This is a genomic window from Amycolatopsis sp. NPDC034160, from assembly GCF_055575355.1.
The window spans coordinates 1-114841 of record NZ_JBVISU010000015.1; the positions used below are offsets into that span (position 1 = coordinate 1).

Genomic DNA, 114841 nt, shown 5'->3' on the forward strand with positions numbered 1-114841 from the left:
TTCTTGGTCGTTCCACGCATCTACCAGGAGCTTCGCCATACCCAGCTCACCAACACACCCCTACCAACCCAAAACAGGTTGGAAAAGGCTCAATGAAGGGGCCTTTCATCGCAAATTCTGCGATGAAAGGCCCTTCATTGCGTGTACGTGCGGTGGGTCCTGAGTGGTGATTCGGGTCAGAGCGGACCACCACGCGCGCCACGACTGACCAGCCGAGCGGGGAAGATTCCGGACGTTCAACGTCCGGAATCTTCCCCGCTCACCCACGCCGTCCCCCAGGATCCGCAGTCTCAAGTCGGGGAAGTCCGTGAAGGTCCCCTTCCCTACCTTGAGAGTCAGGGCCCCGGCAAAGTCGAGATAGGGCAGGCCTGATCCTGGATGTCCACCGGCCTTCGCTGTCTACAAAGGACACTGTCTGGTGGCCGAGTGTCCGATTGATGCCTATATGTACGGTTCTGTGCGGGGTCGTGAGTGGCAATGAGGGTTATCGAGAAGAAAGACAAACGTGTTGTGGTTGTGGGCGGGCCTGTTCGCCGGGGGCAGGGCGAAGGCGTAACACGCGTGCTCAGAGACGGGACTCGCGTGTCTGGACCCCGCACTCGGGTGGTACGCCGCCACGTTTGCCTTAACCCGGGTTATTGAGGGGTAAGGCAATGGTGTCGTGTTCGGGAGGGCTTGTGAGACGTTGGGCATCAGGCTTCGGCACTGGGTGGCGGTGTCCTGAAGGTGTCGCGAAAGCCACTTTCGGGACACCACATGTCCTGGAAGTGGCTTTCGCGACACCTCCCTGAGGGCTGGGGGACAACTACGACACCTTTGCCTTACCTCTCAATAGAACGCTCATCGCCACTCACGATCCCTCGCAAAACCGCGCAAACCCCCCGAATCGGGCGCCATGGTCGCAAAAACGTCCTTTATGGACAATCAAGTGCCGGATCGAGCCTCTCGAGCGAGCTCCTGCCGACTCCCTCACGACACGTTCGCCCTGTCTTTCTGGGCAAGGAGGCCTCATGGGCATTCCGGACTTCCGCGACCGCCGTTCGGAGCAACTGTCCGTACTCCGCCGGTTACCGTCCCGACTCCCTCGTACTTCGTTGCTCTCCTACCGCGCTGCCGTTTCGGCCGAGAGATAGGGTCCGTTGAACCGCAGTCAGGTGTAGGAGGTCAAGGGTGCCCGGAAACGGTCTGTGGCGTACGAAATCCATCGAACAGTCCATCGCGGACACCGACGAGCCGGGGTCCAAGCTCAGGCGGAACCTGGGCGCATGGGACCTGACCGTCTTCGGTGTCGCCGTCGTCATCGGCGCCGGAATCTTCACGCTCACCGCGCGTACGGCCGGTGACTTCGCCGGCCCGTCCGTCTCGCTCGCGTTCGTTTTCGCGGCGATCGCCTGCGCGCTGGCCGCCCTCTGCTACGCGGAATTCGCGTCGACCGTCCCGGTGGCCGGGAGCGCGTACACGTTCTCCTACGCCACGTTCGGCGAGTTCATGGCGTGGATCATCGGCTGGGACCTCATCCTGGAACTCGCCGTCGGCGCGGCCGCGGTGTCGAAGGGCTGGTCCGCCTATCTCGAAACCGTGCTCTCCTACATCTTCGGCAAGGGCACGAAGACGACGTTCGAGATCGGCCCCGTGCCGGTCGACTGGGGCGCTCTGCTCGTGGTGCTCGTGCTGGCGACGCTGCTCGCAGTCGGCACGAAGCTGTCGTCGCGGTTCTCGATGGTGATCACCGGCATCAAGGTCGCGGTGGTGCTGTTCGTGATCGTGCTCGGCATCTTCTACATCAAGGGCTCGAACTACACCCCGTTCATCCCGGATGCCCAGCCTGCCGGGGAGTCGGCGTCCACCGGCGTCGACCAGTCGCTGTTCTCGCTGGTCGCCGGTGGCGGCAGTAGCGCGTTCGGCGTCTTCGGTCTGCTGGCCGCCGCGTCGCTGGTGTTCTTCGCGTTCATCGGTTTCGACATCGTCGCGACCACCGCCGAGGAGACCCGCAATCCGCAGAAGGCCGTGCCCCGGGGCATTTTCGGCTCGCTCGCCATCGTCACGGTGCTCTACGTCGCCGTGTCGCTCGTGGTCGTCGGCATGGTGAACTACAAGGAACTCGCCACTTCGGCCGGTGACGGCGGCAAGAAGACGCTCGCGTCCGCGTTCGCGGCCAACGGTGTCGACTGGGCGGCCAACATCATCTCCGTCGGCGCCCTCGCCGGTCTGACGACCGTCGTCATGGTGCTGATGCTCGGCCAGATCCGGATCATCTTCGCGATGTCGCGTGACGGCCTGATGCCGCGTGGCCTGGCGAAAACCGGGGAGCACGGCACGCCGAAGCGGGCGACCATCGTCGTCGGCGGGCTGGTCGCGGTCGCGGCGACGTTCTTCCCGGCGGACAAACTCGAGGAAATGGTCAACGTCGGGACACTGTTCGCTTTCGTCCTGGTCTCCGCGGGGGTGCTGGTACTGCGCAAGACCCGGCCCGACCTGCCCCGCGCCTTCCGGGTGCCTTGGGTGCCGCTGGTCCCGATCCTGGCGATCGTCGCCTGTGTCTGGCTGATGCTGAACCTGACCGTGCTGACCTGGCTGCGCTTCCTGGCGTGGATGGCGCTCGGCGTCGTCATCTACTTCGCCTACAGCCGTCGTCATTCGCTGCTCGGCAAGCAGAACAAGGGCGAGGTGCCGACGTCCGTATCGGACTGATCATTCTCGTTTCGGCGGCCCACCATTCCTTTGTGGATGGTGGGCCGCGCTGTTCGGGGCCCCGGTTTCGGTGTGAAATCGGTGTGCGATAGCGTCCGGTCTCTCGCTTCCCCCTGACGGGTGAACGGGACTCGTGTAGACGCACTGCGAGTCGACCTTCACCCCTCGAAAGAGGCACCACGCTTTGCTCGTTTGTCCCCCGATCGGTACAGGAGAGCTCTGAATGCAGATCATCACCAGACGGCGTGTCCGTTCCGCCGCCACCGTCTTCGCGCTGGCGACCGCCGCCCTGCTCGGTGTCACGGGCACCGCGCTGGCGTGCCACACCGACGACGGTCGCGCCATCCCGACCCCGAAGAACGTCAGCACCTGTGAGAAGGCGCAGCTCCCGGGCACCGAGATCTCGACGAAGGACCTGACCTTCACCGGTGGCACGGAGAAGGACAAGTACCTCAACATCACCGCGGTCGGTGAAGGCGTCACCGTCACCGCGATCGTGGTCAAGGGCGGCGACGGCTACAACATCTACGAGCCCGGCAAGCGCGGCCTCGCCAAGACCCCGCCGTGGGAGAAGCTGCGTTCGCCGATGAACGGCGGCGGCAAGCAGGCCGACATCAGCCACTGGTTCGCCTGCGGTGAGAAGAAGACCAAGCCGACCGAGCCGACGAAGCCGAGCGAGCCGACGAAGACCACGACGGTCAAGCCTCCGACGACCGCGCCGACCACCACGACGGACAAGCCGTCCGAGACCTCCGCTCCGTCGAGCACCGCGGTTCCCGCCCCGAACGTCGGCGGTAACGGTGGCAACGGCGGCGGTCTCGCGGACACCGGTTTCGACAACGCCTGGCTGCTGTGGGCCGGTGGCCTGCTGGTCCTGGCCGGGGCCGGCGTCCTGATCCTGCTGCGCGTGCGCCGCAAGGCCAACTGAAGCTAGCTAATGCTTGAAGGCCCTCTTCCTGGTGAAGGGGGCCTTCAGCGCATTTGCGGGAAGTCGCCGAAGAGAGATCCCTGCTCGCCCCAAGGGTTCGTCGGGCGGGGACGGCCGAGCCCGGCGGCCATCGCGACGGCGTTGTCCCATTCGGCGTCGACGACGTAGTCCGTGTGCTTGAGCACGCCGGGTGCCCAGCGATGCCGCCCGGTCGGCCCGCGCATCGGATCGGGCAGCCAGTGGTCGCCCCCGAGCACGAGGACGCCCTGGTCGTCGGTCTCGGCGGCCAGCGGTCCGGTTCCGCCGCCGGGCAGATAGCCGTCGCCCAGCAATTTGCCGCCGACCACGCGGTGCCGCCACGTCGTGACGCCGCCGCCGAAGATGTCCGTGCCGCGGCACAGCGCCCGCCAGCGGCCGTCGAGATCCTTGTACAGATCGGCGAGTCGTGCCTGCGGCAGCATCGCCGGGAAGGCCCGCTGATAACCCCATTGCAGCGGTGAGCCGGCGGTCAGCAGCCCGACGCGGTCACGGTCTTCCGGCGGGAGATCGGCGATCACCCGCGCCGCGGCGAGCACGGTGAGCAGGCTGCCGAGGTTGTACCCGGACAGCACCACCCGGGTGCCCGGATCGGCGAGGTGTTCCTTGACCCGGTCCGCGAGTTCCGGGACGACCTTGAGCGCGTAACTCGGCGGAACGATCGGATGCGCGGCACGCGGCCAGAAGCACACGAGATCCGCCAGCGCGCCGAGGTGACGGCTGCGTTTGGGCGTCGTCGCGGCGGCGAACACGACCCGCAGCAGCCCCGCCGCCAGCGCGCCGAGCGCGAACACGCCGATCGTCGAGAGCGGCGTGAACCAGCCGGGCAGGTGCCCGAAACCGAAGCGCACCACCAGGAGCGCGCCGCCGCCTGCCGCCATCGCCAGTGCGACGGTGAGCGCGAGATGGTGCAGATGCTTGCGTTCCCACGAAGCACGGGCCCAGACGCGCGCGGCCTCCTCTTCCTGGGCCTCGCTGATTTCCATCAGCGCGACGATCTTCGGGATGCCGCGCCGCAGCCGCCGCAGCGGGACCGCGACGGCGAACCCGAGCACACCGAGTACGACGGCGAGCGCGAGCCCGGCGCCCCACAGCACGGTCACCAGGACGTAGGTGTCGGGCAGTCGCAGATCGTTCGCGCCGACCAGTTGCCGCAGCGCGACCGCGAGTCCCGCGCCGAAGCCGCCGCCGAGCAGACCGGCGAGCGCGACGACCGGGGCCGCGGCCCAGCCGCCGAGCCACGGCCGCAACCGGTGCGGCAGGTGCTTCCAGGTCGACCGGCCGAGCAACGCCGACGGGATCAGCATCAGCGCGAACAGCAAGGTCACCGCGACCATCGCCGCGCCGAGCGCTTCGACCGTCCCGTCGGCGCCGCCGAGACCGCCGCCCGACAGCCCGGCGGGCAGCGGTGTCCGGCGGACGACGGCGATCCCGACCAGCGCGACGGCGATCGCGATCAGTCCGCCGCGAACGATCGGTCCGGCCGAGAAACCGACCGTCGAGGCCACGAGCGCGGCGAGGACGAGTGCCAGCGCGCAGCTCCAGACGATCAGATCGAAGGTCGCCGTCGGCAACCGGAACGGCCCACCGAGCAGCGGAAGCGCGACACAGGTCAGCGCGGCGACGGTGTGCAGCGTGCGCAGGCCCGGCGTCCGCGGCAGATCCTGCGGCTGCAGCGGGCTCGAACTGGGTACGCGGTGCAGCCTGTTCCGTGATCGCCAGTCCGAGGACGGGATCCGGTCGAGTACGAAGATCAGCGCCAGCAGCGGCAGCACGCCGATCGCGGTCCGCAACGGCGCGAGATCCCGCAGGAACGACGGCGCGCCCGGGAGGCAGGCGGAGCCGGGGGCGAGACATTGCGCGGCGAACAGGTCCAGCGAGACCACCGCGAGCTGGCTGATCAGCAGCATCGTCAGCAGCAGCGAAGCCACCCGCAACACGCCGCGGCAGGCGGCGGCGAGCAGCGCGGCGGACCGCTTGCCCTCCGGGACCGGCGGCAGCATCCAGTGCGCGACGTTCGCCAGCGAGAAGGGGAACAGCAGGGCCCAGGTGGCCTTGGCCGCGCCCCCGGAGGTCATCCCGCTCCACAGGTAGCCTTCGAGAATGCGCGGGATCGAACGGCCGAGCGCGGGCAGCACCGGACCGGGAGCGGGACGGCGCAGCCGGTCCGACGGCCGGATCAGCCTGCCGATCCCGTCGCCCGCGACGTCGACCACCGACGTCGAATCCAGCAGGCTTTCACCGCTCGTGCCCACTAGCCCGGGTACGCGTATTTCGACGACGCGGGTGTCGGGACCCGGCATGACCACGGTGAAGCCTCCAAACCATTCCAGTGGGGACTGAGCCGACAACGGTACTGTTCCGATGTCATCCAACCTTGGAGGAAGCGCGCATATGACCCCCGAAAGCGTTGCCAAGCGGCACGACACCCGCAACGGCATCGAGTTCGCCGTCGCCGATCTCGAGGCCGCCGAGTTCGGCCGCAAGGAGATCCGCCTCGCCGAGCACGAGATGCCTGGCCTGATGGCGTTGCGCCGCGAGTACGCCGAGGTGTATCCCCTGCGGGGAGCCCGGGTTTCGGGCTCGCTGCACATGACGGTACAGACCGCGGTGCTGATCGAGACCCTCGTCGCACTGGGTGCGGAGGTGCGCTGGGCCTCCTGCAACATCTTCTCCACGCAGGACCACGCCGCCGCGGCGGTCGTCGTCGGCCCGCACGGCACCGTCGAGGAGCCGAAGGGTGTGCCGGTGTTCGCCTGGAAGGGCGAGTCGCTGGAGGAGTACTGGTGGTGCACCGAAAAGATGCTGACCTGGGACGGTGAAGGTCCCAACATGATCCTCGACGACGGCGGCGACGCCACCATGCTGGTGCACAAGGGAACCGAGTTCGAGAAGGCGGGCGTCGTCCCCTCACCGGACGAGAACACCTCGGACGAGTTCCGCGTGTTCCTCCAGCTGCTGAGCGCCTCCGTCGCGGCCGACACCGGCAAATGGACCAAGATCGGCGAAGGCATCCGCGGGGTCACCGAGGAGACCACCACCGGCGTGCTGCGGCTCTACCAGCTCGCCGCCGCCGGTGAGCTGCTGTTCCCGGCGATCAACGTGAACGACGCCGTGACCAAGTCGAAGTTCGACAACCGCTACGGCATCCGCCACTCGCTGATCGACGGCATCAACCGCGGCACCGACGTCCTCATCGGCGGCAAGGTCGCGGTCGTCTGCGGCTACGGCGACGTCGGCAAGGGCGCCGCGGAATCGCTGCGCGGCCAGGGCGCCCGCGTGATCGTCACCGAGATCGACCCGATCTGCGCGCTGCAGGCGGTGATGGACGGCTACCAGGTCAAAAAGCTGGAGAACGTCCTCGGCGAGGCCGACATCATCATCACGACCACCGGCAACAAGGACGTCGTGCTCGTCGAGCACATGGCTCGGATGAAGCACCAGGCGATCCTGGGCAACATCGGCCACTTCGACAACGAGCTCGACATGGCGGGCCTGCAGCGCTACCCGGGCATCCGGCGGATCAACATCAAGCCGCAGGTCGACGAGTGGGTCTTCCCTGATGGCAAGAGCATCATCGTGCTGTCCGAGGGCCGTCTGCTGAACCTGGGCAACGCGACCGGGCACCCGTCGTTCGTGATGTCGAACAGCTTCTCCAACCAGGTGATCGCGCAGATCGAGCTGTTCACCAAGTACGAGGAGTACGACAAGGAGGTCTTCCGCCTCCCGAAGAAGCTCGACGAGAAGGTCGCGAAGATCCACCTCGACGCGCTCGGCGGTGAGCTCACGAAGCTGACCAAGGAACAGGCCGAGTACATCGACGTGGACGTCGAAGGCCCCTTCAAGACGGATCACTACCGGTACTGATCAAGACTCGTGAGTGGTAATGACGGTTCTAACCGTCATTACCACTCACGAGCCCACCGCTTACCGCCACTCGACCTCGATGCCTGCCAGCCCTGGCCCGGCGTCGCTGAAGTACCCACTGGTCACGCCGCCCATGTCGAGCGGCAGCTCCTCGGACTCGACCGGCACGGCGTCGTCGCGGGTCCGGAATTGCCGGGTGCAGCGCGCGGGCAACGCGCCGAGCGCGAACTTCAGCTGCACCAGGTAACTGGAGCACTGGTCCCGCAGCATCCGGAAGTAGCCGGGCGACGCGGTGCCCGAGTCGTCGCGGACTTCGAAGCAGAACACGTGGATCTCGCCCTCGGCGAGCTTCCGGTCGAAGAGCAACTCGGTGGCCATCGTCTCGGCGTCGGCGTTGCGCCGGATCCGGCCGACCCGGCAGCCCTCGGCGGTGATCAGCTCGACGTCGCCGATATTGCAGCCGGGGTCGCCGTTGTAGACGGTGACGTACCGGTCCGGGCCGTGCCGCCGCGCCCGGCACACCAGCCGGGTCTGCAGGCCGACCTGCCGGTGCGCGGCGTCGAAGGTGATCGTGTCGTGCACCGAAAGCATCTCGAGGTCGGCGTTGTAGCGGTTGGACGACGGGTACGCGCCGAGCTCGGACAGCAGCTGGTCGACGATCGAGCCCATGTCACCGGAACGGATGTCGTGGAACGACGCGGCCATCTGATGCCCGCGCGCCCGCGCCGTCCGCGGCCCGATCAGCACGACGAGCGCGTCGGGAGGCAGCTGCAGCACCGATTCCAGGGCACGGACCGCCGGCAGCGCCTTGGGTACCTCCGGCTGGCGTAACCCGCGCTGCCAGTAGCTCAACGTCGACTGTCCGATTTGGACACCACGAAGCCCGAGATGGGCACGGAGCCTGGCCAGCGAGAGGCCGCGGTAGGCGATCGCCTGCCGCAACGCGTGGTGGAATTCGCCGCTGCGAAGGGCTTCGACCAGCTCTTTGGGCAGGGCTTCGAGCGGTTGACGGCGCGCTCCGTCGATGATCGTCGGGGTGTCCCCTTCTCGTGCCACCGCTCGTCCCTTCACCAGACCAGTGTGTGCGCTGAGCGTGAACACCGCGGAACGTTCACGTTAGCAGCGCACTGTGAACACTACGCCCCCCGTTCGGGGTGGTTGACCCCGGAAGAGTGACCGTTCCGGGGTGTGGAAACGCCCCGGAACGGTCCGTTCCGCCGAGTGCCCATCTTGCTCTGTGTGAACCTTCTGTTCACCGTTGTGACCACATTGGTTCGCCATGGTGACCAGGAGGCCCGTCGTGCCTGTGTTCTCGAGGAGGGTTTGCGCCGCGGGCGCCGCGAGTCTCGCGGCGTGGCTCGCGGTCCAGACCCCGGCGAGCGCGCTGCCCCGGCCGTCGGCCGAGCAGCACTCCGCCTTTCAGCACCCCTCCGCCGACCAGAACCCCATCGTTATGCAGGTACAGGAAAAATCGCAGTGGTGCTGGGTGGCTTCGGGCACCACCATCGCGGCACGCCACGGTGTCACCGTCAGCCAGAACGGATTCTGCCGGATGGCCCACGACGAGCGGCGCCGGGATTGCGCGGACCGCCCCGGGACGCTGAGCGATGTCCGGCGCGCCTTCGGCAAGCTCGGCTTCTCGGCCCCGGGTGACTACCTCAAGGGCCGCATCGGATACGCGGGCGTTCAGGCGCAGACCGGTGCCGGGCAGCCGGTGCAGACCCGGGTCGGCTGGGCCGCGGGCGGCGGCCACATGCACGTGCTCTACGGCTCCGACGCCGGCCGGAAGTGGGTCTCGTGGGGGGATCCACTGCCCACCGGTAACCGCTACAACTGGTCGACCTACGACTTCTACGCCGGCAACCGGTCCTTCACCTGGACCCACACCCTCACCGGGATCCGGCGATGAGGGCGCGGCGGATCCTCGGGCTCGCCGGGCTGGTCGTGATCTCGTTGCTGATGTCGGCGCCGGGAGCGCGCGCGGATCACCTGTCGAGTGAAGACCTCGCGGCCGCGAAGGCAGCCGCCGACGATCCCACGCTGCGTGCGGAAATCAGTCGTTTCTTCACTCAGACGGGTGGCTCGGGACAATCGCCGTCGGTCACCGTGGTCGGCGAATCCTTCCCGGTTTACGAGCTTTCGAGGGATTTCGTCGCCGGAGACGGCGGGATCGCCGGGCAGCTCGCCTACGTCGCCGTCCCGGTGACGGCGTCCGACGGGCAGACCGCGACGGTCTGGTCGGTCCGTGGCGACGACGGCGTCTGGCGCGTCGGAAACATCGCGTCTGGTGACCGGGAAAGCGAACTGGCCCGGCGGCTGCCCGCCGGTGCGGCGCTGCTGCACGAACCTCAGGTCGACGCCTGGTACGCGCTGCGCGACGGCCGGGTGACACTGCTCGACTCGGGCGCCAGCGGCTATGCGACCGGCGCGTCGGCCACACTCGCGGAGTATCAGAAGACGGTCTCCGGCCGGTACGGGGCGATGCTCGCGGGCTCGCCCTACGCCCAAGAAGGCAAGGCCGGTGGTTACAACGCCCAGGTGATGCCGCGCGGTGACGGCGGCCCCGCACCCGACGCGCAGGACACCGGCTTCGTTCCGCTGCTGATCTTCGGCGGCTTGCTTCTCATCGGTATCGCGGGCTTCTTCCTCCACTCGAAGCGGCGCGTCCCCTAGCGGACCGGTGGGCCGGGCGTGTGCTGACCCCGCCTGGCCCGCCGGTCGACCACGGCACCTTAAAGTAGGCGCTGTGGGACGACTCGTGGTGATCGAAGGTCTGGACGGCGCCGGTAAGCGCACGCTCGCCGACGCGCTGACCGGCGCGCTGAACGCCGACGGCGCGAGTGTCACGTCGATCGCGTTCCCACGCTACGGCGAAAGTGTGCACGCCGACCTCGTGCGCGAGGCACTGCACCGCGGGCACGGCGACCTCGCCGACTCCGTGTACGGCATGGCGATGCTCTACGCGCTCGACCGCCGCGGCGCGGCGGACGAGATCCGCGCCCGGCTCGACGAGCACGACGTCGTGCTGCTCGACCGGTACGTCGCGTCGAACGCGGCGTACGGCGCGGCCCGGCTCCACCAGGGCGCGGACGGCGAGTTCGTCCGGTGGCTCCGCGACCTGGAGATCGACCGGTTCGGTCTGCCGGTACCTGCCGCGCATCTGCTGCTGCGGGTCACCGCCGGCGTCGCCGCCGAACGCGCGCGGCGCCGCGCGGAGGACGACGCGGCCCGCGCGCGGGATTCCTTCGAGACCGACGACGCGCTCCAGAAGCGGTGCTCGGTGGTCTATGACGAGCTGGCCGCGACTGGCTGGCTCGCGCCTTGGCATGTCCTCGACGGTGTCGCCGGTGTCGACGCCGCCGCGCTGTCCACCACCCTCCTTCGCGTTTAGTCCTCTAAATGCTTGAGTAGCCAGTCGTGGAACTCGCCGATGTGGTGCTCTGAGGGCATCAGGACGCCGCCGGCGCGGTAGGCGCGGGACGCCATCGCGGGCTGGCAGCGTTCGCACGCGGCGAAGTCCTGCTCGTTGACACGGTGGAACAACTCCACCGACCGCGACACGTCCCGGCCGGAGGCGACGACGTCGGCCGAGTACAGCCAATCGCATTCGACGACCGTCCGGTCCGGCGCGAGCGGGTACATCCGGTGGAAGATCACGTGATCCGGCACCAGGTTCACGAACACCTGAGGCCGGATGGTGATCGCGTAGTACCGCCTGTCCTGCTCGTTCGCGACGCCGTCGAGTCGCTCGAAACCCGGCTCGCCGTCGATGGTGAACCCGTCGACGTCCTCACCGAACTCGGCACCGTGCCCGACGTAGTACTGCGCCGCGTAGCCGTCGGCGAACTCCGGCAGCACCTCGGTCAGCTCGGGGTGGATCGTCGCGCAGTGGTAGCACTCCATGAAGTTCTCGACGATCAGCTTCCAGTTCGCCTTGACGTCGTAAGTGATCCGGCGCCCGACCGAAAGCCCGTCGAGGCCGTACCGGTCGATCGACTCGAGGTCGCCCAGCCGCTCGCGCGCCGCGCCTTGGACGTCGGCCTCGAACGACGGCGGCTCCGCGGCCAGGCACACCCACGCGTAGCCCAGCCATTCCCGCAGGCGCACGCCGTGCAGCCCGTATCCGGTGCGGTCGATATCCGGCAGGTTCGCCAGATTCGGCGCCGCGATCAGCTTCCCGTCGAGTCCGTACGTCCACGCGTGGTACGGGCACTGGAAGGCGCGCCTCACCGTGCCCGACTCCTCGGTGCACAGCCGGGCGCCCCGGTGGCGGCAGACGTTTAGGAACGCCTTCAGCTCGCCGTCGCGGCCCCGGCTGACGATGACGCTCTCCCGTCCGATTCGGACGGTCCGGAAGTCACCCGCCGACGGCAGATCCGCCGAACGCACGGCGCAGAACCACTGGCGCTCGAAGAGCTTTTCCTGTTCGACCGCGAAGATCTCCGGGTCGGTGTAGTAACCGCCGCCCAGCGTCGGGATGAGACTCGTCATCTCGCGGCTCCAGCGAACCGGGCGGGGTCGAACAGGGTGATCGGATGTTCGGTGGAGCCGTCCACCACCAGATCGGCGAGGATCTCACCGACCACCGGCACGAATTTGAAACCGTGCCCGGAGAAGCCGCAGGCGACCACCACGCGATCACGGGTGGGATGGCGGGCGATGACGAAATGTTCGTCAGGGGTGTTCGTGTACATACAGGTCGCCGCGCGCAGAAAGGTGCCGGGCAGTGACGGCATCTTCCGGCCGACGAACGCGGAGATGTCGTCGACCTCTTCGGCGTGCACCGTCCGGTCGATGGTCTCCGGAGTGCAGGTCTTGCCGCCGCGGAAGAACGCGACCTTCACGGTCCCGGCGTCGTCGTGCGACGGGAAACCGTAGAACTGACGGCCGTTCTCGCCTTCCCAGACGTAGATCGGATGCCGTTCCGCGCGGAACGCCTCCGCTGGGCCCGACGGCGCGAACCAGTACTGGATCTGCCGTTCGATGGTGAACTCGACGCCGAGTTCGGCGAGCAGCCCCGGTGCCCAGGCGCCGGGACAGATCACCAACCGCTCGGCGGTATGAAAACTTTGCGAGGTTTCGACCCGGACACCGGTAGATGTCTGGTGCCAGGAAAGGACTTTCTCCTCGTAGCGTAGTTCCGCCCCGGCCCGCGCGGCGAGGTGCAGATGTGCCGCCACGCTGCCTTCCGGCACCACGAATCCGGCGTTCTTCTCGTACAGCGCGATCTCACCCTCGGCGGGGTTCATCGTCGGGAACCGGCGCCGGATCTCGGCCGCGTCCAGGATTTCGTGCGGCAGCTCCCATTTCCGGGCGCTGGCAAGGCTTCCTGACACCGTCCGTGATTCGGGGGCGCCGAGCATGAGCCCGCCACAGCGGGTGAAGATCTTCCGGCCGGAGTCGCGTTCGATCCCGTCCCACAGTTCGTGTGCCCGCAAAAGCAGCGGGACGTACGCCGGATCCTCGAAATACGCCTGCCGTGTGATTCGCGAGCCGCCGTGGCTGGATCCGAGGTTGTGCACCGGCGCGAACCGGTCGATGCCCAGCACCCGCTGTCCGCGCCGGGCGAGCCGGTAGGCGGCGGCGCTGCCCATCCCGCCGAGACCGATGACGATGACGTCGTAATGGTTCACGCGGCACTCCTGATCCGGCTCATCCCGGCGTCGAACAACGGCTCGTTCGCCACGACGGCGGGGATCCGCTCGCCGAAGTACTCGATCTCCAACGGCCTGCCCGGCTGGGTGAATTCCACCGGAAGCCAGGCGTACGCGATGTTCTTCGCGACGGTGTAGCCGTACGCGGCACTGGTGACGTACCCGGCGGGACGGCCGTCGGCGTACACCGGTTCCTTGCCGAGGACGACCGAGTACGGATCGTCGACCGTGAGACAGGTCAGCTTCCTGGTGACGGTGTCTTCCGAGCGGCAGGCCAGCGCGTCCCGCCCGATGAAGTAACCCTTGTCCATCCGTACGGCGAACCCCAGTCCGGCCTCGAACGGGTCGTGCTCGGCGGTGACGTCGGTGCCCCACAGGCGGTATCCCTTCTCCAGTCGCATGCTGGAGAAGGCGTCGCGCCCGGCGGCGATGACGCCGTGCGCCTGCCCGGCGTCCCAGAGCGTGTCCCACAGTTCGCGGCCGAGGTCGGCGCTCGTGTACAGCTCCCAGCCGAGTTCGCCCACATAGGACAGTCGCATCGCGGTCACCGGCACTTGGCCGACGTAGGCCTGTTTCGTCTTGAAGTAGCCCATCGCGGCGTGTGAGAAGTCCGTTGTGGACAGTGGTTGCAGGACGGCTCTGGCGAACGGTCCCCACAGGCCGATGCAACAGGTGCCCGGGGTGGTCTCGTGGATCTGCGCGGCGCCGTCCCGAGGCAGATGCCGTCGCAGCCAGTCGATGTCGATGGCGCTGTTGACCCCGACCTGGAACCGTTCGGCGCCCAGCCTGGCCACGGTGAGGTCGCTGCGCACGCCGCCGTCCTCGCCGAGCAGCAGGGTGTAGGTGACCGAACCGGGTTTCTTGTCGAGCTGGTTCGTGGTCATGGTCTGGAGGAACGGCAGCGCGCCGGGCCCGGTGACCTCCACGCGTTTCAACGACGTCATGTCGAACATCGCGACCCGCTGCCGCGCGACCAAGGCCTCGGCGCCGCCGATCGGGGACCAGTACCGCGCCGCCCAGTCGTTGCGGGCCGGGATGAGGTCGACTTCCGGCAGGTTCGCGTTCGCCTCGTACCAGTGCGGTCGCTCCCAGCCGCTCGCTTCGAGGAAGAAGGCCCCGAGTTCGGCCTGCCGCTCGTAGAACGGGCTCGTCCGCAGCGGCCGCGGTTCCTCCAGGGGTTGCAAGGGATGGACGACGTCGTAGACCTCGACGAAGCTCTGGCAACTGCGTGTCATGACGTAGTCCGGCGCCAGTTGCGCCTTCTCGAACCTGGCGAGGTCACAACCGTGCAGATCCGCCTCAGGCTGCCCGTCGACCAGCCACTGCGCCATCGCGCGGGCGACCCCGGCCGAATGCGTGATCCAGACGGCTTCCGCGACCCAGAACCCGTCGAGCTCCGGATGTTCGCCCAGCAGCGGCATCCCGTCCGGGGTGAAGGAGAACAGCCCGTTGATGCCTTCTTCGACCTTGGTCTCGCCCAAGGACGGCAGCAGCGCGACGGCGGCCGCCCAGGACTCTTCGAAGTCCGACGGCGTGAACGCGAGTTCCGACGGCATGCCCTCGGTGCCGCGCGGATCACCGATCTCTTTGGCGGGCAACGGCATCGGCCGGTGCCCGTAGGCGCCGATGCCGAGGCGGTTGGCGTGCTCGCGGAAGTAGAGGTCGGCGTCCTGATGCCGCAGGATCGGCCGGGCGGCCTTTCCGGCCAGGCCGGGAAGGGGAGTGGTCCGCGCGTACTGGTGCGCCATCGGGACCAGCGGGATCGTGAGGTCCACCAGTTCGCCGAGCACCGGGCCCCACATCCCGGCGCAGGAGAGCACGAGGTCCGCGCGGAAACTCCCGGTCTCGGTGGTGACGCCGGTGACCCGCCCGCCCGCGCTCTCGACGCCGACGACCTTCTGGTGCGCGAGGAACTTCGCGCCGCGCCCGATCGCGCGACGCGCCTGCGCCTCGGCCGCCCGCAGGGGTCGCGCCAGACCATCGGAGGGAATGTGGAACCCGCCGAGCACCTTGGCCGGATCGAGCAACGGATGCAGCGCGGCGCACTCGTCCGGCTCGATCAGCCTGCTTTCGACCCCCGACGCGGTCGCCCAGCCGTGCCGCCGCTTGAGATCGGCGAGCCGCTCCGGCGTCGTGGCCACCTCCAGCCCGCCGACCGGCCGGAAGCACGACTTCCCGTCGAGGTCGAGCGCGCCGTATTTGGCGACGGTGTAGCGGGCGAACCCGGTCATCGCGGCGCAGCCGGTGGTTTGGAAGACCAGCCCGGGCGCGTGCGAACTGGACCCGCCGGTGGTGAACAGGTCGCCCTGTTCCAGCACGGTGAGGTCGGTCCAGCCGCGTTCGGTCAGCTCGTCGGCGATCGCGCAGCCGACGATACCGGCGCCGATCACGACCACGCGGGGTCTGGGGGTCATGGTGAGGGAACCTCCTGCCTGCCCAGCCGTCCACAGTGGACACGGGGCATCGGGGTGACCGGCGCTGTTGCGGATGAGGCACGGTGTTCCGTCTTCAGCAACAAAGTGCGGCACGTGCGGGCGCGCTGTCAAGAGCCCGAAGAGGTCGGCTGCTTCAACCGGTGCGCGCTATGAAAGGTCCTTTCCTTGCAAATTTCGCAAGGAAAGGACCTTTCATAGCGGGCGTGTGGGCCGTGACCGGACCGGTCACCTCACTCGGTGAAGTACCCCAGCTGCGCCGAGAGATCCGCGGAGGCCTCGGTCAGCGGCCGCACGATCTGCCGCACCCGCTGCTTCGAAAGCCGGTACGACGGGCCGGACGCGCTCATCGCCGCGACGACCTCGCCGCCGGGCCCGCGCACCGGGACGGCGACCGCGTGCATCCCCAGCTCCAGCTCCTCGAAGCAGGCCGCGTACCCGTCCTCGGCGACGCGCTCCAGTTCGGCGGTCAGCTCGTCCGGATCGATCGTGGTCCGCGGCGTGAACTGTTCGAGTTTCCGCCGGAGCAAGCGTTTGCGCTCGACGTCGCCCATGTACGCCAGCAGGACCTTCCCGCTGGACGTGGCGTGCAGTGGGGTGCGCTGGCCGGTCCAGTTCTGCGTCGTGATCGCGGCCGAGCCGCGGGCCTGGCTGATGTTGATCGCGACCCCGTCGTCGGCGATCGCGATGTTGACCGTTTCGCCGAGCGTCTCGGCCAGGCCCTGGCAGGTCTGCCTGCCGAGTTTCGCCAGGTCCATCCGGCCGGTGGCGGCGCCGGCGAGCCGGACGACACCGAAACCGATCGCGTACTTGCCGCGTTCGCCGAGCTGCTCGACGAGGCCGCGGTTTTCCAGGACGCTCAGCAGACGCGAGGCCGTCGACTTGTGCACGCCGAGTTCGCCCGCGATCTCGGTGATCCCGGTTTCCCCGTTGCGTGCCAGCAGTTCCAGCACGCTGATCGCGCGGTCGACGGACTGCACCTGACTGGGTGTTGCGTTCCCCGTGTCCTGGTTCCGCATGACGCAACAGTAGCCGTTTGGCCCGCATCCGCTCGGCTGAGTGGGCGAATCTCTTGACGTACCGGCCCCTCGAGGGTGATTGTTGCGCAGAGCACGACTTGTCTCGTAATACGCAACATCAACAACCGTCGGTCCTTTCTCGGAGGCCCCGATGATCCGTGCCTGCTCCGTTTCCGAACTCCCTGAAGGCGAGGCTCTCCGGCTGGAGGGTCCTGTCCCCGTTTCGATCTTCCACGCCGAGGGCGGCTATTACGCTCTCGACGACACCTGCACTCACCAGGACGCGTCGCTGGCCGACGGCTGGATCGAGGACTGCTTCGTCGAATGCCCGCTGCACGCCGCGCGGTTCGATCTGCGGACCGGCGTCCCGGCCTGTCTTCCCGCGAAACACGCCGTGCGCACGTACCCGGTCGTCGTCGACGACGGCGTGATCTACGTGGACACCGAGGCGCGCCAGGAAGTGGCTTGAGAACCGTCGCCGTCGTCGGCACGGCGCTGGCCGGACTCCGGTCGGCGCAGGAGTTGCGCGCGCAGGGCTTCGACGGACGGCTGGTGATGATCGGCGCGGAACCGCCGTACGACCGGCCGCCGTTGTCGAAGGATTTCTTGCTGGGCAAGGTTTCCGCCGAGGATCTCGCGCTCGCCGAGCAAGCCGGTCTCGACGCGCTGGAGGCCGAATGGCAGCTCGGCGTCCGCGCCGAACGGCTCACCGGCGACGGCGTGACACTCGGTGACGGCACGACGATCGCCGCGGACGGTTACGTCATCGCGACCGGCGCCGTGGCCAGGACCCTTGGTGCGGCAAGGAATTTGAAAGGCGTTCGCACCTTGCGGACGCTCGACGACGCCGTCGCGCTGAAACGGGTCCTCGCGACCGGGCCTTCTTCGGTCGTCGTCATCGGTGCCGGATTCATCGGCGCGGAGGTCGCGTCCGCCTGCCGTCTGCTCGGCCACGACGTCACCGTGATCGAGGCGATGCCCGTTCCGCTGGCTTCGGTCGTCGGCCCGGAAATGGGCGCGGTGTGCGGTGGGCTGCACGCGGAAAACGATGTCCGCTTGCTCGCGGGCGTTCCCGTCGCCGGGTTCACCGGAACCGATCGCGTCACCGGTGTGCGGCTCGCGGACGGCCGGGAAATCGCCGCCGATCTCGTCGTCGCCGGAGTGGGCGCGCGACCGGCCACCGAATGGCTGACCGGTTCCGGGCTCGCCGTCGACGACGGGGTGCTGGTCGATTCCGGCTGTGTCACAGCGAATCCCCGAGTGATCGCGGTGGGTGACGTCGCGCGGTACCGCTGCCGTCTGCGCGGCAGACGGCTCCGCGCCGAGCACTGGACGGCCGCGAACGAACAAGCCGGCGTCGCGGTCGCGAATCTGCTCGCCGGTGCGACCGTCACGCATTTCGCACGACCCGGTTACTTTTGGTCCGATCAGTACGGACGCCGCCTCCAGTTCGCCGGAGTGGCCACAGAAGACGTCCGGATCGTCGAAGGCGATGTCGCGGCGAAGCGATTCGTGGCGGTCTACTACCGCGATGACGTCTTGACCGGTGTGTTCGCCATCGACTCTCCTCGCCCCTTCACCAGGCTCCGGCGCTCCCTCTAGGGGCCGAACGCCCTACTCGGATGGAGCAATTTGCCCGATTCGATGATCTTTCTGGTGGTCACATCGCCGGGTCGCGCGCTCGCGCGGGGAAACTAGTGCGAACATAGGTTTATGAAGGCACGTGTTCTGGTCGTCGACGACGACCCTGCTCTCGCGGAGATGCTCACCATCGTGCTGCGTGGGGAGGGGTTCGACACAGCCGTCGTGGCCGACGGCTCACGGGCGCTGCCCGCGCTTCGTGAGCTGAAACCGGATCTGGTCCTCCTCGACCTCATGCTGCCCGGCATGAACGGCATCGACGTCTGCAAGGCGATCCGGGCCGAGTCCGGTGTGCCGATCGTGATGCTCACCGCCAAGAGCGACACCGTGGACATCGTCCTCGGGCTCGAATCGGGTGCCGACGACTACGTGGTCAAGCCCTTCAAACCGAAGGAGCTGGTGGCCCGCGTCCGCGCCAGGATGCGCCGCACCGAGGCCGAGCCCGCCGAGTCGCTGACGATCGGCGATCTCGCGATCGACGTCCCCGGCCACGAGGTGACCAGGGAGGGCAAGGCCATCCCGCTGACCCCGCTCGAGTTCGATCTCCTGGTCGCGCTCGCCCGCAAGCCGCGGCAGGTGTTCACCCGCGAGGTGCTGCTCGAGCAGGTGTGGGGTTACCGCCACGCCGCCGACACCCGGTTGGTGAACGTGCACGTCCAGCGTCTGCGCTCGAAGGTGGAGAAGGATCCGGAACACCCCGAGGTGGTGTTGACCGTTCGCGGCGTCGGGTACAAGGCCGGCCCGCCGTGATCACCCCATGAGAGAACGTTCTCCTTCGTCCGCCCAGGCTGAACCACCGGGTTCCCCGCCGGAATCCCAGCCGAAAAGCGTGCTCCGAGCCACGATGCGCCAGATCCGGCGCATCGTGGTTTTCGTGCGCCGTAAAGCCGTCGCCTTCAACGAGCTGTGGCGGCATTCGCTGCAGTTCCGGGTCACGGTGTCCACCCTGGCGCTGTCGTCGGCCGTGGTGTTCGTGCTGGGCATGGTGCTGCAGAACCAGATCACCGAACGGCTGCTCGAAACCAAGCAGAACGCGGCGATCGCGCAGACCAGGGCGGTCGTCGAGACCGCGGCCAGCGAACTGGTCGGCGTCGGCGCCGAAACGCCCGAAGCGATGGTCGCGCGGCTGAAGAACGCGCTGAAGAAGATCTCCAGCACCACGACGTCGCAGGACGGCGCGGGCTCGGCCGCCGGCACCTTCGAACCGGTGCTGGCCGCGGGCGGCCGTGACCAGTCGAGCCAGCCGGTGGCCGCCGGTCCCTACGAGCGGGTGCCGGTGCGGCTGCGTCAGTTCGTGGAGACCGAGCAGGTCAGCTACCTGATGCACACGGTCACCGAACAGGACGGCGGCAAGACGACGTATCTGATCGTCGGTGCCCCGGTGACCACCATGGTCAACCCGCTCCAGCTCTACTTGCTCTACCCGCTCACCAGCGAGCAGAACACCGTCTCGACCGTGCAGAACACGCTGCTCGTCGGCTGTCTCGTGCTGCTGCTCCTGCTGGCCGGGATCACGAACCTGGTTACCCGGCAGGTGGTGCGGCCGGTCCGGCAGGCCGCCGCGGCGGCGGAGGGATTCGCCGGTGGCGACCTGGACCAACGGCTCGCCGTGCTCGGCGAGGACGATCTCGCCAAACTCGCCGTGTCCTACAACGAGATGGCCGCGAGCATCCAGCGGCAGATCCGGCAGCTGGAGGACTTCGGTGGACTGCAGCGCCGGTTCACCTCCGACGTCTCGCACGAACTGCGCACCCCGCTGACCACCGTCCGGATGGCCGCCGACGTGCTGCACGCGTCCCGCGAGCAGTTCCCGGCCGGTCTCGCCCGCTCCACCGAACTGCTGGTCGACGAGCTCGACCGGTTCGAAGCCCTGCTCGGCGACCTGCTGGAGATCAGCAGGCTCGACGCGGGTGTGGAGGAGCTCTCGGCCGAGCTGATCGACGTCCGGCCGATCGCGACCAGGGCTGTCGAACAGGTCCGGGTGATCGCCGGCAACGCGGGCAGTTCGGTCGAGCTGGTACTGCCGGACGAAGAGGCGGCCGCCGAGGTCGACGCGCGCCGCGTCGAGCGGATCCTGCGCAACCTGCTGGCCAACGCGGTGGACCACAGCGAAGGAAAGCCGGTGGTTTTGACACTGGCGGTGAACGAGACCGCGATCGCCATCACCGTGCGCGACCACGGTGTCGGGCTCCGCCCCGGCGAGGCGGAACTGGTGTTCAACCGGTTCTGGCGCGCCGACCCGTCCCGCAACCGCCGGACCGGCGGCACCGGGCTCGGCCTCGCGATCAGTCAGGAGGACGCGCGGCTGCACGGCGGCGTGCTCGACGCGTGGGGTGAAACCGGCCACGGCGCCTGTTTCCGGCTCGTACTGCCGCGACAGCAGGACACGCCGATGGGGGAGAGCCCGCTGGTGCTGCCGCCGCCCGATCACAAGGCGACCGACTCGCACGGCTCGTCGTCCGGACTGCTCGAAGTCCGCCCGGCGCCCGAAGCGATCTTCGCCGAGTCCGAGGAGGTCGGCCGATGAAACGGCTGCTGACCCTGCTCGCGGTGTTCCTGCTGGTCGCCGGGTGCGCGAACATCCCGCTGGAATCCCAGCCCGTCGTCGTCTCCGGGGACAAACCCGCGCAAGCACCGGTGGACGTCCCCGAACCGGCGGCCGGGATCGACTCGCTGACCGTCACCCGCCAGTTCATCCGCAACTCCGCGACACCGGGTACGGCGAACGCCGACGCGCGGGTCTATCTCGACGACGAGGCCCGGCGCACCTGGAAGCCGTCGCCGGGGCTGACGATCATCGACGACACCTTCGGCACCGTCTACGACACGTCGTCACCGCAGGAGAACCCGGACGAGCAGCTGGTGAACGTCCGCGGGTTCAAACTCGGCACCCTGAGCCCCGACAGCGCGTTCATCCCGCAGAAGGCGGAGTACTCGCAGCAGTTCAAGCTGCGGAAGCAGCCGAACGGCCAGTGGCGGATCGTGGATCCGCCGCAGGACCTCGCCATCACCGACGAGGATTTCTCGGTCAACTACTTCCGGGTACCGATCCGGTTCTACTCACCCGATTCCGGCACCTTCGTCCCCGACCTCCGGTACGTCGCGGCGAAACCGCAGTCCGGGCTCCCGGGCCGGGTGATGGACCTGGTGCTGCAGGGACCGTCGGAAGGACTGAAGGGCGCGGTCAAAGACCTGCTCGCCGACCAGGTCACCACCGACACGAACGTGCGCAGCACGGACGACGGGACCCTGGACGTCGCGCTGACCGGTATCGGCGGGGCCAGCCTCGCGGACCGGTCCCTGATCGCCGCGCAGATCGTCCTCTCGCTGCAGACGGTGACGCTGAGCCGGATCCGCTTGCTGGCCGACGGCACCGCGCTGGTGCCGGACCACGAGTACTGGCGCTCCAGCGACCTGCCCGCGTACAACACGGAGATCGAGCCCAATCTGGAGCTGAAGGGGCTGATGACCGTCAACGGGCGGGTCCGGTCCCTCGGCGACGGGGCCCCGGTCGGGGGACCGGCGGGCAATGGCGGGTACAAGGTCGTCAGCGCCGCGCAGTCCGTCGACGGCAAACGGCTCGCGGTGGTGGAAGAGCGCGAAGGCAGACAGTGGCTGCGGGTCGGCGACCTCGGCCACGACCTCGGCTCGGTCGACCTGTTCGGCGGCAGCCTGAGCCGCCCGACCTGGCGACCGGTCCCGCGTGGCAGCGGCGGGCTCTCGGGTGAGGTCTGGACGGTCGTCGACCACAACACCGTCGCCAGGGTCACCCTGGCCGCGGACGGCCGCTGGGTGAAGGCGGGCGTCGACGCGACCATGCTCACCGGACTCGGCCAAATCACCGAACTGCGGCTCTCGCGCGACGGGTCGCGGCTGGCCGCGGTGGTCAACGGGCAGCTGGTGATCGCCTCGATCGTGCGGACGGCGGATTCGGTGGCGTTGCGCTCGCCTCGCTCGCTGCAGGAACGCCAGCTCAAGGACGTCGTCGACGTCGACTGGGCGACACAGGACCACCTGATCGTCGCCACGTCGTCGACCACCCTCCCGGTGGTCAAGGTGCCGCTGGACGGACAGCGGATGGACACCTTCAACAGCTCGAACCTCACCCCGCCGGTGCACGGCGTCACCGCGGCGCCGAACCGGCAGAATCTGGTCGCGGACGCGGGTGGGCTGTGGGTCGCCTCCGAACTGGGCGAGGTTTGGCGGCCGCAGGCGCACACCGTCACCGACGCGGATCCGTTCTACCCAGGCTGAGCGCCAGACGTTCGAGTTCGGTAGCGGCTGTGCCCTTCCCCCAGTACATGATGGCCCCCTTCCTTGCGCCTAGCGCAAGGAAGGGGGCCATCATGTACTTCACTCAGAGAACGCCGCAGGCCACGAGTAGGTACCCAGAGAGATTCGCTAGAACGATCCATAACACTCGCGACCCCCATGCGCCCTGCCGCCACCTAAGTTTCTGGCACGCGCCCGATACGAGGAAGGGGCGGTCACGCGCCAAAAAGGGGAGCAAGGGACCTTTAGTATCGCCAGACTTCCTAGCGCTGCTAGCTGAAGCCTTCTCCTCGATTGCCGTCATGACCGGTCACCTTCGGCTCCGAACCGTCCAAAGCGGACCTGTCACGACACAAGCCGTCCCGAAACCGTCGGTGCCCCCGAAGACACTCGCCCCATGTCCGAAATCCTGGATCTCCTCATTCCCGCCCGTTGCGCCTCCTGCGGTGTGCCCGGCGCCGCGTGTTGCCCGGCCTGCCAAGCCGTTTGGGGTTCGCTCAGCGAGACAATCCGCGCCCCGACGGCCGGTCTCGTCCCCGTCTACGCCTTGGCCCGCTACGCCGACGAAGCCCGCCGTCTGATCCTCGCCTACAAGGAACGCGGCCGACGCGATCTCGCGCCGTCCCTGGGCCGAGCTGTCGCCGAAGCCTTGCCGCAACTCCCCACGGAGCAGAACGCCGGATGGTGGCTCGTCCCGGTCCCGTCGAGGCGGCACGCCTCCCGTGTCCGAGGTGGACCGCATATCCAACGGGTGGCCGACGAGTGCGCGAAATACCTTTCGCACAAGGGGAAACGAGCGACCGTGGCACCCGTGCTCGGCCTCAAGGCCGGCGTCCGCGACGCCGCGAGGCTCACCAAGGCCGAGCGGGCGGCGAACCTGGACGGACGTGTCCGCCTCGCCTCCGAAGCCGTCCCGCCGAAGGGGACGCCGGTCATTCTTCTTGACGACGTGATCACAACCGGAGCGACTGTCGCCGCTTGTACGAAACTTTTGGACGCAAGCGGAATTCACGTTCACGCCGTGGTCGCACTGGCCGCCGCCGGGTGATCACACGGTCACCTACAAGAGTGATGAATAGTCGGGAACGAGAATGGGTACAAGGGCGTTGACGGGATATGAGGAAGCTACCGAGGAACACTCCGGCAGCCCGCCACTCCACGGGGGTGGCGGCGGATTCCCCGGGTAGCGTCACCCTCGGCTTTTTCCTGTCCGAAGGCTTGCGCCGTCCGCGTGAAAACAAAGCACGGGGACGACGCCCGACAGGCCGGATTGTCCCGCTGTCCACCACTCCGTCGTCGCGTGCGGTGACGAGGTCTCACGTCCTGACATCCCCCGGCTCGGGGGCTGTTGCTCGCGGCGTGATGCGGCTAACGTGCAGCGCTATCAGCAATCCCGGCAGGCAGGGAGGTGACCAGCCCATGTCCCTGGCGCCGGAGCCGCGCTGAGTCCGCGCTCGGACATCCGCCACGAGACGTCGTGACCGCATGCCGAGTTCTCTCACCGCCCGCGAACCGGGCTTCGTCCCCGCTTTACCGGCGCCCTAGTGAACACATCTACAGCTCGCAGTCATTTCAGCGAGGGAGGTCGTGTATGGACATCGTCGTTAAGGGCCGCAACGTGGAGGTGCCCGACCACTATCGGGCACTCGTCAGCGAAAAGCTGGCCCGGCTAGAGCGCTACGACAAGAAGGTCATCCGTTACGACGTGGAGCTCTTCCACGAGCCCAATCGCCGGCAGTCCAAGAACTGCCAGCGGGTCGAAATCACCGGGAAGGGACGGGGCCCCGCCGTACGCGCTGAAGCGTGTGCAGGCGACTTCTACGCAGCGCTGGATTCCGCACTCAACAAGCTCGAAAACAGATTGCGGAAGACACACGACCGACGGCGCGTGCACTACGGCCGCAGCCGCCCGGAATCCGTCGCCGAGGCGACTTCGATCGCGGTCGCCGGTGGGAGCACCGACACCCGACATCTGGCAGGCACCGCTGTCCTCGAAGCGCCGGAGGCCGAATCCAGGGCCAACGGTTTCGCTGTCGAGAGCGGTGACGACTTCGAGATGCCCCAGCAGCGCTGGGATGACGGGGTGACCGAACATCAGCCCGGTCGCGTCGTCCGCGAGAAGAAACACGACGCGGTACCGATGACGGTGGACCAGGCCCTCTACGAGATGGAACTGGTCGGCCACGACTTCTACCTCTTCAACGACTCCGACGCCGGATGCCCGAGCGTCGTCTATCGGAGGCGAGGCTTCGACTACGGCGTCATCCGGCTGAGTTAGCCGGCCCCTCCGACCACCACAACGTCCACGACGGCGGCCCGCACGTGTTCGCGTGCGGGCCGCCGCCGTGTCCGGATCGGGCGCGATACGACCCCGCCCCGTCAAGTACCGACAGACGGTGCGTGCGCGAACACCGAGGTGTTCCCTACGATGGGGGTCGGACGGTGGTGCGGTACCAGGTACCACCGCGTACGAGATTGCCCGGGACCGGCTCGGGTGCGATCACGAATCAGCTAGTGAGGTCGACCGGATGGTGCTGAACCGCCTGCTCCGCGCGGGCGAGGGCAAAATGGTGAAGCGGCTGCGCAACATCGCCGATCACATCAACACCCTCGAAGACGACGTCAAGGAACTTTCGGACACGGCGCTGCGGGCGAAGACCGACGAGTTCCGTAAGCGGCACGCGGACGGCGAGTCACTCGACGACCTCCTGCCGGAGGCGTTCGCGGTGGCGAGGGAGGCCGCCTGGCGCGTGCTCGGCCAGCGGCCCTACGACGTCCAGCTGATGGGCGGCGCCGCGCTGCACCTCGGCCAGGTCTCCGAGATGAAGACCGGTGAGGGCAAGACCCTGACCCAGGTTCTTCCCGCGTACCTGAACGGGCTGTCCGGCAAAGGCGTGCACGTCATCACGGTGAACGACTACCTCGCCAAACGTGACGCCGAGTGGATGGGCCGCATCCACCGCTTCCTCGGCCTCGAGGTCGGGATCATCCTGGCCGACCAGACCCCCGATGTCCGCCGCCGTCAGTACGCCGCCGACATCACGCACGGCACGAACAACGAGTTCGGCTTCGACTACCTCCGCGACAACATGGCGTGGAGCCTCGAAGACTGCGTCCAGCGCGGCCACAACTTCGCCATCGTCGACGAGGTGGACTCGATCCTCATCGACGAGGCGCGGACCCCGCTGATCATCTCCGGTCCGGCGGACCAGTCCTCGCGCTGGTACGTAGAGTTCGCGCGGATGACGCCGCTGATGAAGCCGGACATCCACTACGAGGTGGACATCCGCAAGCGCACCGTCGGTGTCACCGAGAAGGGTGTCGCCTTCGTCGAGGACCAGCTCGGCATCGAGAACCTCTACGAAGCCGCGAACACGCCGCTGGTCGGCTACCTGAACAACGCGCTGAAGGTCAAAGAGCTCTACAAGCGCGACAAGGACTACATCGTCCGCGACGGCGAGGTCCTCATCGTCGACGAGTTCACCGGCCGCATCCTGCACGGCCGCCGCTACAACGAGGGCATGCATCAGGCGATCGAGGCCAAGGAAGGCGTCGAGATCAAGGCCGAGAACCAGACGCTCGCCACGATCACGCTGCAGAACTACTTCCGGCTCTACGACAAGCTGTCGGGCATGACCGGTACCGCCGAGACCGAGGCGGCCGAGTTCCACCAGACCTACAAGCTGGGTGTGGTGCCGATCCCGACCAACAAGCCGATGGTCCGCGCCGACCAGGCCGACCTGATCTACAAGACCGAGCAGGCCAAGTTCGAGGCCGTCGCCGAGGACATCGCCGAGCGGCACGAGAAGGGCCAGCCGGTGCTGGTCGGCACCACGAGTGTCGAGAAGTCCGAGCACCTGTCGAAGCTGCTCCTCAAGCTGGGTGTCCCGCACGAGGTCCTCAACGCCAAGCACCACGACCGGGAGGCGCTGATCGTCGCCCGCGCGGGGCGCAAGGGCGCGGTCACGGTCGCCACCAACATGGCGGGCCGCGGTACCGACATCGTGCTCGGCGGCAACCCGGACATCATCGCCGACGAGGTGCTGCGTGAGCGCGGCCTCGACCCGGTGGAGCACTCGGAGGAATACGAGGCCGCCTGGCCGAAGGTGCTCGAAGAGATCCAGGCGGAGGCCAAGGCCGAGGCCGAGGAGGTTCGCGAGGCGGGCGGCCTGTACGTGCTCGGCACCGAGCGGCACGAGTCCCGCCGGATCGACAACCAGCTCCGCGGTCGTTCCGGCCGTCAGGGCGACCCTGGCGAGTCCCGCTTCTACCTGTCGCTCGGCGACGAGCTCATGCGCCGCTTCAACGCGTCGATGGTCGAGCGCGTCATGACCACCATGCGGCTGCCGGACGACGTGCCGATCGAGCACAAGATGGTCTCCAAGGCGATCAAGAGCGCGCAGACGCAGGTCGAGCAGCAGAACATGGAGATCCGCAAGAACGTCCTCAAGTACGACGAGGTCATGAACGAGCAGCGCAAGGTGATCTACGAAGAGCGCCGGCGTGTCCTCGAGGGCGAGGATCTGCGCGAGCAGATCGAGCACATGCTCGTCGACGTCATCAACGCGTACGTCACCGAGGAGACCTCTTCGGGTTACGCCGAGGACTGGGACCACGAGAAGCTGTGGACGGCGCTCAAGACGCTGTACCCGGTCGGGGTCACCTGGGAAGAGCTCACCGAGGATGACGACCTCGACGCCGAAAAGCTTCGTGAGGCGCTGCTCGAGGACGCCCATCGCGCGTACGACCAGCGCGAGGCCGAGATCGACGCCAAGGTCGGCGAAGGCGCGATGCGCAGCCTGGAGCGTCAGGTGATGCTGACCGTGCTCGACCGCAAATGGCGCGAGCACCTCTACGAGATGGACTATCTCAAGGAGGGCATCGGCATGCGGGCCCTGGCCCAGCGCGACCCGGTCATCGAGTACCAGCGCGAGGGCTACGACATGTTCCGCGCGATGCTGGAGTCGCTGAAGGAGGAGGCCGTCGGCTTCCTGTTCAACCTCCAGGTCGAGCAGGCCGAGCCCGCCACGCCGTCGCCGGAGTCCGCCGCCGCGCTGCCCGCCGGTGTCGCGTCCGGGAACGGACAGGCCAACGGCGACGGGCGCCACGCCCGTCCGACGCCTCCGCAAGGTCCGGCGACCGACACCGAATCCGTGCCGTCGGCCTTGCGTGGCAAGGGCCTCGGCGGCGGTTCGCGGTCCGGGCTGACGATGTCGGGCCCGTCAGAGGACGGTGGCGTCGAGTCGCATTCGGACAGTGCCGCCGGCGACGCCGGTGACCAGAGCGGGACCCGCCGGGAGCGTCGCGCCGCGCAGCGCGCCTCTCAGAAGAAGGGCAAGAAGGGCCCGCGCCGCTAAACGCGGCCGAAAAGGGGGCCTTCTCCGCGCAGGACGGCGGAGAAGGCCCCCTTTGTCATGCCGTCAGGCGAAGCGTGGAAACGCGGCGCGGCGGCTTCAGCAAATGGAAGCGGGTGCACACCCAGCCGGTCGGCGTCCGCTCGAAGCGCGCGGCCAAGGCGAGGCAGCGGCTGTTCTGCTCGACGGTCGCGCAGGCCTCGATGACCCCGTCCGCCGGATGACACAGGTGGATCGACTTCGGCCGGTAGCCTCCGGGCGGACGGCGACGGGTGCGGTCGAGCAGCGCGCGGTGGAGCGCCGGGTCGAGGATCGGCTGCACCTGAACCGCCGGACGGCGCCCGTCGCAGGCTTCGAGGATGGTGGTCAGCAGCCTGCCCACCTGCCGCCCGTCCAGCGCGTCGGGTTCCTCCTGCCGAGGCACCGGTGTTCGCGTGGGCTCTCCGCCGGGCAGCGGCAGGTCCAGCACGAGCTGGTTGTCCGGCGGCGGTACCCGGTGTGTCAGCCGATCCGGGCGGGTCGTGGTCCGGTAAGGCGGTTCACACGGTTTCAGCCGTCTCAGTACGTACGAAGCCATCAGGTCGTCCCCCTTCGCGGCCCCCTCGGCCGCGCCCAGCAATTAAGGGGCTCGCGGAGGTCGGCAAGAAGACAGGAACCGCCCGACAGGATGAAACGGGCGGTAAACGCTTGTGGCCGGCCGGGGTACCGTGGGCTGGTGCTGAACGGGCTGGTCGTCGACTACGTCGGGGTGCTCACGGACGCCGACGCGGACCAGCTGTACGCCTTCCTGCGGGCCGCCAGGGAACGCGGCATCAAAACGGCCTTGCTCTCGAACGCTCCCGGCGCGTCGGACGAGGCCAAACAGGCACTGGACCCGTTCTTCGACGCGCTCGTCTTCTCCGGCGAGGTCGGCGTCGCCAAACCCGAGCGCGAGGTCTACCTGCTCACCGCCGGACTGCTCGACCTGCCGGCCGACCGGTGCGTCTTCGTCGACGACGCCGCGCACAACGTCCGCGCCGCGGTGGCGGCCGGGATGGCGGGGGTGCACCACACGTCGGTCGAGGAGACGCTGACGGAACTCAGCGCCCTCTTCCCGGCAGACCGCTAGCCCGCCGCACCGCCGGCCCGCCGGACCAGCTCGAACGACAGCACGGCGGCGGCCGCGGAGACGTTGAGCGACTCCACCTCGCCCGGCATCGGGATCGACACCCACTCCGTCACCAGCTCGCCGACGTCGGCGCTGACGCCGTTCGTCTCTCCGCCCAGCACGAACGCCGCGCGCTGCGGCAGCTCGACGTCGAACACCGAAGCGCGTGCCGAAGCACCCAGCGCGTAGATGCCGTACCCGGCTTCGGTCAGCATTTCGGCGGCTTCGCGCGCGCTGCCGCAGCGCAGCACCGGCGCGCGGAACGCGACCCCGGCGGAGGCCTTGACCACCATCGGGTCGAGGGCGGCGACGCCGCGTCGCGGCACCACGACCCCTTCCAGCCCGGCGGCGGTCGCCGTGCGCAGGATCATGCCGACGTTCGCCGGGGTGGTGATCCCGTCGAGCAGCAGCACCCGCGACGGCGGCCTGCCGTCGGACAGAGCGGCGTGCAGCGACCGCATTCGCGGCGCGACGACGTCGGCCAGTACGCCTTGGTCCTGTTTGCCGTTGCCCGCCAGTACCTTGACGCGGTGCGCGCTCGCCCGCTGCACGGGTACTCCGGCGGCCTTCGCGGCGCGCTGGATTTCGGCGGCGTTGGGCCCGCGCACGGTGTCGGCGAGGATCACCTTGTCCACCTCGAGCGCCGCGTCGTCCAGTGCTTCGAGCACCGGTTTCCGCCCGTACACCGTCAGGAACCGGTCCTTCGGCGAAATCACCGACTCATCACCCACACCGGCGAGTGTCCCACTATGTAAGGATCGGCTCATGCCCGACCGCCTCTCCGCGCTGGACGCCTCGTTCCTCTACGTGGAAGACCACTCGACCCCGATGCACGTCGGCGGCGTGGCGATCTTCGAACGGCCGCGCGACGGCGTCACCTACGAGCAGCTGCTGGACCTGATCGGGCAGCGCCTCTCGTTCCTGCCGCGCTACCGGCAGCGGGTGCTGGAAGTGCCCGGTCACCTCGCCCGGCCGGTCTGGGTCGACGACGTCGACTTCGACCTCAACTACCACGTCCGCCGGTCCGCGCTGCCGCAGCCGGGTTCCGACGGCCAGCTGTTCGACCTCGTGGCCCGGCTCATGTCGAGGCGGCTCGATCCGGGGAGGCCGCTCTGGGAGGCGTACTTCGTCGAGGGGCTCGCGGGGGACCGCGTCGCGCTGGTGACCAAGACGCATCAGTCCGTTGTGGACGGGCTGGGCACCATCGAGCTCGGACAGCTGATCCTCGACGCCACCCCGCAGGAGCCGGATCCCTTCGAAGACAACTGGCATCCGCGCCGCGAGCCGAGCCGTACGCAGCTGATCCTCGACGCGGTCGCCGAGACCGTGCAGCGCCCGACCGAACTGGTCGAGAACGTCCGGTCCATCGCCCACGACGCCACCGCGATGGCGGGCAAGGTCACCGAGACGGTCGGCGACGTCGCGTCGGCGCTGAAGACGATGGTCCATCCGGCGCCGTCCGGGCCGCTCAACGTCCGTACCTCCGGTGGCCGCGTGTTCGCCGTGGTCCGCACGCGGCTGGAGGACTTCCGCAAGGTCCGCGCGGCGCACGGCGGCACGGTCAACGACGTCGTGCTGGCCGCGGTCACCGGCGCGCTGAGGGAATGGCTGCTTTCCCGCGGTTCGAACCTCACCGCGACGACCACGTTGCGCGCGCTGGTCCCGATGGCCGTGCGTGACGCCGAGACGGCCGAGTATTCGACGCCCGCGCTGGTCGGGAACCAGGTCGACGCCTACCTGATCGACCTCCCGGTCGGCGAACCGAACGCCGTCCTGCGGCTGCAGCACATCGGCCACGCGATGGCGGATCACCTCGACTCCGGCCGGTCGGTCGCCGCGCGCGGGCTGCTCACGGTCGGCGGCTTCGCGCCGGCCACGCTGCATTCGCTGGGCGCGCGGGCCGCCGGATCGATGTCGGGGCGCATCTTCAACGTGCTGATCACGAACTCACCGGGCCCGCAGGTGCCGCTCTACGCGGGACAGGCGAAGATGGTGGAGATGTTCCCGGTCATGCCGCTGGTGCGCAATCAAGCGCTGGCGATCGGGGTCACCTCGTATCACGGGGGTGTCTACTTCGGACTGAACGGCGATCGCAAGGCCGTGTCCGATGTGGACCTGCTCGCCGGGATGATCGAGGAATCGTTGGAAGAGCTGAAGGGTGCGCACTGGTGAGGGTCTATCTACCCGGGACGATCGCGATGCTCCGTGATCTCGAAACCGCCGGTGAATTCCGGGCGCGCAGCGGCACCGGGTTCGCGCTGACCCCGGCGCTGCGGGAGTCCTACGCCAGCGGGTCCGACGAGGAACTCGAGTACGCCGCGCTGCTCGACGCGGCGAGGGCGTCGCTCCGGCTGATCGCGGCCGAGGAGAAGCCCGAGCCGCGACGGGTGGTGATCTCGGCCGACATCGACGACGTCACGCTGCGCCCGGATCTCGACGCCGCCGTCGTCCGGCTGTCCGGTCCGGTGAAGATCGCCGACGTCGCCGCGATCCACGTCGACGCGGCCGAGGCCGCCGAGTCCGTACAGGCCGCCGCCGCTGTGATCGACGAGGCGGACCTCGGCGACCCGGACGCGGAATTCACCCTCGGCGACGCCGAAGACCACGAACTCGCCTGGTACGCGCCCCAGGAACTCCCTTTCCTGCTCGAACTGCTCTGACCCCCTCCGCCCTCACGCGTTTCGTCCTCTGAATGCGGTCCTTGCACACGCAACTACCGCATTGAGAGGACCAAACGCGCCAGGGGAGGGAGCTAGAACCAGGAGGGGCCGGGTACCGGGCGTTCGGGGCGCCATCCGGTCGCCTCGGTGAGCCGGGTGGAAACGACGCGCTGTGAGCGCGCCAGTACCGACATCATGCCCAGCCGGTTCGCCAGCCACTTCGGCAGCGCGTGTGCCCGCCGGACCCCGGCCGCGGCGGCCATCGCCGCCCCGAGTTCCTGTTTCCGCACCGGATCCGCGGCCAGGTTGTAGACGCCGCTCGGCGCCCGCAGTGCCGCGATCGCCCCCGCCGCCGCGTCGTCCGGGTGGATCGGCGAGGTCCAGTCGGTGCGGCTGCCGATGATCAGCGGCGAACCGCGCCGCGCGGCGGCCAGCATCGTCTTGGTCATCGCGTCGTCGGCGACCAGTGACCCGATCCGCAGCCGGATCGCGGTGCGGCCCTCGTCCGCCAGCTCCGCGACGTTCGCGTGTGCCACCGTCGAGGACGCGATGTTGGCGCGAAGCGCCAGAGGCGCGTCCTCGTCGAGTTCGCGGTCGCCGCCGTCGGCGTAGACGAACGAAATCCCTTCCTGAACGACGACTCCCACCTCGTCGACCCGTCGAACGGCGGCCGCGAGCGTCCGGCTGCCCTCGATCCGCACGCGGTCGTTCTCCGCCCAGCCGGACGGCCTCATCGCCCGGCGAGCGTCCGGGATCCGGGTCGCGACGTTCACCACCGCGTTGTGCCCGCGCAGCGCCGCGGCCAGGGAATCGACATCGAACAACGAGCCCGTCACCGGTTTCGCGCCGGTCCCCCGCACGGCCGCGACCCGGTCCTCGCCGCGGGCCAGCCCGCTCACTTCGTGGCCCTCGGCCAGCAGACGCCGCACCAGGGGCCGCCCCAGGACACCCGTCGCCCCGATCACCATCACACGCATGTTCGTCCCTCCTGTTCACCTTCACGAGAGGGACGAGACGCGCGCGAGGAACGTGACAGATCAGCCTGCCGGAATTTCGCCGATCTGGTCCGGGGGCGGCGACTGGATATAAAGAGGGCCCTGCGTGCCCCACTCGGTGTAGCGCGTGACGATCCTGGCCATCGCGCTGTCCGGGGCACCCGAAGCGGCGAGGACGGGGGCGAGGTCGAGCATAACCTGCAGCGGCTGGTGCGCGTCGTCGAGCCAGAGCTCCATGGGGAGCTTCCCGAGCTTGCCGCCCAGTTCCCCGACGGCCTCGGCCGACAACCCGGCGGGCAGATCGCCGCCCAGCGCGGCCACGTCGATGTCCAGCCGGTAGCGCTCGGCGGACACGCCGTCGAGTTCGGTGTGCCCGGACTCGGTGAGGGTGCCCGCGCGCCGGATCTGGTCGAGCGCGCGGCCGGGATCGTTCTGCTTCGCCAGCTGGTCGATACTGCCGCCGGCGACCTGCGAGAACGGGTCCGCGCCGTCAGCGGACACCTTGACCCACGGCTTGCCGCCGGGAACTTCGTCACGGGCACTCTCGGGCACCTTGGCGAAGACGATCTTGTCGACCATCCGGAGTTCGAGCGGTTCGCCGAGGAAGTCCGTGGTCATGACCAGCGCGGTACCCGCTCGCGCGACCCGCGCCTGTCCCTGGCTCTTCGAGCGCATCGCACCCGCTGTGACATCCGTGGCGAACTTCGCGGCCTTGCCGTCGATGGCGGACGCGGTCCCGTCCGCCAGAGCGCGGGCGTCGGCGAACGCGACGGTTCCGCCGTCACAAGCGCCGAGCAGCGCACCGAGCACGAGCACGACGGTGGACAGGGCCGTTCTCCGCATGAGGACCTGCTTTCAAGTGCGGGTACCCAAGCGAAACACAGTCGCGGGCCGCACCCCGATCGGGGGAACGGCTCAGCGGCTGTCGCCGATCGCCTCGGGCGGCGGCGCGATGATCACCACGTCCGAGGCCCAGCTGTCGTAGTTGACCGTCGACTTGCCGAGGGTGACCCGCACCGGACGCTGCTCGGCGTCGAGCCACATTTCGGCAGGCGCACCGCCGAGGTCGAGGACGTAGTGCGTGGCGGCTGTGCCGTTCACGTCGGCCTGCTCGGCTTTGACGACTTTGCCGGATTTCGAGATCCGGTCGATCGTCCGCGTCGGATCCATCGTCTCGACGACCTTGGTCATCAGCTCGCCGTTGGCCGCGGAGATCGCGTCCTTGCCACCGGCGGTGATCTTGACCCATTCCTTGCCGGTCTTGAGTTCCTGGAGCTGCGCGTCGGACAGGCGGTAGTAGAGGACGCCGTCGGCGAAGATCAGATCCCGTTTCTCACCGCCGATCTCGGCGACCATGGAGAACTTGCTGTTCGGTCCTTCGTAGAGCCCGGAACTGGTCACCACGACCTTGCGGCCGTCCTCGGCGGTGGTCTCCAGCGCCACCTTCGACGAGCGGGCCTTCTGTGTGCCGGCGGCGGCGACCGAGGCCAGCTGAGCCGCGTCAGTGGCCGGCTTCGTCACCGGTTTCTCTTCCCCGGAACAGCCGCCCAACAGCAGGATGGCGGTACAGACGGCGGCGAATCCGGTGGCACGCATAGGACTCCCTCGGGTGAATGGTCTGTACCACCACCGTAGCCAGAGAACGGCAGCGCGTGAAGGCCCCCTTCACGCGGCTGAGCCGAGGAAACTCGACCTTCACACCTTCCCCCAGAACGTGATGGCCCCCTTCCTTGCGCTAGGCGCAAGGAAGGGGGCCATCACGTACTTCACGCCAGCGCGGCCGCTAACCACGGCTGCGGCACGCGCCTACCGGCCGGCCTTCTTCATGATCTCGGCCAGGTCGCCGACCTGCTCGGCGGGCGGGGCGGTGATGGTGATCGGAGCGCCCCAGTCGGTGTACTTGACGGTGGACTTCGCCGTGCCGTCTCCCGGAACGCCCATGGCCTTCATGAAGGCGGTCTGGTCCATGGTGACCTGCAGCGGGAGGTTTTCGGCGTTGAGCCACAGCTCGGTGGGGATGGTGACGTTCTTCCCCTTCAGCTTGGCGTCGAGCTGCTTCTGCGCGTCGGCGGGGAGCGGCACGCCCGCTTCACTCACGATGAGTGCGATCGCCTTCTCGACCTCGATGTCGATGACGTAGTGGTTGGTCAGCTCCCCGTTCAGCTGGACCTGGTCGGACTTCGTGATCTTCCCGGCCTTCGAGATCTGCTCGAGGGTGCGGGACGGGTCGCTGTCCTTGACGGCCTTCGACATCATCTTGCCGAGCAGCTGCGAGATCGGATCCTGGCCGTCGGCCGAGATCTTCACGTACTCCTTGTCGGTTTTCATCTCCGCCTTGTCGGCGGCGTCGAGCTTGAAGTACATGGCCTTGTCGATGAAGACCATTTCCATCTTCTTGCCGTCGCTGTCCACGACCATCGAGAACTTGCTGTCCGCGCCGTCGTACAGGCCCTGGCCGGTCACGGTCATGGTCTGCCCGCCGGCGGCGGTCTCCATGCTGACCTTCGACGACTTGGCCTTCGCGGTGCTCTCCTTGGTGAGAGCGGCGAGCTGGATCGGGTCGCCGAGCGGTGACGAGAGCGAGTTGCCCGCCTCGGTCTGGGCGGCGGGAACGGCCGCTCCGGTCGGCTTCTCGCCACCGCAGGCGGACAGCGCCAGGACGGCGGCCGCGGTGACGGCGGTGAGTGTGGTTGCGCGCTTCAAGTGAACCCCTCAGAAAAAGTTGATCTAATCCGAATGGGGTATCGCGCCAGCGTGGATTTAGTTACCGCTCGTCGTCATGCCCGGCTCGGGAGCCCAAAAGGCGACGCAAGGAGCCCAGTCGCTCCGGGCTGGCGTGACCGTCGGTGACCACGTCGTCGAGTGCGCAGTCCGGATCCGACGGCGGTCCGAGGTGGCCGCAGCCGGAGGGGCACTCCTCGGCCGCCTCGGCGAACTCCTCGAACGCGAGCACGATGTCGTCCGCGGTCACGTGGGCGAGGCCGAACGAGCGAATGCCGGGGGTGTCGATCACCCAGCCGCCGCCGGGCAGCGGGAGCGCGACCGCCGCGACCGACGTATGCCTGCCCTTGCCGACCGCGCTGACCACCCCGGTCGCCAGCCCGGCGTCCGGCACCAGCCGGTTGACCAAAGTGGACTTCCCGACCCCGGAATGCCCGACCAGCGCGGTGACCCGGTCCTTGAGCCGTCCGGTCAGTTCGTCCGGGTGCTCGTCGTGCCGGGTGACCACGGCCGGGATGTCGAGGCCCGCGTAACCGGCGAGGAGTTCGTCCGGGCTCGCGAGGTCGGCTTTCGTCAGGCACAGGACCGGCTCGAGTCCGCCCGCGTAGCAGGCGACGAGACAGCGGTCGATGAAGCCGGTGCGCGGCGGCGGATCGGCCAGCGCGGTCACGATCAGCAGCTGTTCGGCGTTGGCGACGACCACCCGTTCGTAGGGATCGGTGTCGTCCGCGGTCCGGCGGAGCACGCTGGAGCGTTCATCCACCCGGATGATCCGGGCGAGGGTGTCCGGCTTGCCGCTCACGTCGCCGACGATGCCGACGGTGTCGCCGACGACGACCGAGACCCTGCCCATCTCGCGGGCCCGCATCGCGGTGACCACCCGGTCCGGATCCGAGTCGATCGCGCAGGTCCAGCGCCCGCGGTCCTTCCCGATGACCATCGCGGTGGAGGCGTCGGCGTGCTCGGGGCGGCGTTTGCTGCGCGGTCTGGTGCCCTTGCCGGGACGGATCCGCACATCGGATTCGTCCAGCCTGCTCCAGTCCTTGCCCGACAAACCGCCTCCTGCTCTTCGCACATCGCGGAAGAATGATCCCATGCCGCTCGCCATCGCTGGGCGAGCGTGTAACGATGGCCCTTCGACGAGGAGGTTTTCGCATGTGCGGGCGCTATGCCGCCACGAAGGACCCCGCCGCGCTGATCGACGAGTTCGCCGCGGTGGACCTGACCGAAGGCCGGGTCCGGACCGATCACAACGTGGCGCCGACCAAGGAGGTCGCCACCGTGGTGCAGCGGCATCCCCGGGACGCCGACGGCGCGGTGCTCGAGGACGAACCGGCCGTCCGGTCACTGCGGATGATGCGCTGGGGCCTGGTCCCGTTCTGGGCGAAGGATCCGGGCGTCGGCTCGAAGATGATCAACACGCGCGCCGAGACGGCCAAGGAGAAGCCGTCCTTCAAGAAGGCGGTCTCTTCGCGGCGTTGTCTGGTACCCGCCGACGGCTGGTACGAGTGGCGCCGCGACGGCAAGGAGAAGCAGCCCTTCTTCATGACAGGCCCTGATGACGCTTCGCTCGCCTTCGCCGGCATCTGGGAAACCTGGCGGCCGAAGGACGACAAGGACGCGGACCCGCTGATCACCTTCTCGGTGATCACCACGGACTCGGTCGGCAGGCTCACCGACATCCACCATCGCATGCCGCTGTTGATGCCGCGCGAGAAGTGGGACACCTGGCTCGACCCCGACCTGGCCGACGTCACCGACCTGCTCGTCCCGCCGCCGGCGGAGCTGGTCGACACGATCGAGCTGCGGCCGGTGTCCAGTCTGGTCAACAACGTCCGCAACAACGGGCCGGAGCTGCTCGACCGCGTCGAACCCGCCGCCGACAGCGCGCTTTTCGACCTGCCGAACTCATGACGAAATTGGAGATCGACACCGCCTACGGTCCCGCGCGGGCCGAGCTGCACTGTGCCGAGGAAGGGGTCGCGGTGCTGATGCTCGGCCACGGCGCGGGTGGCGGGATCGGGGCGAAAGACCTGGTCGCGGTCACGCGGGCGGCGCAGGCCGCCGGTGTGCACGTCGTGCTCGTGGAGCAGCCGTACCGGGTCGCCGGTCGCCGCGCGCCCGCTCCGGCGACGCAGCTGGACACCGCTTGGCTCACCGTGGCCGACGAGATCTCCGTCCGGTTCGACGATCTCCCGATCGTGTTCGGCGGCCGGTCCTCCGGGGCGCGTGTCGCCTGCCGGACGGCCGCGGCGGGGCAGGCGGTGGCGGTGCTCTGTTTGGCCTTCCCCGAGCATCCGCCGGGGAAGCCGGAGAAGACGCGGCAGGCCGAGTTGGACGCCGTCGAGGTCCCGACCCTGGTGATCCAGGGCGAACGCGACCCCTTCGGCTTGCCCAAAGGCGGCCCGCATCACGAGATCGTGGTGCTCGAGGGCGACCACAACCTCAGCGCCGACCTCGAAGGCGTGTCACGCGCGGCCGCCGAGTGGCTCGAGCGAGTGCTGCGGCCGCTCGCCTGAGTGTCCGGCCTCTGAGAGCCGTCGCCTGGCGTAGTGCACGGTGACCGCCGCCAGCAGCGGCCCCCAGAGCAGGAGCGGGGCGTAGCAGGCGGCCATGACGACGCCGTAGACCGGCGAGGTCTCCCAGCTCCCCGGCGACATCGAGGAACCTGCCTCCGCCCAGCCGAACAGTCCCTGGACACCCAGTGCGGTCAGGGAGATCGCCCCCGCGGCGGCCGGGATGATCGCCGCGAGCGGCGGGATCGGACGGCCGCGCAATCCCGGGATCCAGCGCGGCCACACTTCGCCCCACGGCCGGACGAGACCGAGGGTGAGGAAGGCGAGTGCTTCGGCGAGGAGGCTCAGTCCGAAGACGTAGGCCGTGCCCCAGCCGGGGATGCCGAACTCCACCAGTCCTTGTGCGGTGAACCCGACCGGGATGCCCAGTCCCATCGCGATCCGCCACAGTCCGGAAGGCAGGGTCGCCAGCAGCGTCGCGTGTGCGGCGAGGTTCGCCCACTTCGGTACGCCGGGCAGGGTGTTGGTCATTTCGTGGCTCCCCAGGAGTCGTCGTTCGCTTACCGATGACGATTCCCGAGTCCGGCCGGGTGATCTTCCCGCTGTGGGCCGACCTCCCTCCCTCGTAAGGGTGAGTCTCCCGCCGCATTTAGTCCTCTGAATGCGGTAGTTGCACACGCATGGACCGCATCCAGAGGACTAAATGCGACGGCGGGGGTGTCAGCTCGCGATCGGGGCCACCACCGCGCCGGTGAGCCGCACCAGGTCGGCAGGCGCGAGTTCGACCTCCAGGCCCCGCCGCCCGGCCGAGCAGTGCACGGTCTCGAACTTCTCCGCCGTGGCGTCGATCACCACCGGGAGCCGGCTCCGGTGCCCGAGCGGCGAGATCCCCCCGAGCACGTACCCCGTCGCGCGTTGCGCGGCGGCCGGGTCGGCCATCTTCGCCTTTTTCCCGCCCGCGGCGGCGGCCAGCGCCTTCAGATCCAGCTGACCGGTGACCGGGACCACGCCCACCGTCAGTTTCCCGTCGACCTCGGCGACCAGTGTCTTGAACACGCGCGCGGGGTCCAGCCCCAGCGCTTCGACCGCTTCGAGACCGTACGACTCGGCCCGCGGGTCGTGGTCGTACGCGTGCAGCACGTGCGGCACTTTCTGCTTCGCCAGCAGCGCCGTCGCCGGGGTTCCCTTGCCTGCCATGGGCGGAGTCTACGAGTGTGCCGGGAATGCCCGGCCGGGCCGCACTGTTGGAAGGCACGTGTCCACCACACTGGAAGCTCCCCGAATCCTGATCCCGCGCACGCCGGGCGGCCAGGTGATCCGCTCGCGCGTAAACTCGACGACGTCTCATGCGCACAAGCGCATCGACGCCGATCGGGAAGGGAACGGTTTGCCGAGCACGGAGAATCCTGCGCCGGAAACGGGCACGGACGCCGAAGAGGTGGCCGTGCGGGCCGAGCGCTTCGAGCGGGACGCGATGCCCCTGCTCGACCAGTTGTACTCGGCCGCCATGCGGATGACCCGGAATCCCGCCGACGCCGAGGACCTCGTTCAGGAGACGTACCTGAAGGCGTACGCGGCTTTCGCCTCCTTCAAGGCGGGTACGAACCTCAAGGCGTGGATGTACCGCATCCTCACGAACACCTACATCAACGGCTACCGCAAGCGTCAGCGTCAGCCGGTGCAGCAGCCCACCGAGGAGATCACCGACTGGCAGATCGCCAAGGCGGAGAGTCACACCTCCAGCGGCCTGCGCTCCGCCGAGGTCGAGGCGATGGACAATCTGCCCGACATCGACGTCAAGGAAGCGCTGCAGAAGCTGCCCGAGGAGTTCCGCCTCGCGGTCTACCTCGCCGATGTCGAAGGTTTCGCGTACAAGGAGATCGCCGAGATCATGGACACGCCGATCGGCACCGTGATGTCCCGGCTGCACCGCGGCCGTGCCCAGCTTCGTGACCTGCTCGCCGACGTCGCCCGCGAGCGGGGCTTCATCCGCGCCGGCCAGCGGCAGGAGGTGGCGGGGCGATGACCGAGGACTACTGCAGCGGCGCGGACGACAAGGTCAAGTGCGAAGAGGCCCTCGCCGATATCTACCTGCTGCTGGACAAGGAGTGCAGCGCCGAACGCGACGCCGCCCTGCGCAAGCACATCGAGGACTGCCCGCCGTGCCTCGAGGAATACGGCATCGACGAGCACATCAAGCAGCTGCTCGCCCGGAAGTGCGGTGGTGACCACGCGCCGGACGACCTGAAGTCCCGGCTGCGGGCCTCGATCCGCCAGACCGTGCAGACCAAGGGCTCGCTCACCATCGAGCGCACCGAGATCAAGATCGAGCAGACTTCCGAATAACCACTTCGGACACGCGAAGGCCCCCGTACCGGATCGGTGCGGGGGCCTTCGCCGTCTGATCGAATGATCAGGAGTTGGGCTTCTTGCCGTGGTTCGCGCCGTTCTTCTTACGGTCGCGACGCTTGCGGGCGCGCTTCGACATGTTTCACTCCTTGTCCAAGTGGCCCTCGCGGGGTGATACGACACCACGGGGCCAGGGTCAACCTCTCCAGTGTGTCATGCGGCCCTCACCCTGCTTGGATGGGGACGTGTCCACCCTTTCCGATCTGCTCGCCGAGAACACCGGTCTGTCCGGCGAAGCCGCGGACCACCTCCAGACCGTGGTCGCCGAATGGCAGTTGCTCGCCGACCTTTCCTTCGCCGATTTCCTGCTCTGGGTAGCCGTCTCCGAGGAGCTGCAGCCCGACGGCGGGGACTACGTCTGCGTCGCGCACGCACGCCCCACGACGGCGCCCACGGCCCATCCGGAGGACGTCGTCGGCTCCCGGTTCACCGTGGACGAGCATCCGCAACTGGCCAAGGCGAGCCGCGAGGTGCGGATCTGCCGTGAAGAGGATCCGCATTGGTACCGCGACTTGCCGATGCGCCGCGAGGCCATCCCGGTGGTGTTCGGCGGCACGGTGATCGCCGTCCTCAGCCGGGAGACCAACCTGGCGGCCTCGCGGGTGCCGAGCCCGCTCGAGATCGCCTACCTCGGCAGCGCGGGCGACCTGTGCCAGATGATCGTCGACGGTACCTTCCCCAGCCCGGGGAACCAGACGGACACGCACACCAGTCCGCGCGTCGGCGACGGCCTGATCCGCCTCGACCCGACCGGCACCGTGGTCTTCGCCAGCCCGAACGGATTGTCGGCCTATCACCGGATGGGGCACGAGTCCGATCTCGTCGGGCAGCGTCTGGCACCGCTGACCAGGTCCCTCATCCGTGACCCGTTCGACGCGACCGAGGTGTCGCACCGGATCATCGAGGCACTCGACGGCAAGCCCAGCAGCCGTACGGAGGCGGATTCGCGCCGCGGCGCCGTCGTGCTGTTCCGTGCGCTGCCGCTGCGCCCGGCCGGACAGGCCGCCGGCGCGCTGGTGCTGGTGCGTGACGTCACCGAGGTGAAGCGTCGCGATCGCGCCCTCCTTTCGAAGGACGCGACCATTCGCGAGATCCACCATCGAGTGAAGAACAACCTGCAGACCGTGGCCGCGCTCCTGCGGCTCCAGTCGCGCCGGACCTCCAGCGAGGAAGCACGGCTCGCGCTCGGTGAATCCGTGCGGCGGGTTTCGTCGATCGCGATGGTGCACGAGGCGCTGTCCATCTCCGTGGACGAGCGGGTCGACCTCGACAAGCTGCTCGACAACGTCCTGCCGATGGTCGGCGAGGTCGCGACGGCCGAATCGCAGGTCGGCCTTTCGCGGAAGGGCTCGTTCGGCGTCGTCATCGCCGAGATCGCGACGCCGCTGGTGATGGTGCTGGCCGAACTGGTGCAGAACGCCATCGAGCACGCGTTCCCCGGCGGACGGCCGGGCAAGGTCGAACTCGAGGTGGAACGGTCGGCCCGCTGGCTCGACGTCGTCGTCCGTGACAACGGGCGCGGGCTGCCTTCGGGGTTCTCTCTGGAACGCAGCGACGGCCTCGGGCTGCAGATCGTGCGGACACTGGTGGAGTCGGAACTGCGCGGTTCGCTGTCGCTTCGCGGAATGCGCGGAGAGCAAGAGGAAACCGGCGGCCGCCGGGCGGGGACCGAAGCGGCCTTGCGGATCCCGCTTTCCCGCCGTCTCTAGTGGACTGTCCCCTTTGATCATCCTTTGTGGACCGTCTGATCCGGACACGTTTAAGGGCCGGCGCCCGAAGAGAAGTGGCGCCGGCCCTGCAACGGTTCCGCGGGAGGACTGGAGAAAGTCCTGTGAAGCCATACCCCCGTGGGGGTGTGTCGGCCTCGCTTGTTAAGCTCAAGTCGGGTACGTGTCACCTCGCACCGCACGGCCATACAGCCATTGCGCCGCGGGATTTACCCGAAGCTTGGATGTAGCTTTTGGTTGCTGTGATGAAGAGTGCTGAGTCTCGAAAGACTCAGGCGGAGGTACGCGTGCCGATGTGCGTACGACGGCGCTTCAGGGCCCGTCGCTCGTCCTCGCTCATCCCGCCCCAGACGCCTGCGTCCTGCCCGCTGGCCAAAGCCCAGGCCAAGCAGTCGGATGCGACGGTGCAGCGGTGGCACACGGCCTTCGCCTGCGTTACCTGCGACAGAGCCGGACCACTGGTTCCCACGGGGAAGAACAGCTCGGGGTCCTCGTCTCGGCAGGCCGCGTCATGGCGCCAGTCCATGTTTCTGAGCTCCTTCATAACGGCGCGGTACTCCGCGCCATAGTCGTCATGGCGGTCGTTTTTTTGGGTGCTTGTGAATGCTTTCACGAAGCACCCGTTTCGACAAGGGTTTTCTGAAGATCGGTGAGTCAGCTCACCCGGCCGAGCGACGCTCCTGACCTGCGGTTTCGTTCCGAAACGGCCGCCCGTTGGGAAGGCCGATGCGGTGAGCGGAGGTTCTGCGTCGATGAGCGGCAGATAGCACTTTGCCGCAGGCGATCAGCGGTCCGGTCCTCACACGGTTACTGTCAGTGCTCCCGGGACGCTGAAGAACTCCACCCTCGTCCGCTGGCCGACGAGGTCGCCGTCCACCTGGAAGTTTACCGGTTCAGCAGCGTCGATGCGGATCATCGGCAGGTCATCGTGACGAAGGAGACGTCGTCCGCGTTGGTCGCTCTTCGTGAGCAATGCCTGCCGTACATGCTTGAACACGGTGGGCAACCGCAGACCGCTCAACGCGAAAAGGCCCAATCCGCTGTCGAACGAACTGCCCGGGTTCAGGTGCACGGGGCGGTCGCCCAGGTAACTCCACGGATCGGTGTTCGACACGAAAGCGGTCAGCACTTCGGTGGGCTCTTCACCCGGGATCCGCACGGTGAGGGGTGGGCGACCGAGCGGGGGCCGCAGATGGGACACCACGGCGGCCCTCAGATAGAGCCCCGCGGTGGTCTGCTTGCCCCGCCGCTTGGCCACCCGGCCGACGACGTCCGCGTCCCAGCCCATGCCGGCGTTGAAGGTGAACCAATGACCGTCGGCGAGTCCGAGGCCGACTTTGCGGCTTCGGTCGTTCTCGATGGCGTTGAGGAGCTGATGGGTCGCTTCCACCGGATCGTGCGCGATACCCAGCGCGCGGGCGAAGACGTTCGCCGAGCCGCCCGGTACGACACCGAGCATGGGGACGTCGCCGATTCCGGCCGGATCGCCGTCGGCGTCCGCGAGGAGGCCGTTGACGACCTCGTTGACCGTGCCGTCGCCGCCGTGGGCGACGACCAGGTCGATCCCGTCACGGGCGGCCGAGCGCGCCACGGCCATCGCGTGGCCGCGGTAGTCGGTCTCCACGACGTCGAGCTTCACCTGACTGGCCAGCGCGTGGGCCAGCACGTCACGGCCACCGGCGGTGGTCGAGGTGGCCTGGGGATTCACGACGAGGATGGCACGCACTACCGCAGGGTAAGTGACGTCGGCCCGTAGGGGGGAGCGTCAGGTGACGCGAAGCTCAATGCCCGTGCGTCCTCGAAGCAGCACCGTATGACCCTGTGGCGGGCGTTCCTCCTCATCGCCGGCGACTTCGCTCGTCGTGACAAGTGCACCCGGGCCGACCGCCCGCTCATCGACGACGCTCCCAATTCTTCCCACCCGGCGGTCCGGGGAAACCGGCCGACCGGGTGGCATACGATCGAAAGTGCTCACGTACGGTGACCCGCCCTGAGGGAGCGCCGTGTCAGGAAGCCTGGAAGGCTGTTTCGCCGTGTCCATCGCCGACAAGCTCTCGCCCGCCCCCCGTGAAGTCCGCCTCGCCGGGGCCATTACCGCGCTGCCGGGGCTCGCCCTCATCGTGTTCGCGGTCCTGCTCCTGGTCAACGGCCAGGCCGGACCGGAGAACCTGGTGGCCGAGGTCGCCTATTACCTCGTCCTCGCCGCCGGAACGCTCGCGTGCGCCGCGGGACTGGCGATGGGGAAGACGTGGGCGAGGTCGCCGGGGGTGGTCGTCGGGCTCATCCTGATCGGCGTCGGCTGGTACGGCGCCGGACCGTCCGGGCAGCCCGTCTGGGGTGTACCGCTGGGCTTGGTCGGCGTCCTCGTCATCGTGCTGCTGTTCCGCCGCCCCTCGCGCGCGTGGGCGCTCGGGCTGCGGGACGGCGAGACCGAGGAAGAGGCCGCCGAACGCGACGGCGCCGCGGGCCGTGCCGCCCGCCGGGAGCGCGAGGAACGCGACCCGTCGGCGTGAAGTACATGATGGCCCCCTTCCTTGCGCTAGGCGCAGTGAAGGGGGCCATCATGTACTGGCACGGACCTGCGCCGCGAGCGCCTTCAGCGGCTCGTCGGTGAGCCGGTCCACGGTCCACTCGTCCATCGGCACCGCGCCGAGCGACTTGTAGAACCCCTGTGCCGGGTTCCAGTTCAGCACCGACCATTCGAGGCGGGCGTAACCGCGCTCGACGCAGACCGCCGCGAGGGTGGCCAGCAGCGCCTTGCCGAGGCCGGAGCCGCGCTGCTCGGGGCGGACGTAGAGGTCCTCCAGGTAGATGCCGTGCACCCCGCGCCAGGTGGAGAAGTTGAGGAACCAGAGCGCGTAGCCCACGATTTCGCCGTCGACCTCGGCGACGTGCCCGAACAGTGCCGGTGCCTCGCCGAACAGCGCGGTGCGCAGTTGTTCGGGAGTGAGGTGGCACTCGTCGGGAGCGCGTTCGAATTCGGCGAGATCGTAGACGAGCCGGACGACGGCGTCGACGTCTTCTTCCTTGATGCGCCGGATGCGCTCGTCGGACACTAATCCTCCGTGGTGGGGAGCAGGTTGAGGTGTTCGATCTGCGGCTCGCCGCGTTCGTCGCCGAGCACCGCGACGCCGGCCGGGTCGAGTCCGAAGTGGACGCCCGCCGTCGACGGCAGCCCGATCCAGCGCGCGACCAGGACGCGGCTGAAGTGACCGTGGCCGACCAGGATCACGTCACCCGAGCCGAGCGGCTCGCGGACGCGGTCGATCAGCTTGTCCGCGCGGGCGTTGACGTCCTCCGCGCTTTCGCCGCCGGGAACCGGATGCGACCAGACCGTCCAGCCGGGAACGGTCTCGCGGATCACCGGGGTGGTGACGCCTTCGTAATCGCCGTAATCCCATTCGGCCAGCTCTTCGGTGACCTCGTCGACGCGCAGCCCGGCCAGTTCGGCCGTCCGCAGCGCGCGGGTGCGGGGGCTGGAGAGGACGAGTGCGGGAGCGCCGCCGAGCACGGCGCGCAAGGTGCCGCCCGCGGCGCGGGCCTGCCCTTCGCCGGCGGGCGTGAGCGGGATGTCGGTGCGGCCGGTGTGCCGTCCGTTGACGGACCACTCGGTCTGACCATGCCGGAGGAGGAAGAGCCGATGAGCCACGTTGCGAATATAGCCTGCGGTCCGGTTATGCTACCCGCGAGTAACATGGTGAGGAGATCGTGATGGCGCAGAATCCGACCTACGCGATGTGGAACAGGCTGGCCGGGAAGCCGGTCGGCAAACAGCTGTTCTCGGCGGCGATGTGCCTGCGTGTGCCGTACTTCCGGACGGTGCTCCCGTCGGTGCGCGAACTGCGTCCCGGTCGCTGTGAGGTGACGTCCCCGAAGTGGTGGGGTGTTTACAACCACATCAAGACCTTTCACGCGATCGCGGCATGCAACCTCGCCGAGATCGCCATGGGCATGCTCGCTGAGGCGACCGTCCCGACGACGCATCGCTGGCTGCCCAAGGGAATGACGGTCTCTTATGTGGCGAAGGCCGAAACCGGCCTCCGGGCCGTCGCCGAACTCCCGGAGTTGCCGGAATTCGGCGACGAGGGCTTCGAACTGCCGGTTCCGGTGACGATCACGGACACGGACGGGAAACCCGTCGTGACCGCGACCATCACCATCTGGGTGACCAAGAAGAAGTAAGGCGTCCTTCGATACGCGTTTCGTCCTCTCAATGCGGTAGATGCACGCGCAAGTACCGCATTCAGAGGACGAAACGCGGGTGGTCAGAGGGTCTTGAAGCGCACGTAGGTCACCTGCTTGAGGGTGTTCGCGCCGCTCGGCGACGGCAGGCCGAGCAGACGGTCGGCCACTGGCGCCAGCCGTCCGCAGCCGGTCGTGCGGGGCAAGGCGAGTCGCGTGTCCACGACGCCGAACTTCACCGTCTTCGGATTCTGCGTGATCACCTCGAAGGGCACCGCGGGATCGTCCTTGACCACCGAATGTAGCGGCGCGTCGGCCGTCCCGAGCGTGCATCCCTTGGGCAGTAAGGGATGCCGCAGGACGGCGTACAGGTCCAGTTCGCCGCGGCGTTCGTCGTTGGACTGGAAGTCCGAATAGCCGCCGTACTTCAGCTGCATGCTCGCGCCGAAAGTGCCGTCGATCCTGGCGGGGGCGTGGCGCAGTTCGCCGAACACCTGCGCGTACTTCCCGTCCACTTCGCCTTCGGAGAACGTCAGCCGCAGCTCACCGAGCGCGATCTCCCGGCCGCCGATGGTCAGGACTCCTTGAGAGACAAAGGCTTCACACCGCCAGGTGCCGGGGTCGGCGTTGGCGGGCGGGGCGGGACACGCGGAGAAGTCGAAGTCGGGCAGTTCCGCTGCGGAGGCGTGGCCGGGGAAGGCGAAAAGGGCGGCGGCGGACAGTGCGGCCGCAGCCGCTGCGAGAAGACGTCTCATGACCGAAAAGAGTGGTCTGCGCCGGTCTGGGACACATCGGGGAAGCCACCCAGGGGACCCCTGAATCGCCACGTTCGAGTGAACATTAACGGTGTTTACCCAGCTGACGCGAATCCTCTTCGGATTCGGTCTTGAAGGCCCGTGAAGCGGCGGGTGATCATCGGCCCATGTCCCCACTGTCGCGCCGCGCGTTCCTCGGGTTCACCGCACTCAACTCCGCCGCCGCTCTCGGGCTCACCACGATTTCCACCGCTTCGGCCGCACGGGCCGAAGAAGCGGTTCCGGACTTCTCGACGGCCGTGGTCGTCGGCACGGGATACGGCGCCGCCGTCACCGCGCTCCGCCTGGGCGAAGCCGGGATTCCCACCGTCATGCTCGAAATGGGCAAGCTGTGGGCCGACCCCGGCCCCGACGGCAAGGTCTTCTGCGACATGCTCCAGCCGGACCGGCGGGCCATGTGGTTCAAGAACCGCACCCAGGCCCCGCTCGCGTCCTTCCTCTGGCTGGATCTGGCGAACCGGGACATCAAGCGATATCCCGGCGTCCTCGACAGGGTGAACTACGGCGACATGTCCGTGTACGTCGGCCGAGGGGTCGGCGGCGGCTCGCTGGTCAACGGCGCGATGGCCGTGACGCCGAGGCGGTCGTACTTCGAGGAGATCCTGCCCGCCGTCGACGCGGACGAGATGTACGGGACCTATTTCCCCCGGGCGAACCGCGCGCTCGGGGTCAACAACATCGACCCACGCTGGTTCGAAACCTGCCGTTCCTACCGCTACGCGAGGGTTTCCCGGAAGGCCGCGGCGCGAGCGGGCCTCAAGACGGTGTTCGTGCCCAGCGTCTACGACTTCGAGTACATGAAGCGGGAAGAAGCGGGCACGGTGCCGCGGTCGGCGCTCGCGTCGGAGGTCATCTACGGCAACAACCATGGGAAGCGTTCCCTCGACAAGAGTTATCTCGCGGCCGCGCTCGGCACCGGGAACGTGACCATCAGGACACTGCATCAGGTGCGAGGGATCACTCGGCAGACTGATGGCACCTACGTCCTGACCGTGCGTGAAACATCGGAGAACGGCACGGTCGTGGCGAGGAAACAGCTCGGCGCGAAGTACCTCTTCCTCGGTGCGGGCAGCCTCGGCTCGACGGAACTCCTCTTGCGGGCGCGGGAAACCGGGACGCTGCCCGAGCTGAACGAGGAGGTCGGCCGCGGCTGGGGGACCAACGGCAACGTGATGCTGGGCCGCGCCAACCACGCGTGGGATTTCGGCGGTTCACTGCAGTCCGGGATGCCCGCGCTCGGCATCGACGCGTGGGACGACCCGGTGAACCCGGTCTTCGCCGAGGTCGCGCCGGTGCCCGCCGGGGTCGAGACTTGGCTGAGCCTGTACCTGGCGATCACGAAGAACCCCGAACGCGGCCACTTCACCTACGACGCCGCCGGCGATTCCGCGCGACTGCGGTGGAACACCGCGCAGGGGACACCGTCGATCGACGCGGCGAAGTCGTTGTTCGACAAGGTCAACCGGGCGAATCGCACGGTGTACCGGAGTGACCTGTTCGGGGATACGCGGTCGTTCGAGAACCGGTTCACCTATCACCCGTTGGGCGGGTTGGTCCTGGGGAAGGCCACAGACCTGTATGGCCGCGTCAAGGGCTACCGGAACCTTTATGTGACCGACGGATCGCTGATCCCCGGCAGTACCGGCGTCAACCCGTTCGTGACGATCACCGCGCTGGCGGAGCGGAATGTGGAACGGGTGCTGCTGGAGGACGTGCGGCGTTAGCTAGCCCTCGGCCCGCAACTTCTCGTAGTACGCGACGCACTCGTCGTAACGCGGCAACAACCCCTGGTCCAAGGCCTCTTTCAGATTGGGCGCACTGGTGTCCTTTTCGGACAGAAGGGGTTCGATGTCGCGCGGCCAAGGCAACGCGAGGTCGGCGTCCATCGGGTTGATGCCGTGCTCGCCCGCCGGGTTGTACGGCTCCGAGCAGAGGTAGGTCATGACCGTGTCGTCTTCGAGCGCCATGAAGGCGTGGCCGAGGCCTTCGGCGATGTAGACCGATTTGTACTCGGAGCTGTCGAGCACCACGGACGTCCATTCGCCGAAGGTGGGCGAGCCCGCCCGGAGGTCGACGATGACGTCGAGCAGTGAACCGTTCGGACAGTAGATGTATTTCGCCTGCCCTGGCGGCGTGTCCGCGAAGTGCACGCCGCGAACGGCGCCGCGCCGGGAAACGCTCGTGTTGGTCTGCGCCAGGCGAAGCCGATGTCCGACCGCTTCGACGAACGCCTCCTCTTGGAACGGTGCCACGAACAGGCCGCGGTGATCGGGGAAAACGCGCGGGGTGAACTCGAAGCAGTCGGAGATGCTGAGGCGCCTGGCTTGCATGACCTCAATGCTAACGAGGGCTGACGCCGCCCTACCAAACCGGATGGACGTCTTGCGAAACCTCTCCTGAGCTGCGGAAAGCCGGGCCTGTTTGTGACATCAACCGCACCAGAGGGGCACACTGGTCCGGGGTCCTGTCACAATGATCTGACCGCTGCGTCCGCGGCCGTCGCCACACCCACGGCACCGATGGCCGATTGGACGCTTCGCCGACAGGCCGGCGCTACCGCGCTGGGCTGCCGTGTCGGAGGACGAGTTACCCCAGGTGGCCGGGTCATGCCCTTTCGACCTGACCGTCTACCAGTTCCCCCGCTCGCAGTCCCAGGAGAATCCAGTGACTTACGCTCGAATCGAGACTTCGCCGTCCTTAGCCACGGCCGAAGCAATGACGGGATCCACCATGACCACGCCAGTGACCGACGCCGAGATCTTCGAAGGACATGAGGGCGGCAAGCTCTCCGTGGCCGCGACGCGCCCGATCTCCTCGCCCCGTGACCTTTCGGTCGCGTACACGCCTGGGGTGGCGAAGGTGAGCCGTGCGATCGCCGAGGACGCGGCCAAGGCGAAGCGGTACACGTGGGCGGACAGGCTGGTCGTGGTGGTCAGCGACGGTACGGCGGTGCTCGGTCTCGGTGACATCGGCGCGAGCGCCTCGCTGCCGGTCATGGAGGGCAAGTCGGTCCTGTTCAAGACCTTCGGCGGGCTCGACTCGATCCCGCTGGTGCTCGACACCACCGACGTCGACGAGATCATCGAAACCCTGGTCCGGCTGCGTCCGTCGTACGGCGCGGTGAACCTGGAGGACATCTCGGCGCCGCGGTGCTTCGAGCTGGAGGACAGGCTCAAGGAGGCACTCGACTGCCCGGTCATGCACGACGACCAGCACGGCACGGCGATCGTCACGCTGGCCGCGCTGCGCGGGGCGAACCAGGTCCTCGGCAAGGACATCTCCGGCCAGCGCGTGGTCGTCTCGGGAGCGGGCGCGGCGGGTGTGGCCTGCGCCAGGATCCTACAAAACGCCGGTGTCGCGGACGTCACCGTGCTCGACTCCCGCGGGATCATCCACGAAGGTCGCGACGGCCTGAACCCGATCAAGCAGAAGCTCGCCGAGACCACGAACACGGCCGGTCTGCGCGGCGGACTCGGGGAGGCCCTGAAGGGCGCCGACGTCTTCCTGGGCCTGTCGGGCGCGACCATCGACGAGACGCTGCTGGCCGGGATGGCCGACGACGCGATCGTGTTCGCGCTGTCCAATCCGGACCCGGAGGTGCACCCGGCCGCGGCATCGCGATACGCCAAGATCGTGGCGACCGGACGCAGCGACTTCCCGAACCAGATCAACAACGTGCTGGCGTTCCCCGGCGTCTTCCGCGGCGCGCTGGACTCCGGCGCGCGGGCGATCACCGAGAACATGAAGCTGGCCGCGGCGGAAGCGATCTTCTCCGTCGCGCAGGACGACCTCGGCCCGGACCGCATCGTCCCGAGCCCGCTGGACCCGCGGGTCGCGCCCGAGGTGGCCGCCGCGGTCGCGAAGGCCGCCGAGGCCGACGGCGTGGTGTGACGGTCCCTTTCACGCTCGCTCAAGTGCTATGAAAGGTCCTTTCCTTGCAAAATTCGCAAGGAAAGGACCTTTCATAGCGTGTGTGGGGGTTGCGCTCCTCAGCCGGTCGGGATGGCCAGATCGGCGCCGGAGGCGAGGACGGACCCGGTCAGCTGCGAGTCGGGCGCGTGGATCGTGCAGAAGACGGTGCGCACGCCGTTTTCCCAGCTCTCGCGGCCAGGTCCCAGGTAGCTCAGTTCGGCGCGGACACCGGTCGCTTCGAGTCGCTGACGGTCCACGTTCTTGTCCATGATCCGCCGGCACTCGGACACGGCCTCCGCCCTCAACTGCTCGGCGCCGGGCCAGGGACCGTCCGCCGGGGTGAAGGCCCCGACGGCCTCGGTGCGGTGCGCGCTCCCGCACGAGGTGAGTTCGACGCTGTCAAAGGTGCCTCTGACCGTGGGTTGGTTGAAGCATTCGCCCGGCTTCAGGGTGCAGGCGTCGGCGTAGCCGGGTGACGGGGTCGCGCACCGCGCGCCCTGCGGGCCCGCAGTGTAGTCTGCCGGATTCCCCATGGTGTTCCCGAGCAGGGCGATCCAGCCGATGGCCCAGAACCCGGCGGCCACGAGACCGCCGATCGCCAGGCCCCGGCCCTGCCGCCCGCCTGGACCGGTCTGGGTGAGCGCGATGACGCCCACGATGATCGCGGGGAGCACCGGCAGGACCAGACAACCGGTCAGCCCCAGTACGAGCGCGGCGATCGCCAGGCCGCTGGTCTTGTGGTGGGGTGGTGGTGGCCCGGGCGGGTGGACGAACCCGTACGGCGGCGCTCCCGGACCCAGCGGATTGTTCATGGGCCGAACCTACGAAGGGCGCATGAAGTTCCGATGACACAACGGCCGCGGCTGTCGGCGTCAGTCGAGCAGTTCCGAAAGCCGGTGCCGGGGCAGGTCGATCAGCCGCGCGTCCGTCAGGTCCGACGGGACGTCCAGCGAGACGTTCGCCAGCCGCGCGTGCGCCCTGGTCAGGAGTTCGTTCTGATGCTCGATCGCGTCCGCGACGACGATGGCGTGCCGGTTGTCCGGGGTGCTGCGCAGCAGTCGCAACCGGTATTTCGCCCCGACCAGCCGGTTGAGCGCGGTCTGCGCTTCGGCGTTGGTCAGATCCGGATGCGCGTTCGGGACCAGCAGCGCGAGCCGTCGCGCGTTGGTGCCCAGCAGGGTCCGCAGCAGCCACGGGCCGGGGTCGGCCGAGAGGTCCATCGCGACCGCGTCACCCTCCGGTCCGGAAACCGACCAGTCGACCGGCCGTGATTCCAGCGCCAGCCCGCCCTCGATGGCGATCTCGTGCAGCTTGTCCAGCAACGACGGCTTGGCCGCCCCGGCGGACTCGACCGACTGCGGTCCGTGGGTGTAGATCGCGGACTTCCCTTTGCCGCCGCGGTTCTTCTTCGACTTCGCGGTCGGCTGGCAGACGTAAAGATCCGCCGCGCTCCCGATCGCCTGCGCGCCGAAGTACCGGTTGAAGCCCGGCAGGATCGCTTCGAAGGTCAGCCCGAGCGTCGCGAGCGCCCGCTGCACCTGCGCGCCCAACGCGGGATGCCGGGGGCTGTAGCCGTAGGCGAGCAGCAGTCGCCCGTCCGAGGGTTCGGCCAGCGCCTGGACCCCGCGTGCGGCGAACAGGCCCATTCCTTCGGGGGTGTAAGGCGGATCACTGAACACCAGATCCATCCGCCCGGTCACCGCGGGTGGCAACCCGACCCGCAGGTCCGTGTGCAGGGTGCGGATCGACCGCTCGCTGAGTTCGTCGATGTAGGCCAGCACGCGATCGTCGAGGTCGACGACGGTGAGGTCCGCGTCGGGCCGCAGCGCGCGCACGGCCAGTGAAGTGAGGTCGTGGTCGCCGAGGAACAGGAGCTTCGCCGTATCGAGGTCGTACTGCTCGTCCAGCCACAGGGCGCGGTTCAGCACGGTCTCCGGCGTCGCCTGCACGTGATCGAGCGCGGACAGCGGCGACGGCACGTTCTCGACGTAGCTGGTGATGGTCTTCAGCAGGTCGGGATCGGTTTTCCGGTCCCGCGCCTCGAAGCGCGCGTACTTCTCGCGGGCGGCGGGGGCCAGCCGGAAACGGGCTTCGGCCCGCTCGAGGTCGTCGCCGAGCGCGTTCAGGACGTCCTCGACACTCCGGCGTGGCGCGGTACTGATCCGGATCAGCTCGCCGAGGTCACGCCAATCCGTCCCGAGCAGGGAAATCACCTGATGGAGCGGTCGCACGTGGACACCGTGCGCGGTTAGGACGTCATCGACGGGAGAACTCACGGGCCTCAGCCTAGTGACCCGCTGCTTGAGACACCGTGCCAACAGGCAAGATCTGGGCTACGGTTTTTCGACCAGACATGGGGAGAGACACGTGACTATCGAGTTCCGTGGCGTGACCAAGCGGTATCCGGACGGGACGGTCGCGGTCGACGACCTGAACCTCACCGTGCAGGACGGCACCATCACCGTCTTCGTCGGGCCGTCCGGCTGTGGCAAGACGACGTCGCTCCGGATGATCAACCGCATGGTCGAGCCGACCTCGGGCACGGTACTGCTCGACGGCGAGGACGTCAGCGACGGCGACCCGGCCCTGTTGCGCCGCGGTATCGGCTACGTGATCCAGCACGCGGGCCTCTTTCCACATAGGACCGTCCTCGACAACATCGCCACCGTGCCGCTGTTGTCCGGCTGGGACAAGGGTAAGGCGCGCAAGCGCGCGGCCGAACTCCTCGAAACCGTCGGTCTGCCAACGGAACTCGGCAAGCGGTACCCCGCCCAGCTTTCCGGCGGCCAGCAGCAGCGTGTCGGCGTCGCCAGGGCACTCGCGGCGGACTCGCCGGTGCTGCTGATGGACGAGCCGTTCTCCGCCGTCGACCCGGTCGTGCGCGAGGAACTGCAGGACGAGCTGCTGCGCCTGCAGTCGCAGCTGGGAAAGACGATCGTGTTCGTCACCCACGACATCGACGAGGCCGTGCGGCTCGGTGACAAGATCGCGGTGCTCCGCGTCGGCGGTGTGCTCGCGCAGTACGGCACGCCCTCGGATGTGCTGCGTCACCCTGTCGACGACTTCGTCGCGTCGTTCGTCGGCAAGGATCGCGGCTATCGCGGGCTTTCCTTCCTGCCCGCGGACGGGATCGTCGTCGAAGAGGTCAAGCGGGTCGAGGTCGGCAAGCCGGTCACCGGCACGGTCGACGAATGGCTGCTCGCGGTCAACGCGGACGGGCAGCCGCGCGGCTGGCTCCGGCCCGAGTCCACTGTGGACGGCGAGCTGGCCGAAACGGATCTGGTCGCCGGCGGCTCGCTGTACGTCCAGGGAGCGCCGATCCGCGGCGCGCTCGACGCGGCGCTGTCGTCGCCCGCGAGTCTCGGCGTGGTCGTCGATTCCGGGAACAAGGTCCTCGGCGTGGTCAGAGCCAAACAGGTTCTCGAAGTGATCGAAGCGCTGCCACTGGGCTCCTGATGGGAGACTTCTTCGCGGAACTCGGGCGCTATCTCGGCAGCGCCAACAACCGCTCGCAGTTCTTCGGTGATCTGCTCGATCACATCTACCTTTCGCTGGTGCCGCTGGTGCTGGGCTTGGTGATCGCGGTGCTGGCCGGCTGGCTCGGCCATCGCTTCCGGGCGGTGTGCAACGTCCTGCTGGTGGTCTCGAACCTGCTGTACACGATCCCGTCGCTCGCGTTGTTCGTGGTGATTCCGGGCATCATCGGTTCGAAGATCCTCGACAGCGTCAACGTCATCGTCGCGCTCACCGTCTACACCGCGGCCCTGCTGGTGCGCCCGGTGCTGGACGCGCTCGACGCCGTCCCGCCGCACGTCGTCGCGGCGGCGACCGCGGTCGGCTACAAACCCGTGCGCCGGTTCCTCGCCGTGGAACTGCCGCTTTCGGTGCCGGTGCTCGCCGCGGGTGTCCGGGTGGCCTCGGTGAGCAACATCAGCCTGGTCAGCGTCGGCGCGCTGATCGGAACCGGCGGGCTCGGCGTGCTGTTCACCGACGGCTTCCAGCGCGAGTATTTCTCGCCGATCGTCGTCGGCATCGTCGCGACGCTCCTGCTCGCGTTGATCGTCGATCTGCTGCTGGTCCGGCTGCGTGATGTCCTCACACCCTGGAACCGGGTGGCGACCACGGCGGGGGCGAAATGATCGGCGACGTCGTGAACTGGTTCGGCGACCCGGCTCATTGGCAGGGCACGGACGGCATCCTCAACCGGCTTCTGCAGCATCTCGGCTACACGGTGTCGGCCTTGGTCTTCGCCGTGGTGATCGCGATCCCGCTCGGGCTTTACGTCGGGCACACCGGCCGCGGCGCCGTGTTCTTGGTGAGCGGTGGCAACGCGATCCGCGCACTGCCGACCCTGGGGCTGGTGACCTTCCTGTTCCTCCTGATCACCGAAAGCGTGACCTCGACGATCATCGGCCTCGTGGTGCTCGCCGTCCCGCCGATCCTCGCCGGGACGTACGCGGGACTGCAGGCGACCGACCACGGCGTGGTCGACGCGGCGCAAGGCATCGGAATGACCGGCTGGCAACGGTTGTGGAAGGTCGAGGTGCCGATCTCACTGCCGCTCGTGCTCGGTGGCGTGCGGAACTCGGTGCTGCAGCTGGTGGCGACGGCGGCCGTGGCCGCCTACGTCGGGCTCGGTGGACTCGGCCGGTTCCTGCTCGACGGACTGGCCATTTTGGACTATCCCCAGGTCGTCGCGGGCGCTGTCCTGACGACGTTGCTCGCCGTCGTGCTGGATCTTCTCCTGGCGGGCGTCCAGCGTGCGCTGGTGCCCAAGGGAGTTCGGCTGGCGCAGGCCGCGAGCGGGAAGAAGGCGAAGGCATGAGAGCCGGTAGGCGGAGCTGCGGCCGTATCGGGAAAAGTCAGCAGACGCGTGAACCCGCCCCGGCCGAAGGCCCCGCTATCGCGGTGGCAGGGCGCCTTGTCGGCCATCGTGACGTGGATGACCAGGCAGTGTCCTGCCGACGTCGATCGCGGTCGCGGGTTCACCAGCAGGCTATGAGGCGGACGGTGGCGGCGTTGTTCGCCGGGATCGCTTTGCTGGCGACAAGTTGTGGTAACCCGCTGGCGGGCGGTGCCGAGGGTGGCGCGACCGGCGACATCATCATCGGCGCGTCGGACGTCGGGGAAAGCCTGCTGCTGGCCCAGATCTACGCGGGCGCGCTGCGCAACGCGGGGGCGGAGAACGTGACCGTGCGCCCGCCGGTCGGCAGTCGCGAGGTCGTCGTCAAGGCGCTGCAGGACAAATCGCTTTCGCTGGTTCCCGACTACAGCGGGAACCTGCTGCGCTACTTCGACAAGGAGACGCAGGCGACCACACCGCAGGACGTCTACGCGCAGTTGAAGCAGAAACTGCCACCCGGCTTCGAGGTGCTCGACCAGGCGCCCGCCGAGGACAAGGACCTTCTGGTGGTGCGCAAGGAACTCGCCGATTCCGGAGTGAAGACGTTCTCCGATCTCGGCCCACGCTGCAGGGATCTCGTCTTCGGCGGTCCCGGTCAGTGGAGCAGCCGCTGGAAGGACAAGATCAAGACGCTCTACGGCTGTGAGTTCGCCGAGATCCGCACGACCGACACCGGTGGTCCGGTCACGGTCGCCGCACTGAAATCCGGCGACATCCAGGTCGCCGACCTGTTCAGCACGTCGTCGACGATCGCCGCGAACGGGTTCGTGCCGCTGGTGGACGACAAAAACATGTTCCCCGCGCAGAACATCGTGCCCCTGATCGCGAAGGGGACGTTGTCGCCGAAGGAGGTCGACGCGCTGAACCGGGTCTCGGCGGCGCTCACGACCGATCAGCTGACCGAGCTGAACGTCCAGTTCAGCGAGGAGAAGCGCAACCCGCTCGACGTCGCCGAGGAGTTCCTGCGCCGGAACAACCTCCTCGCGCCCTCCTAAACCCCCTGCGTTTAGTCCTCTGAATGCGGTAGTTGCCTGCGCAAGGACCGCATTCAGAGGACTAAATGCATAGGCGGCTAGAGGCGGTCGAAGGCGGGTGAGTAGCGGAACTCGCCCCGAAGACCGGGGTGGTACGCGCGGAGCGTGCGGACCTGGAAATGCGGCGCCCATTCCGCGACCGGCGGTGTGATCCCGTGCTGCTCGGCGAGGACGAAGCCGAACCGGGAGTAGTAGCGCGGGTCGCCGAGCAGGACCACGGCGCCGTAGCCGAGCGCGTCGGCCGCGCCCAGTACCGCGTGCACGAGCGCCGAACCGATGCCGGAGGCGTGGTACTCCGGCAGCACGCCGAGCGGACCGAGGCCGACTGTCGACTTCTCGTCGGAGCCGAGCCGGGCGGGACTGCAGCAGACGTGCCCGACGACTTCACCGTCGCGTTCGGCCACGATGGACAGTGCTCCGATCAGATCACCGTCCTCGCGGAGTTCGTCGACGAGTTTCGCTTCGACCACCGGGACACTGTGTTTCGCGAAAGCGGCCAGGTGAACGGCGTGGATCGTTTCGCGGTCGGCCGGGGTTTCCTGTCGGAGCAACATGCCCACGAGCATGGTCCATCCGAAGGTAGGATGGAAATCGATTTCCGCTCGGCGAGGTCGAGACTTTAGTAGGCGGCCATCCGTGTGTACTTTCACGCCGCTGAAACGACCGGTGGGCGGGAAAGCGACCACGAGATGTGCGGATCCCCAATTCTTCGTGGGCCGTACGGCGCAGAACGCGACTAAAGGCGGGGGCTGAACGGTGTCCGGCCTGGGCTGATGTGGCACCCATTACTACCGAGATGTCCGTAATGCAAGGTCTTCCTTCGGGTGAAACCGCGACTTAGTCTCAGCCTGCGCTCCTAAGTGGAACGCGCTTCACCTCTGAGTCACCCCAACGATCCGGCGGGCACTTATGTCCGTGGGTCGACCCTGCCTGGGAGGAAGATCTTGAACAATTCCCTGGGAACCTTGAAGAGACGCCTGCCCGCCTTCGGCGTCGCCGCGGCCGTCGCCGTGCTCACGGCGCTCGGCGGCACCACCGTCGCGTCCGCGGCAGAGGGTTCGATCGTCAACGCGGGTAGCGACAAGGCGATCAAGGACAGCTACATCGTCGTGCTGAAGGACGGCTCGTCGGTCGAAGCCACCGCGAAGAGCCTGACGAACCGTCACGGCGGCACGGTCGAGAAGACCTTCGCGTCGTCGGTCCGCGGCTTTTCTGGTGCGCTGAGCGAAAAGCAGGCGAAGCGCGTCGCCGCCGACCCGGCGGTCGCCTACGTGGAGCAGAACCAGACCGTCTCGATCTCGGCGGACCAGCTGAACCCGCCTTCGTGGGGCCTGGACCGGGTCGACCAGCAAAGCCTTCCGCTGAACCAGAAGTACAGCTACAGCACCACGGCGTCCAACGTCACCGCGTACGTCGTCGACACCGGCATCCTCACCACGCACCCCGACTTCGGCGGGCGCGCGACCCACGGTCGTGACACCGTCGACAACGACAACGACGCCACGGACTGCCAGGGTCACGGCACCCACGTCGCCGGCACCATCGGTGGCACCGCGCACGGTCTGGCCAAGGGCGTCAAGCTCGTCGCCGTCCGCGTGCTGAACTGCTCCGGTTCCGGCACGACCGCCGGCGTCATCGCCGGTGTCGACTGGGTGACCGCGAACGCCGTCAAGCCGGCCGTCGCGAACATGAGCCTCGGCGGCGGCGCTTCGGCGACCCTCGACCAGGCCGTCCAGCGGTCGATCGCGGCCGGTGTCACCTACGGTGTCGCGGCCGGTAACGACACGGGCGCCAACGCCTGCAACGTCTCGCCCGCCCGTACGCCGGAAGCGATCACCGTCGGCTCGACGACGAACACCGACGCGCGGTCGAGCTTCTCCAACATCGGCACCTGCCTCGACATCTTCGCGCCGGGCAGCAACATCACCTCGACCTGGCTGAACAACGGCACCAACACCATCAGCGGCACCTCGATGGCGACCCCGCACGTCGTCGGCGCGGCGGCCCTGTACGCCTCCGCCAACCCGACGGCCACGCCGAAGCAGGTCCGTGACGCGCTGGTCGCCAACGGCACCAAGGACAAGGTGACCAACCCGGGCACCGGTTCGCCGAACGTGCTGCTCTACACCGGTACCGGTGGTGGCCCCGGCCCCGAGCCCACGCCTTGCGGTACCCAGACCAACAGCAGCCCCGTCGCCATCCCCGACGCGGGTGCCGCGGTGAGCAGCACGGTCAGCGTCGCGAACTGCGCCCGCAACGCTTCAGGCACCACCAAGGTCGCGGTGAACATCACCCACACCTACGTCGGTGACCTGGTCGTCGACCTGGTCGCGCCGGACGGCACCTCGTACCGCCTCAAGGGTTCGAGCAACGACTCGTCCGACAACATCAACACCACGTACACCGTCAACGCCTCGGCCGAGGCCGCGAACGGCACCTGGACGCTGAAGGTCCAGGACGTGTACCGGGTCGACACCGGCACGCTCAACAGCTGGTCGCTGACCCTCTGATCCACCCCTGGAGTACGTGAAGGCCCCCTTCCTCCTGCTGGGAAGGGGGCCTCCCCGTATCCGGAGGGTGATTCGGCCCCCAGTTGCCGCGTTCGTCCACTAAGGACCTTCGCGAGGCTTTAACCTCTCCGCATGCAGCCCGGACCGCCCTATCACCAGGGACCTCAGCAGCCGTATCCGCCGCAGGGATATCCGGGGTATCCGCCGCCCGGATACGGCCCCCCGCCCAAGAAGTCGAACACCGGCCTCATCGTCGGGATCGCCGTCGGCGCGGTGGTGCTGCTCGGCGGTGGCGGGGTCGCGGCCTTCCTGCTGCTGTCCGACGATTCAGGATCGTCTTCGTCCGCGTCGCCGACCTCGTCCAAGAAGACCGGGCCGCCGGACAAGTACTCCGCGATGCCCACCTGCCAGAAGATCGGGAGCGGGGTGCGGAACCTGCCGCCGCTCGAAGCGCCGAAGGGCGAGGAGCCGGCGAGCACGTCGAACAACGAGATCACCTACACCCGCTCGTTCTGCTCTTGGCGCGAAGCCAACGCGCCTTCGGCGACGGTGGGGATGTACCTGTCGAAGTCGAAGGAGCCGGGTTCCGGCGCCGGTGAAGCTTGGGCCAAGGCCGGGGTCGAGAACGCCGTCAAGGACGGCGGTGTGGTCATCCCCGGCATGGCCAAGGCGACCAAGGCCGTGCACGCGAAGCTCAGTTCCACGAGCCAGTGCCAGATCAAGTTCCACCAGGGCAACGTGGAGGCGGAGATCATCGTGACCGGCTCCGACCCGTCCGGGACGCTCGACCAGGAGCTGTGCAAGGAGAACGCCCTGAAGGTCGCGAAGGCGACCTCCGAGGCGATCGGTTAGCCGATTTTGGTGACCTGGACCTGCCCTGTCGGCCCGTCGCCGAACGGGTTCTCCCAACCGTGCCATTCGGCGGCGAGGACATAGAGCGAACGCCCGTCCTCGCCGCCGACCGCGCAGGAGAAACAGCCTCGGTCGGCTTCGACCTTCTGAAGCACTTCGCCACCTTCACGGACGCGGACGCAGTACTTGCCCGCCACGTCGGCGTACCAGACGGCGCCTTCGGCATCGAGGCTGATGCCGTCGGGGTGATCGCCGCCGAGGTCGGCCCATACGCGTCGTCCGGACAGCGAGCCGTCGTCGGCGATGTCGAAGGCGGTGAGCCGGTTGCCGTACGACTCGGCGACGATCAGTGTCTTGTCGTCGGGCGTGACGGCCATGCCGTTGCCGAACAGGATCCCGTCGGCGACCTGGCGTGCTTCACCGTCGGGAGTGACGACGGCGATGAAGCCGGGCGCCTGGAAGTCGTTCATCCCGTTGACGAAGGCGTTTCCGCGGCCGTCGATCACGACCTCGTTCCAGAGGGAGGCGACCGGGCTCAGCTCCGCGTAGGTGCTCAGATCCGCGTTGAGCAGGCGGGCGTTCGGGCCGTCGACGATGAGAAGGCGGTCGTCGGGAAGCCAGTCGAAGGTGAGCGGCATCGCGGTCGGCACGTTCGCGATCAGTTCGCTCTCGCCGCCGGGCGTGACGGCGAGGATCTGACCACCACCCCAGTTCGCCAGCCAGACACGGCCGTCGTGCCAGCGGGCGGATTCGGGGAGCTTGAGGCCGTCGAGCAGGGTCTTCATGGTGTCTCCTTCGGTTCGTTTACCCCTACACGAACGGGACCCACCGGTTTCGACACCCCAAGTACATGAAGGCCCCCTTCCTTGCGCTGGGCGCAAGGAAGGGGGCCTTCATGTACTACTCAGACGATCAGTCGAACGCCCGCGCGATCAGCGCCTTCTGCTCCACCTCGTGCACCTTGGACGAACCGGCCGACGGTGCCGCCATCGGGCGCCGCGAGACGACGTCCAGGCTGGAAAACACCTCAGGGAGCTTCCGCGGCAGGTTCAGACCGAAGAACGGCCACGCACCCTGGTTCTCCGGCTCCTCCTGTACCCACACCGCGGGCGCGCCGTTGTAGCGTTCGAGCGCCGCCACCAGCTTCTTCTTCGGCAGCGGGTAGTACTGCTCGACGCGCACGATCGCGATGTCGTCCGCCTCCCGCTTCGTCCGCTCGGCCACCAGTTCCCAGTACAGCTTGCCCGACGTCAGCAGGACCTTGCGCACCTTCGACGGGTCGACGACGGCGTCGTCGATGACCGACATGAACTTCGACTGGCCGGTGAAGTCCTCGACCGCCGAAGTCGCCGCCTTGTTGCGCAGCATCGACTTGGGGGTGAAGACCACCAGCGGCCGGTTGACTCCGTCGAGAGCGTGGCGGCGGAGGAGGTGGAAGTAGTTCGCCGGGGTCGACGGCACCGCGACGGTCATCGAGCCCTCCGCGCACAGCGAGAGGAAACGCTCGATGCGGCCGGAGGTGTGGTCCGGGCCCTGGCCTTCGTGGCCGTGCGGCAGCAGGAGCACGACGTCCGACAGCTGGCCCCACTTGGCCTCGCCGGAGGAGATGTACTCGTCGATGACGGTCTGCGCGCCGTTGACGAAGTCACCGAACTGCGCTTCCCACATGACCAGCGCTTCGGAGTTGGCCACGGAGTAGCCGTACTCGAAGCCGACCGCCGCGTACTCGGACAGCGCCGAGTCGTAGATCATCACGCGGCCCTGGCCGTCGGCCAGGCTCGCCAGCGGCGAGTACTCCTGGCCGTTCTTGCGGTCGATCAGCACCGAGTGGCGCTGGGTGAAGGTGCCGCGGCGGGAGTCCTGGCCGGACAGCCGCACCAGGCGGCCCTCCATGGCCAGCGAACCGAAGGCGAGCAGTTCACCGAACGCCCAGTCGATGCCGCCTTCGCGGGACATCTTGTGGCGGCGCTCCATGACCGGCTTGACCCGCGGGTGCGGAGTGAAACCTTCGGGCACGTTGAGGAACGCGTCGCCGATGCGCTCGATGACCTCGGTGGTGGTCGCCGTGGGCACCTTGGCCGGGACCTGCTGCTCCTCCTCGACCGAGGGGCTGGCCTTCGCCGGGTGCTTCTCCAGCTCGCGGACCTCGTTGAACACGTGCTCCAGCTGGCTGGAGAAGTCGCGCAACGCGGCCTCGGCCTCTTCGACGGAGATGTCGCCGCGGCCGATCAGCGATTCGGTGTAGGTCTTCCGGACCGAACGCTTCGTGTCGATGATGTCGTACATCGCCGGCTGCGTCATCGAGGGGTCGTCGCCCTCGTTGTGGCCGCGGCGGCGGTAGCAGATCAGGTCGATCACGACGTCCTTGTGGAACGCCTGGCGGTAGTCGACGGCCAGCTTGGCCACCCAGTGCGCGGCCTCGGGGTCGTCGCCGTTCACGTGGAAGATCGGCGAGCCGATCATCTTCGCGACGTCGGTGGCGTACTGGCTCGAACGCGAGTGCTCGGGCGCGGTGGTGAAGCCGACCTGGTTGTTGACGATGACGTGCACGGTGCCGCCGGTGCGGTAGCCGCGCAGCAGCGCCAGGTTCAGGGTCTCGGCCACGACACCCTGGCCCGCGAAGGCCGCGTCGCCGTGCATCAGGACCGGGAGGACGGTGAAGCCCTCGCCACCCTTGTCGAGGATGTCCTGCTTCGCGCGGACGATGCCTTCGAGGACCGGGTCGACGGTCTCCAGGTGCGACGGGTTCGCGGTCAGCGACACCTTGGTCTCGCCGTCGCCGAACATGCGGAAGTACTTGCCCTCGGCGCCGAGGTGGTACTTCACGTCACCGGAGCCGTGCGCCTGGCCCGGGTCGAGGTTGCCCTCGAACTCCTGGAAGATCTGCGCGATCGGCTTGCCGACGATGTTCGCGAGCACGTTCAGGCGGCCGCGGTGCGGCATCCCGATGACGACCTCGTCGAGCTCGTACTCGGCGGCCTTGTCCAGCAGCGTGTCGAGCAGCGGGATCGCCGTCTCGCCGCCTTCGAGGGAGAACCGCTTCTGGCCGACGTACTTGGTCTGCAGGAAGGTCTCGAACGCCTCGGCGGCGTTGAGCTTCGAGAGCACGTACTTCTGGACGGCGGGGTCCGGCTTCTCGTGCGGGATCTCGACGCGGTCCTGGATCCAGCGGCGCTCTTCGGGGTCGAGGATGTGCGTGTACTCGATGCCGACGGTGCGGCAGTAGGAGTTACGCAGCACTCCGAGGATGTCCCGCAGCTTCATCCGCTCCTGGCCGGCGAAGCCGCCGACCGGGAACTCGCGGTCCAGGTCCCACAGGGTCAGGCCGTGGGAGAGGACGTCGAGGTCGGCGTGGCTGCGCTGCCGGTAGTTGAGCGGGTCGGTGTCGGCCATCAGGTGACCGCGCATGCGGAAGGCGTCGATCAGCTCGATCACGCGCGCGGTCTTGTCGACCGGGCCGTCCGGGATGTCGGCGACCCAGCGGATCGGCTCGTACGGCAGGCGCAGGCTGGTGAAGACGTCGTCGTAGAAGCCGTCTTCACCGAGGAGCAGCTCGTGGATGCGCTTGAGGAACTCGCCCGACTCCGCGCCCTGGATGATGCGGTGGTCATAGGTCGAGGTCAGCGTCATGATCTTCGAGACGCCGAGGTCGACCAGGGCCTTCTCGCTGGTGCCCTCGAAGTGCGCCGGGTACTGCATGGCGCCGACGCCGATGATCGCGCCCTGACCGGCCTGCAGCCGCGGCACCGAGTGGTTGGTGCCGATCCCGCCGGGGTTGGTCAGCGAGATCGTGGTGCCGGCGAAGTCGTCGGCGGTCAGCTTGCCGGTGCGGGCCTTCTTGACGATCTCCTCGTAGGCCTGCCAGAACTGCATGAAGGTCATGTTCTCGGTGGCCTTGATGGACGCCACGACGAGCGTGCGGGAGCCTTCCTTGCCCTTCATGTCGATCGCGAGACCGAAGTTCACGTGCTCCGGCGTGACCGCGAACGGCTTCCCGTCGATCAGCTGGTAGTGCCGGTTCATGTTCGGGAAGTCCTTCAGCGCACGGACCATCGCGTAGCCGATGAGGTGCGTGAAGGAGATCTTGCCGCCGCGCGTGCGCTTGAGGTGGTTGTTGATGACGATGCGGTTGTCGGCCATCAACTTCGCCGGGACGGCGCGCACGCTGGTGGCCGTCGGCACGGACAGCGAGGCGTCCATGTTCTTCGCGATCGCCGCGGCCGCGCCGCGGAGCTGCTTGGACTCCGGCTCGGCGTCCTTTTCGACCGGCTTGGCGGGAGCTTTCGCCGGGGCCTTGGCGGGAGCCGCCTTGGGCGCGGCCGCCTTGGCTTCGGTCTTCGGGGCCGGCTTCGCGGGCGCGGCTTTCTTCGCCTCTGTCTTCGGAGCGGTCTGCTTCGCGGTGGATTCGGCGTTGCGGACCGTCTGCGGCGACGGGGTGGAGGCCTGGCCGTTGGTGCCCGGGCCATCCTTGACGGTCTGACGTGCGTCGTCAGCCTTCGTCTGTGCGGCCTGCGTTGGCTTGAAGTCCGCGAAGAAGTCGTGCCAGGCGGCATCGACTGAGGTGGGGTCGGCGAGGAACTGGTCGTACATTTCCTCGACGACCCACTCGTTGGGGCCGAATTGTGACGCAGGGCTGCTGCTGGACACGGCTTGGACTCGCCTCTATCCGTCTCGAGATCTTGAACACCGCTGATGCGCCTACCAGGCTAACCCCCTCGGTGGCGGCCGTGTGATGGAACTGGCCTGTGTGAGGCGTGGCGCACTAGGTGATGGGTCACTGTCTCGATCAAGAGATCGAAAATGAGCCACCCCTGGACGGGAGTCGCGGCTGCTCGGGGGAGCGGGGGACCTTTGCTATCGCCGTCGCCATCTGTGCAGGTCAGGTCGCTGTTTCGTCGGTCAAGCTTGGCGAAGTCGTCGCCGGAGGAGAGCCTGGAGTTCACGTCGGCGGGGTTTGCTGGGTGAAGGATGCGGCCGGTGTCGGGCCGGCCGCCGGTCGCCCGTGAGGTGATGGCAGACGATGTGGCTGGACGAGTGTCCATCGTTCTGGGACGAGGGGCGCGTGCGCCCGTTGGTCACCGAATCCGGCGAGGTCGTGCTGATGTGCGACTCGTGCCGCGCGGTGTGGCCGACGCTCTCCGACTTCGCGGAGATGGAGCACGTCGAGCCCGACGAACCGGACTGGGCGGTGACGGCCGGGGTGCACGTCCGGCCGGGGACCTTCCGATGGGCTTCGGCGCGGGACTTGGAGGCCGCCGGGATGAGCGGCCTCACTTGGCGCTCTTAAGCCGGAATTTGTCGACATAGTGATCGACGGATTCGCTCCATCTGGAGCGGTGCTTCAGCGGCCCGAGGGCGGCCTGTTTGCCGGGGTGGCGGGCAGAGCGGAGGCATAACTCGCGTGCTCAGACACGGAACTCGCGTGCCTGGATCCCGCACTCGGGTGTTACGGCTCACAAGCACGTGAGTTACGCCTTCAAGCACGCGAGACCCGTGTTCGAGCACGCGAGTGCGGTGCCACCTCACCCAGGCCACCATCCCGCCCGCCCGCGATGCTCCGCATTTAGAGGACTAAATGCCGGGCATCGTCGTCAGCCAAGGGACCACAGGCGCGCGTAGTGCCCACCGGCCGCCACCAGTTCGGTGTGTGTGCCCTGTTCGACGATCCGGCCGTGGTCCAGCACCACGATCCGGTCGGCCTTGGCGGCGGTGGCGAGGCGGTGCGCGACGACGAACGTCGTGCGACGGCGCGCGAGCTGTTCCGTAGCGCGCAGGACGGTGGCCTCGGTCGACGGATCGAGGGCCGCGGTCGCCTCGTCGAGCAGGAGGATGTCCGGGTCGACGAGTTCGGCGCGGGCGAGGGCGACGAGTTGCCGCTGCCCGGCCGAAAGCGACCGTCCGCGTTCACCGACGGGCTGATGGAAACCGGCGGGGAGGGCCGCGACGCCGTCGAGCGCGCCGACGGACCGGACCGCCTCCTCGACCTCCGCGTCCGTCGCGGAAGGCTTGCCGTAGCGCACGTTGTCCGCGACGGTCCCCGAGAACAGATGCGCTTCCTGCGGCACCACGCCCATCCGCGCCCGCAGGGCGGCCAGGTCGTATTCGCGGATGTCGGTCCCGTCGATCCGGACCACCCCGCCTGTCGCGTCGTAGAACCGGGCGACGAGCTTCACCGCCGTCGATTTCCCGGCGCCCGTCGCCCCGACCAAAGCGACGGTCTCGCCTGCCGAAACCTCCAGCGAAAGCCGTGTCAGCGCAGGCTCGTCCGACGCGGTGTACGCGAAATCGACGTCCTTGAAGGAAACCTCACCCCGCAGTCTCTCCGGGACCGTGACCGGGTTCTCCGCTTCGGGAACGGAAGTCGGGGTGCGCAACAGATCGCCGATGCGGGACAGGCCGACCCTCGCCTGCTGATAGCCGTCGAAGACCGACGACAGTTGCTGGATCGGCGAGAAGAACTGGCCCAGGTACAGCAGGAACGCCACCAGCACACCGGCGGACAGGGTGCCCGTGGCGACCCGGTTCGCGCCGACGATCAGCACGACGACCTCGGCGAGTCCGGAAAGCATCGCCGCGAACGGGAAGTACGTCGCGACATAGCGTTGTGCGCGCAGCCGTGAACGCCGGTACTCGTCACTGCGGGAGGCGAACTTCTCCGCTGTCCGCTCTTCGCGCGTGTACGCCTGCGCGACCCGCAGCCCGCTGACGTTCTCCTGCATGTCCGCGTTGACCACGCTGACACGTTCCCGCGCTTCGGTGTACGCCTTCGAGGAGGCGCGGCGGAAGATCACCGTCGCCACGATGAGGATGGGGAGCACCGCGAGCGCGTACGCGGCCAGCCCGATGTCGGTGATCATCAACGCCGCCGCGATACCGACCAAGGTCAGCGCGCTCACCACCGCCTGCGCGACGCCGGTCTGCAGGAACGTGGAGAGCGCGTCGACGTCGGTCGTCATCCGGGTCATGATCTTCCCGGACAGTTCGCGTTCGTAGAAGTCGAGCCCCAGCCGTTGCAGATGCGCGTAACTGCGTACGCGCAGCGAATACAGCACCGTCTCGCCGACCCGCGCCGTCATCTTGGTCTGGAGGTAGACCACCAGCCAGTCCGCGAGGATCACCAGCGCGCCGATTCCGGCGGCCAGCCAGATCACCGCTTCCGCTCCGGCGCGTACCCCGCTGTCGATGCCGTACTGGTACAGCGCGGGCATCGCGATGGTGGCCAGCGCGTCGGCGGCGACCAGTCCGATCACCACGGCGAGCGGGCCCCGCACCGGTTTCAGCAGACGGCCGAGGCGGAACCTCGGTTCGGGCGCGGTGACGTCCGTGCCCGGCAGCCGCGGGGTGTCCTTGGCGGGCGGCAGTTTCCGGACGCCTTCGAGGAGTTCGCCGCTCGGCGGGAGGTCGACCTCCCATTCGCCGCCGCTGGCCTTCCGCCGCTCGCCCGCCATTTCGTCGGCGTCTTCCTGCTGTGGCCACAGGGCGGGGGTGATCCCCGTAGGGCCGCAGTCGAGGCCCTCACAGCGATGCGGTTCCTCGACGTCGTCGCCCGGCCCCGCGACGAGTTCGCGGAACAGCGGGCACCGCGCCAGCAGTTCCTCCTCGGTGCCGACGTCGACGACCCGGCCCTTGTCCAGGACGGCGATCCGGTCGGCGAGGGCCAGGGTGGAGCGGCGGTGCGCGATCAGCAGGGTCGTCCGGCTCGCGGTGACCGAACGCAGCGTGTCGTGAATCGCCGCTTCGGTGACCGTGTCGATGGCCGAGGTCGCGTCGTCGAGCACCAGCACGCGCGGATCGGTCATCAACGCCCTGGCCAGGCCGAGCCGCTGTCGCTGGCCGCCGGACAAGGTCAGACCGCGCTCGCCGACGAGGGTGTCGTAACCGTCGGGGAGCCGCTGGATGAACTCATCCGCTTCCGCCGCCCGCGCGGCCGCCCTGATCTCTTCGTCGCTCGCGTCCGGCCTGCCGTAGGCGATGTTGTCGCGCACCGACGAGGAGAACAGGAACGCCTCCTCGAAGACCACGCCGATGACACTGCGCAGGTCGTGTTGGCGAACGTCGCGGACGTCGAGGTCGCCGACCTGGACCGAACCGCTGTGCACGTCGTAGAACCGGGGCAGCAGCAGCGAAATCGTCGACTTCCCCGAACCGGCCGTGCCGACCAGCGCGAGCGTCTCACCCGGCCGCGCCTCGAGAGTGAGCCCGTCGAGTACGGGATCCGACCGCGTGTAGCCGAAGGAAACATCTTCCAACCGGACGCCGAGCGGTCCGTCGGGCAGTGGCCGCGCGTCGGGGCTGTCGACGACGTCCGGCTGCGCGTCGATCAGTTCGTTGACCCGTTCCGCTCCGGCCCTGGTCAGCTGGGCCTGGACGATGAGACTCGAGATCATCCGTGCCGGACCGATCAGGATCGAGAGGTAGGTCGCGAACGCGAGGAAGGTGCCCAGGCTGATCTCGCCCTTCAGCGCGAGAACGCCGCCGACCGCCAGCACCGCGACCTGACCGGCCGCGGGCAGCGCGGCCGTCGTGGCCGTCGGCAGAGAGGACAGCCGTGCCGAGCGCATGCGTTCGGCGAAAAGCTTCTTCGCCGTGTTTTCCAGCTTCGCGACTTCGCGTGCTTCCTGGCCGAAGCCCTTCACCACACGGACGCCGGTGACCGTCTCCTCGACCTGCTGAGCGACATCGGCCGCGCGTTGCTGCGCTGCCCACGTCGCGGGGAACAGCCGCTTCCGGCTCACCGCCATGATGATCGCGATCGCCGGGGCGACCACCATCGCGATCAGGGTCAGCGTCGGCGACATCCACAGCATCGCGCCGAGTGACAGCAGCGCGAAGATCACCGAGCCCGCCGAGAGCGGCACCTGCATCAGGACGGAGGTGACCAGCTGCAGATCCGAGATCGCGCGCGAGGCGACCTGGCCGGTGCGCAACGCGTCCTGCTTGCCGCCGTCGAGCCGGGAGACCGCGTTGAACACCTGGCGGCGCAGGTCATGCTGGACGTCCAGCGCCAGCCGTCCGCCGACGTACCGGCGGGCGAAGGCGTTGCCGAAGGTCAGCACCTGCAGCACCGCCATCACGGCGGCGAGCAGACCGAGACGGGAAGTGTCGCCCGCGACGGCGTCGTCGAGCGCCTCGCGGATCAACAGGGGAGCCGCGGCCTGCAGCCCGACGCCGATGATCGCCGCGCCCAACGACAGAACGACCAGCCAGGGATGTTTCCAGCACGAAGCGGCCAGCCGGCGGATCCAGCCTCCGGTGGGCACCGGGGCCGTCTCGCGAGCCGTGCTGGCTTGACGCGGGCGAGGTGGAGCAGTAGTCACCCCGCCAGCCTAGGTGCCGGCACCGACAAGCCCGGCGGGTTCGCGCAGGGCCGAATGCCATGAAAGGTCCTTTCCTTGCAAATTTTGCAAGGAAAGGACCTTTCATGGCGCGTGTGGACGGTGACTTACGTGATGTCCTTCTTCTGGTTCACGGCCCAGCCCGCCAGGAAGAAGATCATCGTCCAGCCGAAGAAGATGAGCGCGGAAGCCCACCACGAGAACGCGCCTGGAGCGCCGGCCGCGTACTGCAGCGCCCACGCCGTCTCGTCCTGCAGACCCGGCACCTTCACGCCGGCGGCACCGAACGCTTCCGCGCCGATGGCGCCCACGATGCCGTTGACCGTGCCGTTCGGCAGGACGCCGCCAAGCCAGGTGACGTCGGCGGCGCCGAACATGACGAACACCAGGACGTTCTCGACCACGAGCATCCAGATGGTCAGCGTGATGATGCTGCCGACCACACTGCGCCACACCGCGCCCACACCGATACCGAACAGGGTCGCGAGGATCGTCGCGAGGACACCGGCGCCGAGCACCCCCAGCCACTGACCGGCAGTGGGCAGGCGTTCGCTGTCGACCGTGATCACGGTGCCGAGGCTCGCCGCGGCCACGATGATCACACCGTAGATCGCGCCCCAGACGACGTAGGTGATCATCTTCGCGCTCAACGCCGAAACCCGGTTGGGGGCGGTGAGGAACGTCGTCGTGATCGTCTTCTTCGTGTACTCACCGGCGAGCGCGAAGACACCGAAGATGATCGGGATCATCGTGCCGATGTTGATGCCGTGCCCGAGCGCGAGCAGGCCGACGGGCAGTTCGCCGGTCGAGATGCCGAGCGCTTCGGTCAGTTCACGAGTGTCGGAGCGCCCGAGGAAGTCGCTGAAGTCGTTGGTGATCATGCCCCAGAACAGGGCGAACGCGAACGCGAAGACCACCGCGGGGATCATCAGCGCCCACCACGCCTTGAGCGTGAGCGTTTTGCGGAACTCCGCCTTGATCAGGTTGCCCATCAGCCCTGGCCTCCCCAGCCCTCGTTCTGACCCTGCTGCTGCGCCTGCTGAGGTGGCGCCTGCTGGTACTGCTGTTGCTGGGGCTGCTGGCCCTGCTGGAACTGCTGCTGTTGTTGCTGCGGCGGAGCGAACCCGGGCGGCGGCGTGTTCGGCGGCGCGAATCCGGGCGGCGGGGTGTTCTGCGGGGCATAGCCCGGCGGCGGACCCTGGTACCCGGGCGGCGGGCCCTGATAACCCGGGGGCGGACCCTGGTAGCCCGGAGGCGGGCCCTGCTGCATGCCGGGCTGAGGCGCGGCGTACTGCCCCTGGGTCAGCTGGAAGAACATCCGCTCCAGATCCGCGGTCTCCTCCTGCATGCCGTAGACGGCGATGCTCGCCTTGGCGGAGATGTCACCGATCTGCTGCACCGTCGCACCGGAGACCGCGACACGGCCGTCCGGCATCGGCGAGACCTGCGTGATGCCGGCTTCCTGCATCGCCGCGACCAAACCGTTCGCGTCCGCCGACTGCACCAGCACGCGCGACTGATTGCTCTTACGCAACTGGTCCAGCGAGCCGTTGTAGCGCGTCATGCCCTGGCTGATGATCACGACCTGGTCGATCGTCTGCTCCACCTCGTTCAACAGGTGGCTCGAGACCAGCACCGTGCGCCCTTCCTGCGCGTAGGCGCGCAGGAAGTTCCGGAGCCACAGGATGCCTTCGGGGTCGAGACCGTTCGTGGGCTCGTCCAACACCAGCACCTGCGGGTCCCCCAGCAACGCCGTCGCCAGCGCCAGCCGCTGCCGCATACCGAGCGAGAACCCGCCCGCCTTGCGGTCCGCCGCGGACGACAGGCCGACCAGGCCGAGAACCTCGTCCACCCGCCGATCCGGCATCCCGATCGCCGCCGAGTACACGCGCAGGTGATTCCGCGCCGTACGTCCCGGGTGGAAGCCCTCGTTCTCCAGCACCGAGCCGACGACCCTGGCCGGATTCCCCAGCTGGTCGTGCGGACGCCCGTTGATGGTCGCCGTGCCGTTCGTGGGCGTCACCAGCCCGAGCAGCATCCGGAGCGTCGTGGTCTTCCCTGCCCCGTTGGGCCCCAGAAAACCGGTCACCGAACCCGGCTCCACCGTGAAGCTCAGATTCTGGACCGCGTTGACCGCACCGAACTGCTTGCTCAGGTTCTGCACCGCGATGCGGCCACTGCCGTCGTGCATACCGTCCCCTTTTGTTGACGAAGGCCGATCACGCGACATCCTGCCTCACCCGGTGAGTCCGCACTCGCGGAAGGGGGCAATCCGCCGAAAGCGACCTTCGTCACGTTCAGCGCGGTGACGGTTCCATCCCTCAGCGCAGCCGACACTGGGCCGAATGGCCGCTGACGACTGGTTTTGCGCCCTGGAGCGCGAAAATTCACCGACCCCGGCGATGGTCTGTGAAGAAATAATTCGGACGACATCGCAGCCCCATGCAGCGCGACGGCGACTTATTACCTACGATGTAGGAGGCGGCCCGCTCCCAGTGACCCCCAGGCTGGTTGAGCGGGCCGCCCTCAGCCCCTTTGCCCTACCCTGCTCGGTGCTTGCGCACCTTCGCGGTGGTGGGGCTTCGTCGTATCTCCCGGGGGCCGAGCCCCCGGAGCCCCCACGGTGCGGCCGGCCGCGGTTGGCGGGTGGGTCGGCCTCGGGCGCAGAGCGCCCTGGCCTGGTGAGCGATGGGGCCAGAGCGCGTGAAGGTCCCGGAGTGTGTGGGGCCAGAGCGCGTGAAGGGTTCGGTGAGTGGTGGGCTCGTGAGTGGTAATGACGGTTCTAACCATCATTACCACTCACGAGAAAAGGAGCGAGGGACCTTCGCACTGGGGTGGCAAAGGTCCCTCGCGTGGGAGTGTGGCTTGGGGGTCAGGCCAGGACGGTGGCCAGCTCGGTGGCGGGCAGGCCGTGCGCGGTCGCGACCGGGGCGTTCGTCAGGGCGCCATCGTGGGTGTTGAGGCCCTTCGCCAGCGAAGCGTCGGCCTGCAGCGCCTTCTGCCAGCCGTGGTCCGCCAGCTGGACGGCGTACGGCAGCGTCACGTTCGTCAGCCCGTAGGTCGACGTACGCGGGACGGCGCCCGGCATGTTCGCGACGCAGTAGAACACCGACTCGTGGACCTTGTAGGTCGGCTCGTCGTGCGTGGTCGGCCGCGAGTCGGCGAAGCAGCCGCCCTGGTCGATCGCGATGTCCACCAGCACACTGCCGGGACGCATCCGCGAAACGAGCTCGTTCGAGACCAGCTTCGGCGCCTTCGCGCCGGGCACGAGCACCGCGCCGATGACCATGTCGGCCTCCAGCACGGCCTGCTCGACCGACAGCGCGTTCGAGGTCACCGTGCGGATGCGGCCGCCGAAGTCGTTGTCGATCTGGCGGAGCCGGTCGACGTTGGTGTCGAGGATTTCGACGTCCGAGCCGAGACCGAGCGCGACCCGCGCCGCGTTGAGACCGGCGACACCGCCACCGATCACGACCACGCGAGCCGGGTGCACGCCGGGGATCCCGCCGGGCAGCACGCCGCGGCCACCGCTGGGCTTCATCAGGGAGAACGCGCCGACCTGCGGCGCCAGCCGCCCGGCCACCTCGGACATCGGCGCGAGCAGCGGCAGCGCGCGGTTCGGGGTCTGCACCGTCTCGTACGCGATCGCGGTGGTGCCCGCGGCCAGCAGCGCGTCGGTCAGCGGCCGGTCGGCGGCGATGTGCAGGTAGGTGAACAGCACCTGGTCGCGCCGCAGCCGCGGGTACTCCTCGGCGATCGGCTCCTTGACCTTGAGCACGAGTTCGCCCTCGGACCAGGTCTCCTCCGCCGTCGCGAGGACCTTCGCGCCCGCGGCGACGTACTCCTCGTCGGTGATCGACGAGCCGAGGCCGGCGCCGGTCTCGACGAAGACGTCGTGGCCGCGCCCAGTCAGTTCGTGCACGCCCGCCGGGGTGAGCGCCACCCGGTATTCGTGCCTCTTGATTTCACGGGGGACGGCGATACGCACTGGAAGCCTCCTGCGGCGGTTTACTAGAAGGTGCTGCCACTCACGGTGATACACCCGGACGGCGGTGTCATCGTGCGCGCGCGACAATCCTGCGGGCCGATCATGGTTCTGTCGTCACAGCCGCTTGACCTCCACCGAACTGGAGCTTGCACCTTGGTCCACATGAGAGCCGTGTGGTTGAAAGAGTTCGGCGGGCCCGAAGTGCTTGTCGCGGGTGACGCCCCCGATCCGGTCCCGGCAGCGGGTCAGGTGCTGATCGAGGTGGCGTACGCCAACATCACGTTCGTCGAGACACAGGTCCGCGCCGGCGGCGGGCCGTTCCGCGTGGAGCTGCCGATGATCCCGGGCAACGGCGTCGGCGGGGTGATCAGCACGGTCGGCGAAGGAGTCGATCCCGGTCTGGCCGGGAAACGCGTCGTGACCTCGACAGGCGGCTCCGGGGCGTACGCGCAGCGCGTCGCCGTCGCCGCCGATTCCGTCTTCGAGGTGCCGGACGGCCTGGCCCTCGACGCGGCGGTGGCGATCCTCGCCGACGGCCGCACGGCGACGGCGTTGGTGACCGCGGCGCGGATCAAGCCGGGGGAGCGCGTACTGGTCGAGGCCGCGGCCGGGGGTGTCGGCGGACTGGTCGTCCAGCTCGCCAAGGCGGCCGGTGCGGAGGTCGTCGGTGCGGCGGGCGGTCCCGCGAAGGTCGAGCATGTCCAGGCGCGCGGAGCCGATCTGGCGGTCGATTACCGCGAGCCGGACTGGGCGGCGAAGGCGGGCGAGGTCGACGTCGTGTTCGACGGGGTCGGCGGTGAGATCGGCACGACGTCGTTCGGGCTGCTGAGGCCCGGTGGCCGGATGCTGATCTACGGATTGTCGAGCGGCGTCTGGACCGAGGTGTCCGAAGAGGACGCCGCCGCGCGCGGGGTCGCCGTGATCCGGCAGCTCGGCGGGCAGGCCGAGCTGCGGGCGTTCACCGAATCCGCCCTCGCCGAAGCCGCGGCGGGGCGGCTGGAACCCGTGATCGGTCAACGGTTCCCGCTCGAACGGGCGGCGGACGCGCACGCGGCGATGCAGTCGCGGGGCACGGTCGGCAAGACGCTGCTCGAGATCTGATGTTCGACGTCGACGAATTCCTCGCCGGTCCGCTGACGGCGCGGGTCGCCACGACCGGGCCGACCGTGCGTCCGACCTGGTACCTCTGGGAGGACCGGGCGTTCTGGATCCTCACCGGACCATGGGCGCGGCTGGCCGGTCTCGCCCGCGAATCGCCATCGATCGCGCTGACCGTCGATGTCTGCGACGTCGGCACCGGCGTGGTCAAACAGGTGCTCGCGCGAGGTGAGGCGGAGGTACTGCCGTTCGACGTCCCCCGTGGACGGCGGCTGCTGAGCCGGTATCTCGGGGCGGACGAGCGGAAATGGGATGCGCGTTTTCGTTCCTACCTCCACGATGATCCCGAGGTGAAAGGGACCGTCTGGATCCGGATGGTGCCGAAGCGATTCGTCGCCGACGACCTCGGTTATCGGGTTTGACGCACGGCCGCGTTCGCTGGGGGTGAGCGCGGTCTGCAACCTACGGATCGGTAAATGCAGCACGATCGAGTCAAGATGTTGATCTTACTGGCCGGTAAGCTGCCATTCTGTTGCGCATGACAAATCAGGACTGGCGGCGGGAGCGGCGTGTCCGCACCGTCGACACCGAAGGCAATCCGGCGGATGTCATCGTGGGTCTGGTCGAAACTCCCGGGCACGGCTATGAAGCCGCGCTGCGGGTCGACGGCGGCCCCGGTGTGCTTCTGCCGCTTTACCCGGGTGCCGATCTGCTCGCCGCGGTACGCCAGACCATTGAGGACGGATATCGCGCCAGCGCCCACTAGCCGCCGGATGCCAGGAAAGGGTCTTTCAAGACGTTTTACGTCCTGAAAGACCCTTTCATGACGTCGGCGCACAATTTTGTCGCACTACAAAGTATTCGGTACTGAGTAGTTTGTAGTTGAATCAACTCCACCGGAGCGAAACGAGTTGCGTGATCAACGCCAGCCGGACGTCGGGATCGTCGAGGTCCAGCGGGACGAGGTCGAGCAGTCGCCGCATGCGGTACCGGAGGGTGTTGGGATGGATCCGGAGCTCCTTCGCGGCCGCGCGGGGATCGCCGGGGTATCGGAGCCATTGGTAGAGCGTGTCGACGTAGCCGCTCTCGTGGGCTTCGTCGTGCGCGCGCAGCAGGCCGAGCGGACCGAGTTCGGCCACTTTCGCCGTACTCGCCGCCGTTGCCCCGCGATGCAGCGAAAGGGCTGTCCACGCCTCGTCGAAGACGACGACGCGGCCGGGGACGAGCTTGGCGCGCAGCAGGCCCAACGCCTCGTCGGCCTGGGCGCGAGAGGTCGCGAGTTCCCCGATCTCACACGCCGAACCGGCGGCCGCGCGAGGAGTGCCACCGCGGCGCGACGCCGGGAGGGCTTCGAGCGCGGCCCGGAGTTCGTCCCAGCCGTCGCCGTCCGGGACGACGGCGTAGAGCACGCCGCCGAGTTCGGTGGCCACCGGTCGTCTGCCGACACCTTGCGAGATCCGTTCGAGGAGGGCGAGCCGCAGGCCCTCGTCGTCGCGACCGTCGCCGCCGGAGACCTCGATGACGACGACGCGGTGCGGCTCCTCGGACAGGTCGAGTTCGGCGATCGCCTTGCGCGGGCTGGCCTTCCCTTCGAGCACGGCACGCAGGAGTTCGGCCGAGACCCGCCGTTGCGAATCGGTGTGCGCGCGGCGGCGCAGCAGGTGCAGCGCGACGACGGGCGCCGCGTCGGCGAAGGCGGCCGCGCGTTCGTCGGAGACCGGGCCCGCGACGACCGCCCACATCGACCCCAGCAGCTCGCCGCCCATCCGGATCGGCACGATGAGCCGGGGCAGGGTGCCGTCGCGTTGCGCGGGTACGAAGATCGTTTGACGTCCACGGGAAAGCTCGCGGAAGACCCCTCGCGAGCGGAACCGCGCGAGCACGTCGTCGGGGATGCGGCGGCCCATGATCGTGGAGACACGCGCGGAGTCGGTCAAGTCCTGCCGGGCCGAGTAGGCGAGCACCCGCGAGTTGGTGTCTTCGATGGTGACGGGCGCGTCGACGACGGAAGCGACCGCGTCGGCGAGCCGGAACAGGTCGCCGGAGCCGGGGCCGCCGCCGTCCTCCAACGCGTCGGATTCGTCGGCGAGCGCGTCGAGGACGGTCCTGAGCAGCCAGACCAGTTGGGCCCACGACGTCGCCGAGCGCACCTCGATCAACGCGATGTCCGCCGACTTCGCCGCCCGCTTGACCGACGGTTTCGCCGCGAGCGGCGGCTTCAGCAGGACCGCGGCGGCACCTTTCGACGCGCTGAGCTTGACGAGTTCCGCGGCGTCCGACGTCTCGGTGATCGCGACGCCGAGGACGAGATCGCCCGCCGCGAGGGTGTTGCCGGGTTCGGCGATGACGACGTCGCCGACGGCCGGGGACTCCTCGGGGACCTGCAGGGCGTGCAACAGCGTCGGCCCCACCCGGTCGACCACGCTGCGCACGGAAACCATGCCGTGATTGTCCAGTAGCCGGGACCGTCGCACACGTCGGACGCCGATGATGCGACGGTGCTGGTCCTGAGCGCCGCGCCGGAGGTTCCCACCTCCTGAGAGTGGTTGGGTGCTCCGTTCGGCGGAGCTAGTTTCGGTGACAACAGCCGAAACCCTTGAACCGCTAGGAGAATCGCGATGAGCGCGGACGGATGGTCGTTCGAGACCAAGCAGATCCACGCCGGCGCCGCGCCGGACACCGCCACCGGTGCGCGGGCGACCCCGATCTACCAGACCACCTCGTACGTGTTCCGCGACACCCAGCACGGCGCCGATCTGTTCAGCCTCGCCGAGCCGGGAAACATCTACACCCGGATCAACAACCCGACGCAGGACGTCCTGGAACAGCGCCTCGCCGCGCTCGAAGGCGGTGTCGCGGCGCTGGCGTTCGCCTCCGGATCCGCGGCGACGACGGCGGCCATCCTCAACCTCGCGAACGCGGGCGACCATTTCGTCTCCAGCCCGTCGCTCTACGGCGGCACCTACAACCTCTTCCACTACACGCTGCCGAAGCTCGGCATCGAGGTCTCGTTCGTCGAGGACCAGGACGACATCGAGCAGTGGAAGGCCGCGGTCCGGCCCAACACCAAGCTGTTCTTCGCCGAGACGCTGGCCAACCCGGGCAGCAACGTGCTCGACATCCGCGCGGTCGCCGACGCCGCGCACGAAGCGGGTGTCCCGCTGGTGGTGGACAACACCGTGCCGACGCCGTACCTCGTCCGCCCGATCGAGCACGGCGCCGACGTCGTGGTCCACTCGGCCACCAAGTACCTCGGCGGCCACGGCACCACGGTCGCGGGTGTACTCGTCGACGGCGGAACCTTCGACTTCGGCAAGGATCCCGCGCGCTTCCCCGGATTCAACGAGGCCGATCCGAGCTATCACGGCCTCAAGTACTGGGAGGCGCTCGGCCCCGGCGCGTACGCGGCCAAGGCCCGGGTGCAGATCCTGCGTGACACCGGTGCCGCGATCGCGCCGCTGAACAGTTTCCTCATCCTGCAAGGGATCGAGACCCTGTCGCTGCGGCTGGAGCGGCACGTGGCCAACGCGCAGGCGCTGGCCGAATGGCTGGAGCAGCGCGACGAGGTCGAGAAGGTGTACTACGCCGGGCTTCCGTCCAGCCCGTACCACGCGGCCGCGAAAAAGTACCTGCCGAAGGGCGCGGGCGCCGTCCTGTCCTTCGAGCTGCGTGGCGGTGTCGAAGCCGGACGGGCCTTTGTGGACGGTACGGAACTGCACAGCCAGCTGGTCAACATCGGCGACGTACGCAGTCTGATCGTGCACCCGGCCTCGACGACACACAGTCAGCTCACCCCGGAGGAGCAGCGGGCCAGCGGCGTCACGCCGGGGCTCGTGCGGCTCGCCGTCGGACTGGAAGGGATCGAGGACCTCAAGGCCGACCTCGAGGCCGGATTCCGGGCGGCCAAGGCGGCTTTGTGACCCAGGCTCCCGACCTCCCTCCCGTCACCGGCGCGTGGCGGGAGGGAGATCCGCCTGGACGGCGTCAGTTCGTCACCGGCACCCAAGTACTCGAAACCGGACCGGAACTGTCTTTCACGCTCGCCTACGAAACTTGGGGAACGCTGAATTCCAGCGCCTCCAACGCGATTCTCGTCGAGCACGCGCTGACCGGGGACAGTCACGCCGTCGGGCCCGCGGAGGAAGGCCACGTCAGTCCGGGCTGGTGGGACGATCTGATCGGGCCGGGCAAGGCCATCGACACGGACGAATTCTTCGTCGTGGTCCCGAATGTGCTCGGCGGCTGCCAGGGTTCGACCGGGCCTTCGTCGCGGCAGCCGGACGGAAAGGCCTGGGGCAGCAGATTTCCCGCCGTGACCGTACGAGATCAGGTGGCCGCCGAGGTCGTCCTCGCCGACACGCTGGGCATCGGCCGGTGGGCCGGCGTGCTCGGCGGTTCCATGGGCGGGATGCGCGCGCTGGAATGGGCGGTGGGTGAACCGGAGCGGGTCGCGTCGCTGCTGGTCCTCGCGTCGACGGCGCAGGCGTCGGCCGACCAGATCGCCTGGGCCGCGCCGCAACTGCACGCCATTCGCGCCGATCCGGGCTGGCACGGCGGCGACTACTACGACGTCCCGGGCGGCGGACCGGAGGCAGGTCTCGGCATCGCGCGCCGGATCGCGCACGTCACGTATCGCAGTGAGGCCGAACTGTCTCAACGCTTCGGCCGACGCCACCAGGACGGCGAGGATCCGTTGCGTGGCGGCCGGTTCGCCGTTGAGTCCTATTTGGACCATCATGCCGGGAAGCTGTCCCGCCGATTCGACGCCGGTAGTTACGTGGTGCTCACCGAATCGATGAACACCCACGACGTCGGCCGCGGGCGCGGTGGCGTCGCGAACGCGCTGGGCCGCATCACCGCGCGCACGGTGGCCGCCGGGGTCGACAGCGACCGGCTCTATCCGCTGTATCAGTCGCAGGCCATCGCGGACGGCGTCGCGGGTGCCGAGTTCGCCATCATCGGTTCGCCCTACGGGCACGACTCGTTCCTGATCGAGACCGAGCAGATCGCGCGGCTGGTGAAACTGCTCGTGAGTGGTAATGACGGTTAGAACCGTCATTACCACTCACGAGACGCGACCGGGCTAGTCCGCGACGGCGTCCGAAATCCAGGGCGCCACCGGCAGGTCCCGGTCGAGGCATTCCGCCGACAGCCGGATCGTCCAGCGCAGCGCCTGCAGCACCAGGCTGTCGACCTCGTCCGGGGCGGCGTTGGCGAGCGCGATCTCGACCTGTTCCTGCGCGGCCTCGCTGTTGCCGTGCACTTCGGCCAGCAGCGTGCGCACGGCCGTCCGGACGGGCGGGTCGGCCTGATCGATGGAGACCTCTTCGCCGTCCTCGTCGAACACCTGCACCTTGACCGGCGCGCTGCCGCCGTCGCCGAGGGTCGACACCATGGCGCTGCATTCGCCGAAGAGCATCATGACGAGCTCTTTGGTCTCTTCGGAGCGAGCCACCGGTTCGTCGGCCGTCGGCGCGAGCTCGTCGAGCGCCTCGGCGTCTTCCCCGAGGCTGATCGCCACGAGCGCACGCTGCGCCTTCTCGACGAGCCTCCGCTCGTACTCGCTCCTGTCCGGCTCCACGTGCCTATCAAACACCAGTGGACGGAAAAGTGGCGACAGGCGGAAACCCGGACGTGGTCACTTCGCCGCGTGCAGTGCACCCAGCGCGAGGCGGCACAGCATTTCGGCGAGTTCGCTGTCACCGAGATGGCGGTTGTACGGCGTCGAGTTGATCAACCCGAACACCGCGTGTGCCGCCGACCTGGCCTGCCGCTCGCCGATCCCCGGCACGGCGTCACTGATCGCGCGCACCCATACCTCGACGTACTGACGCTGCATGGCGCGGACCTGCTTGCGGTCACTGTCGGTGAGATTGGCGAGGTTGCGCTCCTGGACGGTGATCAGCGCGGGATGCGCGAGCGCGAAGTCCACGTGAAAATGCACCAATGCTTCGAGAACGTCGCCGGGCTCGCCCCGTTGGCTCGCGCGTGCCGTCCCTCCGTCGAGGAGGTAGCGGCTGATCGAATTCAACATCTCGCCGAGAATGGCGTCCTTGCTGCGGAAATGCCGGTACAGCGCGGGCCCGGAGATACCGACCGCCGCGCCGATGTCGTCGATCCCGACGCCGTGGAACCCGTGATGGGCGAAGAGTTCGGCGGCGGCGGCCATGATCTGTTCACGCCTGTTCGCCTTCTCGCCGTTCACGAGTGGGGTGGGGTTCGCCGACATCTGGCCATATTAAGGGCGCGTGTTAGCGAGCGCTAACACGCGGCCGTACTTCCAGCCTGGGCCAAGCGGGTTACCTGGGGAAATGACCCTTTTGCGTGGAGCTACCACCTGGTAATGCTGTGTCTCGTTAACTTGTCACGAAGGAGTGACCATGGCCGTCCCTGCTCGGATCAAATCGCGTTCCTTCATCAGATCAGTCGCGGCCCTGGGGGTCGCCGTTCTCGCCAGTTTCGGGCTTGCCGGCACCGCGCAAGCCGCAACCAACTACGTCGCGCTCGGTGACTCGTACTCCTCCGGTGTCGGTGCCGGCAGCTACGGGGACTCGGGCAACTGCATGCGCAGTACCAACGCCTATCCCCAGTTGTGGGCCAACGCCCACGCCGGCACCTCGTTCAAGTTCGTCGCGTGCTCGGGGGCGCGCACCGGCGACGTCCTCAACCAGGCCGCCAACGTCACCTCCAGCACCACGCTGGTGACGGTGTCGGTCGGCGGCAACGACGCCGGGTTCGCCGACGTCATGACCACCTGCACCACCGGCAGCGATCAGACCTGCATCAACCGGGTCAACACCGCCAAGAACTACGTGAACAACACGCTGCCCGGGCTGTTGAACAACGTCTACAGCACCATCAAGTCGAAGGCGCCGGGCGCTCAGCTCGTCGTACTCGGCTACCCGCGCTTCTACACGGTTCCGGGTTCGTGCTCGGTCGGGCTGAGCGACACCAAGCGCTCCGCGATCAACTCGGGCTCCGACACGCTGGCCTCCGTGCTTTCGGCCCGCGCGTCCGCGCACGGGGCGAAGTTCGTCGACGTCCGGGGTGCTTTCACCGGGCACAACATCTGCTCGTCGGCGAGTGACTACCTGCACAGCCTCACCTGGCCGGTGGTGAACTCGTACCACCCGACGGTCGCCGGACAGCGTGGCGGCTACTACGCCCCGCTGGTCTCCGCGATCGGCTGATCTTCCGAAGTACGTGAAGGCCCCCTTCATTGCGTCTAGCGCCATGAAGGGGGCCTTCACGTACTTACCGGGGATGCGGTGGACAGAGCGGGTTAGCAGGCGTTAACCTGAGCAAGCGAGTTAACGACGGCTAACTTGGCGACGAGGAGCCATGGACACACCCGTACTGAGCACTTCGGCGGATCCGGGCAGCGACGAGTACGCCCGCAGCGTCACCTCCCATGCCGAGCTGGTCGAAGACCTGCGCAAGCGGCTCGCCGCGGCCCGGCTCGGGGGTCCGGAGAAATCCCGCACCCGCCACGTCGAGCGGGGCAAACTCCTGCCGCGCGACCGGGTCGACACCCTCCTCGACCCGGGTTCGCCGTTCCTGGAGCTGTCCCCGCTGGCCGCCACCGGACTGTATGACGACGAAGCGCCGTCGGCCGGGATCATCACCGGAATCGGGCGGGTCTCCGGCCGCGAATGCGTGATCGTCGCGAACGACGCCACGGTCAAGGGCGGCACGTACTACCCGATGACCGTCAAGAAACACCTGCGCGCGCAAGAGGTCGCGCTGCACAACAACCTGCCGTGCGTCTACCTGGTGGACTCCGGCGGCGCGTTCCTGCCGAGGCAGGACGAGGTCTTCCCGGATCGTGAGCATTTCGGCCGGATCTTCTACAACCAGGCGACCATGTCAGCGCGGGGCATCCCGCAGATCGCGGCGGTGCTCGGCTCCTGCACCGCGGGCGGCGCGTACGTCCCGGCGATGAGCGACGAAGCGGTCATCGTGCGCAATCAGGGCACGATCTTCCTCGGTGGTCCGCCGCTGGTGAAGGCCGCGACCGGCGAGGTCGTCACGGCCGAGGAACTCGGCGGCGGGGACGTGCACTCGCGCCAGTCCGGCGTCACCGACCACCTGGCCGAGGACGACGCCGACGCGCTCCGCATCGTTCGCTCGATCGTGTCGACTTTGGGGCCGCGTACGCCACGCCCGTGGGACGTCCTCCCGACCGAGGAACCGGCAGCCGACCCGAACGAGTTGTACGGCGTCGTCCCGACCGACCCGCGCGTGCCCTACGACGTCCGCGAGGTCATCGCCCGGATCGTCGACGGCAGCCGGTTCGGCGAGTTCAAGAAGGAGTACGGCTCGACACTGGTCACCGGGTTCGCCCGGATCCACGGCCACCCCGTCGGCATCATCGCGAACAACGGCGTGCTGTTCGCCGAGTCCGCGATGAAGGGCGCGCACTTCATCGAGCTGTGCGACAAACGCTCCATCCCGCTGCTGTTCCTGCAGAACATCACCGGCTTCATGGTCGGCCGCGCCTACGAGGCGGGCGGTATCGCCAAGCACGGCGCGAAGATGGTCACCGCGGTGGCCTGCGCGCGCGTGCCGAAGCTGACCGTCGTCATCGGTGGCTCGTTCGGCGCGGGCAACTATTCGATGTGCGGCCGCGCGTACTCGCCGCGGTTCCTGTGGATGTGGCCGAACGCGCGGATTTCGGTGATGGGCGGCGAGCAGGCGGCGTCGGTGCTTTCGACGGTCCGCCGCGACGCCATCGAGGCTCGCGGCGACGAATGGTCCACAGAGGACGAAGAAGCCTTCAAGGAGCCGATCCGCGAGCAGTACGAGGCGCAAGGCAGCCCGTACTACTCGACGGCGCGGTTGTGGGACGACGGGGTGATCGACCCGGCGGACACCCGCACGGTGCTCGGCCTCGCGCTGTCCGCGGCGGCCAACGCGCCTTTGTCCGATGTCAACTACGGCGTCTTCAGGATGTGAGCATGTTCGACACGGTTCTGGTCGCCAATCGCGGGGAGATCGCCGTCCGCGTGATCCGCTCGCTGCGAGGGCTCGGCATCCGCTCGGTCGCGGTGTACAGCGACGCGGACGCCGACGCCAAACACGTCCGCGAGGCGCATACGGCGGTTCGCATCGGCCCGGCCGAAGCGGCGAAAAGCTATCTGTCGATCCCGGCGATCGTCCAGGCGGCGCTCGACACGGGCGCTCAAGCGGTCCACCCCGGTTACGGTTTCCTCGCGGAGAACGCCGAGTTCGCGCGTGCCTGCGCTGAAGCCGGGCTGGTCTTCATCGGTCCGCCGGTCGAGGCGATCGACGCCATGGGCGACAAGATCCGTGCCAAGGCGACGGTGTCCAAGGCCGGTGTCCCGGTCGTACCCGGGGCGTCCGATGTGGACATTCCGGAGGGTGGTTTCGCGGCCGCGGCGGAAAGGGTCGGGTTCCCACTGTTGCTCAAGCCGTCCGCCGGTGGTGGTGGCAAGGGTATGCGGCTGGTGCACGCCCTGTCCGACTTGGACGCCGCGATGGAGTCCGCCCGTCGTGAAGCCAAGGGCTCCTTCGGTGACGACACCCTGCTGATGGAGCGGTTCGTCACCACGCCGAGGCATATCGAGATCCAGGTGCTCGCCGACAAGCACGGCAACGTGATCCATCTCGGCGAGCGCGAGTGCAGCCTGCAGCGGCGGCATCAGAAGATCATCGAAGAGGCGCCGTCGGTGCTGCTGGACGAGGAGACGCGCGCGAAGATGGGCGCGTCCGCGGTCGAAGCGGCACGGTCGGTCGGCTACGTGGGCGCGGGCACGGTCGAGTTCATCGTGTCGGCCCTCGCACCGGACGAGTTCTTCTTCATGGAGATGAACACCCGCCTGCAGGTCGAGCATCCGGTGACCGAACTGGTGACCGGGCTCGACCTCGTCGAGTGGCAGGTCAAGATCGCCGCGGGTGACGTGCTCACGGTGTCGCAGGACGACGTCCGGCTGGACGGGCACGCCGTCGAAGCCCGCGTGTACGCCGAAGATCCCGCCCGTGGCTTCATTCCGACCGGCGGCACCGTGCTCGCGGTCCATGAGCCGTCCGGCGAGGGCGTTCGCGTCGACTCGTGGATGAGCGAGGGCGCGGTCATCGGTTCGAACTACGACCCGATGCTGGCCAAGGTCATCGCCTGGGGACCGGATCGCGCGGCCGCGCTGCACCGGCTCGATCTCGCGCTCGCCGACACCGCGCTGCTCGGCGTCGGCACGAACATCGCCTTTCTGCGCGGATTGCTGGCGGACGCCGACGTCCGCGACGGCAAGCTCGACACCGGACTCGTCGACCGGCGACTGTCTACTTTGGTCTCCGAAGAGGTGCCGCCGGAATTCTTCGTGGCGGCCGCGCTCGACAGGCTGCTCTCCTTGCAACCGCGAGGTCCGGTCATCGATCCCTGGGCCGTTCCCGACGGCTGGCGGCTAGGCGCGTCCGGCGGAATCGACTTCGCCTTGAAGTCGGGAAGTTCCGAGGTCGTCGTAAGGGTGCAGGGCACCCCGGCGAACGCGCTCGTCAGCGTCGACGGCGCGGAGCCGGTCCGGGTTTCCGCGCGGCGCGAGGGTGATCTGCTCGAAGTCCGGCATCCCACCGGTTTCCACCGTTACCGGCATGCGGCCGGGAGCGGGCGGACGGTGTGGCTCGCGCGTGACGGCCACAGCTTCGCGATCGGTGAACGCGAAAGGCTGGCCTCGGCCGCCGGTGCCGCGGGTGGCGCCGGACCGGTCACCAGCCCGATGCCCGGCACCGTGCTCGTGGTCAAGGTCGCCGCCGGCGACGTCGTGAGCGCCGGAACGCCGCTCGTGGTCGTCGAGGCGATGAAGATGGAGCACACGATCACCGCGCCGATCGACGGCGTGGTCAGCGAACTCCCCGTCCGGACGGGCCAACAGGTCGCACTGGACGAGACCGTAGCCGTTGTGACACCCCAAAAGGATGGCCAATGATCGACTTTCGGCTGGATGACGAGTACGAAACGCTGCGCAAGACGGTCGAGGACTTCGCCCGTTCCGAGGTCGCCCCGGTCATCGGCGATCTGTACGAGCGGCAGGAGTTCCCGTACGAGATCGTCGCGAAAATGGCCGAGATGGGTCTGTTCGGTCTGCCCTTCCCGGAACAGTACGGCGGCATGGGCGGCGACTACTTCGCGCTCTGCTTGGCTTTGGAGGAGCTGGCACGGGTCGATTCCTCGGTCGCCATCACCCTCGAGGCCGGGGTTTCCCTGGGTGCCATGCCGATCTACCGGTTCGGCTCCGAGGAACAGAAGGAGAAGTGGCTCCCCGAACTGTGCGCCGGTACCGCGCTCGGCGGGTTCGGGCTCACCGAACCGGGCGGCGGCTCGGACGCGGGCGCCACCCGCACGCGGGCGAAGCTCGACGGCGACAACTGGGTGATCAACGGCAGCAAATCGTTCATCACCAACTCCGGTACCGACATCACGAAACTGGTCACGGTCACCGCCGTCACCGACGTGAAGGAGAACGGGCGCAAGGAGATCTCGGCGATCATCGTCCCGTCCGGCACCCCGGGCTTCGCGGTCGCGCCGAAGTACTCCAAGGTCGGCTGGAACTGCTCGGACACGCACGAGCTGTCGTTCGACGACGCCCGTGTCCCGGCGGAAAACCTCGTCGGCGAACGCGGCCGAGGGTACGCCCAGTTCCTGTCCATTTTGGACGAAGGCAGGGTCGCGATCGCGGCGCTGAGCGTCGGGCTCGCGCAGGGCTGTATCGACGAATGCCTGCGCTACGTCAAGGAGCGCGAGGCGTTCGGGCACAAGATCGGTGAGTATCAGGCGATCCAGTTCAAGATCGCCGACATGGAGGTGCGCACGCACACCGCGCGCCTGGCGTACTACGCGGCGGCGTCGAAGATGCTGCGCGGCGAGCCGTTCAAGAAGGAGGCGTCGATCGCGAAGCTGGTCGCGTCGAACGCCGCCATGGACAACGCGCGCGAGGCGACGCAGATCTTCGGCGGGTACGGCTTCATGAACGAGTTCCCGGTGAGCCGCTTCTACCGGGACGCGAAGATCCTGGAGATCGGGGAGGGCACCTCGGAGGTGCAGCGGATGCTGATCGCGCGCCACCTCGGCGTGTCCTGACTTGAGGCTGCGGGTGAGGGGTGGGCTGGGTTGGTCGTGAGTGGCGATTCGGGTTCTAACCCGAATCGCCACTCACGACCCGGTCGGCACTCGCCAGCCGGTCCGGAGGGCCAACGCTTGTGGACGATAACTATACCGGTATAGTTATCGTCATGGTCGAGTTGAAATCCCAGGCCGAGCTGGACGTCATGCGCGAGTCCGGCCGGGTCGTGGCGCAGGCGTTGCAAGCGGTGAAGAGGGCGTCGGTGATCGGCGTCAGCTTGAAGGAGCTGGACGAGGTCGCCGCGCAGGTGATCAGGGACGCCGGCGCGAAGCCGAACTTCCTGAACTACCGGCCGCGTTCGGCGCCGACGCCGTTCCCCGGCGTGCTCTGCGCGAGCGTCAACGACGCCGTCGTCCACGGCATCCCGTCGGACTACCGGCTGAACGACGGGGACCTGGTCAGCATCGACTGCGGCGCCTGCATCGACGGCTGGCACGGTGACGCGGCGATCAGCTACGTCGTCGGCACCGCCGACCCCGCCGACCTCGAACTCATCGCGACCACCGAGCGTGGCCTGGCCGCCGGTATCGCCGCCGCGGTGGCGGGCGGGAAGATGGGCGACATCTCCCACGCCGTCGGTTCCGTCGGCCGCGAGGCCGGGTACGGCCTCCTCGAGAACCATGGCGGGCACGGCATCGGTCGCGCCATGCACGAGGACCCGCACCTGCCGAACGAGGGCAGGCCGGGCCGCGGCATGCGGCTCAAGCCGGGCCTGGTCCTGGCGATCGAGCCGATGTACATCATGGACGGCAGCGACGAGTACCGGACCGCGGAAGACGGCTGGACGTTGCACACCGCGAGCGGCTGCCGCGCCGCGCACGTCGAGCACACGGTGGCGATCACGACAGAAGGGCCGCGTGTCCTCACGATGTTGTAGAACAGAAGGATGAGTGACTTCATCATCCGGCAGGGTGGTTCTGGGGACTTCGAGACGCTGCTGAGCATGTTCGACGAGGTCGTCGCGTGGTTGGCCTCGCGCGGCAGCGAAGGGCAGTGGGGGAGCGAGCCGTGGTCCACGATCCCGAAGCGGGTCGAGCGGGTCCGCGGGATGGTCGACGGGCCGGGGCTGTACCTCGCCGAGATCGACGGCCAGGTGGCCGGGGCGATCATCCTCGGTGACCGTTTCCCGCATGTCTCGCCGGTCGACGAGCCGGAGATCTACATCGGCCTGCTGCTGACCTCGCGCCGGTTCACCGGTCACCGGGTCGGCTCGCGGCTCATCGAGTTCGCGCTGGACGAGGCGCGGGAACGCGGCATCGGGCTGGTGCGGGTCGACTGCTGGGCCGGCGGCGACGGCGACCTGCAGCGCTACTACGAGAGCCAGGGCTTCAAGCCGACAGAACGCTTCGACGTCAACGGCTGGATCGGGCAGGTGTTCGAGCAGCGCCCCTAGGACTGGCGTCGTCGCGGCTTCGGGTGCACCATAGTTGACACATCGCCAACAGTGCCCTGGACAGTGAAGTCCCTGCCAGTGGTGTCACAGAGGAGCCCAGCATGGCCAAGCGTGAACGTTCCCTGGCAGGCAAGGTCGTCGTGATCACCGGAGCGGCGCAGGGCATCGGAGCCGCCACCGCGTCGGCGCTGTCCCGGCTCGGCGCCAAGGTGGTGATCGGCGATCTGGACCAGGTGCTCGCCGAGAAGACCGCGGCCGAACTGGGCGCGGAGGCGCTGCCGCTCGACGTCACCGACACCAAGGGGTTCACCGAGTTCCTCGACGAGGTCGAGCGGCGCGTCGGCCCGATCGACGTGCTGATCAACAACGCGGGCATCATGCCGCTCGCGCCGCTCGACGAAGAGGACGACGCGTCGACCCGGCGGCTGCTCGAAATCAACCTGCACGCGGTCATCCACGGCACCAGGGAAGCGGTCAAACGGATGCGCCCGCGTGGCACGGGCCACATCGTCAACATCGCTTCGATGGCCGGAAAGGCCGGATTCCCCGGCGCCGCCAGCTACTGCGCCACGAAACACGCCGTCGTCGGCCTGTCGGAGTCGGTGCATCTGGAACTGCGCGGCACCGGCGTCCTGGTCTCGTGCGTGATGCCCGCCGTGGTGCGCACCGAACTGGCCAGTGGGCTCGGCGAGGCGAAGTTCATCAAATCCGTGCAGCCGGAGGATGTGGCGCAGGCCATTGCCGATGCGTTGCGCCGTCCCAAATTCGACGTCTTCGTGCCCGCGTCGCTGGACGCCATGGGCAGGATCACACGGCTGCTTCCCCGGCGCGTCGGCGAAGGTCTGGTGCGCGCGCTCGGCGGCGACAGGATTTTGGCCTCGGCAACGCGTTCCAGTGCCCGCGCGGAGTACGAATCACGAGCCGCGCGCAGTGCTCCGGCGGCGGAAAAGGAGTCCGGATCTTGACTCGGACGGCCTAGCGACCGTCCGAAGTGGACGGCCTGGAACGGCGACGGTATTGAGTCGTGCGCCGGTACGCGGCAAGATTGCGTCTTACCGCGTTGATCCCTCCAGGAGGCACCTCATGGCAACACCCCCGGCACGGCTCGCCGCCGCCGCGTCGAACGTCGTCGGGAAGGTGCTGCACGGTGGTGTCGCCGATCTCCGCCCGGTGCCGCGCGTCCTGATCGACCAAGGCCCCAACCGGTCGGTCTACCGGCTGACGAACGGCAAAGAGCCGGTGTCCGGTCCGCCGGTGCTGCTGGTGCCGCCGCTGGCCGCGCCCGCGCTGTGCTTCGACCTGCGCCGCGGTTGCAGCCTTGCCGAGCATCTGGTCGACAGCGGCCGCAACACCTACCTGGTCGACTACGGGAACGTCGCCTTCTCCGACCGGCGCCTCGGCATCGAGCACTGGATCGACGAGGTGCTCCCGCGTGCCATCCGTAAGGTCAGCGAGGACTCAGGTGGCCAGGGCGTGCATGTCGTCGCCTGGTGCCTCGGCGGGATTTTCTCCCTGCTGACCGCCGCCGACCAGCCCGATCTGCCGATCGAGTCGATCGCGACCATCGCGTCGCCGTTCGACTTCACCGCGATCCCGCTGATCGCGCCGTTCCGCCCGCTGGTGGACCTCACCGGCGGCCATCTGCTGACGCCGATCTACCGCGTCCTCGGCGGAGCACCGTCCTATTTGGTCAGCCGCGTCTTCCGGGCGACCGGTATCAGCAAAGAGATCACCAAACCGCTGGCGATCTTGAAGAATCTCGACGACCGGGACTACCTGGCGCAGATCGAGGCCGTCGATCACTTCATGGACAACATGATCGCCTACCCCGGGCGGACGTTCGGCCAGATCTACCACCGGTTCTTCCGCGCCAACGACCTCGCCGAGGGCACGGTCGACCTCAACGGCCGCATCATCGCGCTGTCCGGGGTCAAGGTGCCCACGCTGATCATCGCCGGGCAGAACGACACGATCGCGCCGCGTGCGGCCGTCGAGCGGCTGACCGGCCTCCTGGACAACGCGCCGTCGGTGACCTTCGAGACCGCGCCCGGCGGTCACCTGGGCGTCCTCACCGGCCGGAAGGCGCGCGGGACCACGTGGCGCTACCTCGACCGCTTCCTCGACGAACAGGTCGCCTGAGCCTCAGTCGGCGGCTTCGTCGCTCTTGCGCTGGGTCATGGCGCTGCGTAACGACTGGCGTGGCGCGATCAGGTCCACCATTTCGGTGATGTGGCGCCAGGCGTCGGTGATCTCCGCGGTCGCGCGGTCGCGTTCCAGGACGACCGTGGACAGCGCCAGCGCGGTCAGCCCGATGGTGGCGTCGAAGGCCTGGATCAGCAGCATCCTCGTCGCCAGTTCATAGTCGCCGTATGGCCCCACGCCGCGCGCCGCACTGAAGATCATGAAGGCGCAGACGCACAGGGAGCACAGCAGCGCGCCGGCCTGCCGGAAGCGCAGGGCCGCCCACACCAGCACGGGAAAGACGATGAACGTCTTGGGTGGGTTGGTGCTGGCCAGGAAGGCGGCAACCAGAACGCAGACGCCGAGCGCGGTGGCTTCGGCCCAGCGAGAGAGCGGTATCCGGGTCGGCGGCCGGAACCTCTGCGCGAGCAGCAGCAGCGGGGTGACGGTGAGAACGCCCATCGCGTCGCCGGTCCACCAGACCAGCGCCGTCGGCCAGAATTCGGCGGGCGCGAGCCCTCCTCCGGCCACCAGTGCGCCGGTGCCGATCAGCGCGCTGAGCGCCGTGCCCCCGATGGCGCCGACGACGACCAGCAGGACGACGTCCGGGAGTCGGTCGAGCCGGCCGCGGAAACCACACCGTCGCATCAAGGCGTAGCCCAGGAGCGGGCCGAGGGTGTTCCCGGCGGAGATCACCAGGACCACGGGCAACGAGGGACCGAACGTGAAGTTCGTGAGGAGCGCGCCGAGGGCGATCCCCGGCCAGAAGCGCGGCCCGAGGAGCATCGGCACCGCCAACGCGACCCCGGCCGCCGGCCACAGCGGCGAGATCTGCTCCCGGACGATCGCCCACTGGATGCCGATCTGACCGGCGGCGAAGTAGCAGGCCGCGACGCCGAGGACGATCAGACACCACTGTGCGACAGGGGAGAGCTGTCGAGCGGAGCGTCTCATCGCGACTCCGGCCTAGGCGGGCTGGGGAAAACCACGAGAATACCCCGGCCCGGCCCTGCGGAAGGTCGCCGGATGGTGTTGTCGTGGTCGCGGAGTCTGTTGGGAATAAACGAAAACGGTGCCGATGCGGAAGTCGTGTGCAGCTGCACGGGCGCCTTCGCGTGTCATAAGGGGTCCCCGTAGGACCAAAATCGCCCTATGGGGACCCCTTATGACACTTCGCGCTACTTGAGTTCCGCGCTCGTCTTGCCCAAGATCCGGCGTGCCACGATCAGCTGCTGGATCTGTTGCGTGCCTTCGAAGATGTCGAGAATCTTCGCGTCCCGGCTCCACTTCTCCAGCAGCGATTCCTCGGTGTAGCCGAAGGTTCCCGCCAGCTCGACGCATTTCAGCGTGATCTCGACGACCGAGCGGCCCGCCTTCGCCTTGGCCATCGAGGCCTGCAGCGAGTTCGGCTTGCGGTTGTCGGCCATCCACGCCGATTCCATGGTCAGCAGGTAGGCCGCTTCGTAGTCGGCTTCGAGCTGCAGGAACGTGGCGGCCGCCGCGTGCTGGTTGTGGACCGGCTTGTCGTAGTCGATCGTCACCCCGGCGTCGGTGAGGATCTTCCGGGTCTCCTCGAGCGCCGCCCGGGCGACGCCGATGGCCATGGCGGCCACCAGCGGGCGGGTGTTGTCGAAGGTCTGCATGACCCCGGCGAAACCCTTGGCGGTGTCGATCTCCGGCGTGCCGAGGAGGTTCTCCTTGGGCACGCGGACGTTTTCGAAGCGCAGCACGGCGGTGTCGGAGGCGCGGATGCCGAGTTTGTGCTCGACACGCACCACCTCGAAACCGGGAGTGCCTTTCTCGACGACGAACGACTTGATCGCCGCACGGCCCTTCGTCTTGTCCAGAGTGGCCCAGACGACGACGGCGTCAGCGCGCTCGCCGGCGGTCACGAAGATCTTCTCGCCGTTGATCACGTACTCGTCACCGTCGAGCCGCGCGGTCGCGGTGATCGCGGCGGAGTCCGAGCCGCAGTCCGGTTCGGTGATCGCCATCGCGGCCCACAGCCCGGAGAACTTCTTGAGCTGTTCGTCCGTGGCGACCGAGCCGATGGCGGCGTTGCCGAGGCCCTGACGCGGCATCGACAGCAGCAACCCGACGTCGCCCCAGCACATCTCGATCGTGCCGAGCACGATGTTGAGGTTGGAACCGTTGCGGTTGCCCGGTTTCTCGTTCTTCTCGGACCGGCGGACGCCCGCCGCTCCCGCGCCGCCCTCGCCGGAGGAGTTCAGCCCGTCCAGCAGTGCGGCGAACATGTCGAGTTCGGTCGGATAGGTGTGCTCGGCGCGGTCGTATTTGCGCGAGATCGGCCGGAACACCTCGGCCGCGGCCTGGTACGCCTGGTTGATCAGGGTGCCGGCCTTCTTCGGAACCTCAAGGTTGATCATGATTGCCTTTCGAAAGTCCTAGAGAAGGACGGCGCCTTCCATCACGCCGATCGCGCGGAGGTCGCGGTACCAGCGTTCGACCGGGTGTTCCTTGACGAAGCCGTGCCCGCCCAGCAGCTGCACTCCGGCACTGCCGATCTGCATGCCCTTGTCGACGGCCAGTTTCCGGGCCAAGGCGACCTCGCGGGCGTACGGCTTTCCCTGTTCGGCGCGGGAAGCGGCGCGGAGGGTGACCAGCCGCAGCCCCTCCACCTCGATCGCGATGTCGGCGACCGAGAACGCGACGGCTTGGCGGTGGCTCACCGGTTCGCCGAACGCCTTGCGCTCGTTGACGTAAGGCACCACGTAGTCGAGGACGGCCTTCGCGGTACCGGCGGCCAACGCGGCCCAGCCGAGCCGCGAGAGCCGGACGACCTCGGTGAAGACCTCGGCCTTGCCGCCGCCGAGCAGTGCGCCGGCGGGCAGGGCGACCTTCTCCAGGTGCAGCTTGCCGGTGGCCGCGCCGCGCAGGCCCATCGCGGGCTCGGTCTCGATCGTGACGCCCGAGTTGGACGACTCCACGAGGAACAGCGCGGGACCGCGGCCTTCGAGGTCGGCGGAGACGATGAACAGTTCGGCGTCCGCGGCACGGGGCACCAGCGACTTCACGCCGTCGAGCTGGTAGCCCCTCGGTGTGCGGCGGGCCTTGGTGGCCGGTTTGAACGGATCGAACAACGCCGTGCGCTCCTGCAGCGCGAGCGCCGCGGCCGGGACGTTCTCGCCGACGAACGCGGGCAGATAGTCCGCCTGCTGCTGCTCGTCGCCGTAGGACACCAGCGCGGTGCTGACCGCGGACGGCGCGAGCACCGCGACCGCGAGACCGAGGTCTCCGTGCGCGAGGGCCTCGGCGACCAGCGCGTTCGTGACGACCGATCGCTCGGTGCCGACACCGCCCAGCTCCTCGGGGATGCCGACGAGCGTGATCCCGAGTTCGGCGGCGCGGCTCAGCAGGCCTTCGGGGGCCTTGAGCTTCGCGTCGGCGTCGGCCGCGGCGGGCCGCAGTTGTTCGGCGGCGAACTCCGTCACGGTCTCGACGATGAGCTGCTGGTCCTCACTCGGGGTGAGATCGAACAGTCCCGTGTCCTCCGCCGGGGCGAGCCGCGCGGGCTTGCCGAGCCGCTGGGCGGACTTGAACGTCCTGTTCGCCGCCCCGGCGACCCGGAAGCCGTTCCGCGTCCCGGCGCTGACCAGGTTCTGCACGGGCTTCCGCAGTCCTGCCCGTTCAATGACCTTGCTCCCGGCCAGCCGGGTGAGCGCGGACAGGCCAAGGCCCATCGCGTCTCGTTTCCTAGGCGCACCCACGGTGAGTCTCCCTGCCTCGCTTACCTACTCGCGAGTAGGTTAACGCTCTTACGGCAGAAGCGCCACTAGGGGGACGGAGGTGTGGGCGCTCGTGAGTGATTTGGGCCGTTAGAACGACCCAAATCACTCACGAGTCTTCAGACGCCCAGAACCGCGTGCGTCAGCGTGGTCAACTCGGCCTCGATGTCCGGGCGGCCATTGACCCTGCGGGTGCGCGCGAGGTCGTTCGCGATGGTCAGCGCCGCGTGCACGGTGATCTTCACTTCGCGCAGGCTCAGTTCCGGGCGGACTTCCGAAGCCAGCGCGATCCAGCGCTCGACGTAGTCCCGCTGGACGCGGATCAGATCCGCCTTGTCGCGTTCCGGTAGTTCCATCGGGCTGCCGGAGAACGACACCCGCAGCTCAGGGGTGCGCAGCAGGGTGTGCACGTAGGACGCCGCCAGCCTGCGCAGCGCGTCGCGTTCGTCGTCGGTCCGCAACGCGCGTTCCGCGGCGAGCGCCAGCCTGTCGGCGGCCCGATGCCCGATGGCCACCATCAGCGCGGCCTTGCTGGGGAAGTGCCGGTACACGCTGGGCCCGGCGATCCCGGCCGCCGCGCCGATCTCCTCCATGCTCACCGCGCGGAAGCCGCGTCGCCCGAACAACTCGGTCGCGGCCGCGAGGAGCTGCTCGCGCCGGGAGGGCTCACCGAGTGACATCGACGGCGTCTCTTCCGGCGCCTCCCCGGGTTCGGGAAGTGTGACATGCAGCACCGACTCCGCCAGCTGAACCAGGATCTGCGCGAAGCGTTTCTTCGCCACGGACGTGTGATGCACGGAGACACTGCCGAACACGCTCAGCCCCGCCCAGCACAGCAGTTCGGCGTCGTCGGGGGTCAGTTCGGGACGCAGTGCGAGCAGTGCCTTGGACCAAGCCGCGAGGACCGCGCCGGACCGGCGGCGGATCTCCCGGCGCTCCTCGCGGGGCAGATGCCTGCCTTCCCAGCGCCACAGCGCGGCGACCTCACGCCGCTCCACGGCCTGCGCGGCCAGGGTGTCCAACAGGGCTTTGACCTGGGCGCGAACGGGAAGGTCGACGTCGGCGAGCGTCTCGGTGGTGGCCCTCTCCATGTCGTCGATGCCCGACAGCACGACGTAGGACAGCACCGATTGCTTGTCGGCGAAATGCCGGTACAGCGCGGGCCCGGTGATCCCGGCCGCGGCGGCGATGTCGTTGATCCCGACGCCGTGGAACCCGCGGGCGCGAAACAGCTCCGCGGCGAGGCCCGCCAACTGGGCCTTACGGTCGCGCGGTCGGGCCTGGCGCTCGGTCGGGTGATCCATAGGTGAACCCACGATAGCGCCAGTTGCGTGCATCGCAACCCATTGACACCATGGGGTTATCGCGGTTTATGTTAATCCCCATTAGCATGGCTACCGGCCGGTACGATCCGGCTGTGTCCATCCCCGATACAGCGCCGTACTGCGGAGGAGTTTTTCTGTGAGTAGCGAGGCCTACATCTACGAGGCGATCCGTACGCCTCGCGGCAAGAACAAGGGCGGTGCCCTCCACGGCACCAAGCCGGTCGATCTCGTGGTCGGCCTCATCGAGGAGCTGAAGGTCCGGCACCCGAACCTCGACCCCGCCATGATCGACGACATCGTCCTCGGCGTGGTGTCCCCGGTCGGGGAGCAGGGCGCCGTGATCGCGCGCACCGCGGCCTTGAACGCGGGCCTTCCCGAGACCGTCGCCGGCGTCCAGCTGAACCGCTTCTGCGCCTCCGGCCTCGAAGCCACCAACACCGCCGCGCAGAAGGTGCGCTCCGGCTGGGACCAGCTGATCATCGCGGGCGGCGTCGAGTCGATGTCGCGCGTGCCGATGGGCTCCGACGGCGGCGCGCTGTTCATGGACCCGGCCACCGCGTACGACAACTACATCGTCCCGCAGGGCACCGGCGCCGACCTGATCGCGACCATCGAGGGCTTCTCCCGCGAGGACGTCGACGCTTGGGCCGTCCGCTCGCAGGAAAGGGCCGAAGCGGCCTGGTCCGGTGGCTACTTCGCGAAGTCCGTCGTCCCGGTGAAGGACATCAACGGTGTCACGATCCTCGACCACGACGAGCACCGTCGTCCCGGCACCACCGTCGAGGGCCTCGGCAAGCTCAAGCCCGCCTTCGCCGGTATCGGTGAGCTGGGCGGCTTCGACGCCGTCGCGCTGCAGAAGTACCACTCGGTCGAGAAGATCAACCACGTCCACACCGGCGGCAACTCGTCCGGCATCGTGGACGGCGCCGCGGTGGTCCTGGTCGGCAACGAGCAGATCGGCAAGGACTTCGGCCTGACCCCGCGTGCCCGCATCGTGGCCACCGCGACCGTCGGCTCCGAGCCCACGATCATGCTCACCGGCCCGACCCCGGCCACCGAGAAGGTCCTCAAGCTCGCCGGTCTCACCCCGGACGACATCGACCTGTGGGAGCTGAACGAGGCCTTCGCCTCGGTCGTCCTCAAGTGGATCAAGGACCTGCACCTCGACGAGGAGAAGGTCAACGTCAACGGCGGCGCCATCGCGATGGGTCACCCGCTGGGCGCCACCGGCGCGATGCTGGTCGGCACCGTCGTCGACGAGCTGGAGCGTCGTCAGGCGCGGCGCGCCCTGGTCACCCTGTGCATCGGCGGCGGCATGGGCGTCGCGACCATCATCGAGCGGGTCTGAGGAAGAGACAATGACTGAAGCGAAGACCATCCGCTGGGAGCAGGACGCCGACGGCATCGTCGTGCTGACCCTCGACGACCCGAAGCAGTCCGCCAACACGATGAACGCCGACTTCCGCGAGTCGCTCGGCGTGGTCGTGGACCGCCTGGAGGCGGAGAAGGACAGCATCACCGGTGTCGTCCTCACCTCGGCCAAGAAGACCTTCTTCGCCGGCGGCGACCTCAACGACCTGATCAAGGCGAAGCCGGAGAACGCGGCCGAGCTCACCGAGGGCAGCGCCCTGATGAAGAGCCAGATGCGCCGGCTCGAGCAGCTGGGCAAGCCGGTCGTGGCCGCCATCAACGGCGCCGCGCTCGGCGGCGGGCTCGAACTCGCGCTCGCGACGCACCACCGCATCGCGGCCGACGTCAAGGGCAGCCAGATCGGCCTCCCCGAGGTCACCCTCGGCCTGCTCCCCGGTGGTGGCGGCATCGTCCGCACCGTCCGGCTGCTCGGCATCCAGAGCGCGCTGCTGAACGTGCTGCTGCAGGGCCAGCGGCACCGTCCGGCGAAGGCGAAGGAACTCGGCCTCGTGCACGAGCTCGTCGGCACCGTCGAAGAACTGGTGCCCGCCGCGAAGGCGTGGATCAAGGCCAACCCCGAAGCCGGCGTGCAGCCGTGGGACGTCAAGGGTTACAAGATCCCGGGCGGCACCCCGTCGAACCCGAGCTTCGCGGCGAACCTGCCCGCGTTCCCGGCGAACCTGCGCAAGCAGATCAAGGGCGCGAACATGCCGGCCCCGCGCGCGATCCTCGCCGCGGCCATCGAGGGTTCGCAGGTCGACTTCGACACCGCGATCACCGTCGAGACCCGCTACTTCGTGCACCTCGCCACCGGCCAGGTCTCGAAGAACATGACGAAAGCGTTCTTCTTCGACCTGCAGAGCATCAACTCCGGTGGCTCGCGGCCGGAAGGCTTCGAGAAGTACACGGCCAAGAAGGTCGGTGTCGTCGGCGCGGGCATGATGGGCGCCGCGATCGCGTACGTCTCGGCGAAGGCCGGCATCGACGTCGTGCTCAAGGACGTCACCCTCGAAGGCGCCGAAAAGGGCAAGGGCTACGCGGTCAAGCTGGAGGAGAAGGCGCTCTCCCGCGGCAAGACCACGAAGGAGAAGTCCGACGCGCTGCTCGCCAAGATCAAGCCGACCGACAAGGCGGAGGACTTCGCCGGCGTCGACTTCGTGATCGAGGCCGTCTTCGAGAGCGTCGAGCTGAAGCACAAGGTCTTCCAGGAGATCGAGGGCTTCGTCAACCCGGACGCCGTGCTCGGCTCCAACACCTCGACCCTGCCGATCACCGCGCTCGCCGAGGGCGTGCAGCGGACCGAGGACTTCATCGGGATCCACTTCTTCTCGCCGGTGGACAAGATGCCGCTGGTCGAGATCATCTGCGGGGAGAAGACCTCGCCCGCCACGCTGGCGAAGGTCTTCGACTACACGCTGCAGATCAAGAAGACCCCGATCGTCGTCAACGACAGCCGCGGTTTCTTCACTTCGCGCGTCATCGGCACGTTCCTCAACGAGGCCGTCGCCGCGCTGGGCGAGGGTGTCGAGCCGGCGTCGATCGAGCAGGCCGGTGCGCAGGCCGGATACCCGGCCCCGCCGCTGCAGCTGATGGACGAGCTGACCCTGACGCTGCCGCGCAAGATCCGCAAGGAGACGCGCGAAGCGATCGAGGCGGCGGGTGGCACTTGGAACGCACACGCGTCCGAGGGTGTCATCGACCGGATGGTGGAGGAGTTCGACCGCAAGGGCCGCTCCACCGGCTCGGGGTTCTACGACTACGACGAGGACGGCAAGCGGACCGGGCTCTGGCCTGGCCTGCGCGACGCGTTCAAGTCAGGCACAGCCGAGGTTCCCTTCGAGGACCTCAAGGAGCGCATGCTGTTCGCCGAGGCGCTCGAGACCGTGAAGTGCTTCGACGAGGGCGTGCTCACGACCGTCGCCGACGCCAACATCGGTTCGATCTTCGGCATCGGTTTCCCGGCGTGGACCGGCGGTGTCATCCAGTACATCAACCAGTACGAGGGTGGCCTGCAGGGCTTCGTCGACCGCGCCCGGCAGCTCGCCGAGCGCTACGGCGACCACTTCACCCCGCCCGCGTCGCTGGTCGAGAAGGCCGCGAAGGGCGAGATCTACGAGTAAGTCGCTTCGCCTGCTCTAAGCGCGCTATGAAAGGTCCTTTCCTTGCAAATTTCGCAAGGAAAGGACCTTTCCTCGCATCGGGGTCAAAGAGACGATCCGGACGCGGCCGCCCTCTGCAAGGACGGTTCCTATAGCTACAGCCAGAATCGGCGGGGAACCTGCTCAGGTCACGGCGGGGGCCCGCACCTGGTTGTGATCCCGTCGGTGAACCGTTCACCGAGAAGGGTGGTGCTGGGTAAGGTCGGATCATGGGATGCGCATGGTGAATCCGGCCCGTCGGGCACCTTCGTCCCGGCTCTTCGTCGTCGTGCTCGCCACCTGCGGGCTGGTGGCCTCGTTCATGCAGACACTCGTCGTCCCGCTCATCCCGGCGTTTCCACGGTTGCTCGACACGACCCCTGCGGACGCGTCGTGGGTGGTGACGGCGACCTTGATCGCCGGGGCCGTGGTGATGCCGGTGAGCGGCAGGCTCGGCGATCTCTACGGTAAGCGCCGGTTGTTGCTGATCAGCCTGGGCTTCCTGGTCGCGGGCTCGGTGGTGTCCGCATTGACCAGTTCGCTCGCGCTGATGGTCGTCGGCCGCGGCCTGCAAGGTTGCGCGATGGGGGCGATCCCGCTGGGGATCAGCATCATGCGCGACGAGCTCGCGCCAGAACGCGTCGGCGCCGCGATCTCGGTGATGAGTTCGACGCTCGGCGTCGGCGGCGCGATCGGCCTGCCCGTGTCGGCGCTGGTCGCGCAGAACGCCGATTGGCACGTTCTCTTCTGGGCGTCGGCGGGACTCGGCCTGGTCTGCGGCCTGCTGATCCTGTTCGTGATTCCGGAGTCGCCGCTGAAGACACCCGCGCCGTTCGACTACCTCGGCGCACTGGGGCTGACGGCCGGACTGGTCTGCCTGCTGTTGCCGATCGTCAAGGGCAGGGAGTGGGGCTGGGGGAGCGTGCGCACACTCGGCTTCGCCGGTGTCGCGGTGGCGATCCTGCTGGTCTGGGGCGTCTACCAGCTGCGGCGCCGCGATCCGTTGGTGGACTTGCGGGTCTCCGCACGGCGTCCGGTGCTGTTCACCAACCTCGCGTCGATCATGATCGGGTTCGCGCTGTACTCGTTGGCGTTGTCGTTCCCGCAGTTGCTGCAGGCTCCGGCGTCGACCGGGTACGGCCTCGGACTGACGATGGTGCAGGCCGGGCTCTGCCTGGCGCCGAACGGCGTGGTCATGTTCATGCTGTCGCCGGTTTCGGCCCGGCTCATCGAGCGTTACGGCCCGCGTACGACGCTGATGACCGGCGCCGCCACCATCGCGGCCGGGTACCTCTTCGCGACGGTGCTGATGGACAACGCGTTCGAGCTGATCACTGCGTCGATCATCATCGGCGGTGGCGTCGGCATCGCCTACGCGGCCATGCCCGCGCTGATCATGGGCTCGGTGCCGGTCACCGAGACCGCGTCCGCGAACGGGTTGAACTCACTGATGCGGTCCGTCGGCACGTCGACCTCCAGCGCGGTGATGGCCACCATGCTCGCCTCGCTGGCGATCACCGTCGGCGGGGTCTCCGTTCCGTCCGCGGCCGGGTTCCGGTTGAGCTTTCTGGTCGCCGCCGGCGCGGCAGTACTGGGTCTCGTCTTGACCGCTTTCGTCCCGAAGCAGCGTCAGTCCGAACCCCTGGTCGCCTCGGTCCGCTGACCCCGGAGCGCTGGGAAAAGACCTTTCCCAGCGCCATCGGGGGCTCGATCAGAACAGCGTCGGAACGATCGCGTCGATCAGATGCGGTCCCGGCTCGGCGAGCGCGCGCTGGAACTGCTCGGCGAGTTCCTCCGCGGTCGTCGCCCTCGTCGCCGGGACGCCCATGCCCTCGGCGATCTTGACGAAGTCCATGTCCGGCCGCGAAAGGTCGAGCAGTTCGTTCGCCTTGGGACCACTGGCGTCCACGCCGACGCGCTGCAACTCCAGCCGCAGGATCGCGTACGCGCGGTTGTTCAACAGCACCGTGGTGACGTTGAGGTTCTCCCTCGCCTGGGTCCACAACGCCGAGATCGTGTACAGCGCGCTGCCGTCGGACTGCAGGTTGAGCACCGGCCGGTCCGGCGCGGCGACGGCGGCACCGGTCGCGACGGGCATTCCGTAGCCGATGGCGCCGCCGGTCAGGGTGAGCACGTCGTGCCGCGGCGCCCCCGCGGTCGCGGCGGGCAGCAGCAGACCGGAGGTGTTCGCCTCGTCCGCGATGATCGCGCGCTCCGGCAGCAGCGCGCCGATCACGTCGACCCAGTTCTGCGGGGTCAGCGGCCCGGACGGCAGCGCGGGCCGGGAGGCCTCCTGCAGCACCGGCTCCGTCTCGGCCGCGACCAGCTCCGCGATGTCGTTCAGCGCGCGCGGGACGTCCTGCCCGACGTCGGCCAGCACGTGCACCTGCGCGCCTTCGGGAACCAGGTCGCTCGCTTTGCCCGGGTACGCGAAGAACGACACGGGCGCTTTCGTCCCGGCGATGATCACGTGCTTGATCCCGTCGAGCTGGTACGCGACCTGCTCGGCGAGGTAGCCCAGCCGCTCGATCGTCGGCAGGCCCTCGCCTCGTTCGAGCCGTGCGGGGAACGTCTCGATGAACGCCTTCACCCCGGTCGCGGCGGCGATCCGGCTGGTCGCGAGCAAGCCTGCCTCGCGGCAGCCACTGCCGCCGACGAGGAGCGCGACCGGTTCGCCACTGGTCAGCACGTCGGCGATGTTCTTCACCTTCGTCGCGTCGACGACCTGCGGTATCCGCGGCGGGATGGGCGCGCAGGTCTCGCCGCCCTCACCCCACGACGCGTCGGCCGGGAGGATCAGCGTCGCCACCTGTCCGGGCGCGTCCTGCGCCGCGGCCACCGCCGCGGCCGCGTCGGCGCCGACGTCCTTGGTGTGCTCGGAGCGCCGGATCCACCCTTCGAGCGAACCGGCCACCGCCTCGATGTCCGATTCGAGCGGGGCGTCGTACTGCTTGTGGTAGGTCGCGTGATCGCCGATCACGTTGACGATCGGGGTGTGCGCGCGGCGGGCGTTGTGCAGGTTCGCCAGCCCGTTCCCGAGACCCGGACCGAGGTGCAGCAGCGTGGCCGCCGGCTTCCCGGCGATGCGCGCGTACCCGTCCGCCGCGCCGGTGACGACGCCTTCGAACAGGCCGAGCACGCCGCGCATCTCGGGCACGGTGTCGAGCGCGGCCACGAAGTGCATCTCCGAGGTGCCGGGATTCGAAAAGCACACATCGACACCACTGTCGACGAGCGTGCGGATCAGGGACTGGGCGCCGTTCATCTCACTCACTTTCAAGCCCTCTCAGCGAAAAGAACGCCGGGGTTGAGGATCCCGGCCGGGTCGAAGCTGTCTTTGATCCGGCGCATCAGCGCGATCTTCGCCGGGTCCTCCAAATCAAGGAAGTAGGCGGACTTGGCCTGCCCGAGGCCGTGCTCGCCGGAGATCGCGCCACCGAGTTCCATGCCGAGCGCGAACATGTCGGTCAGGAGCTTCTTCCGCTTCTCCGGGTCCTTGCAGAAGATGGCGAGGTGGACGTTCCCGTCGCCCGCGTGCCCGCAGCCGAGTGCGCCCGCTTCGCGTGACAACGCCATTTCCCTGGCGCGGCGCAGGAATTCCGGCATCGCGGCCCTGGGGACCACCACGTCGATGATGTCATCGGCGCCCGCCGCCTTGGCCGTCCAGAACGCCTTCTCGCGGGCTTCGATGAGCTTGCGCGCTGAACCACCCTCGAGCACGTACACGTCCATCGCGCCGACATCGCTCAGCAGTCCGCCGAGTTCCTCGATGTCGGCGTGCAGCCGGTCGTTGTCGCGGTTTTCCAGTGCCACCACCAGGTACGCCTGAGCGGAGTCACGGATGTCGTCCGGGACGCCGAGGCTGAGCTTCTCGTTGTAGCTGATCGCGGCGAGCGTCAGATTGTCGATGTATTCGAGAATGTGCGGCGCGAGCCCGCTGGAGATGATCTTCGGGACGACGGTCATCACCTCGTCGAAGGTCTCGAACGGAGCGAGCACCGTGGCGCCGTGCGGCAGGCGCGGATACAGCTTCACGATGACCTCGGTCGCGATCGCGAGCGTGCCTTCGGACCCGATGATCAGCTGGGTCAGGTCGTATCCGGTCGACACCTTCGAGGTCTTGCCGCCGGTACGGATGATCTCGCCGGTCGGCAGCACCGCCTGGAGGCCCACGACGTTGTGCCGCGTGACGCCGTACTTGACCGCGCGCATCCCGCCCGCGTTCGTCCCGACGTTGCCGCCGACGCTCGCGCTCAGTTCGCCAGGGTGGACGGTGTAGCCGAGTCCGGCTTCGGTGGTCTTTTCGTCCAAATCGGACAGTGTGACGCCGGGCTGGACGACGGCGACATGGTTTTCGACGTCGATCTCCAGCACCGCGTTCATGCGCTCGAAAGAGATCACCATGCCGTTCTCGCTCGGCCGCGCGCCACCCGAAAGCCCCGTGCCCGACCCTCTCGCGGTGACCGGCACGCCGTGTTCGGTCGCCGCCTTGAGCAGCTCCGCGACCTCCTCGGCGCTTCCCGGTTTAGCCAGGTACGCGGGCTGTCGCGGGGCGGCCGTCAACGCCTCGTCGTGTGCGTAGTCCTCGGGGATCGCCTCGCCTGACAGCAGATTCATGTCCCCGACGATCTCGGCGAACCGTGCCGCAACATCGCCCATCGACAGCCCTTCCTCACGCGTCCTTGCCTGGTTACCGAAGCGTAGTACGTCGTGGGCGGCGATGGCCATGAATCATTTTCATGTTCACTTCATGGCCGAAGGCGTGGAGGTGGGTGTGGGTTCGAACGGCCCCGCACCCACCCACGGGGTTCACGCACGGGCGAACGAAAGCGTCTCACCCTCGACACCGCGCAGCCAGAGGTCCTGCGCGGCTTCCGCCATTTCGGGCAATCCCTCTTCGATCGTCGCGAACACGTTGCCGGGCACCCAGCCCGCGTCGCCGTTGATCAGCAGGTTGTTCCGGCCGTAGAAGATCGCGAGGTCCGTCGCGCCCTGATCGCTGTGCGCCTCACTGTCCTCGTCGTAGCCGTATGCCGGGTTGCCGATCTCCCACGCCTCGAAGCCGAAATACACGACATCGCCCGGAATCGGGGTCACCGTGGGGTTTTCGCGACCCGGCTTCGGCTCGGCGAAGGGCGGCACGAGAGTGTAGACCTCATTTCGCGCGTACTTCGCGTGATAGGCGGAACCGCTCTGCGGCAGCGCGTCCCACACCGCGCGGCAGGTCCGAGGGGCTTCGGCGTCGAGCAACCGGGCCCGGCAGGACACCCCGCGCTTGTCGAGGGTGATCGTGATGTAGCGGGCCATCATTCGACCCCCGCCACTACGTCACCCCAGATACGCAAGGCGTCGTCCACCTGCTCGGCGTTGACGACCAGCGGGGGAACCATCCGGACGACGTTCATGTACGCACCGCAGGTCAGCAGCAGCAACCCGTTGGCGGACGCGGCTTTCTGCGCCGCCTGGGCCTTCGCGGTGTCCGGCTCGCCGTCCGGGGTGGTGAACTCGGAACCGACCAGCAGCCCCAGCCCGCGGACATCGCCGATCGATGGTGACTTGTCCGCGATCACCCGTACCCCTTCGAGCAGCTGCCGTCCGCGTTCGGCGGCGTTCTCGACCAGACCTTCCCGCTGGATCACCTCGAGCGTGGCGATCGCCGCCGCGCAGGCCACGGCGTTGCCGCCGTAGGTCCCGCCCTGAGAACCCGGGAGCGCCTTCGCCATCAACTCCTCCGACGCGGCGATGCCCGAGATCGGGAATCCGCTCGCCAGTCCTTTCGCGATGAGCACGATGTCGGGGCGCACCCCGAAGTGGTCGTGACCCCAGAATTTGCCCGTCCGGCCGAAGCCGGTCTGGATCTCGTCCATCACCAGCAGGATCCCGTGCTTGTCGGCACGTTCCCGCAGACCGGCCAGGAATTCGGGGTTCGCCGGGACGTAGCCGCCCTCACCGAGCACCGGTTCGATGAAGAACGCCGCCGTTTCGTTCGGCGCGCAGACCGTCGCGAACAGGTAGTCGAGCTCGCGCAGGGCGAACTTCGTCGCGGTCTCCTCGTCCCAGCCGTAGTGGAAGGCGTACGGGAACGGCGCGACGTGCACGCCGGACATGAGCGGGGAGATCCCGGCGCTGAACCGGGTCCCCGAGGTCGTCATGGTCGCCGCCGCGACCGTCCGGCCGTGGAACCCGCCCTGGAAGACGATGACGTTGGGTCGTTTGGTCGCCTGCCGCGACAACCGCAGCGCCGCCTCGACGGCCTCGCTGCCCGAGTTCGCGTAGAAGAGCGAGTTCAGGCCCTGCGGCAGGACACTGCCCAGCTTTTCCGTGAGCTCCAGCATCGGCTTGTGCATGACCGTCGTGTACTGGCCGTGGATGAGCTTGCCGATCTGTTCCCGCGCGGCACTCACCACGTGCGGGTGGCAGTGGCCGGTGCTGGTCACGCCGATACCGGCGGTGAAATCCAGGTGACGTTTGCCATCGGTGTCGTAGAGGTACACCCCTTCACCGTGGTCGACCACGACCGGAGTTGCCTGCTTGAGCAGCGGTGATAGCTGGGCCATGGGCTGCGCTCCTAGGTCGGCTGAGCTGTTGTCGATTGTTGACAATATCCATAGCATGGCCTTCGGGACAACATGGAGGAGCGTTGGGATGAGCTCGATCAGTGAGGCCGGCGTAGTCGCGGCGGTCGACAAAGAACTGTTCATCGGTGGCAAGTGGGTGGCCGCCGCGAACGGGAAGACCTTCCCCGTTCTCGACCCCTCGACAGGCGAAGCCTTGTGTGAGGTGGCCGACGCGTCACCGGCGGACGGTGTCAGCGCACTCGACGCCGCCGTCGCCGCACAGGCCGATTGGGCGAACGTCGCCCCACGGGAACGCGGCGAGATTCTTCGTCGTGCCTACGAACTGCTCGTCGAGCGCGCCGACGAACTCGCGCTGCTGATGACACTGGAGATGGGCAAGCCGCTCGCGGAGTCGAAGGGCGAGATAACCTACGCGGCCGAGTTTTTCCGCTGGTTCGCGGAGGAGGCCGTCCGGATCGACGGTGGATACGCCGTCGCCCCCAACGGGACAGGGCGGTTCCTGGTGACCAAGCAGCCCGTCGGACCGTCCCTGCTGATCACGCCATGGAACTTCCCCATGGCGATGGGCACCCGCAAGATCGGGCCCGCGGTCGCGGCCGGGTGCACGATGGTCATCAAACCCGCTGCGCAAACCCCCCTTTCGATGTTGGCCCTCGCGGCGATCCTCGCCGAAGCGGGGTTGCCGGAAGGTGTGCTGAACGTGCTCACGACGTCGGACTCCGGCGGTGTGATGGAGCCGCTGATCCGGGACGGCCGGGCCAGGAAGCTGTCCTTCACCGGCTCGACCGGGGTCGGGCGGAAGCTGCTGGAACAGTGCGCGGACAAGGTGCTTCGCACTTCGATGGAACTCGGTGGCAATGCCCCCTTCCTGGTCTTCGAAGACGCCGACCTCGACGCGGCGATCGAAGGCGCGATGACCGCGAAGATGCGCAACATCGGCGAGGCCTGCACGGCCGCGAACCGCTTCTACGTCCAGCGAGGCATCGTCGACGAGTTCTCCCGCCGCCTCGCCGAGCGCATGGAGGCCCTGCCGATGGGCCGGGGCACCGAGGAAGGTGTCGTCGTCGGTCCGCTCATCGACGAACCCGCGGTCGAGAAGGTGAGCGGCCTCGTCGCCGACGCCGTCGATCGAGGAGCACGCGTTCTCACCGGCGGATCCACTGTGGACGGACCGGGTAACTTCTATCAGGCCACGGTGCTCACCGACGTGCCCAAGGAAGCCAGGCTCACCTCAGAGGAGATCTTCGGGCCGGTCGCCCCGATCACTCCGTTCGACAGTGAAGACGAGGCCATCGCGGCGGCGAACGACACCGAATTCGGTCTCGTGTCCTATGTGTACACCTCCGATCTCAAGCGGGCGTTGCGGGTTTCGGAACGGCTGGAAGCCGGCATGATCGGCCTCAACCAAGGGCTGGTCTCGAATCCGGCGGCGCCCTTCGGTGGCATCAAGCAGTCGGGGCTCGGCCGCGAAGGCGGCAGCGTCGGCATCGACGAGTTCCTCGAGACCAAGTACATCGCGGTGGCTCTGTGATAGCTCAAGCGGGGATAGCTCAAGCAGGGAAATCTCAAGCAGGGAAATCTCAAGCAGGGGCCTCCTATCGGATCGCCAGCATTCCTGGCGACGGGATCGGTGTCGACGTCACGGTCGAGGCCCGCAAGGTCCTCGACCGGGTGGCGGCATCACATGGCTTCTCCTTGTCCTGGAAGGAATTCGACTGGAGCTGTGAGCGGTACGCCAAGACCGGCTCGATGATGCCGGAGGACGGTATCGACCAGCTCTCCCGGTTCGACGGAATCCTTCTCGGTGCCGTCGGCTTTCCCGGTGTCCCGGACCATGTCTCGTTGTGGGGCCTCCTCATTCCGGTGCGGCGTGCGTTCACCCAGTACGTCAACCTCCGGCCGGTCCGGTTGCTGCCGGGGACGACGTCGGCGCTGGCCGGCCGGAGCGCCGAAGAACTGGAGATGGTGATCGTCCGCGAGAACTCCGAGGGCGAATACTCGGAGATCGGCGGCAGGCACAATCGTGGTCAGGGGAACGAGTTCGTCTTACAGGAATCCGTGTTCACGCGGGTCGGGGTCGAGCGGATCATCCGCTACGCCTTCGAACTGGCGAAGACGCGGACGGGGCGGGTCTGCTCGGCGACGAAGTCCAACGGGCTCATTCACTCGATGCCGTTCTGGGACGAGGTCTTTCTCGAAATCGCTTCGGACTATCCGGACGTGCGTGCGGAACAATGTCATGTCGACGCGCTCGCCGCGCGGATGGTGCAGGCGCCGGACCGGCTCGACGTCGTGGTCGCTTCCAATCTCTTCGGCGACATCCTGAGCGACCTGGCGGCGGCCGTGACGGGCGGGCTCGGAATGGCGCCTTCGGGCAACATCAATCCCTCCAGGGAGTTTCCTTCCATGTTCGAGGCTGTGCACGGCAGCGCTCCCGACATCGCCGGACAGGGCATCGCGAATCCGGTGGCGCAGATCCTGGCGGGGGCGATGCTGCTCGACCATCTCGGGGAAACCGCCGCGGCACAAGATGTTCACACCGCGGTGGAGAAGGTTCTCGAGGAGGGGACCGTGCAGACCCCGGACCTCGGCGGGAAGTCCACCACCGCCGAACTCGGGTCCGCGGTGGTCGCCGCTCTATCTTGAACCATCCGCATAGAGGCGTGTCAAGTCCCACGCGGTACTTTTTTCGCCGGTGATGTCATGAACGGGGCTTTCATTGCGAATTTTGCAATGAAAGCCCCGTTCATCGCGTCAGCGGGGGCGGCTCTCGACTGTCGATAAGAGACACTTCTCAACGCACAAGCACCCGATTTGGGCAAGTTACGCGCTTTCGCGCGGGGTCGTGAGTGATTTGGGTCGTTCTAGAAATGTCCCTTGTGGACACTGAAACCCGGTCGGTGTCCAGAACCAGAGCCTGGCCTACCTCGGCTGAAGGCCTTCTTCCCTGCGCTCAGAGTAGGAAAGGAGGCCTTCACGACGTCGCCGGTCGAGCCGGAAGTGAAGCTCGGACTTCCGGGCCGTCGGTTTTTGTCGGTGCCCCGGTGCACAGTGTCGATCACCGAATTCGACGACTGGAGGAGTGCCGATGTGCTGGCATTGCGACAACCCCGGGAAGACGCGCGACGACTACCTCACCGAGGAGGTCCGTCCCCTGATCCGGAAGTACGGCTGGATGGTGCAGACCGTCGAGCGCGGACACGCCCAACCCGGCTTCGCGTACACGGTCGGGCTCACCGACGCCGGGCTTCCGGAACTCGTCGTCACCGGGCTGAGAGAGCGAAGATCCGGACAGCTGCTGAACTATTTCGCTCAGCAGGTAATCCGGTCGGACCCGCCGGAACCCGGCGAAGTGCTGCCGGCGGAGGTCGGCTGGCCGGCGTTCGAGGTCGTCTCACTCAGTTCGCCGTCGGCGCACATGCCCACCGCCGTCCTCCTGTACGGCTCCGATTTCCGTGCCCTGCAACTGGTATACGAGGACGAGCACGGAAACTGGCCGTGGGACAGGGAGTTCCGCGGTGGGACAGGCGGGCAGCCCGTGCTGGGAGCGCGTGGCCGTGGCTGAATCCTCAAGACACGGCGAATTCTCAAGGCACGGCGGGAGCCTCGCCCACCCGCAGGCTGGTCCCCGGCGCCAGCCGCTGGACGGCGTCCTCCATATGGGCTTCCAGAAGCGACAGCGCGGTCTCCTCGTCACCGGCGCGCAGGGCCTCGATGATCCGGGTGTGTTCGGTGACCCGTTCTTCGACCCGTTGATAGGTCCCCTGCAGCGCGGTGAGGCACATCCGCGTCTCGATCAGCAGGGTGCGCGCCATCCGCGCGAGCCGCTTGCTGCCGGAGGCCGCGATCAGTGCTTCGTGGAAGCGGAGGTCGGCCCAGGAGAGCGCGGTCGGGTCGTCGTCGCCGGCGGCGACGGCCATGGCGCTCACGGCCTGTTCGAGTTCGGCGGCGACCTTCTCCCGGTCACCGCGCAGCGCCCGCAGCATCGCGGCGCGTTCGATGGCCGAGCGCGCCGAGTAGATGTCGTAGACGTCGCCGGGTTCGAGGTCGATCACGAACAGGCCGCGGTGGCGTTCGCTGCGCAGGAGCCCTTCGGAGACGAGATGCTGCATCGCCTCCCTCAATGGTCCTCGCGAGACTTGGAATCGGGAGGCCAGCTCGGTCTCACCGAGCTGGGTGCCGGGCGGAAGGGCGCCGGTCATGATCGCGTCCCGCAACTGGCGCGCGATGATCCCGGCGGTCGATTCCCGGCTGACCGGCTCGATATCCGGCAAGGACATGGTTCAGTTGCCTCTCTGCCCGAACAGTGCGCCCAGCGTGCGGACGAGCGGGGCTTTCCCGGTGAGCCGCAGACCTTCCCAGACGGTGACCTGATTGGCGGTCAGCACCGGCTTGCCGAGACGCGTTTCGAGCGTGTTGATCTCTCCGAGGGTGCGCATCGCGGTGTCGGGGACGAGCAGGGCGTCCGCGTCCGGATGGTCGCGGCTCACCGCGAGTTCGACCACGTCCTCCGGGCTGAGTCCACCGACCTCGGCGGCGGTGTCGATGTCCGCGCTGTCCATCGAGATCACTTCGATCCCGCCGGCGCCGAGGAAGTCGACGAACAGCCGGGCGACGTCGTCCGGGTAGCTGGCGGCGACCGCGACCCGCCGGACGCCGAGCGCTTGAGCGGCGTGGACGAAGGCGAAGGAGGTGCTCGACGCCGGGACACCCGCGACGGCGGCCAGCCGGTCGGCCTGGTCCCTGGCGCCCTCCCAGCCGTAAACGAAGCTGCCGCTGGTGCACGCCCACACCACCGCGTCCGGTTCGTGCTTGGCCAGTAGCGCGGCACCGTCGGCGAGACGGCTTTCGCTGCCGAGGTCCAGGAGTTCGGGCACGGCGTGCAGATCGGTCCCGTAGATGTGCTCGACCGGCAGCTTGATCCCGGCCATGTCCCCGCCGAGGAGCTGTTCCGCGAGGGGGTAGTCGTCTTCGGCGGCGTGATCGGGATAGATGAACCCGATCGTGGTCGGCTCGGGCGGGGTGAGCGGCGTGATGGGCACGGGACCTCCGGAGGCAGATTGTCGACAATCGTAGGGGAAGAGGTCAATCGACCTCGCGGAGCCACTTGCCGGGCCCGACGATCGGCAGGTTCATCCGCCGAAGACAGGCCCACATCGTGAGCTGGTTCGCGGTGAGGACGGGTTTGCCGAGCGCGCTTTCGAGCGGCTCGATCAGATCGTAGGTGGGGAGGTTGGTGCAGCTGACGAAAATGGCGTCCGCGTCGGCGTGGTCGGCGGCGAGGATGCGTTCGGCGATGGTCCGGTAACTGACCTTCCAGATGCCGCCGCCCAGGCCGAGGTGATCGCTCGAGACGGTACGCACATCGAGTTCGGCCAGGAAGTCGTGCAGCTTCCCGGTCAAGTCGCCGTCATAGGGCGTCAGCACCGAGACCCGGTGGAGGTCGAGCTGGTGCAGGACCTCGGCCAGTGCTCCGGAGGTGGTGACGGCGTCCGGAGCGCCCGCGTCACAGATCGCCTTGGTCAAGGACCGTTCGTAGTCCACACCGTTGACGAAACTGCCGGAGGTGCACAGATACGCGACGACTTCGGGCTCGACGTGGAGTACGTCCCTCGTGGCGGCGGCGAGGTGTCTGCTGTCGCTGACGAGCTGGGCCATCTCCATGCTGACGGGCACCGGCTCGTACGGCGTCCGTGCCAGATGGAGGGAGACCTCCATGGGCACCCAGCGCCACAGCTCGCGTTCCAGGGCCAGGTCGAAGGGAGCGATCACGCCGATGCCGCGTTGCGCCAAGGGCCCGTCGAACTCCAGTAAGTCGAAATCCAAGTCTCAGCCTCCGGAAACTTCTGCGGTCACAGTCCGGTGCTCCGGGGGTCGTTCCTCGGATTGTTGACAATCATACGAGCCACTTTTACGGTGTCAACGTGATCGCCTCGGAGACCCCAGTGGTGGCGGTGCTCTGCGGAGACGCACGCCCACCGGACATGCGCGCTATCGAAGCCGGAGCGGTGGTTCGTTACACCGACGAGGCCGGGTTGGCTGATGCGGTATCCGGGGCGGACGCGCTCTTCGTCTACGACTTCCTTTCGACGGCGGTTCCCGGTGCCTGGCATGCGGCCGACAGCTTGCGCTGGCTGCACATCGCCAGCGCGGGCGTCGATCCCGTGCTCTTCCCCGGGCTGCGGGAGAGCGACGTCGTGCTCACCAACTCGCGTGGTGTGTTCGACGGGGCGATCGCCGAGTACGTCCTCGGCGTCGTCCTCGGTTTCGCCAAGGATTTCGCCCGGTCGTGGGAGCTGCAGCGGCGGAAGGAGTGGCGGCACCGCGAGAGTGAACGGATCGACGGCCGCCGGGTCCTGGTCGTCGGTACCGGGCCGATCGGCCGGTCGATCGCGCGGCTGTTGCGTGCGGCCGGGATGTCGGTGGCCGGTGTCGGACGCCGGGCTCGTGAGGACGACCCCGACTTCGGGGACGTGTACGCGTCCTCGGAGCTGGCGCGCCACCTTCCCGAGGCGGACTACGTCGTCGCGGTCGCGCCGCTGACCGAGCAGACGAAGGGCATGTTCGATGCCGAGACCTTCGGCGCGATGAAGCCCGGCGCGCGGTTCGTCAACGTCGGCCGCGGCGAACTGGTCATCACCTCCGACCTGATCGGCGCGTTGCGGGACGGACCGCTCGGCGGTGCGGCGCTCGACGTCTTCGACACCGAGCCACTGCCGCCTGAGAGTCCTTTGTGGACCATGGAGAACGTGCTGATCTCACCGCATATGTCAGGTGACTTCGTCGGCTGGCGTAATACTCTGGTAGAGGTGTTCGCGGACAACTTCCGTCGCTGGCGCGCGGGGGAGCCACTGCGCAACGTCGTGGACAAGCGGCTCGGATACGTGCCGTCGGAGACGCTTCGCCAAGGTTAGGGGCCGGATGAACGACAGCAAGTTGACCGCGAGTGAGCTGGTCGCCGCGTACGCCACCGGAGAACTGTCGCCGATCGAGGCCACCCAGAACGCGTTGCGCGCCATCGAGGAACGCGACGGCGATACCAACGCCTTCTGCCTGGTCGACGCCGATCGCGCACTCGAACAGGCGAAAGCGTCCGAGGCCCGCTGGCGCGACGGCAATCCGATCGGCTGGCTCGACGGTGTCCCGGCCTCGATCAAGGACATGTTCCTGACGCAGGGCTGGCCGACGCTGCGTGGTTCGCGGTGCATCGACCCCGACCAGCCGTGGGACGTCGACAGCCCGGTCACCGCGCGCCTGCGGGAGAACGGTTTGGTGCTGCTGGGAAAGACCACCACACCGGAACTCGCGTGGAAGGGCGTCACCGACAACACGCTGACCGGGATCACCCGCAATCCGGTCGACCCGTCGAAGACGGCGGGCGGATCCAGCGGCGGGAGCGCCGCGGCCGTCGCGGCCGGCATGGGTGAGCTCTCCGTCGGAACCGACGGCGGTGGCTCGATCCGGATCCCGGCTTCTTTCTGCGGAATCGTCGGCCTCAAACCGACACACGGCCGGATCCCGCTGTTTCCGGCGAGCCCGTTCGGCCCGCTGTCGCACGCCGGTCCGATGGCGCGTTCGGTGGACGACACCGCGCTGCTCCTCGACGTCCTCGCGATGCCCGACTACCGCGACCCGGCCGCGCTGGCTCCGCCCGTCTCGACCTTCCGTGAAGCCGTCCGCCGGGACGTGCGCGGGCTGATCGCCGCCTATTCGCCGACGCTCGGTTTCGTCGACGTCGACCCGGAGGTCGCGGCGATCGTCAAGTCGGCGGTCCAGTCGCTGAGCGACGCGGGCGTGCACATCGAAGAGGCCGATCCCGGCTTCAGCGACCCCAAGCCCGCCTTCGACATCCTGTGGTCGACGGGCGCGGCCAAATGGCTGGACACCTTCCCCGCCGGTTCGGAGACCAAGGTCGACCCTGGGTTGGGAAAGGTCTGGGAGTTCGGCAAGACCTTCTCGGCGAGCGACTACCTCGGCGCCAACGCCGAGCGGGCCGCGCTGGGCATCCTGATGGGCGAGTTCCACACGCGGTACGACGTGCTGATCACGCCGACCCTCCCGATCCCCGCCTTCGAAGCCGGGCACGAGGTGCCGCCGGGCAGCGGACTGAGCGGCTGGCCGGACTGGACGCCGTTCACCTACCCGTTCAACATGACCCAGCAGCCCGCCATCAGCGTTCCGGCCGGCCGCACCTCCAGCGGTCTCCCGGTCGGCCTGCAGATCGTCGGCCCTCGGCATTCCGACGACCTGGTGCTCGCGGTCGCGAAACTCCTCGAGGAGGTCCGCCCCTGGCCGTGACCAGCGGAAAGGGAGCAAGGGACCTTTGCTATCACTTCCAGGGGTCAGGGCCGGGCCACGTGGGTCTTGCGGGCCAGACCCCGCACCTGCCCGCTGCACAGGGCGAGGCAGGTGGCGGCCACGACCAGCGCGGCGCACGCGAGCAACGTCGTGCCGACCCCGAAGTGCTGTGCCGCCGGCCCCGCCGCCATCTGCCCCAGCGGCAGGGCGACGAAGGAACCGAGCATGTCGTAGGAGTAGACGCGCGCGAGTTTGTCCTCGGGCACGTTCTCCTGCAGCGAGACGTCCCACGCCACCACGAACTGCTCGATCGCCAGGCCGGAGACGAACATGGCCACCAGCAGCAGCGGCAGCAAGGGCGCCTGGCCGAGCAGGATCAACGGCGGAGCCTCGAAAAGGATGACCGCGACGCCGACGAACAGTGCGCGCCGCGGTTGCCGGCGGGCGACGAGGATGCCGCCGATCAGGGAACCGATCGTCTGTGCCGCGAGGGCGAAGCCCCAGCCGGAGCGCCCGAAGGTGCTGTCGGCGACGACGGGGCCGAGTACCGCGATCCCGCCGGCGATGACGGCGTTCACCACCATGAACTGGACGACCACGACCCACACCCAGGTCCGCGAGCGGAACTCACGCCAGCCTTCGGCGAGTTCCGCCAGTGGCCGGCTGCCGGGGATCCGTTCCCGGCGGCTGAGCCGGATTCGCCGGTAGGACAGGGCCGAGCCCAGGAACAGCAGCGCGTTCCCGCCGAGGGCCCAGCCGGGGCCGACCGCCGTCACGAGGAGGCCGCCGAGTCCGGCGCCGGCGATCCGGCCGGAGTTCGAGAGTAACCTGCCCAGCGCGTTGGCCGGTGCCAGCAGCTCGATGGGCACCGTCGACGGGGTGAGTGACGCCGAGGCGGGCGCGGAGATCGCGGCCACCGCGCCGTTGACCACGCTCA

Annotated in this window: 100 protein-coding genes and 1 pseudogene (1 of these 101 cut by a window edge); 55 read left to right on the forward strand and 46 right to left on the reverse strand. The window is 68.1% G+C overall.

All coding sequences use genetic code 11. The features are described from left to right. The first annotated feature begins 1170 nt into the window (after positions 1-1170). The gene (locus ACZ54P_RS26490) at positions 1171-2691 is read left to right on the forward strand and encodes an amino acid permease (protein ID WP_465464269.1); all 1521 of its coding nucleotides are present in this window, start codon (positions 1171-1173) and stop codon (positions 2689-2691) included. Positions 2692-2914: 223 nt separating this feature from the next. Further along, entirely contained in the window at positions 2915-3619 is a 705-nt protein-coding gene (locus ACZ54P_RS26495; RefSeq protein WP_465464270.1) for an LPXTG cell wall anchor domain-containing protein, read from the forward strand. Between the two features lie 44 nt (positions 3620-3663). Here ACZ54P_RS26495 and ACZ54P_RS26500 read toward each other — a convergent pair whose 3' ends face one another. Next, a complete protein-coding gene (locus ACZ54P_RS26500) occupies positions 3664-5958 on the reverse strand; it encodes a hypothetical protein (RefSeq protein ID WP_465464271.1) in 2295 nt (764 codons plus the stop codon). Positions 5959-6049: 91 nt separating this feature from the next. On the opposite strand from ACZ54P_RS26500, the gene ahcY reads away from it, so the two are divergent. Next, positions 6050-7522: an adenosylhomocysteinase gene (gene ahcY / locus ACZ54P_RS26505; protein ID WP_465464272.1), complete on the forward strand. Its 1473-nt coding sequence runs from the start codon at positions 6050-6052 to the stop codon at positions 7520-7522. A 60-nt stretch (positions 7523-7582) separates the two neighbouring features. Here the strand turns inward: ahcY and ACZ54P_RS26510 are convergent, their stop codons facing one another. Next, positions 7583-8593: a hypothetical protein gene (locus ACZ54P_RS26510; protein WP_465464273.1), complete on the reverse strand. Its 1011-nt coding sequence runs from the start codon at positions 8591-8593 to the stop codon at positions 7583-7585. 235 nt (positions 8594-8828) lie between these two features. Here ACZ54P_RS26510 and ACZ54P_RS26515 point away from each other — a divergent pair, with 235 nt between their 5' ends. The 3 genes from ACZ54P_RS26515 to ACZ54P_RS26525 all read left to right on the forward strand — a co-directional run bounded on the left by ACZ54P_RS26515 (position 8829) and on the right by ACZ54P_RS26525 (position 10913). After that, positions 8829-9431, forward strand: coding sequence for a papain-like cysteine protease family protein (locus ACZ54P_RS26515; RefSeq protein WP_465464446.1), 603 nt, complete (start codon positions 8829-8831; stop codon positions 9429-9431). Next, positions 9428-10195: a hypothetical protein gene (locus ACZ54P_RS26520; RefSeq protein ID WP_465464274.1), complete on the forward strand. Its 768-nt coding sequence runs from the start codon at positions 9428-9430 to the stop codon at positions 10193-10195. The genes ACZ54P_RS26515 and ACZ54P_RS26520 overlap by 4 nt, the downstream gene beginning before the upstream one ends. 85 nt (positions 10196-10280) lie before the next feature. After that, positions 10281-10913 carry a dTMP kinase gene (locus ACZ54P_RS26525; RefSeq protein WP_465464447.1) on the forward strand — a complete coding sequence of 211 codons (633 nt, stop codon included), beginning with the start codon at positions 10281-10283 and terminating at the stop codon, positions 10911-10913. Here ACZ54P_RS26525 and ACZ54P_RS26530 read toward each other — a convergent pair. The 4 genes from ACZ54P_RS26530 to ACZ54P_RS26545 form a co-directional block, all read right to left on the reverse strand. Beyond that, on the reverse strand, positions 10910-12013 hold the full coding sequence (locus ACZ54P_RS26530; RefSeq protein ID WP_465464275.1) for an aromatic ring-hydroxylating oxygenase subunit alpha: 1104 nt from the start codon (positions 12011-12013) through the stop codon (positions 10910-10912). The genes ACZ54P_RS26525 and ACZ54P_RS26530 overlap by 4 nt on opposite strands. After that, a complete protein-coding gene (gene solA, locus ACZ54P_RS26535) occupies positions 12010-13155 on the reverse strand; it encodes an N-methyl-L-tryptophan oxidase (protein ID WP_465464276.1) in 1146 nt (381 codons plus the stop codon). The genes ACZ54P_RS26530 and solA overlap by 4 nt, the downstream gene beginning before the upstream one ends. Further along, positions 13152-15590, reverse strand: coding sequence for a GcvT family protein (locus tag ACZ54P_RS26540; RefSeq protein WP_465464277.1), 2439 nt, complete (start codon positions 15588-15590; stop codon positions 13152-13154). The genes solA and ACZ54P_RS26540 overlap by 4 nt, the downstream gene beginning before the upstream one ends. Before the next feature lie 251 nt (positions 15591-15841). Next, positions 15842-16627, reverse strand: coding sequence for an IclR family transcriptional regulator (locus tag ACZ54P_RS26545; RefSeq protein ID WP_465464278.1), 786 nt, complete (start codon positions 16625-16627; stop codon positions 15842-15844). A gap of 151 nt (positions 16628-16778) precedes the next feature. Here ACZ54P_RS26545 and ACZ54P_RS26550 point away from each other — a divergent pair, with 151 nt between their 5' ends. The 8 genes from ACZ54P_RS26550 (at position 16779) to secA (ending at position 27897) form a co-directional block, all read left to right on the forward strand. Next, on the forward strand, positions 16779-17096 hold the full coding sequence (locus tag ACZ54P_RS26550; RefSeq protein WP_465464279.1) for a bifunctional 3-phenylpropionate/cinnamic acid dioxygenase ferredoxin subunit: 318 nt from the start codon (positions 16779-16781) through the stop codon (positions 17094-17096). Beyond that, positions 17093-18229 (forward strand): NAD(P)/FAD-dependent oxidoreductase, encoded by a 1137-nt coding sequence (locus ACZ54P_RS26555; protein ID WP_465464280.1) that lies wholly within the window; start codon positions 17093-17095, stop codon positions 18227-18229. The genes ACZ54P_RS26550 and ACZ54P_RS26555 overlap by 4 nt, the downstream gene beginning before the upstream one ends. A gap of 111 nt (positions 18230-18340) precedes the next feature. Then, positions 18341-19018, forward strand: coding sequence for an MtrAB system response regulator MtrA (gene mtrA, locus ACZ54P_RS26560; protein ID WP_005150760.1), 678 nt, complete (start codon positions 18341-18343; stop codon positions 19016-19018). A 94-nt stretch (positions 19019-19112) separates the two neighbouring features. Further along, positions 19113-20795 (forward strand): MtrAB system histidine kinase MtrB, encoded by a 1683-nt coding sequence (gene mtrB, locus ACZ54P_RS26565; protein ID WP_465464281.1) that lies wholly within the window; start codon positions 19113-19115, stop codon positions 20793-20795. Then, the gene (locus ACZ54P_RS26570) at positions 20792-22522 is read left to right on the forward strand and encodes an LpqB family beta-propeller domain-containing protein (RefSeq protein ID WP_465464282.1); all 1731 of its coding nucleotides are present in this window, start codon (positions 20792-20794) and stop codon (positions 22520-22522) included. Before mtrB ends, ACZ54P_RS26570 begins: the two co-directional genes overlap by 4 nt. 415 nt (positions 22523-22937) lie before the next feature. Continuing rightward, complete coding sequence (locus ACZ54P_RS26575; protein ID WP_465464283.1) at positions 22938-23588, forward strand: ComF family protein; 651 nt, start codon at positions 22938-22940, stop codon at positions 23586-23588. Between the two features lie 543 nt (positions 23589-24131). Further along, positions 24132-24818, forward strand: a complete 687-nt coding sequence (hpf, locus tag ACZ54P_RS26580; RefSeq protein WP_465464284.1) for a ribosome hibernation-promoting factor, HPF/YfiA family — start codon at positions 24132-24134, stop codon at positions 24816-24818. Between the two features lie 250 nt (positions 24819-25068). Further along, positions 25069-27897, forward strand: a complete 2829-nt coding sequence (gene secA / locus ACZ54P_RS26585) for a preprotein translocase subunit SecA (protein ID WP_465464285.1) — start codon at positions 25069-25071, stop codon at positions 27895-27897. A 55-nt stretch (positions 27898-27952) separates the two neighbouring features. Here the strand turns inward: secA and ACZ54P_RS26590 are convergent, their stop codons facing one another. Further along, positions 27953-28471 carry an Rv3235 family protein gene (locus ACZ54P_RS26590; protein ID WP_465464286.1) on the reverse strand — a complete coding sequence of 173 codons (519 nt, stop codon included), beginning with the start codon at positions 28469-28471 and terminating at the stop codon, positions 27953-27955. 90 nt (positions 28472-28561) lie between these two features. On the opposite strand from ACZ54P_RS26590, the gene ACZ54P_RS26595 reads away from it, so the two are divergent. Then, positions 28562-29002 (forward strand): HAD-IA family hydrolase, encoded by a 441-nt coding sequence (locus ACZ54P_RS26595; RefSeq protein ID WP_465464287.1) that lies wholly within the window; start codon positions 28562-28564, stop codon positions 29000-29002. On the opposite strand, the gene ACZ54P_RS26600 is transcribed toward ACZ54P_RS26595, so the two are convergent. Continuing rightward, positions 28999-29772 (reverse strand): TrmH family RNA methyltransferase, encoded by a 774-nt coding sequence (locus tag ACZ54P_RS26600; protein ID WP_465464288.1) that lies wholly within the window; start codon positions 29770-29772, stop codon positions 28999-29001. The genes ACZ54P_RS26595 and ACZ54P_RS26600 overlap by 4 nt on opposite strands. Before the next feature lie 34 nt (positions 29773-29806). Between ACZ54P_RS26600 and ACZ54P_RS26605 the strand changes: the two genes are divergently transcribed. Continuing rightward, positions 29807-31213, forward strand: coding sequence for a WS/DGAT/MGAT family O-acyltransferase (locus ACZ54P_RS26605; RefSeq protein ID WP_465464289.1), 1407 nt, complete (start codon positions 29807-29809; stop codon positions 31211-31213). Next, positions 31210-31701 carry a DUF6912 family protein gene (locus ACZ54P_RS26610; RefSeq protein ID WP_465464290.1) on the forward strand — a complete coding sequence of 164 codons (492 nt, stop codon included), beginning with the start codon at positions 31210-31212 and terminating at the stop codon, positions 31699-31701. Before ACZ54P_RS26605 ends, ACZ54P_RS26610 begins: the two co-directional genes overlap by 4 nt. A 92-nt stretch (positions 31702-31793) precedes the next feature. On the opposite strand, the gene ACZ54P_RS26615 is transcribed toward ACZ54P_RS26610, so the two are convergent. The 5 genes from ACZ54P_RS26615 to rsgA form a co-directional block, all read right to left on the reverse strand. Next, positions 31794-32678, reverse strand: coding sequence for an NAD-dependent epimerase/dehydratase family protein (locus ACZ54P_RS26615; protein WP_465464291.1), 885 nt, complete (start codon positions 32676-32678; stop codon positions 31794-31796). Positions 32679-32738: 60 nt separating this feature from the next. Next, positions 32739-33539 (reverse strand): SCO4651 family lipoprotein, encoded by an 801-nt coding sequence (locus ACZ54P_RS26620; RefSeq protein ID WP_465464292.1) that lies wholly within the window; start codon positions 33537-33539, stop codon positions 32739-32741. Positions 33540-33611: 72 nt separating this feature from the next. Beyond that, a complete protein-coding gene (locus ACZ54P_RS26625) occupies positions 33612-34292 on the reverse strand; it encodes an SCO4651 family lipoprotein (protein ID WP_465464293.1) in 681 nt (226 codons plus the stop codon). A 210-nt stretch (positions 34293-34502) separates the two neighbouring features. Continuing rightward, on the reverse strand, positions 34503-35399 hold the full coding sequence (locus ACZ54P_RS26630) for an SCO4651 family lipoprotein (protein ID WP_465464294.1): 897 nt from the start codon (positions 35397-35399) through the stop codon (positions 34503-34505). Positions 35400-35460: 61 nt separating this feature from the next. Then, positions 35461-36471, reverse strand: coding sequence for a ribosome small subunit-dependent GTPase A (gene rsgA, locus ACZ54P_RS26635; protein WP_465464295.1), 1011 nt, complete (start codon positions 36469-36471; stop codon positions 35461-35463). 101 nt (positions 36472-36572) lie between these two features. On the opposite strand from rsgA, the gene ACZ54P_RS26640 reads away from it, so the two are divergent. Together ACZ54P_RS26640 and ACZ54P_RS26645 are read left to right on the forward strand one after the other, a co-directional pair. Then, the gene (locus ACZ54P_RS26640) at positions 36573-37331 is read left to right on the forward strand and encodes an SOS response-associated peptidase (RefSeq protein WP_465464296.1); all 759 of its coding nucleotides are present in this window, start codon (positions 36573-36575) and stop codon (positions 37329-37331) included. Next, complete coding sequence (locus ACZ54P_RS26645; RefSeq protein ID WP_465464297.1) at positions 37328-37936, forward strand: alpha/beta hydrolase family protein; 609 nt, start codon at positions 37328-37330, stop codon at positions 37934-37936. Before ACZ54P_RS26640 ends, ACZ54P_RS26645 begins: the two co-directional genes overlap by 4 nt. Here the strand turns inward: ACZ54P_RS26645 and ACZ54P_RS26650 are convergent. After that, a complete protein-coding gene (locus ACZ54P_RS26650) occupies positions 37886-38464 on the reverse strand; it encodes a hypothetical protein (protein ID WP_465464298.1) in 579 nt (192 codons plus the stop codon). The two genes, ACZ54P_RS26645 and ACZ54P_RS26650, sit on opposite strands and share 51 nt — an antisense overlap. Positions 38465-38653: 189 nt before the next feature. Beyond that, positions 38654-39130, reverse strand: a complete 477-nt coding sequence (ybaK, locus tag ACZ54P_RS26655) for a Cys-tRNA(Pro) deacylase (protein WP_465464299.1) — start codon at positions 39128-39130, stop codon at positions 38654-38656. A 190-nt stretch (positions 39131-39320) separates the two neighbouring features. On the opposite strand from ybaK, the gene ACZ54P_RS26660 reads away from it, so the two are divergent. After that, the gene (locus ACZ54P_RS26660; protein ID WP_465464448.1) at positions 39321-39959 is read left to right on the forward strand and encodes a sigma-70 family RNA polymerase sigma factor; all 639 of its coding nucleotides are present in this window, start codon (positions 39321-39323) and stop codon (positions 39957-39959) included. Beyond that, positions 39956-40279, forward strand: a complete 324-nt coding sequence (gene rsrA, locus ACZ54P_RS26665; RefSeq protein WP_465464300.1) for a mycothiol system anti-sigma-R factor — start codon at positions 39956-39958, stop codon at positions 40277-40279. The genes ACZ54P_RS26660 and rsrA overlap by 4 nt, the downstream gene beginning before the upstream one ends. A gap of 67 nt (positions 40280-40346) precedes the next feature. Here the strand turns inward: rsrA and ACZ54P_RS26670 are convergent, their stop codons facing one another. Continuing rightward, positions 40347-40421, reverse strand: coding sequence for a 50S ribosomal protein bL37 (locus ACZ54P_RS26670; protein WP_369299112.1), 75 nt, complete (start codon positions 40419-40421; stop codon positions 40347-40349). A gap of 106 nt (positions 40422-40527) precedes the next feature. On the opposite strand from ACZ54P_RS26670, the gene ACZ54P_RS26675 reads away from it, so the two are divergent. Beyond that, positions 40528-42051, forward strand: coding sequence for a sensor histidine kinase (locus tag ACZ54P_RS26675; RefSeq protein WP_465464301.1), 1524 nt, complete (start codon positions 40528-40530; stop codon positions 42049-42051). Between the two features lie 289 nt (positions 42052-42340). On the opposite strand, the gene ACZ54P_RS26680 is transcribed toward ACZ54P_RS26675, so the two are convergent. After that, complete coding sequence (locus ACZ54P_RS26680; protein WP_037306843.1) at positions 42341-42595, reverse strand: WhiB family transcriptional regulator; 255 nt, start codon at positions 42593-42595, stop codon at positions 42341-42343. Positions 42596-42868: 273 nt separating this feature from the next. Further along, positions 42869-43795 carry a diacylglycerol/lipid kinase family protein gene (locus tag ACZ54P_RS26685; protein ID WP_465464302.1) on the reverse strand — a complete coding sequence of 309 codons (927 nt, stop codon included), beginning with the start codon at positions 43793-43795 and terminating at the stop codon, positions 42869-42871. Positions 43796-44072: 277 nt separating this feature from the next. Here ACZ54P_RS26685 and ACZ54P_RS26690 point away from each other — a divergent pair, with 277 nt between their 5' ends. Beyond that, on the forward strand, positions 44073-44582 hold the full coding sequence (locus tag ACZ54P_RS26690; RefSeq protein ID WP_465464303.1) for a hypothetical protein: 510 nt from the start codon (positions 44073-44075) through the stop codon (positions 44580-44582). A gap of 48 nt (positions 44583-44630) precedes the next feature. Here ACZ54P_RS26690 and ACZ54P_RS26695 read toward each other — a convergent pair whose 3' ends face one another. Further along, the gene (locus tag ACZ54P_RS26695; protein ID WP_465464304.1) at positions 44631-45125 is read right to left on the reverse strand and encodes a GNAT family N-acetyltransferase; all 495 of its coding nucleotides are present in this window, start codon (positions 45123-45125) and stop codon (positions 44631-44633) included. Next, positions 45125-45718: an acid phosphatase gene (locus ACZ54P_RS26700; protein ID WP_465464305.1), complete on the reverse strand. Its 594-nt coding sequence runs from the start codon at positions 45716-45718 to the stop codon at positions 45125-45127. Before ACZ54P_RS26700 ends, ACZ54P_RS26695 begins: the two co-directional genes overlap by 1 nt. A gap of 62 nt (positions 45719-45780) precedes the next feature. Here ACZ54P_RS26700 and ACZ54P_RS26705 point away from each other — a divergent pair, with 62 nt between their 5' ends. Then, complete coding sequence (locus tag ACZ54P_RS26705) at positions 45781-46251, forward strand: hotdog fold domain-containing protein (protein WP_465464306.1); 471 nt, start codon at positions 45781-45783, stop codon at positions 46249-46251. An 83-nt stretch (positions 46252-46334) separates the two neighbouring features. On the opposite strand, the gene ACZ54P_RS26710 is transcribed toward ACZ54P_RS26705, so the two are convergent. Next, positions 46335-47006, reverse strand: coding sequence for a hypothetical protein (locus tag ACZ54P_RS26710; RefSeq protein WP_465464307.1), 672 nt, complete (start codon positions 47004-47006; stop codon positions 46335-46337). A 167-nt stretch (positions 47007-47173) separates the two neighbouring features. On the opposite strand from ACZ54P_RS26710, the gene ACZ54P_RS26715 reads away from it, so the two are divergent. After that, positions 47174-48790, forward strand: coding sequence for a GMC oxidoreductase (locus ACZ54P_RS26715; RefSeq protein ID WP_465464308.1), 1617 nt, complete (start codon positions 47174-47176; stop codon positions 48788-48790). Here the strand turns inward: ACZ54P_RS26715 and ACZ54P_RS26720 are convergent, their stop codons facing one another. Further along, positions 48791-49396, reverse strand: coding sequence for a dTDP-4-dehydrorhamnose 3,5-epimerase family protein (locus ACZ54P_RS26720; RefSeq protein ID WP_465464309.1), 606 nt, complete (start codon positions 49394-49396; stop codon positions 48791-48793). A gap of 400 nt (positions 49397-49796) precedes the next feature. Here ACZ54P_RS26720 and ACZ54P_RS26725 point away from each other — a divergent pair, with 400 nt between their 5' ends. After that, on the forward strand, positions 49797-50957 hold the full coding sequence (locus ACZ54P_RS26725; RefSeq protein WP_465464310.1) for an NAD(P)-dependent malic enzyme: 1161 nt from the start codon (positions 49797-49799) through the stop codon (positions 50955-50957). Between the two features lie 98 nt (positions 50958-51055). Here ACZ54P_RS26725 and ACZ54P_RS26730 read toward each other — a convergent pair whose 3' ends face one another. Then, the gene (locus ACZ54P_RS26730) at positions 51056-51790 is read right to left on the reverse strand and encodes a DUF4190 domain-containing protein (RefSeq protein ID WP_465464311.1); all 735 of its coding nucleotides are present in this window, start codon (positions 51788-51790) and stop codon (positions 51056-51058) included. Between the two features lie 60 nt (positions 51791-51850). Beyond that, positions 51851-53254, reverse strand: a complete 1404-nt coding sequence (locus tag ACZ54P_RS26735; RefSeq protein WP_465464312.1) for a bis-aminopropyl spermidine synthase family protein — start codon at positions 53252-53254, stop codon at positions 51851-51853. Between the two features lie 91 nt (positions 53255-53345). Here ACZ54P_RS26735 and ACZ54P_RS26740 point away from each other — a divergent pair, with 91 nt between their 5' ends. The 4 genes from ACZ54P_RS26740 to ACZ54P_RS26755 all read left to right on the forward strand — a co-directional run bounded on the left by ACZ54P_RS26740 (position 53346) and on the right by ACZ54P_RS26755 (position 56876). Next, positions 53346-54434: an ABC transporter ATP-binding protein gene (locus ACZ54P_RS26740; RefSeq protein WP_465464313.1), complete on the forward strand. Its 1089-nt coding sequence runs from the start codon at positions 53346-53348 to the stop codon at positions 54432-54434. Beyond that, entirely contained in the window at positions 54434-55117 is a 684-nt protein-coding gene (locus ACZ54P_RS26745) for an ABC transporter permease (protein WP_465464314.1), read from the forward strand. Before ACZ54P_RS26740 ends, ACZ54P_RS26745 begins: the two co-directional genes overlap by 1 nt. Then, the gene (locus tag ACZ54P_RS26750) at positions 55114-55803 is read left to right on the forward strand and encodes an ABC transporter permease (protein WP_465464315.1); all 690 of its coding nucleotides are present in this window, start codon (positions 55114-55116) and stop codon (positions 55801-55803) included. Before ACZ54P_RS26745 ends, ACZ54P_RS26750 begins: the two co-directional genes overlap by 4 nt. A gap of 173 nt (positions 55804-55976) precedes the next feature. Then, positions 55977-56876 carry an ABC transporter substrate-binding protein gene (locus ACZ54P_RS26755; protein WP_465464316.1) on the forward strand — a complete coding sequence of 300 codons (900 nt, stop codon included), beginning with the start codon at positions 55977-55979 and terminating at the stop codon, positions 56874-56876. A 77-nt stretch (positions 56877-56953) separates the two neighbouring features. Here the strand turns inward: ACZ54P_RS26755 and ACZ54P_RS26760 are convergent, their stop codons facing one another. After that, positions 56954-57469 (reverse strand): GNAT family N-acetyltransferase, encoded by a 516-nt coding sequence (locus ACZ54P_RS26760; protein ID WP_465464317.1) that lies wholly within the window; start codon positions 57467-57469, stop codon positions 56954-56956. Between the two features lie 390 nt (positions 57470-57859). On the opposite strand from ACZ54P_RS26760, the gene ACZ54P_RS26765 reads away from it, so the two are divergent. Next, positions 57860-59425 (forward strand): S8 family peptidase, encoded by a 1566-nt coding sequence (locus ACZ54P_RS26765; RefSeq protein ID WP_465464318.1) that lies wholly within the window; start codon positions 57860-57862, stop codon positions 59423-59425. A 132-nt stretch (positions 59426-59557) separates the two neighbouring features. Continuing rightward, positions 59558-60277, forward strand: coding sequence for a hypothetical protein (locus tag ACZ54P_RS26770; protein ID WP_465464319.1), 720 nt, complete (start codon positions 59558-59560; stop codon positions 60275-60277). Here the strand turns inward: ACZ54P_RS26770 and ACZ54P_RS26775 are convergent. Beyond that, on the reverse strand, positions 60274-61062 hold the full coding sequence (locus ACZ54P_RS26775) for an SMP-30/gluconolactonase/LRE family protein (protein ID WP_465464320.1): 789 nt from the start codon (positions 61060-61062) through the stop codon (positions 60274-60276). The two genes, ACZ54P_RS26770 and ACZ54P_RS26775, sit on opposite strands and share 4 nt — an antisense overlap. Before the next feature lie 127 nt (positions 61063-61189). Next, on the reverse strand, positions 61190-64924 hold the full coding sequence (locus tag ACZ54P_RS26780; RefSeq protein ID WP_465464321.1) for a multifunctional oxoglutarate decarboxylase/oxoglutarate dehydrogenase thiamine pyrophosphate-binding subunit/dihydrolipoyllysine-residue succinyltransferase subunit: 3735 nt from the start codon (positions 64922-64924) through the stop codon (positions 61190-61192). Between the two features lie 415 nt (positions 64925-65339). Here ACZ54P_RS26780 and ACZ54P_RS26785 point away from each other — a divergent pair, with 415 nt between their 5' ends. Next, positions 65340-65564 carry a hypothetical protein gene (locus tag ACZ54P_RS26785; RefSeq protein ID WP_465464322.1) on the forward strand — a complete coding sequence of 75 codons (225 nt, stop codon included), beginning with the start codon at positions 65340-65342 and terminating at the stop codon, positions 65562-65564. 304 nt (positions 65565-65868) lie between these two features. Here ACZ54P_RS26785 and ACZ54P_RS26790 read toward each other — a convergent pair whose 3' ends face one another. The 4 genes from ACZ54P_RS26790 to ald all read right to left on the reverse strand — a co-directional run bounded on the left by ACZ54P_RS26790 (position 65869) and on the right by ald (position 73600). After that, positions 65869-69594 (reverse strand): ABC transporter ATP-binding protein, encoded by a 3726-nt coding sequence (locus ACZ54P_RS26790; RefSeq protein ID WP_465464323.1) that lies wholly within the window; start codon positions 69592-69594, stop codon positions 65869-65871. 125 nt (positions 69595-69719) lie between these two features. After that, a complete protein-coding gene (locus ACZ54P_RS26795; RefSeq protein ID WP_465464324.1) occupies positions 69720-70604 on the reverse strand; it encodes an ABC-2 transporter permease in 885 nt (294 codons plus the stop codon). Further along, positions 70604-71803 (reverse strand): ABC transporter ATP-binding protein, encoded by a 1200-nt coding sequence (locus ACZ54P_RS26800; RefSeq protein ID WP_465464325.1) that lies wholly within the window; start codon positions 71801-71803, stop codon positions 70604-70606. The genes ACZ54P_RS26795 and ACZ54P_RS26800 overlap by 1 nt, the downstream gene beginning before the upstream one ends. Before the next feature lie 681 nt (positions 71804-72484). Further along, positions 72485-73600, reverse strand: a complete 1116-nt coding sequence (ald, locus tag ACZ54P_RS26805) for an alanine dehydrogenase (RefSeq protein WP_465464326.1) — start codon at positions 73598-73600, stop codon at positions 72485-72487. A 162-nt stretch (positions 73601-73762) separates the two neighbouring features. On the opposite strand from ald, the gene ACZ54P_RS26810 reads away from it, so the two are divergent. From ACZ54P_RS26810 to ACZ54P_RS26820, 3 genes are all read left to right on the forward strand, one after another. Then, the gene (locus ACZ54P_RS26810; protein ID WP_465464327.1) at positions 73763-74701 is read left to right on the forward strand and encodes a zinc-binding dehydrogenase; all 939 of its coding nucleotides are present in this window, start codon (positions 73763-73765) and stop codon (positions 74699-74701) included. Next, on the forward strand, positions 74701-75120 hold the full coding sequence (locus ACZ54P_RS26815) for a pyridoxamine 5'-phosphate oxidase family protein (RefSeq protein WP_465464328.1): 420 nt from the start codon (positions 74701-74703) through the stop codon (positions 75118-75120). The genes ACZ54P_RS26810 and ACZ54P_RS26815 overlap by 1 nt, the downstream gene beginning before the upstream one ends. Positions 75121-75236: 116 nt before the next feature. Beyond that, positions 75237-75464, forward strand: coding sequence for a hypothetical protein (locus ACZ54P_RS26820; RefSeq protein WP_007033850.1), 228 nt, complete (start codon positions 75237-75239; stop codon positions 75462-75464). Between the two features lie 121 nt (positions 75465-75585). On the opposite strand, the gene ACZ54P_RS26825 is transcribed toward ACZ54P_RS26820, so the two are convergent. Continuing rightward, a complete protein-coding gene (locus ACZ54P_RS26825; RefSeq protein WP_465464329.1) occupies positions 75586-77139 on the reverse strand; it encodes a PucR family transcriptional regulator in 1554 nt (517 codons plus the stop codon). Between the two features lie 177 nt (positions 77140-77316). Here ACZ54P_RS26825 and ACZ54P_RS26830 point away from each other — a divergent pair, with 177 nt between their 5' ends. Next, positions 77317-78618: a bifunctional o-acetylhomoserine/o-acetylserine sulfhydrylase gene (locus ACZ54P_RS26830; protein WP_465464330.1), complete on the forward strand. Its 1302-nt coding sequence runs from the start codon at positions 77317-77319 to the stop codon at positions 78616-78618. Further along, a complete protein-coding gene (metX, locus tag ACZ54P_RS26835; RefSeq protein WP_465464331.1) occupies positions 78615-79748 on the forward strand; it encodes a homoserine O-acetyltransferase MetX in 1134 nt (377 codons plus the stop codon). The genes ACZ54P_RS26830 and metX overlap by 4 nt, the downstream gene beginning before the upstream one ends. A 33-nt stretch (positions 79749-79781) precedes the next feature. On the opposite strand, the gene ACZ54P_RS26840 is transcribed toward metX, so the two are convergent. Beyond that, positions 79782-80279 (reverse strand): hypothetical protein, encoded by a 498-nt coding sequence (locus ACZ54P_RS26840; RefSeq protein WP_465464332.1) that lies wholly within the window; start codon positions 80277-80279, stop codon positions 79782-79784. Between the two features lie 57 nt (positions 80280-80336). Next, positions 80337-80927, reverse strand: a complete 591-nt coding sequence (locus ACZ54P_RS26845; protein ID WP_465464333.1) for an SACE_7040 family transcriptional regulator — start codon at positions 80925-80927, stop codon at positions 80337-80339. Positions 80928-81078: 151 nt separating this feature from the next. Between ACZ54P_RS26845 and ACZ54P_RS26850 the strand changes: the two genes are divergently transcribed. The 8 genes from ACZ54P_RS26850 (at position 81079) to ACZ54P_RS26885 (ending at position 90367) form a co-directional block, all read left to right on the forward strand. Beyond that, positions 81079-81888, forward strand: a complete 810-nt coding sequence (locus tag ACZ54P_RS26850; RefSeq protein WP_465464334.1) for an SGNH/GDSL hydrolase family protein — start codon at positions 81079-81081, stop codon at positions 81886-81888. Positions 81889-82039: 151 nt separating this feature from the next. Continuing rightward, positions 82040-83653: a carboxyl transferase domain-containing protein gene (locus tag ACZ54P_RS26855; protein ID WP_465464335.1), complete on the forward strand. Its 1614-nt coding sequence runs from the start codon at positions 82040-82042 to the stop codon at positions 83651-83653. 2 nt (positions 83654-83655) lie between these two features. After that, complete coding sequence (locus ACZ54P_RS26860; RefSeq protein WP_465464336.1) at positions 83656-85641, forward strand: acetyl/propionyl/methylcrotonyl-CoA carboxylase subunit alpha; 1986 nt, start codon at positions 83656-83658, stop codon at positions 85639-85641. Continuing rightward, entirely contained in the window at positions 85638-86792 is a 1155-nt protein-coding gene (locus tag ACZ54P_RS26865) for an acyl-CoA dehydrogenase family protein (RefSeq protein ID WP_465464337.1), read from the forward strand. Before ACZ54P_RS26860 ends, ACZ54P_RS26865 begins: the two co-directional genes overlap by 4 nt. 152 nt (positions 86793-86944) lie before the next feature. After that, on the forward strand, positions 86945-87712 hold the full coding sequence (gene map / locus ACZ54P_RS26870) for a type I methionyl aminopeptidase (protein ID WP_465464338.1): 768 nt from the start codon (positions 86945-86947) through the stop codon (positions 87710-87712). A 9-nt stretch (positions 87713-87721) separates the two neighbouring features. Then, the gene (locus ACZ54P_RS26875; protein ID WP_465464339.1) at positions 87722-88228 is read left to right on the forward strand and encodes a GNAT family N-acetyltransferase; all 507 of its coding nucleotides are present in this window, start codon (positions 87722-87724) and stop codon (positions 88226-88228) included. A 101-nt stretch (positions 88229-88329) separates the two neighbouring features. Continuing rightward, complete coding sequence (locus ACZ54P_RS26880; RefSeq protein WP_465464340.1) at positions 88330-89193, forward strand: SDR family oxidoreductase; 864 nt, start codon at positions 88330-88332, stop codon at positions 89191-89193. A gap of 118 nt (positions 89194-89311) precedes the next feature. Then, positions 89312-90367, forward strand: a complete 1056-nt coding sequence (locus ACZ54P_RS26885; RefSeq protein WP_465464341.1) for an alpha/beta fold hydrolase — start codon at positions 89312-89314, stop codon at positions 90365-90367. A gap of 3 nt (positions 90368-90370) precedes the next feature. On the opposite strand, the gene ACZ54P_RS26890 is transcribed toward ACZ54P_RS26885, so the two are convergent. The 4 genes from ACZ54P_RS26890 to ACZ54P_RS26905 form a co-directional block, all read right to left on the reverse strand. Continuing rightward, positions 90371-91363, reverse strand: coding sequence for an MASE1 domain-containing protein (locus ACZ54P_RS26890; RefSeq protein WP_465464342.1), 993 nt, complete (start codon positions 91361-91363; stop codon positions 90371-90373). A 224-nt stretch (positions 91364-91587) separates the two neighbouring features. Continuing rightward, positions 91588-92796, reverse strand: coding sequence for an acyl-CoA dehydrogenase family protein (locus ACZ54P_RS26895; protein ID WP_465464343.1), 1209 nt, complete (start codon positions 92794-92796; stop codon positions 91588-91590). Positions 92797-92814: 18 nt separating this feature from the next. Further along, positions 92815-94110 carry an acyl-CoA dehydrogenase family protein gene (locus ACZ54P_RS26900; RefSeq protein WP_465464449.1) on the reverse strand — a complete coding sequence of 432 codons (1296 nt, stop codon included), beginning with the start codon at positions 94108-94110 and terminating at the stop codon, positions 92815-92817. 164 nt (positions 94111-94274) lie between these two features. Further along, positions 94275-95459, reverse strand: coding sequence for a TetR/AcrR family transcriptional regulator (locus tag ACZ54P_RS26905; RefSeq protein WP_465464344.1), 1185 nt, complete (start codon positions 95457-95459; stop codon positions 94275-94277). 157 nt (positions 95460-95616) lie between these two features. Here ACZ54P_RS26905 and ACZ54P_RS26910 point away from each other — a divergent pair, with 157 nt between their 5' ends. The 4 genes and pseudogenes from ACZ54P_RS26910 (at position 95617) to ACZ54P_RS26925 (ending at position 100691) form a co-directional block, all read left to right on the forward strand. Then, positions 95617-96828, forward strand: coding sequence for an acetyl-CoA C-acetyltransferase (locus ACZ54P_RS26910; protein WP_465464345.1), 1212 nt, complete (start codon positions 95617-95619; stop codon positions 96826-96828). 10 nt (positions 96829-96838) lie between these two features. Beyond that, positions 96839-99010, forward strand: coding sequence for a 3-hydroxyacyl-CoA dehydrogenase NAD-binding domain-containing protein (locus ACZ54P_RS26915; RefSeq protein ID WP_465464346.1), 2172 nt, complete (start codon positions 96839-96841; stop codon positions 99008-99010). Positions 99011-99052: 42 nt separating this feature from the next. Next, positions 99053-99145, forward strand: a pseudogene (locus ACZ54P_RS26920) (hypothetical protein); the annotation flags it as partial. Between the two features lie 118 nt (positions 99146-99263). Further along, on the forward strand, positions 99264-100691 hold the full coding sequence (locus ACZ54P_RS26925) for an MFS transporter (protein ID WP_465464347.1): 1428 nt from the start codon (positions 99264-99266) through the stop codon (positions 100689-100691). Between the two features lie 48 nt (positions 100692-100739). Here ACZ54P_RS26925 and ACZ54P_RS26930 read toward each other — a convergent pair whose 3' ends face one another. The 4 genes from ACZ54P_RS26930 to ACZ54P_RS26945 all read right to left on the reverse strand — a co-directional run bounded on the left by ACZ54P_RS26930 (position 100740) and on the right by ACZ54P_RS26945 (position 105585). Next, positions 100740-102293: an acetolactate synthase large subunit gene (locus tag ACZ54P_RS26930; RefSeq protein ID WP_465464450.1), complete on the reverse strand. Its 1554-nt coding sequence runs from the start codon at positions 102291-102293 to the stop codon at positions 100740-100742. 11 nt (positions 102294-102304) lie between these two features. After that, positions 102305-103687 carry an FAD-binding oxidoreductase gene (locus ACZ54P_RS26935; RefSeq protein WP_465464451.1) on the reverse strand — a complete coding sequence of 461 codons (1383 nt, stop codon included), beginning with the start codon at positions 103685-103687 and terminating at the stop codon, positions 102305-102307. Between the two features lie 150 nt (positions 103688-103837). Then, entirely contained in the window at positions 103838-104335 is a 498-nt protein-coding gene (locus ACZ54P_RS26940; RefSeq protein WP_465464348.1) for a DUF3830 family protein, read from the reverse strand. Continuing rightward, positions 104335-105585 carry an aspartate aminotransferase family protein gene (locus ACZ54P_RS26945; protein WP_465464349.1) on the reverse strand — a complete coding sequence of 417 codons (1251 nt, stop codon included), beginning with the start codon at positions 105583-105585 and terminating at the stop codon, positions 104335-104337. The genes ACZ54P_RS26940 and ACZ54P_RS26945 overlap by 1 nt, the downstream gene beginning before the upstream one ends. Before the next feature lie 88 nt (positions 105586-105673). Here ACZ54P_RS26945 and ACZ54P_RS26950 point away from each other — a divergent pair, with 88 nt between their 5' ends. The 3 genes from ACZ54P_RS26950 to ACZ54P_RS26960 all read left to right on the forward strand — a co-directional run bounded on the left by ACZ54P_RS26950 (position 105674) and on the right by ACZ54P_RS26960 (position 109171). Next, on the forward strand, positions 105674-107137 hold the full coding sequence (locus ACZ54P_RS26950; RefSeq protein WP_465464350.1) for an NAD-dependent succinate-semialdehyde dehydrogenase: 1464 nt from the start codon (positions 105674-105676) through the stop codon (positions 107135-107137). Between the two features lie 14 nt (positions 107138-107151). Beyond that, complete coding sequence (locus ACZ54P_RS26955; RefSeq protein WP_465464452.1) at positions 107152-108252, forward strand: tartrate dehydrogenase; 1101 nt, start codon at positions 107152-107154, stop codon at positions 108250-108252. A 442-nt stretch (positions 108253-108694) separates the two neighbouring features. Continuing rightward, positions 108695-109171, forward strand: coding sequence for a DUF4262 domain-containing protein (locus ACZ54P_RS26960; protein WP_465464351.1), 477 nt, complete (start codon positions 108695-108697; stop codon positions 109169-109171). A 22-nt stretch (positions 109172-109193) separates the two neighbouring features. On the opposite strand, the gene ACZ54P_RS26965 is transcribed toward ACZ54P_RS26960, so the two are convergent. The 3 genes from ACZ54P_RS26965 to ACZ54P_RS26975 are packed head-to-tail and all read right to left on the reverse strand — an operon-like array spanning position 109194 to position 111432. Further along, positions 109194-109886: a GntR family transcriptional regulator gene (locus ACZ54P_RS26965; RefSeq protein WP_465464352.1), complete on the reverse strand. Its 693-nt coding sequence runs from the start codon at positions 109884-109886 to the stop codon at positions 109194-109196. Between the two features lie 3 nt (positions 109887-109889). Next, entirely contained in the window at positions 109890-110648 is a 759-nt protein-coding gene (locus ACZ54P_RS26970; RefSeq protein ID WP_465464353.1) for a maleate cis-trans isomerase family protein, read from the reverse strand. 43 nt (positions 110649-110691) lie between these two features. After that, complete coding sequence (locus ACZ54P_RS26975) at positions 110692-111432, reverse strand: maleate cis-trans isomerase family protein (RefSeq protein ID WP_465464354.1); 741 nt, start codon at positions 111430-111432, stop codon at positions 110692-110694. Between the two features lie 158 nt (positions 111433-111590). Between ACZ54P_RS26975 and ACZ54P_RS26980 the strand changes: the two genes are divergently transcribed. After that, a complete protein-coding gene (locus ACZ54P_RS26980) occupies positions 111591-112520 on the forward strand; it encodes a D-2-hydroxyacid dehydrogenase (RefSeq protein WP_465464453.1) in 930 nt (309 codons plus the stop codon). A 7-nt stretch (positions 112521-112527) separates the two neighbouring features. Next, positions 112528-113904: an amidase gene (locus ACZ54P_RS26985; RefSeq protein ID WP_465464355.1), complete on the forward strand. Its 1377-nt coding sequence runs from the start codon at positions 112528-112530 to the stop codon at positions 113902-113904. A 44-nt stretch (positions 113905-113948) separates the two neighbouring features. Here the strand turns inward: ACZ54P_RS26985 and ACZ54P_RS26990 are convergent, their stop codons facing one another. After that, positions 113949-114841 carry the 3' portion of an MFS transporter gene (locus tag ACZ54P_RS26990; RefSeq protein ID WP_465464356.1) on the reverse strand. The gene runs 328 nt beyond the window's last position, so only the last 893 of its 1221 coding nucleotides appear in the window; its start codon lies beyond the right edge, outside the window — the gene reads right to left on this strand; the stop codon is at positions 113949-113951.

Coding starts and splice junctions, on each gene's coding strand:
- ACZ54P_RS26650 (WP_465464298.1), bottom strand. CDS start 38,464: ATGACCAACACCCTGCCCGGCGTACCGAAGTGGGCGAACCTCGCCGCA.
- ACZ54P_RS26645 (WP_465464297.1), top strand. CDS start 37,328: ATGACGAAATTGGAGATCGACACCGCCTACGGTCCCGCGCGGGCCGAG.
- ACZ54P_RS26860 (WP_465464336.1), top strand. CDS start 83,656: ATGTTCGACACGGTTCTGGTCGCCAATCGCGGGGAGATCGCCGTCCGC.
- ACZ54P_RS26945 (WP_465464349.1), bottom strand. CDS start 105,585: ATGGCCCAGCTATCACCGCTGCTCAAGCAGGCAACTCCGGTCGTGGTC.
- ACZ54P_RS26500 (WP_465464271.1), bottom strand. CDS start 5,958: ATGCCGGGTCCCGACACCCGCGTCGTCGAAATACGCGTACCCGGGCTA.
- ACZ54P_RS26705 (WP_465464306.1), top strand. CDS start 45,781: ATGGCGCAGAATCCGACCTACGCGATGTGGAACAGGCTGGCCGGGAAG.
- ACZ54P_RS26770 (WP_465464319.1), top strand. CDS start 59,558: ATGCAGCCCGGACCGCCCTATCACCAGGGACCTCAGCAGCCGTATCCG.
- ACZ54P_RS26680 (WP_037306843.1), bottom strand. CDS start 42,595: ATGGACTGGCGCCATGACGCGGCCTGCCGAGACGAGGACCCCGAGCTG.
- ACZ54P_RS26915 (WP_465464346.1), top strand. CDS start 96,839: ATGACTGAAGCGAAGACCATCCGCTGGGAGCAGGACGCCGACGGCATC.
- ACZ54P_RS26965 (WP_465464352.1), bottom strand. CDS start 109,886: ATGTCCTTGCCGGATATCGAGCCGGTCAGCCGGGAATCGACCGCCGGG.
- ACZ54P_RS26640 (WP_465464296.1), top strand. CDS start 36,573: ATGTGCGGGCGCTATGCCGCCACGAAGGACCCCGCCGCGCTGATCGAC.
- ACZ54P_RS26720 (WP_465464309.1), bottom strand. CDS start 49,396: ATGCAAGCCAGGCGCCTCAGCATCTCCGACTGCTTCGAGTTCACCCCG.
- ACZ54P_RS26775 (WP_465464320.1), bottom strand. CDS start 61,062: ATGAAGACCCTGCTCGACGGCCTCAAGCTCCCCGAATCCGCCCGCTGG.
- ACZ54P_RS26865 (WP_465464337.1), top strand. CDS start 85,638: ATGATCGACTTTCGGCTGGATGACGAGTACGAAACGCTGCGCAAGACG.
- ACZ54P_RS26710 (WP_465464307.1), bottom strand. CDS start 47,006: ATGAGACGTCTTCTCGCAGCGGCTGCGGCCGCACTGTCCGCCGCCGCC.
- ACZ54P_RS26845 (WP_465464333.1), bottom strand. CDS start 80,927: ATGTCGGCGAACCCCACCCCACTCGTGAACGGCGAGAAGGCGAACAGG.
- ACZ54P_RS26540 (WP_465464277.1), bottom strand. CDS start 15,590: ATGACCCCCAGACCCCGCGTGGTCGTGATCGGCGCCGGTATCGTCGGC.
- ACZ54P_RS26725 (WP_465464310.1), top strand. CDS start 49,797: ATGACCACGCCAGTGACCGACGCCGAGATCTTCGAAGGACATGAGGGC.
- ACZ54P_RS26570 (WP_465464282.1), top strand. CDS start 20,792: ATGAAACGGCTGCTGACCCTGCTCGCGGTGTTCCTGCTGGTCGCCGGG.
- ACZ54P_RS26880 (WP_465464340.1), top strand. CDS start 88,330: ATGGCCAAGCGTGAACGTTCCCTGGCAGGCAAGGTCGTCGTGATCACC.
- ACZ54P_RS26815 (WP_465464328.1), top strand. CDS start 74,701: ATGTTCGACGTCGACGAATTCCTCGCCGGTCCGCTGACGGCGCGGGTC.
- ACZ54P_RS26925 (WP_465464347.1), top strand. CDS start 99,264: ATGCGCATGGTGAATCCGGCCCGTCGGGCACCTTCGTCCCGGCTCTTC.
- ACZ54P_RS26810 (WP_465464327.1), top strand. CDS start 73,763: ATGAGAGCCGTGTGGTTGAAAGAGTTCGGCGGGCCCGAAGTGCTTGTC.
- ACZ54P_RS26625 (WP_465464293.1), bottom strand. CDS start 34,292: ATGCGTGCCACCGGATTCGCCGCCGTCTGTACCGCCATCCTGCTGTTG.
- ACZ54P_RS26985 (WP_465464355.1), top strand. CDS start 112,528: ATGAACGACAGCAAGTTGACCGCGAGTGAGCTGGTCGCCGCGTACGCC.
- ACZ54P_RS26715 (WP_465464308.1), top strand. CDS start 47,174: ATGTCCCCACTGTCGCGCCGCGCGTTCCTCGGGTTCACCGCACTCAAC.
- ACZ54P_RS26760 (WP_465464317.1), bottom strand. CDS start 57,469: ATGTTGCTCCGACAGGAAACCCCGGCCGACCGCGAAACGATCCACGCC.
- ACZ54P_RS26830 (WP_465464330.1), top strand. CDS start 77,317: ATGAGCGCGGACGGATGGTCGTTCGAGACCAAGCAGATCCACGCCGGC.
- ACZ54P_RS26595 (WP_465464287.1), top strand. CDS start 28,562: ATGAAACGGGCGGTAAACGCTTGTGGCCGGCCGGGGTACCGTGGGCTG.
- ACZ54P_RS26730 (WP_465464311.1), bottom strand. CDS start 51,790: ATGAACAATCCGCTGGGTCCGGGAGCGCCGCCGTACGGGTTCGTCCAC.
- ACZ54P_RS26590 (WP_465464286.1), bottom strand. CDS start 28,471: ATGGCTTCGTACGTACTGAGACGGCTGAAACCGTGTGAACCGCCTTAC.
- ACZ54P_RS26545 (WP_465464278.1), bottom strand. CDS start 16,627: ATGCGGAACCAGGACACGGGGAACGCAACACCCAGTCAGGTGCAGTCC.
- ACZ54P_RS26530 (WP_465464275.1), bottom strand. CDS start 12,013: ATGACGAGTCTCATCCCGACGCTGGGCGGCGGTTACTACACCGACCCG.
- ACZ54P_RS26495 (WP_465464270.1), top strand. CDS start 2,915: ATGCAGATCATCACCAGACGGCGTGTCCGTTCCGCCGCCACCGTCTTC.
- hpf (WP_465464284.1), top strand. CDS start 24,132: ATGGACATCGTCGTTAAGGGCCGCAACGTGGAGGTGCCCGACCACTAT.
- ybaK (WP_465464299.1), bottom strand. CDS start 39,130: ATGGCAGGCAAGGGAACCCCGGCGACGGCGCTGCTGGCGAAGCAGAAA.
- mtrB (WP_465464281.1), top strand. CDS start 19,113: ATGCGCCAGATCCGGCGCATCGTGGTTTTCGTGCGCCGTAAAGCCGTC.
- ACZ54P_RS26930 (WP_465464450.1), bottom strand. CDS start 102,293: ATGAACGGCGCCCAGTCCCTGATCCGCACGCTCGTCGACAGTGGTGTC.
- mtrA (WP_005150760.1), top strand. CDS start 18,341: ATGAAGGCACGTGTTCTGGTCGTCGACGACGACCCTGCTCTCGCGGAG.
- ACZ54P_RS26755 (WP_465464316.1), top strand. CDS start 55,977: ATGAGGCGGACGGTGGCGGCGTTGTTCGCCGGGATCGCTTTGCTGGCG.
- ACZ54P_RS26890 (WP_465464342.1), bottom strand. CDS start 91,363: ATGAGACGCTCCGCTCGACAGCTCTCCCCTGTCGCACAGTGGTGTCTG.
- ACZ54P_RS26980 (WP_465464453.1), top strand. CDS start 111,591: ATGCGCGCTATCGAAGCCGGAGCGGTGGTTCGTTACACCGACGAGGCC.
- ACZ54P_RS26895 (WP_465464343.1), bottom strand. CDS start 92,796: ATGATCAACCTTGAGGTTCCGAAGAAGGCCGGCACCCTGATCAACCAG.
- ACZ54P_RS26620 (WP_465464292.1), bottom strand. CDS start 33,539: ATGCGGAGAACGGCCCTGTCCACCGTCGTGCTCGTGCTCGGTGCGCTG.
- ACZ54P_RS26960 (WP_465464351.1), top strand. CDS start 108,695: ATGTGCTGGCATTGCGACAACCCCGGGAAGACGCGCGACGACTACCTC.
- secA (WP_465464285.1), top strand. CDS start 25,069: ATGGTGCTGAACCGCCTGCTCCGCGCGGGCGAGGGCAAAATGGTGAAG.
- ACZ54P_RS26605 (WP_465464289.1), top strand. CDS start 29,807: ATGCCCGACCGCCTCTCCGCGCTGGACGCCTCGTTCCTCTACGTGGAA.
- ACZ54P_RS26575 (WP_465464283.1), top strand. CDS start 22,938: ATGTCCGAAATCCTGGATCTCCTCATTCCCGCCCGTTGCGCCTCCTGC.
- ACZ54P_RS26800 (WP_465464325.1), bottom strand. CDS start 71,803: ATGCACGACGGCAGTGGCCGCATCGCGGTGCAGAACCTGAGCAAGCAG.
- ACZ54P_RS26875 (WP_465464339.1), top strand. CDS start 87,722: ATGAGTGACTTCATCATCCGGCAGGGTGGTTCTGGGGACTTCGAGACG.
- ACZ54P_RS26900 (WP_465464449.1), bottom strand. CDS start 94,110: ATGGGCCTTGGCCTGTCCGCGCTCACCCGGCTGGCCGGGAGCAAGGTC.
- ahcY (WP_465464272.1), top strand. CDS start 6,050: ATGACCCCCGAAAGCGTTGCCAAGCGGCACGACACCCGCAACGGCATC.
- ACZ54P_RS26940 (WP_465464348.1), bottom strand. CDS start 104,335: ATGGCCCGCTACATCACGATCACCCTCGACAAGCGCGGGGTGTCCTGC.
- ACZ54P_RS26820 (WP_007033850.1), top strand. CDS start 75,237: ATGACAAATCAGGACTGGCGGCGGGAGCGGCGTGTCCGCACCGTCGAC.
- ACZ54P_RS26850 (WP_465464334.1), top strand. CDS start 81,079: ATGGCCGTCCCTGCTCGGATCAAATCGCGTTCCTTCATCAGATCAGTC.
- ACZ54P_RS26935 (WP_465464451.1), bottom strand. CDS start 103,687: ATGGGCGATGTTGCGGCACGGTTCGCCGAGATCGTCGGGGACATGAAT.
- ACZ54P_RS26950 (WP_465464350.1), top strand. CDS start 105,674: ATGAGCTCGATCAGTGAGGCCGGCGTAGTCGCGGCGGTCGACAAAGAA.
- ACZ54P_RS26520 (WP_465464274.1), top strand. CDS start 9,428: ATGAGGGCGCGGCGGATCCTCGGGCTCGCCGGGCTGGTCGTGATCTCG.
- map (WP_465464338.1), top strand. CDS start 86,945: ATGGTCGAGTTGAAATCCCAGGCCGAGCTGGACGTCATGCGCGAGTCC.
- ACZ54P_RS26885 (WP_465464341.1), top strand. CDS start 89,312: ATGGCAACACCCCCGGCACGGCTCGCCGCCGCCGCGTCGAACGTCGTC.
- ACZ54P_RS26825 (WP_465464329.1), bottom strand. CDS start 77,139: ATGGTTTCCGTGCGCAGCGTGGTCGACCGGGTGGGGCCGACGCTGTTG.
- ACZ54P_RS26750 (WP_465464315.1), top strand. CDS start 55,114: ATGATCGGCGACGTCGTGAACTGGTTCGGCGACCCGGCTCATTGGCAG.
- ACZ54P_RS26905 (WP_465464344.1), bottom strand. CDS start 95,459: ATGGATCACCCGACCGAGCGCCAGGCCCGACCGCGCGACCGTAAGGCC.
- ACZ54P_RS26550 (WP_465464279.1), top strand. CDS start 16,779: ATGATCCGTGCCTGCTCCGTTTCCGAACTCCCTGAAGGCGAGGCTCTC.
- ACZ54P_RS26745 (WP_465464314.1), top strand. CDS start 54,434: ATGGGAGACTTCTTCGCGGAACTCGGGCGCTATCTCGGCAGCGCCAAC.
- ACZ54P_RS26855 (WP_465464335.1), top strand. CDS start 82,040: ATGGACACACCCGTACTGAGCACTTCGGCGGATCCGGGCAGCGACGAG.
- ACZ54P_RS26615 (WP_465464291.1), bottom strand. CDS start 32,678: ATGCGTGTGATGGTGATCGGGGCGACGGGTGTCCTGGGGCGGCCCCTG.
- ACZ54P_RS26795 (WP_465464324.1), bottom strand. CDS start 70,604: ATGGGCAACCTGATCAAGGCGGAGTTCCGCAAAACGCTCACGCTCAAG.
- rsrA (WP_465464300.1), top strand. CDS start 39,956: ATGACCGAGGACTACTGCAGCGGCGCGGACGACAAGGTCAAGTGCGAA.